Raw genomic sequence first — 115,343 nt, 5'->3', positions numbered from 1 at the left:
CGCCCCGAACACGTACCAACTCGCGACCACCCCAGCGGCAACCGCAGCCCCCGAAGCCGCAGGCGCCCGAGTCTGCCGCCCGGCCCAACCTCAACGACCCCCGCCAACGTGGCGCGAGGCGCTGACCAGCACGACAAACAGATGGACACCGGCCGCCGACCCTGTTACGGCTGGTCAAGAGAGACAAGGAGACGATGCGGATGCTCAGCGAAGACCTGCAGACCCCGAGAACCGCTCAGCCGGCGACGACCGGCGACGACCCGCTCCTGCGGCTCCAGCAGGAGACGCAGCCCGCAGGCGACAACATCGGTCTGCGCGCCACCACGCACCCAGAGGAAATCCGCATCACCGGCATCGCCGTCATGTGCCCGCAGTGCGGCGCCCGGCGCGACTGGATGGTCATCTGCGACCGCAACCAGATCAGCATCCGCTGCCGCTGTGCGCACCAGTGGGTCGAGCGCGAACTGACCCGCGCGGACTACCTGGCGATGATCGGCGAAGGCATCGGCCAGGACTACCCGACCCTGGAGGCCGCAGCCCAGGCCGCGGGATACGACGGCACCTTGGCCGGTACCTATTTCGCTGAGCCCGGTGCGGAGTGAAGGCTCATCATCAACGCCTGAAGACTAGGCTGCGACGCGCGCACCAGCTGGGTGCGCCCTTCGTCCGGACGCCGGAGCCGCTGCCCACAGCAACTCGGAACGGAGAACTCATACGCCGAGAGGGCTGCCCTGCTGGGGCAGCCCTCTGTGGTCGGAGTGGATGGCCGTCAGGAAGAGGCCAGGTGGTTGGCGAGGCGCAGGGCGTCGGTGGCGACGGTCAGTGCGGCGTGAAGGCCGGTGACCTCGTAGAGCGTGGGGTGAACGATGGTGGTCCAGTCGCCGTGGAGGCTGGGCCAGGTGGCGAGTACGACGGTGGTCGCGGCTAGCCCGAGGCGGGTGGTGACGTCCGTGCCGCCGCCGCGGCCGGACTTCCAGCTGAGCAGGATGGCGCCGGGCCGGAGCGGTTCGGGTTCCGGGGCGGTGTCCCACACGGCGAGGATCGGTGCGCCGCGTTGTGGGGGGACAGAGCGCAGGAGAGCACCGCGTGCCGACGCAGGCATGGGGTGACGGGCCAGATTACTGAGGGACAGGTACGGGTCCGAGCCGATGGCCTCCGACGAGAGGGGCGCAGGGGCGCGGTGGGTCACATGTCCGCCCAGCCCAGCTCGGTGCGTACCTCGGGAGGCAGCACGCCCTCCTGGCCGTTCTCAGCGAGGTACACGGCACCGTTCTGGCCGGGGACTTCGACGATGCAGCCGACGTAGTGGGTGTGGGGCCAGTCGGGGTTGATGGCGAGGTAGGCGGGAAGGTCGGGGTCGACGGTCTGGAGCTGGTGGATCAGTTGGCGGACGGTGATCTGGTGCGACAAGACGGCCTCCTGGACGAAGAGCGAGCGGGGAGGGGGAGTGAGCGAGGCGTGCAGGGGTTTGGTCAGTCCTCTGCGTCGAATTGCAGGAGCTCGCGGAGTACGGCAGGACCCTTCGGCGGCGGCGTGGAGTTCGCCGGGCGCTGGTCGGAGCGGTGGCGTCTGCCCAGCTCGGCGGCGTAGGACTTGGTGGACGAGGGGCTGCTGGTCCACACGTTGCAGCTGCACGTCGCGACGAAGCGCTCCCGTCCGGTACATCCCTCGGTGAGGGGCGTACCGCCGGTGGTGTGCCGATGGCCGGAGGGGCAGATCGTGCCGTCGGCGTGATACGCGGTCACGGTGATCGAGTGGCGAGGCATGAGGCTTTCTCCTGGTCAGATGCAGGCGCAGTAGCGGCTGGGGGAGGAGACGAGGGCGGCGAGGAATCCGGCGACGGCCTGTGCCGGGGTGTCCGGCCCGAAGCTCTGGTGCCAGGCGGCTGTACCGCCCGTCCCCTTGACGTTTATGTGCCACAGCTCGCCGCGCGCCGCTGCCGGGCTCTCGGGAAGGAACCCCACGTACACGCGTTGGTCGGGGCTGGAGCAGTGGACGTTGCTGTCCAGGTCGGAGACGACGTCCCACCCCTGATCCTTGAGGAGGTCGGTCACGGGCCCTGCGCAGTGGCAGCCGAGCAGCCACTCACGCGCACCGAGGGCGGCGAACGGAAGCGCGGCGGGAGCTTGGAACGGGGTGGTTGCGGTGAGCGTCACGAGCAGCAATCCCTTCGTTGACCTGCGGTTTTCGCGGCGTCCGTACGTTGACATGGTCTGGGGCGGGGTCTCCAGTCCTGTCCGGCGGTGTGCGTCTGCCGTGGGCGAACTGGGAGGGGCACCGGCTGCTGATGTCCGTGCAAGGGGGAATGAATCGGTCGCCCCAGGGGCTGTTCCGGGAGCGACCGATCACTGTGGGAGGTTGGGTTGGAGAGCCAGGAGATCCGTACGTACGACGAGGCGGTCGACGATGTGCAGGCCGCGTCGCTGGGCCGTGCACGCATGGCCGACGGCAGACGGATCGAGCTGACCGTGGACGAGCTGGCGCAGCTCGTCGGCGCCGAAGCCACGGGCGAGCATGGCACGGGCCGGCATGGTGCGGCCGATGCCGTCTAACGACGGGGCGATCGCACCTCGTTGCGTGTTCCGACACTCGTCGTGTGGCCGGCGTTCTGAGTGTCGGTGGGCGGTGCTGGTACCGACGTGGATGAACGTGCGCGTGCCGCCTCGGCGCGCACGGCCGCAGTGCGGTCCAGGGACCGGGTGAGTCCCTGGGCAAGGTGCCCTTCGGGGTAGGCGTCGATGATGGAACGGATGGCATGAAGGCGTGCCTGGTTCGCCGCGTGGGCTTGCCGCAGCTCGGCCGATGAGGAGCTGAGTTGCTGGAGATCGTGGTGGAGCGGGAGATGACCCCGGCGGGTGAGGCTGTGTATCCGTTCCCGATGCACGGCGACGTCGCTGTCGTCGATGACGAGCGCCGTGCGGATCCGTAGCACTGCGACGAGTGCTGGGTCGTGAGTGCTGCCTTCGCGCAGGTAGTCGTACAGCTCGTCAACGGAGTGTCCCCAGGCGGCGCTGATCAGAGCATCGGCGCTGGTGAGGTCGGATGTGTCAGGCACGGATGGCTCCCGAATTCTGTGGTGACGGATGGCTGATCAGTGAGATCGGCGGCTGTCCTCGCCGGACGGGGTGTGGAGGCGCGCGGGGAAGCTGCGGTCGGCGTAGCCGGGCGGCGGCGGAGGTCATCGGCGGCGGGAGGCATGTGTCGGCAGTGCGACGCCCGGCCCGCTGGCGGCCATCGTCGGGGCTCGGACGAGGGAGCGACGGCCGACGGAGCGGGCACGGGCTGCCGTTGCGCGACGGACGTCGAGCGGAGTCGGTACTGGTGGGGGCACCGGCGTCAAACGGGCCGTGGCGAGGTTGCGCTTGGGGATCTCGGCCTCATACCGGGGCACCGGGGTGGGGTCGGCGAGGGCGGTGGCGGTGGCGGCGATCAGGTGCGAGGGGGTGTGGGTGGAGAACGTGGCATGCCAGCTGGAGCGGTAGCCGTCGCGTCCGCCACTGGCACTCCAGCGGTACTGGTAGCCGGACAGCTCGGCCTGATGATCCAGCGCGCCTCGGACATGGGTCATTTCCGCCAGGCCGTCGGGTGCGACGGAGACGCTGAGGTGCGGCCCTTTGTCGGTGCGCCAGCCGGCATCGACGAGCGGCTCGAAGCCTCGATCCCTGCCGGTGCCGCCGTAGACGTACGTGTCATGGCCCTGCGCGTAGTCGTAGGCGAGGGCCGTGGTGAAGGCAGTGACGAGTTCCGTTGGCGTGCAGTTGTCAAAGGTGGCCAGCCAGCGGGGTGGGCCGAACGGGTCGGAATGCACCGCGATCTTCCACAGGACGTTGTCTTCACCTTCGGGGAGGTAGCCGAGCCGGATGCGCTGTTCGGGCGAGCTGACGAAGACGTTCGCCAGTTCATCGTGATGGAGGTGAAACCCCTGGGCGAGGAGCGGCTGGAGGGCGGGGTCACCAGTGACGGTAGAGCCGGCGAGGTAGACCGGGGAAACGTAGAAGTCCCCGTCAGGAGCGTGCGTGGGCATGAGATCGGATCTCCGAGGCAGGGTGCGGGCGTCAGCGCTGACGGCGTGAGCTGGCGATGACAGGCGTGACGGGGGCGACTGCGGCAGCCGGAGGCTGGACGGGGTGCATCACGTTGGTGCGCGAACTGCGTGCCAGCGCAGCCGTAGTGCGCGGATTCGCCTGGTCGAGGCGCAGGGGCTGGGTCTCGACCAGGGAGCGGTGGCGGTCGGGAATGAGGAAATCAGCGCGGACGACGGGCCTCGGGTCGGTCAGGGCGAGGGCCGTGGCGGTGATGAGGTGCTCGGGGGTGCCCCGGCTGAAGTACGCCTGCCAGCTCGGCGCGGAGAGGGGGTCGGGGCCGGCGGACATGCGCCAGGTCGACTTCTCCGGGTCGAGTAGCTCGTCGTATTCGTGGAGCCAGCCGCCGCGCATCCGATAGGCGGCGTGACCGTCGGGCGAAACCATCCGGAACGGCCGCGTATCGCGGACGGCCTCCCACTGGTGACTGGAGAGCACGGTGGCGGGCGTGTGCCCGGTGTGGTGCTCGCCGCCACTGAGGTAGTCGGCGAAATTGTTGGGCAGCCCGGCGACGAGCGTGTCCGTGAACGCCGCCACGATCTCTCGGGGGGTGTCGCGGTCGAAGGTGGTGATCCAGTCCGGTACGCCGAGCGGGTCCTCGGCATACGAGATCGTCCAGCCGCCGTAGTGGCTGTCCATGACATTGGCCATGCGTACGCGCTGGCACGGGCTGGTGTAGTACGTGTCCTCGCCGAAGGCCACGACCTTGGTCCAGCCTGCCGCGGAATCAAGGGTGTTGAAGACAGCTTCGCCGGGGCCGGTTCCGGCGAGGTAGACGGGGGCTATCAGGACATCGCTGTCCGGGCCGAAGGCGCGAGAGCCGGTGGTGGGCATAAGGAACAACTCCGAAGGGGTGGTGCACGGGCGCCCGCGCGGCTCGTACCGGAACGTGCGCGGGCGCCGGTGTGGCGGCGGGGTCTGACGGAGGGCATGCGGATCACCTGGTCCGTGAGGGGTGGGAGAGCGCCGTGACGTGGGCCGGGACACGTGGCTGGGCGGCTGGAGCGTGGGAAAACAACCCCGGGAAGCCCGAGGGGGTTCGCCGTACGGCTGCGTCGGCCCTCGCCGTGCTGGCCGATGCCAGTGCCGTGGGCTTGTGCTGCACAGTGACGGAAGGGGTCAGCGACTCGAAGGCGGCCAGCTCCGCGTAAATGGGACCGAGCGCCTGGGCGGCCGGAGTCAGGGTGTACGCGGCACGGGAGGAGGGGCCGGTGCGGGTCAGGAGCTGATCCTCTTGGAGCTGCTGGAGGCGGTAATAGAAGGAGCCCGTGGCGAGTCCCGATGCTTTGCGCAGTTCGCCGTTCGGAAGGGGGCCGTGCTCCGAGAGAGCATGGAGGACGTCGATGGCCCCCTCGCCGCGCAGCCGGCGCAGGGCGTCCTCCGTCCGTTCTGCCTCGGCGACCGCCGAACTGCTTCCACCGGAGTGTGTGCGGTGCCAGGAGGCGAGCGCGCCATGGGCGTTGTGCGCAGTGCGGCCGAGCGCGGAGACCTCGTAGACCCCGTATTCCGGCCAGTCCAGCAGGCCATTCGTGTGCATCCGCCGCATGATTTGCTGCGTGTTCTGAGTGCTGAGCCACGGCAGCGCCGCGGCTATCTTCGCGAAGCGCATCTGGCCGTGCTGCGCGATGGTCTGCAGTGTCCAGGTAGTCCAGCGGGGAGCGAGGCGGTCGATCGCCTCGCTGACGAGCTTGGCGTCGTGCGCCGATATGCGGTGGTCGGGCATGTCCAGTTCTCCGGAAGTCGTCGGGGGCGTCAGCGGGAGTGCACAGAGCGTCCGGCAGGCGCGGGTGCGGTGAGCTGGGGATCAGGAACGGGGTCGCCGGGCCCGTGGCTGCGTGGCGGAATCCGCAGGCGCAGGCGTCTGCGGATGGGCGTTGACCCGGCTGCTGCTGTGCGGGGAGCGGGCCCTGGCGGCCTGGGCCCGACGCCCGAGGGGCTGCGCGGCGGCCGATGCCTCCCGCTCGCGCTCCAGCCGGCGCGCTGCGGTCCGGTAGGCAGCCTGGTCCTGACGCTCGCCGACGGCCAGGAGGTAGATCTCCCTCTTGTGCTGAGAGGAGGCCGGGGCGTCCCGGTACTGGATGACCAGCCGCCACCGGGTCTCCGGGTCGACGTAGACCTTGTGGCAGCCAGCGAGTTCGCGGTGCAGGGCGGCTCCGCGTTCGTTGCCATGGACCAGATGCTGCAACTCCAGCAGCGCCAGGTCGCGGATATCCTCCGGGACGGACCGCAGGTCGGCGAGGGCCTCGGGATGAGCCGCGAAGGCATACCGGGCCCGACTCACGGCGCGCTCCAACGCAGGAGCACGTCGTCCGAGAGCGTCACCGAGTAGAAAGCGTCCACCGTCTGTTCGGTGGCGGCTTCGAAGCCGTCGAGCTGGGAGTCCGGGTGCGGTGTTTCGTAAGTGTTGGCCATGTCAGACTCCGGCCGGTTCGGGCGAGGCCAGCAGACGGTGGTTGGGGCGGACCGGGCTGGTGGTGCACGCACCGAAGGGGCCGTCCGGCGTGCGGAGTTGGAGCAGGACCGGGTCGAGGTGGTCGCGCTGCCACACCGAGGGGCCGGTGGGGCCGGCCTCGATATCGGTGAGCTGCTGCCACGCCAGCCACAGGGCATGCAGCCGGGCGACGGCTTCGGGGTGCTCGTGCCACTGCTGGCACCACGGGCGGCCGGTGGTGATCTCCCGCCCGTAGACCGGCAGCAGAAGGTGGTGCACCCAGATCGTCAGCGCGGCGAGTTCCTCGGCGTACGCCTTGCCGTCAAGCGCGAGGATGAAGATGGAGGACGGCGCCTCCGCCCCGGTAGCAGCCGGATCGCTGCCCGCCGGGGCGGAGGCTGGCGTGGCGCCTTCCGCGCGACCGGCCTCGTCCTGTTCGCCGTCCTCCCGGGGTGGCTGTTCGTCGGTCAGCCGAGCGAGCGTCTCGCCCTGCTTGCGGCTCTCCGCGACGAGCCGTGTCACGGTGGAGACGAGGTCGTCCAGGTCGTGGTCCGGTATGCGTACCGGCTTGCTCTCGTGAGCGGGTTCAGACATCGATACCCCTTGGCGTGAACGTGTGGGGTGTCGAGGTTCCAGAGAAATCACGGTTTTGCCAGGCCGGAGATTTGGTGTAGAAGGCGCAGCTCAGAGCGATGTGTGGTGGCGGCAGGGCGGCCGGGGCGGGGCAAGGATCTGCAGGGCGCGGGCGGCCTGTTGCGGTACAACACCATTGCCCAGAGCGGCAAGTTGGGCGGGGCGTCCTAGTCCTGGGGTGGCGGTGACCCAGCCGGGGTCAAGGCCCTGCATCCATTCCACGAACAGTGGGCTCAGGCGGCCCGCGTCATCGGTCGGCCGTGGCGCAGGGCGGGTGATCCTCTCCCATCGGGTGATGGCGGCGGCGTACGGCCACCAGATCCCGGCCTGGGTTTCGTGCCCGTCGGCTCCGCGAACAGCGGCAGCGGCTCCGTCAGCGGCGCTCGGCTCACGGGGCGTTTCCGCGCCCGCCCCGTGTGCATGCGCTCCACACCGGATGGGCGTGAGAGCGGGGCTGCTGCTGACGACAGGGGCACGTCCCCCTTGTCGGGGCGTTGGTTCGGTGAGCTCTTGATCCGATCGGAGGCTACGGGGGGCAGGAGCCACTCGACCTCGTCCGCCAGGTTCGGGCCGTGGCCCCCCTCCTTGCGTTTCGCCGGGTGCTGGCTGCCGCCGTTGGTCGCCAGGTTGCTCGTCGGCGTCTTGAGCAGCGGCGGCCCGCCAGGATGGCCAGGCGGCGAGGAAGACCCGTGCTCGGTGGTGTGGGGCGCCGACGTCGGAGGCGCGAAGCACGCACCAGCGTGCATCGAACCCGAGGTCGGCCAGGGATCCAAGTACGGCACCGAGTGCTCGCACAGCAGGCTGGCCTGCGGCGTCTCCCAGACACCACGGGCAGGGTTCCACGTCGCCAGGGGAACCGGCAGGGGAGGACAAAAGTCCTCGGACATTCTCGATCACCACCAGGCACGGGTTGAGGGCATCGATGGCACGGACGACGTGATGCCACAGGCCGGACCGGGTGCCGTCAGCCAGCCCGGCGCGGCGCCCGGCGACCGAGACGTCTTTGACAAGGGAAACCCGCCGTAAGGACGCACACCCCAGGAACGCCGGACCAGTTCACGGTCGAGATATCGCCGAGGTTGGGCACGGTCGGCCAGTGACGGGACAGGATCCGGGACGCCCCCGGATCGATCTCGGCGTGCCAGGCGAGGGTGCCGCCGAGGGCGGCCTGGACGCCCAGGTCCAGGCCGCCGTAGCCGGAGCACATGCTCCCGATCAAGGGTGAGGCCGGCGGCACCGTCAGGTCAGCGCGCATGGCGGGGCGCGGGGGTGTAGGCCAGCCGCGTCGTACTTGGCGTGGGTGTTTGTGGCGGGAGGCGGTAGATCGAGTTCGTCGGGCGGGCTGAGCGGCTCAGCGCGGCCAGGGTGCGTGGTGGGGTGCCGTCCAACCGGTCTGCTGAGCGCCTCAGTCCGCGGGCGGCGTCTGTGAGGTCGTTGCGTACGGTCCCCGTCCGTTCCTGGGCGATCAGGAAGGCGGCGTGGCGGGCGTCCCGTAGTTCCTTGGTTTCGGGGGCGTCGGCGTAGCGGTGTAGGAAGCCGAGTTGGATGTATGCCTCGGTGTAGTTCTCCGTCGCTTGTCCTGCCAGTGATGCTGCCGATGTGTAGGCGTAGATGACTGGCTTGAGGTCGAGTCCGGGTTCATTCTCCGTGACGCGGAAGACGACCTCGTCCGACAGGTCCTTGATCAACCCCGTCAGGGTGGCGAGGTGCTTGGACGCGGTCGCGAGGTCGGGAAGCTCGCGCGGTGTCCCGGGAACACTGATTTCGGTGCGGAGCTTGTCGAACTCGTGGGCAACGGCGTACAGCTCGTCCTTTTCCAGGCCGACGCGGCCAGTGTGATCGGTCATGACGGACTCCGGCGGTGGGGACGGTCGAGGACAGCGGGTCGCGAGGCCGCGGTGGGCGCCGTGGCAGGGGCGGCGTCCACGAAGTGAGGGCGGCTGCGCGATCGGGCCGCCTCGATACGGGCAGCCGGAGGGCCGGCACCCGGTTGGCCTTCGGTGAGGCGGGGTTCGGGTTCGGTGCCGGTGGCGATGCGCCAGCGGCGGCGGACGTCCTCCAGCGGTCCCAGGGCGTGGAGGGCGTAGCCGATCAGCCGCCCCGGTGCCAGCGACTCGTCGTCGGCCAGCGCACGCACCTGCCGGGCCGATGCTGCTGCCGTCCGCACGAGGGAGGCTTTGACGACCTGCTCGCCGACGTATTCGGCCGACCCTGCGAACGCCGAGGGGTCGCAGATACGCAGCACGCGTTCGGTATCGAGGGTCTGGTCGGCCAGGGCGCCTCGGCGTTGGATCTCCCACAGCACGGTCAGCTGGTCGATGGGCTCGCCGCGATGGTGGAGCGCTCCCAGGGACCGGTAGATCTGCTGATGGCCGGCATCGGCGAAATCGCTGGGGTGGAGCCAGCCCACGACCTCGTCTAGCTTCTGGGGACGCGCGCTGAGGCATCCGAGGAGGAACTCCTCATCGGCCAGGAGTTGTTCATCCACCGGCTGTGGATGAACAGGAGGGGGCGGGGCCGACGCCGGGGGTGCTACGGGGCGGGGCTCGCCTCCCCAGCGGCGTGCGAGATCGGACAGTACGTCGGTCAGGACTTGGGCGTGGTGCACCGTTTCCTCAACGCCGCCGCGGATGGCGTCGGCGCGGGCTGCCTGGTGCAGTCGTGTGGCGTGCTGGGTGACACTTCGGTGGATGGCGCCCTCCAGCACCATCCGTCCGTAGACCACCGCATGCTCCGGCCGCGGACAGGCCGACACCAGCGAGTGCGCGTAAGAGGCGGTCAGGCCCCGGGTGTGCTGGCTCGCCTCGGCGACCGTGTCGGCCATCCACGACATCGGTACGGGTCCCGCGCCCTGCGCCTTCGCAGCGGGGTGGTCGTCGGCCCGGAGTTTGAGCATCGCGGCGTAGAGAGCTGTGTGCACGGGACGGGAGAAGTGTTCCGGTCGCAGCCAGGGCGAGAGATGGGCAAGCTGGCCTGGGGCGAGGAAGACCGCCCCCAGGACCGCCTGCTCGGCTTGGACGAGCGGAGTCATCGCCGCGCCTTACGCACGGGATTGCGTGCTGCCTTGTCCTCGACGTGCAGCTCGGCGACGGCACGGTTGGCGGCGGCCATGTCGTCAGCGAAGCGGTCCAGTTCAGCCGCGAAGGCTTGGTCCGAGGTGAGCATGGTTCCGGCTGGGGAGACGAGCCACCAGTGGCCGCCGCGCCGTACGGCGGGGGTGTCGGCAAGCCGCTCGGACCGGTGAACGGAAGTCCAGGACGGTGCGGATGGGGGCATGGAGCACCTCAAGAGACGGGGAACAGGAAGCGGATCGGTGACGCAATACGGGGCGGGGAGGGCGCCCCGTCGGTCTCGTCCGGGCGCCGGATTGCCGGGGGCTGGTCATGCCGCCGGTCCGAAGTCGTCCTGGTGCAGGGGCTTGGCGAGGGCGCGGTCGGTGATGGCCGTGGTGGCCTTGGCGGAGGCCGCGCTCAGCTGGTCGGCGTCGGGCTCCTTGTACCAGGGCTTGAGGTCAAGGAGCGTGGGCCGGATGCCGGTGGCCAGCAGGTAAGCCGTGCCCTTGGGCAGTGCGCGGATCGCGTCAGGCGGCAGGACGCGTTCCTGGCGCATGGAGACCGAGGTGGACTTGCCGGACTCACCGGTGGAGACGGAGACCGTGCGCACGTCGTGGTCGCCAGCCAGGCGCGAGAGCTTGTCGGCGAAGTCCGCGTCGTCGATGCCGGAGCCGATCAGCTTGATCGTTGAGGCGGAGAACAGGGCGTCCATACCTGCCTGGCCCCAGACCCGGACGCCCTGCTGGTACGACTGCAGGATCGTCATCGGGATGACCCCGCGGGACCCGAGGTGCGAGTACAGATCGGGCAGATCGGAGATCTTGCAGACGTTGGCGGCCTCGTCGAGGATCGCCAGCAGCGGGGCGTCGAGGCGTCCGCCGTCGCGTTCGGCCTGGATGACAGCGGCGCGCATCACGGCGTCGGCGGCTGCGGCGATGATCGCCGAGGCGGACCCGCCACCATCCTTCGACAGCAGGAACAAAGTGTCCTTGCTGGTCGCGAACTCCTCCGGCTTGAACTCCCGAACTTTCTCAAGGTCATTGGGCGGGGTGACCCAGGCGGCGATGGTGGGGTCGAGGAGGCAGCTGGCGTACTGGCGGGCGGTCTCGAAGATGCCGTCGCGGGTTTCGACGGCGCCGGCCACCGTGCCCTGGAGTTGGGCGGCGACGGCGTCCAGGCCGGCGTCCTGGAGGAGGTCGATGGGGGTGCGGTCGGCGGGGGAGGCGAGCCAGGCCAGCACGTCGGTGATCGGACGGCCGTCGCGGGCCGCGGCCAGGAACAGCGCGGTGAGGGTGTTGGCGGCGGCGGTGGACCAGAAGTCTCCCGCGCTCGATTCGTCCACGGAGGCAGTGACGAAGTGCCCGGCGAGACGGCGGGCCCCGGCAAGGTCCCGGGCGTCGGCGAGGATGTCCCACCACATGGTCCGGGGAGCGTGCGCGATCTGCTGCGGATCCAGCGTCCAGACCGTCCCCACCTTGGCGCGGGCGTCGAGGGTGGCGGTGTAGGCATCGCGCGCCGCCTTGTTGGAGGTCAGCAGGACGGGGCCGGGAGCGTGCAAGATCGCGGGGATCGCCAGGCACGACGTCTTGCCGGAGCGGGGCGCCATGATCGCGAGGATCACGTCCTCCCACGAGGAGCGGACCTCGGCCTTACCCGGCTTGAGGGTGCCCAGCAGCACGCCGCGGTCTTCGGGAGCGACGTCCTTGGGCTTGCTGCCCTTGAGACTGGGGCGCAATTCGATGGCCTTGGCCGCTACTTGCTTGGGCAGCAGCGGAGCCAGTTCCCGGCCGGTGGCAAGGCCCGAGGGGTTGTGGCGGAGGCGCAGCCACACCTTCGCGGCGAGGACGGCGGCGGCCAGGAGGACGAGGCCGGGCAGGACGTAGCAGCCGGTGATGGAGGCGGGCTGGGCGAGATGGGGCCAGACCTGCTCGGGGTGAAGGAGGGCTGTGGTCGGTTGGTAGGCGGCCCACGGGTCGGTTCCGGCAACGGTGTTGGCGAGATTGCCGAACAGCCAGGCCAGCGAGCCTCCCCCCATGCCGAGCGCGGCGAGGGCGATCAGGAGATAGAGGAGAAGGTCGGTGCCGGTGGTGGTCGAGGGTGTGGTGGTGCGTGGCGTAGACAAGGCGAGTTCCAGGGGTGCGCGGCGCGAAGGGAGGGGAGTACGGGGCGGCGCGTTCTTCTGGTGATCACTGCGGGGCTCCTGGGGGTTGTGTGGGAGGGGGTGCTACGGCTGGCGGGGCGTGGCGGTCTGTGTGCAGGCGGCAGGGTCGGCTGTGCCGGTGCGGTCGGAGCGGTTCTTGCGGATTTCGGCCCATGCGGCGTCGAGGGCGGACTCGCAGCGGAGGTCAGAGGCGATGTCCGCGTAGTGGCCCGCGTGGAAGAGATGGACTGCGGCTCGTGTGGAGCGGGCCTTCTTCTCGGCCTCGCTGAGGTCCCGGGGGAGACGGAGGCGGAAGGGTATCGGCGACTTCTCGAAGCCGCACGTCAGGAGGATCTGGCGGGCACATATCTGGCGGCACTCGGCGACCACCTCGGCGCTGTTCGGCTCGCGGTAGATCTCGACGTCTCGGCCGTACACCTCGTGGAGGAAGGACACAAAGCGGGACATGGATCGGCTGATGCAGGACATGAAACGGCCTTTCTGGAAGGTCAGTGAGTGAGCTGAGCGGTCAGGTTGCGGGCGTGGTGGTCGCATGAGGAGCGTGCGTTCCAGGTGTCCTGGTGGATCCGGGCCCAGCGCCCGTCCTGGCGGATCACGTTGGCGACGATGTCGAGCGAGCGGTGGTCATGGCGCAACGCGGCCCACCGGCAGGCGAATCGGTCGCCGTCGGGAGCGATCCCCGTGGCGTCGACGACGTCCTCCACGAGGCGCAGCCACTGCTCGTCGGAGAGGGGGACACCGGTGGTGTTGACCACGGAACAGTGCCAGGCGGGCCGGGTGGGGCGTCGTCCCGTGCGCTGCTCGCGGGCGCCGAGAGGCTCATCGAGCAGCTGGGCGAGGTGTGCGAGGGAGAGTGCGTTGGCGGCTTCCAGGTCCGGCGACCAGGCGGCCAGGAGGTAAGGCTCGAAGCCGTCTTCGCGAGACTCGTGGAGCCGGGTGAGGAGCATGGCGGTGTCGGCGGAGCGGCGTATGTGGCAGTCGAAGGACGGATGCACGGCAGAGCCTTTCGAGACGGGGGAAGGGGCTTTTAGAAGTGGGGGTTTTCGTTCGGCCGTTCGCCGTCGGTGGCGGCTTGTAGCAGTTCAGGCAGGTCGGCGGGGTCGGCGTCGCGCTGGTCGATCCACCAGCCGGCGCGGGTCACCGGCCGCACCGCGTCCTCGATGGCCTCCCACTCGGATGCGCTGGTCGTCCCTTCGAGGACGAGGGCGGTGTAGGCGGCGGAGACGAGCTGGTGGCGGCAGCGGGTGCCCCAGACGAGGGCGCGGTCGGTGCCCTCCAGCGGCGGCATGCGGTACTGCTCGGACCACTCATCGGCCTCGGCCTGCTCGGCGGCCCGCTTCTTCGCCAGCCACTCGGCCTTCGACTCGGTATCCTCGCCCCGCGCGGCCCGCCAGCAGTCGGTGCAGTCACGTGCCGAGAGCCAGCGGGCGTATCCGGCACGCCGGTCGGCCGGACGGTCGGAGAGGTTGGCCTCGGCGGTGTGCCCGCAGGCGTGATCGACGGTCCACAGCGTCTTGACGGCCATGGGATGGACTCCTTCTGTGATCGGGATGATGGTCAGCGCGTACGGCGGGCGCTGGTCGGCGCGGCCGTGGAGCGGGCCGCTTCTTCCGGGGCCGCAGGGAGGCCGGCGGGGCGGTTCGGTGAAGGCGCCACGGCTGCGCGGGAGCGGGCGGTGCGTGACACAGAGGGGATCTCGTGCCGCGCTGGGAGTGGCACGTCGGCCAGAGGCGGGGCATCCTGCGGCGTCACTTCCGGCATGACCGACAGGTCGAGCTGTGCGTCGGCCAACCGGTCGCCGAGGAAGGCGACATGGTGCGCGATCGTGCGCAGGTGCTGGCCCAGTTCGCGGCCGCCCGGGGTGTCGAGTCGTTCACACCAGGCGGCGGCGGTGTCGATGAACTCCTCCAGATCGCCGACGGCACCGTGGTGCTCATCGAGAATCTGCTCCAGGACCTCCGCGACGTCGGCCGAGCGACGCAGCTCGTGCAGCTCGCCGGTCAGCGCGGTCAACGACTGACCAGGCTGCGTTTTACGTGCGTCCACGCCGCCTGGTGTGGGGACGGGCGGCGGCAGCATGATGCGGGGATCGGCGGCGACGGTATGGCCGGCGCCCTGGAATTCGCGGGTGGCAGCGGCCATTGTCCGGACCGCGGTGTTGTGCCCGGTGCCCTCCGGCAGGAGGTAGACGTCCAGGTCCTGGCTGTAGCGGAAGTGGTGCTTGCGCAGGACCTCGTCCAGGTACGGCCGGTCATCCGCGACGGCGGCGGCCACACCGAGATCGGGGTGGACTCCGAAGGCGACGTCGGGCTCGTAGGGCAGATTCATCGGTGGAGACTCCTTCGAGGCAGCGGTGTCAGCGGGCGCGGACCGGCTGCTGGGTGGTGGAAGCTGGGCGGTATGCGGCGGCTACGGCCGGTTGCTGCGGCAGCGCGGCGCCTGCGCGGGCCGGGGAGACGGCGGTGGCGGCCTGAGCGCGCTGCATCATCGACAGCCTCGGATCCGGACGCTCGTTGCCGGGCATCGCGTAGAAGACGTCAAACGCGCGGCCTGTGTGCTCCAGCCGGGACTCGACGTACCGCAGATCGCCCTCGCCGTGGAGCAGCAGTCCCTCGCGGGTGCGTATGTCGGTGCCGACCGCCCACAGCGTTCCGTGGGGATCGCGTGCCTGGTCGTGCACGACGATCCGGGCGGCCCGGATGTCGGCGTCGAGAGCGCGGGCGGAAGCGAAGGACGCCTCCCCGATGCCGGCACCCATCACGGCGGAACGATTCTCCGGCCGATCGAGGAGGCTGCGGTTGGTGGTGAGCGGGGTGTGGGGATGGAGGTCGTATGCCGCGGCGGACGTGACGTTGTACTGCGCGGCCCGCAGGGACTGGACTGCCTGCTGTCCACGGCGGGTCGGGTCTCGGTCCGGCTCGGTGAGGGCGTAGAGGTTGCTGCCGGGCAGCCGCTCGAAGCCGACCCGGCGCAGCATGTGGTCGGCGACGTGGTTGTCGTGCGAAGCAGCTGCCACGACGCCGAAGCGGTCGTGGTGGCTGACGGTGATGTGCGGACGTGTTTCCGCCACGAGAAGTGCACCTCGCAGAGGTTGGGGCCGTGCGGACGACGAGGATGCGGCCCAAAGACGGGTTTGGTGATGCCGGAAAAATGCGCTAGCGCAAGCGAGGCCGACGGTCGTGCCCTCGCCGGTCGACCGGGCGTGAGGCGGACTCCTGCACCGGCGCGGCGCTCTCCCGCGCGGCGAGTGGCGACCGGGCGCTGGCGGCCTTGGCCTGTGCCGACCGCTTCAGCCCCTCCGAGCCGCGCTGTAGTGCCTGCTCGGCCCGTGACATCTCGACGAGCGCGCCAGCGTTCTCCATCCAGGTCAGGGAGCAGTCCCAGCCCTCGGCATTGCGCTCGACGACTGCCCTGTCGAAGACCTCCTTGGCACGCGGGTGGCCGGGCACCAGAGCATCGGCGACGACCTGGAAGTCCGCCTGGACGCGGGCGCCGCCGTCCAGGGCATCGCGCAGAACACGCAGCCGGTACGGCCAGCGTCCGGCCGCACGATCGGGGGGATCCAGGAGCGGGAGGGCCGCCTCGGCGTGGGACAGAAGGGCCGGACCGTGGTCGAGAAAGGGGGCGAACTGGGCCCACATCTCGGCGTCCCGCTGCTGCTGGCGCAGGCCGTAGCGGTCATCGAGCGGCCAGTGATCGGCGTCGCACAAGCTGTCGGAGACGGCATCCCACTCGGCCAGGGCGCGCTCTCCGGCGGCCACGGATTCGGCGAGGTGCTCGATCCGTGCCTGATGCACGGCCTGTTCGTACTGGGGGAGCAGCCGGTCCGCCACGGCGGAGGCTGCCCGTGCCGGGTCGGCGCTGACGACAATGCCGTCGGGCGCTTTGACAGCGTCTGTGACGTTGATCCCTTGTGGGGCGAGGGCGGCGACGAGGAACTCGTGCCTGCGCAGCGGACGGTCGACGACGACCAGCTCCGCACCGCAGTCGCTGGTGAGCACGGCGTCCCGTTGCAGCACGAACTCGGACAGGGCCCAGCGGGCATGCCCGAACCCCCACAGCCGCTCGCGGAGCGGGAACTGATCACTGTTTTCCGCATGCTCGCGGGCGGTTGCGGTCCACGAGCCCGGCAGGCGGGCCGAGAGTGCTGCGGCGAACAGCGCAAGATCCGCACGTTCCTGCGGCCGGTGGGACGAGCGGGTCTTCTCACGCTGGGCAGCCCGTGCGGCGGAGTTGGGGCGCGTCACTTCAGGCATGACGGGTCCCAGTGCGATCACCAGCGGGTACCTGGCGTGCCGCACTCATGCGGCGAGTCTCATCCAGGACGCCGAAGGGGCCTGTGGCCAAAGGGATGTGGCTATGGGAGGCGTTGGCCTTCGCGGCGTCGATGTACAGCTGGACGAGCCGACGTGCGGCACGGCGGATGGTGATCTGCAGAGGCATGGGAACCGATTCCATCGATGCTTGGGAGGGGAGGGCGGAGGGAGCCGAAGTGCGGCTTCGGCTCCCTCCGAGGCATGAGCCCGGCCAGCGGATGCGCTCATGTCCGTAGGCCGCCGAGTTCGTTCAGGGCCGGGGCGGTTGGAGTGGGCTGCAGGCCAGGTGGCATGGGATGCCCAGACAGAGTGAGGAAGTTTGACGGTTCGTCGGAAATCCTGAAGCTCTGCCGGTAATCTCGACTCAGTCGTTGTCTCGATGAACTGAGCGGCCCATGGCACTGGCAGTCATCCGGAACATCTCCTCGGCTCGTGCGCTGCCGACGCAGCGCGACATCGAGGACTTCGAGCAAGAGATCGTTGATCAGTTCGCCCTGGCCATGGCCGCGGCCAACCTGACCGACAGCCACATCGGCAATGCACGGGCAGCCATCTTCGAGTTCGCGCGGACTCTGAACGGCCCGCTGTGGACAGCGTCGTGCGACGACGCCGACCGCTTCCTGACCGGTCTGCGGCTTGAGGGCCGCGCCCACAGCACGCGGGCGGGCAAGGCCGGCATGCTGGCCTACTTCTACGACTTCGTGGTCAGCCGGTACCAGGGCGACATCCACGCCTTGACCGGCTCCGTCGTCCAGCAGCCGATCGACGAGTACAACCGCCCCAGCAGCCCGGTCTTCGCGAACGTGCGGATCCCGCCCTCCGACGCGGAAGTCGACCAGCTCTTCGGGCAGTGGCGAACGTCGGTCTCCGAGGCCCGCAAGTACCTGCCGGCCGCCCGCAACTACTTCGCAGCCTCGCTGTGGCGCCGCCTGGGACTGCGGATCAACGAGGCACGCATGCTCGACATCCGCGACTGGCGCCCTGACCTGGGCACGTTCGGCAAGCTCCACGTCCGTCACGGCAAGGGCAGCCGTGGCCGAGGGCCCAAGCCGCGGCTCGTCCCGGCGATCAACGGTGCTGACCGTCTGATCACCTGGTGGCTCACCGACGTACGCCACCAGTTCGGACCCGACTGGTCCCACCCCGACGCCCCGCTGCTGCCCAGCGAACGGCACGACGAGCTCACCGGACATTGCACGCGGATCAATCACAGCTCCCTGCGTGCCGGCCTGGCGGGCGCCACCGAACTGTGGCTGCCGGCCTGGGCGGGAAGGCTCACACCTCATGTCCTGCGGCACTACTGCGCCTCCTCGCTCTACGGGGACGGGATGGATCTGAAGGCCCTGCAAGAACTCCTCGGACACGAGTGGCTGTCCACGACCACCCGCTACATCCATGTGCACAGCGATCACGTCGAGCGCGCCTGGGTGAGTGCGAACGAGCGGCTCGAAGCGCGCTTGGGAGAGGTGTGAACCCGTGCAGTGGAACCTGCGGCTGAAGGCCGCCGAGCGCGGCATCTGGAAGTCGACCGAGATGCGGCGTCTGCTGGCCGAGGCCGGGTTGGAGATCAGCGCGGGCAAGATGTCGGCGCTGTGGACAGGGACACCGACCTCGATCCGCCTGGACGACCTGGACGTGATCTGCGCGGTCCTGGACTGCGAGCCGACCGCGCTGCTGATCTGCGAACCGGAGAAGGTCGCCGCCCGCCGGCCGCCCGAGCAGGAGACGGCCACAGCCTCCGATTCGGGTCCGGTCGTCGCCCCGCGGTTCGGCCGTCCACGCTCGCAGCCGCCGCTATGAGCACCCCACCGCCCCCGAAGTGCGCTGCATGCCGGGTCAACCGTGTCGCCTGGACCAAGCCGCGGATGGACTTCTGCTACAGCTGTCTGCCCGGCGGCCCGTTCGTCCCGCCGCCGTGCCGGGCCTGTGGCGGGGCGGACTACTTCAGCCAGGGTCTGTGCACCCGATGCCACCCCGGAGCCCCGCTTCACGTCGGCTCCTGCCGGGGCTGCCTGGCCTGGGGCGTCTACCGGTCCAACAGCTGGCAGTGCTGGAGCTGCCGTTGGTGGTTCACCCACTATCCCGTCGACACATGCGAGTTCTGCGGACGCGAGAGCCGGATCAACGGCCAGGGCGCCTGCCGACTGTGCTGGGAGAACGCCCGCCTTCATCAGCAGCCCGGCCGGGCCCCCAACCTTCAGACCGCCAACCAGTACGGACAGCAGCTCTTCTTCGCCAACCTCCAGTACGACAAGACCGGAGCCGCCCGGCGCCGTGCCGCCCGTGCCCGGGAACTGCACCAGAAGCGGGCACCAGCAGTTCCCGAGACCATCACCGGCACGCGCCAGCTGCTGCTGTTCCGTATGCCACCTGGCCACGGGGCCATCAAGGACCGTGCGCTGACGGGCGATTCGCGGCTGCTGCGTTACTGCGAGCCCGTCCTGCGCGAGCACGCCGAGCGACACGCGTGGACGCGGCGCCAGACCAACAGCGTCGTCCACACGCTCAAGCTGCTGGACGCCCTGCAGGACTGGCCGGGCGCGAAGATCTTGGTCAGCGACGTCACCGCCAGCATCCGGTACGGCGGCACCCAGACCTCGACGCTGGAGATCCTCGCCGCCGCCGGCCTCCTGGTCGACGATCGGACCACGGCCGTCGAGCGGTACTTCGCGAAGAAGACCACCGGTCTGCCGCAAGAGATGATCGGGCAACTGCAGCTGTGGTTCGACGTCATGCTCAAGGGCAGTGCCACCGTTCCGCGGCGACGTCCCCGCCACGAGCAGACGATCCATCTCCATATCCAGGGCATGGCCCCGATCTGGCGACGATGGGCGGAGCAGGGACATACCTCGCTCGCCGAGATCAGCCGGCAGGACTTCGTCGAGGCGTTGCCGGCCGAGGGGGCCAACCGAGTCTTCGCTGACCAGGGCCTGCGCTCGGTCTTCGCCGTCCTCAAGTCCCGCAAGAAGGTCTTCACCAACCCCACCAGAGGTGTCGCCATAGCCCGGAGCAACACCACCGTCCCCACGCCCCTGGACACGGCGAAGATCCGTGACGCGCTCAACTCGCCCGAGCCTGCCGTGGCCCTGGCCGTCGCGCTGGCCGCCTTCCACGGGCTGACCAGTCCGCAACTCGCTGCGATCCAGCTCACGGACATCAGCGACGGCAAACTCACCCTCGGTGAGAAGACCATCCCGCTCGCCGGGCCGGTCCTGACCCGCCTTGCTGCCTACCTCGACCACCGAGCACGGACCTGGCCCAGCACCCTCAATCCCCACCTGATCGTGAACCGCAAGACCGCCCCGCGGACCACGCCGACCAGCAGGCTCTATGCCTGGCGCAACCTTGGCGTGACGCCCCAGGCCCTCCGTGAAGACCGCATACTCCAGGAGATCTTCGCGACTGGCGGCGATGTCCGCCGCATTTGCGACTTCTTCGGCATCGGAATCGACGCAGCCATGCGCTACACCCTGGTCCTCACGCAGGCCGACCCCGAGGGCGACTCCGTGCAGTAGCCGACAGGAACTCAGGACCTCACCTAGACTCATCGCTGCACCTCCCGGACCCGAAGAGGCAGCAGAGGGGCTTCAGTTTTCGTGAACTCGGCGCCTTTGGCGGACATCCGGGCGTCTGTATCGAATAGCTCGCGTTCGCGCGGGTGGAGGAGATGCTGAGTAATGAACGACCGGCCCGCGACCTTCCACAGGCCACGCCCCTTGGTGAGGGCGGATACGGCCTGGGTCTCCACGCCGGTCAGTCCCAGCAGGGCTGCGGCGGAGGTGAGTTGGTCGGCTTCCTGGCGGTAGATGATCCGGGTCGAGCAGTCGGTGAGCAGACCCTCGGCCAGCGCCCGCCCCCGCGATCCGGCATCGCCCGCACTTAGCAGATCGCTCAAGCGGTGGATCACCATGAGGTTCGCGATGCCAAGACCACGCGAGAGCTTCCACTGGCTCTGCATGCGCTCCAGCAGCGCGACGTGCCGCATGACGCGCCACGCCTCGTCGTAGATCACCCAGCGCCGCCCGCCGGTGGGGTCGGCGAGCGCGGACTCCATCCATGCCGAGGCGCAGGTCATGGCCAGGACGAGTGCTGTGTCGTCGCCGGCACCGCCCAGGCGGGAGAGATCGATGGACAGCATCGGCGCGCTCGGGTCGAAGGCGACGGTGCTGGGGGCGTCGAACAGTCCCGCCAGATCGCCGTGGATGAGCCTGCGCAGCGCGTGGGCGAGGTCTTCGGCTGCGTGTCCGAGGCGGCCAGTCAGCTCGCCGAGCGCACAGTCGAGCCGCTCGGGAGAGCCGAGAACATGCGCGACGTCACCCAGCAGCGGGGTGGTGCCGCTCGCCTCGGCATGGGCGACGGCTTGGTCGAGCGCCACATCGAGAGCGGTGTGCTCCATCGGGTGCAGATCCCGTCGCAGGACGGTCTTCGCAAGCGATCCAAGAAGGAGAAGACGCCGCTTGCGGACCTCGTTGGCCCAGTCTTCCTCGCCGACGCCGTGCGGCCTGGCGGGCGCGTCCAGAGGGTTCAACCGCCCTGGCAGGCCGGGGCCGAGGGCGATGGTCTGGCCGCCCAGCTCCTGGGCGACGACGGTCCACTCGCCCTTGGGGTCGCAGGGGACGTAGATCCGGTAGCCGAAGGCCACGGCCCGCAGGGCGAGGGACTTGGCCAGGGCGGACTTGCCCATGCCGATGATCCCGGCGAGCAGGATGTTCGGATTCGTGAACCCATCGAGACGCCCGTACAGCGCGAACGGGTCGTAAGTAAATGCCGCCTCGGCGTGGACATCGCGGCCGATGTAGATCCCCTGCGCCCCGAGGCCGCCCTCGGCAAGGAAGGGATACGCGCCAGAGGCCGTCGCCGTGGTCATGCGATGGGCGGGGAGCTTGAGACGGCCACCTCGGGCCGAGTACGGGCCGGGCCGTCCGGCGGTCGGGTAGGTGGCCCGCAGTTCGGGGTCGATGCCCGGTTCGGAACGGCGGGCTTCGGGACGCGCGGCGTGGCGGGCCTGATCGCGGGCGGCGGCGAACTGGTTACGGGCCGCGCGGGCGGTGCGGCGGTCGGTCTTGCGGGGGACGAACAGCGGGCTGGCGCTGGCGCGGTCGCGGGTGTGGTTGGGCATGACGTGGTGCTCCAGCGGGTCAGTGGCGGGTCAGGCCGGTGAACGGGTCGCGCAGGTCGGCCGGGGTGTGGTCACGGCGGACGTGCGCGGCGGTGGCCAGGTGGCGCTGGCAGATGGTGAGTTCGGGCGCGCCTTCGGGTAGCCGGGCCCGGCATGCCTCCCGGCCGGGGAGGCGGCCGGTGCCGTGGTGAGCGGCTGCGTGGTAGGCGTCGTGGAGGTGCTCGGCGGCCTGCCACAGGCGGACCCGGCAGGCCCGCAGGTGGTCGCCCTCGGCCTCAGCTACCGGGGTGGTGCGGCCGGTGTGGGCGTCAAGTAGGCCGTACAGGGCGGTGAGGTGGGCGTGGAGGGCGTCCAGCTCGGTGCGGTGTGCGGGACCGGTCCCGGAGGGGAGGTTGATCGCCCGGTGAAAATCGAGCGCCGCGGTGGCGAACGGGACGAAGTCCTCCGCCAGGTCGGGCAAGGGGTCGGTCGGCATGACAGGGGCCCTTCGGTAGAGCGCGGTGGTGGAGCTGGTGCGCTACGGGCGGGCCAGCGGGAGGGCGGCGTTGCTGAAGGCTTCGGCCTGCTGCCAGGTCAACAGCCGCAGATCGAGGAGGGCGGAGACAGCAGCCGTCTCGATCGCCGCACAGGCGGAGTTGAGCTGTTCGTCGGTGTCGGCGCTGACGGTGAGCAGGCCGGTCAGGGCGACGTCGGCATGGCCGGCGATCAGCTGGCGCTCGCGGGCCTTGATGTCGGCGTACTCGACCGAATCCTCCTCGGAGTCGACCTGGCCCTTGCGCTGCCGCTCGGCGGCATCCGCGATCACCGTGGCCTTCTTGCGCTGCACGTCCTTGAGCGCGGCATCCAGACCCTTGGGCGCGTAGGTCAGCGACAGGGTGCGGCGCACCCCTGAGGTGAAGAGGAGCTGGTGAAGGAAGCCGGGGCTGGTTTCGATGCGGGGCCAGTTCTCGATCCAGTACGTGGCGTGGCGGGCCGAGTCGGTCTGAATCCGGTCGGCCTTCTCCACCAGGACGACCGGGCCGGCAGCCGCCGGATCGGCCTGCGGACGGCCGGCCTCCGACCACTGATCCAGGGCCGCGGACGCCTTCGGGTCGTAGGCGGTGCGGATCACGGCGGCGATCTCACTTGCCCCCAGCCAGCCGCTGGGCATGAGGCCGGAGTTCCGGGCGGCCTGGTCGAAGGTGGACGTGAGCTGGGAAAGGACCGCGAAGGCGCCGGTGAGTCCGCCGCCGGCCTGGTTGATCAGGCGTCGGGCGGCCTTGAGATCGAGGGCGAGGGCGACGTACGCCTCGTGCGGCGCTGCGGCCGGGCCGGCGGCGGCCAGCAGATCGCTGTAGATGGGGCCGGCCAGGTGGGTGTCGGCGTTGCCGTGCTCGGTCCAGTAGCGGTTGAGCGCGTCGCCGGAGTCGGGCACGGTCCGCTCCAGCACCTGGACGCGAGCGATGTGACCGGTACGGGAGAGAGCGGCCAGGGTGCGGCCCCAGCCTGCGACGTTGCTGCTCTGGGTTGCCGGATCGAGCAGGGCGAAGGCGCGGGAGGAGACCTTCACCACGGCGGTCAGGGTGCCTTGGTGCGGGTCGTGCACCGCACCGAACTGGCCGTCGGGGGAGGTGGCCACCCGCAGGGAGGCGGCTGTGCCGGGCAGGTGGAGCAGGCCCTCGCGCCGCGGGCGGCGGGACGGGCGGGAGAGCCAGATGAGCTGGCCCTTGAAACGCCGCAGCGCATAGCGCAGGGCGATGGGTGCCCAGTCGGCGAGGGAACGCCCGCGGTGCCGGATGAAGACCGCCGCCAGGATGACCACCCACAGCGGAATGAGCTTCAGCGCACCGGTGACGCCGGATTGCATTAGCACCGCGAGCAGGGCCAGGCCGGTGAGGGTGACGACGACGAGCTGGGCGACCGAGAGACCGAGCAGCACCCCTCGGCGTGAGCGATGGGGGAACTTCACGGTGGCAGGGCCGTCAGGCTGAGGAGCGTCGGGATGCATGGCAAAGCCGTCCTTGGAACGTGGAGAGAAAAGAAGGAAGGGGAAGACGGGGGCGGGCGGGCCGAGCGCAGCCGGGCGCCCGCCCCCGTCAGATGAGGGCTACGAGCCCGATCCGCCTGGTGGCTTGGGGTAGATCCACCGCTGCGGCGTGCTACCGCCCTGCGGCGGAGGCCCACTTGCCGGTGGCGGCCCGCTGGGCCGTGGCGTCGGCGGGTCCATCCGCGTACCCGCTGCGGCCGAGGGCCCGGACGAGACCGGCGCTGAGGCTGCCGCCGCGCCCGAGGTGGTCCCCTGGCCGGGGCGCTGGATCAGGGGCTGGCCGCGGTCGCCGTCCGTGGGAGGCCGCTGGATCAACGCCCGGCCCTTGTCGCCCGTGGCGTTGGGGTCTTCGCCGTAGCGGAAGCGGGTCTGCTTCGGCTTACTGCCACCGCTTGAGCCGCCGGTCGGATCGATGCCGGAGGCGAGGCCATCCGTGCCCTGGCCCGGCACCTTCGACGGCCCCTGCGGAGCAGGCGTCCCGGTGCCCGCCTGCATGGCGAGCTGGCCTGCGGTCTTGGCCGCACCCGCAGCTACCGCCATTCCGGCTACGCCGGTGCGGTGCAGGTCATCGTGGCCCCCGCCATCAGCGGCCCAGTGGATGAACTTGTAGGTGGCGTAGGGGCAGAGCATCACCAGGACCATCACGACGATGCCCGCGATCGCATCCGACAGGGCAGCGAGCCCACCGTGCGAGTCGGACTTGCCCATGGCCGAGACACCCAGCAAGAACACGATCGTCATCAGCAGTTTCGAGACGACCAGGGTGGCCGTGGCCTCGATCCAGCCGCGGCGCCAGCGCTTGGCCACTTCCCAGCCCCCGCCGGCCCCGGCGAAGACCGCCAACGTGACCAGGACCAGGATGCCGACCTTGCGGGCGACCATCACGGCCCAGTACAAGAACGCCCCGATCGCGCAGCCGAGCGCGATGATCGAGGGGACACCCCAGCCCAGGCCGTACATCGCCCCCAGCTCGTTGACCTTGATCATGCGGCGGACCGCGTCATCGACGGAACTGTTGGCGGCCTTGAACAGACCGGCACTGAGCACGTCGACCACGGTGATGGCGACGGTGGTACAGGCGATGGCGGCGAAGGCGAAGAAGACGCCCACCATAGTTCCGAACGCAGCCTGGACAAGGGCACGTTCGTCCCTGCGCCAGGCAGCACGGGTGAGCTGCAGGCAGAACGTGCCCACCGTCAGGATCAACCCGATCGGCAACAGCAGCTCGTAGTTATTGCGGAACCACTCGGCGTTCAGGTCGATGGCGGTGGTCTTGTCGACCGCCTTGGAAGCAAGGTCGGCCGCGGACTGGGCCACTTCGCCCATCGACTTGGCGATCCAGGCACCGATGCCGTCGGTGACCGCCTTGCCGGTGGAGCTGACGACGCCGCCGACGGCGTCGCAGACCGTATTCATCAGGGGAAGGTCGCAGGCTCCCATCAGGGCACCTCCTTATCCGGGTTGTGGGCGGTCATGGCGCGGTGTTCGGCAGGACGGCGGCCAACGCGCAGTTCTGGTGCGGCCGGCACTGGACGGCGAGGGTCATCGAGCGGGCCTCGGCCCCGGCCCCCGAGCCCTTCCAGGCGAGGGTCTGGTTGCCGGTGACCGTGACGGCGTAGACGTACGCCTCGGTGATCGCACCGGGATCCTGCGCCAAGGCGGTCTTGAACGCCTGCGGGAAGTGGCCCTCGCCGACCGTGGCGCTCGCGTGCTGGCGGTTGTCGTGCAACCGCGACCACAGCACCGGGCTGGGCACCTGGTCGGAGACGGACTTCCAGTCGGCGTACTTCTTCTCGCCGGACATCCACCGCTTCAGCCCGGCCAGGTGCTCGGACTGGGAGAAGGCGCGGGTGTCGTACGTCCACAGGACCTTCGTGGCCGCCTTGGCGAACGCGATCGGATCGGTCGTCTTCGGCGGCGCCGCGACAGCCACGCCCTTGCCGTCAGTAGCGTCGGGCGAGGGCGACGACTCCTGAGCGGATTGCGACGGTGGTGAGGGCTTGGCCGAGGGCGGGCTCTGCGTACGGTTGAGATACGCGACGAGACCGGCGACGGCCAGCAGCACGGCGAGGATGATGCCGCCGATCAGTGAGCGCCGCAGGACCGAGGTCGGTTCTCCGTGCGTACGCTCCTCGGGAATGCGGAGACGTTTCTTCGGCATCAGTGGACCTGCGTTCCCATGGCGGAGAAGAACGCGACGATGCCGTTGGCCGCGCCCAGCAGCAGGGCGCAACCCGCGGCAACCGCCGTGCCCTTCTTGCCGTTCGCCTCCGCCTGATGGCCGCCGCTGTGGTGGCCCCAGGCCCAGACGACCGCGGAGATGACCAGGGCGCCGACCGCGGCGATGATGCCGAACAGGTTGATGCTGCCCATCACGTTCTTCAGGACATCGAGACCGGGAAGCCCGCCCTGCTTCGGCGTAACGCCGGGGTTGTAGGCCAGGTACTGGGCGTGCTGCATGAGCTTCATAGGAACTCCAGTGCGAATACGGGCATGCGAAGGCCCGGAAGGGGAGGAAGGGGGAGACGGGGGAGAGGGAGAGGTCGGTCAGACGACTCGGCGGGCGGCGAGGACGTCCGGCCGCCAAGTAGCGAGAGTCGAGATCTTGACCACGTCGCCGGTCTTCGGAGCCTGCAGGATCAGCCCCTGGCCGATGAACATCCCGACGTGTTCCGGCACGGCTGCTGTGCCGCGGGTGAAGAGCAGATCGCCAGGCTTGAGGGCATCGACGCTGACCGCCTTACCCTCCTTGACCTGCGTGTACGTGGTCCGGGAAATCGAGACCCCACCGGCCTTGTACGACGCCTGCATCAGCGACGAGCAATCACACCGGCCCATCGGGTCCTGACCGCGCGGATCGGTACAGCTGCCACCCCACTGGTACGCAGTGCCAAGCTGACCGAGCCCCCAACGGATCGCTGTGCGAACCGACTTGGGTGCGTCAGCCGGGATCTTGTAGCCCTTGGGGACGGACCCGGCCGGGATCGGGCCGAACCCGCTCCCATCGCCTCCCGTCCCACATTCACCAGAAGGGACCTCCGGATTGGCTTCCTTGTCGTCGTCCTTGCCGGAACCGCCCTTGGCCGGGAGGTTCTTGGTGATGGCCTTCTGGAGCGCCGTGGCCAGCGGTTCCCACTTGGCGTAGGCGTCCGGGAACCCGCTCGCCTGGACCGCCTGCGCGGCCTGGGCGATGGTCATCGACTGCCAGCCCGAGACCTTCAGCAGCCCCTCGTAGAACTTCGTCGAGGCGTGCACCGGATCCCGGACCTGCTGCGCGGTGCCCCAGCCCTGGCTGGGCCGCTGCTGGAACAGACCGAGAGAATCCCGGTCGCCGTAGTTCAAGTTCCGCAGCCCCGACTCCTGCAAAGCAGTCGCCAGCGCGACGATCTGCCCGCGCGGGGGCACCTTCATCGCGACGCCGGTGGCCAGGATCGTCTTGGCGTTCGGTATCTGCTCCTTGGGGTTGTCCAGCCCCGGAACGGACACCGAACCCTTGCCGCCGCCCTTGAGGATCGACTGCACCTGATTGGCCACGGCCTTGGCGTCCACCGCACCGGCACCACCGGCTTCGCCGCAGGCGGCCTGGGCGTTGCTGGCGCCGGCCAGGGCGACGGCGATGGGCGCGATCACCAGCATCGGGGCGAGGACGACGCCCCCGGCTATCGCAGCGACCTTCTTCACAGCCGGCCACCGGACGCTCGGAGTATCCGAAGATCTGGCTCGGGGGAAGGGCGCTCCTGGGCATGCTGCATTAGCAGCTCCTTACTCGTAGGCAGTGCGGTGCCGGCGTTCTCGTCGAAAAGGCCACCGGCACCACACCGGTTAAATATCCGAAAGTCCCCGAAGGGAGGGCCGCGCTTCGGAGTTGCTAACTCCGAAGCGCCGGACCCTTTATCGCAATGCGGCAGCCAGCCGCGCTCGTAATCTCAGGCGCCACACGGTGAATTCCTCTCCCTCGCATCCATCAGGGTTTTCACGGGTGTCGAGTGGGTCGCCAATTGGACGAGGCAACACGCATCAACACAGCTCAACAGGGCCGGAACCAGGGCCCGTCCTGCGAACATGCCGAGACTGTAGAGACAAAATCCGGCCGCACCAAACGAGCCGTGATCATGAAAGGGGCGACCAAGATCCTGCCATTGGGTGCGGCCGGAAAAAGGCGCTAACCTCCAGCCCACTGCTCACCCCAGGCACCGTCCATGCGGTTGTCCCGAGCAGCACTGGCACGCATATCCCGTTCCACGGGTGCGTGCATGTGGCCGTCTTCCGGAAAGAGAGATCCGCCGAATGTCGTCGTACACCCTGCACCGAGGCGATGCGCTCACCGTTCTGAAGTCCCTGCCGGACGAGAGCGTCGACAGCGTCATTACCGACCCGCCGTACAACTCCGGCGGGCGCACCAGCTCTGAACGCACTGCCCGCACCGCGCGGGCGAAGTACACCAGCGGCGACGCCCGGCACGACCTGGCCAACTTCCCCGGCGAAAACCGCGACCAGCGCTCCTACCGCGCATGGCTGACCGAACTGCTCACCGAGGCATACCGTGCCAGCCGCGAACACGCCGTCGTCATGGTCTTCTCCGACTGGAGGCAGGACCCGACGACGTCGGACGCGCTGCAGATGGCCGGATGGACATGGTCCGGCACCATCCCGTGGATCAAGCCGACCTCACGGCCCCGCAAGGGTGGGCCGAAGCAGGACTCCGAGTTCATCCTCTGGGGCGTCAAGGGAAGCCTCGACAACACCCGAGACCTCTACCTGCCCGGCCACTTCATCGCCTCCCAGCCCCGCAAGGACCGCGTCCACATCACCCAGAAACCCGTCGAAGTCATGCAGCAGCTCGTCCAGGTCTGCCCGCCCGGCGGCACCGTCCTCGACCCCTTCACCGGCAGCGGCTCCACCGGCATCGCCGCACTGAAGGAAGGCCGCAACTTCGTCGGAGCCGAACTCTCCGACCACTACGCCGGCATCGCCGAACAGCGCCTCCGCAACGCCCTGACCCGGGACGACTTCGCACTCGCCGGACCTGAAGAGTGAGAGCGAAACGCCCCGGCAGACCGGGCCAGAACACAGACAAAGGGCGGTTGCGTCATCGAAAACCCGATGACGCAACCGCCTTTGGCCGTTCGAGGTCAGGATGCTTCGACGCTCTGCCGGATGAGGTCACCGGCTCGTTCAAGGTCCTCGCGTGATCTGATCCGCACCTCGACGCCGTCCTTGATTCCCAAGCACCCCAGGCCGCGGACGTCTCGGGAGAAACCCTCCTCCAGCTCCACGGCGTCCGGGTCCAACTTCAAGTTGGCCACGAGCATCCGGCTTCGCGGCTGGACCCGCACCGTGGCGACATTCCTGATCCGCCGGTACGCGAAGTAGTGGAGCTGTGGCTCCATCCGCACATCGTCGTGCGACAGCAGCACGTCATTGAGGTCCGCGAACAGCTCTTGAAGATCCTGCGGAGACTCATCTAGGTGCTGATGAACCGGCTTCGGCGACGGCACATTGGCAACGTGGCCCGCTTCGAGTGCCTTCCCCCGTGTCCGCGATGGGGCACCGGCAACGGACGCGACCAGCTGTAGCGTCAGCACGTCATCGAAGACCCGGTAGCTGACCAAGTCGATCCGGCGGCCGATCATCTCGATCGCGACCGTGTCGTGATGCGTGAAGTCCCCCGCGATGCAGACGAGCCGTGGATTGCTCCAGTCGACGGACTCCACTGCCTCGACGCCAAGCTTCGCCTTCACCAGGCTCTCGAACTCGTGGTGGTGATCGTAGAGCCACGAAAGATACGACAGCGCCTGATTCGTGACGTTCTGGTCGCGGGAGCGCTTGTACTCGATCAGCGCAGGCGCGCCGTTCTCGTCTAGACCAAGGGAGTCGATCCGGCCCCGGTGCCGGCCCGTGGCGTATTCGCTGGCCAGGAAGCGGATGCCGAGCATCGCCTCCATGTTGTTCTCGATCAGCGTCTGAAGGTGACGCTCCAACGGCATCGACGATCCCGGTATCTCCGTGGCCCGCCCGTCGCGGACACGGAACGCCTTCAAGTTGCTCATGCCCCTCCCCCGTCTGCACTTCGATCCTGCGCAGGAACAATCGAGGAGCGGAAGTAATTATTCCGGGAGCAGCCGCGGTGCTGAGCTGGTTAGCCCGTAGCTGCCCCACAGGGAGATCACGGCGGGTAGTACCGTCATCGGCATGGGGAACGGGGCCCGCTGGCGGCGGCTGGAGAGCGAGATCTTGTTCACGGGCGGCCCCAAGGACCGTATCCGTCTCGCGGTGGACCAGGCCGTACGACCCGACGGGGCCGTCGTAGCGTATCCACACGTTGCCGCACCGGACTCGGTGCGCGTACTTGCAGTTCACCACGGCCGCGTGCCGATGGTCACCCAGCATCACTACCTGCACAACACGGAGATCACCGACTTGCCTGGCGGTCTCATCGATGAAGGCGAAGAACCGGCAGACGCCGCGCGTCGCGAACTCGCCGAAGAGACGGGGCTGCACGCGTCTTGGGTGTATCCGCTCGGCGTCGTCGCGACCGCCCGGTCTGCGACCACGGAGACGGCCCACCTCTTCCTCGCCCACGGATGCGTGCTTGGAGAGACGAGCCTCGATGCCGGCGAGGCAGTCGCAACGAAGTGGTGCTCATGGCACGAACTCGCAGAAGCCGACGTCATGGCGGTGCATGGCGCCATTCCCCAGGCTCTCGCCGACGCCGCGTCCCTCGCAGCCGTGCAACGAACTCAAGCGCCGATGCGTGCTGTCGGAGGGGCACTTCCCGAACCCCATGACGACCTGCCCACGGCCGCCTATGCGGCGTACACCGTGACCGAGCTGCGCGATCCGATCGTGGATGAGCGGCTGACGCTCGTGTGGCTCGACCTGGCCGTCGGTCGGTACCCGGAAGGTGCATCCATCCTGGCCGAACTGAAGGGGGCCTACGGAGGGCCGGACGCTGAGCGAGCTTGGACACGCGCCACCGAGCGGCTCTGGGCTCTGGCCCAGGGGGCGTGACCCGGCCTCGACAACCTGGCGCGCTCCCACAAGCTTCCCCCGGAGCACTATCCGCTGGCCTGTCCGGTTCTATTCGAGCTCACGGCCTTGTCTGATTTCCCACGGACCTGTCGGCACCACGCGCACTTCGCCAAAGTACTTGAGCCACTCCCCGATGTTCTCGGCTGCGCGTTGAGCCTGTGATGTGGTGCATTCGTCAGCGTCCAAGAGCTGCTGCTGCAAGTCGGCCATGCTCAGCCGGCCCTCGGTGACCAGCTGCCCGACCTCCGGCATCTCGTACAGGCGTGCCCGGACTGCCTTGGAGAAGGCTTGCTCGTCCAGTCCGGGCGGCACATCCAGGTGCGCCAGGTCGCGGATCACGCCGGCGAGGATCTCACTGACGTAATCGTGCTTCGCCCCGCGGTACACGCGGTAGAGCCGGTTAGGTGATCGCGTCTCTGGTCTCCAGGCAGTTCGCTGCTGATCGGCGTCACCAGTCACCAGGATGAGGGCAGGACGGTCCTCGTCCTGCTTGAGCAGCTCAGCCTGCTCGCGTATCTGGCGCGCCAACTCCAGGCTTGCCGGGATGCCATCGCCATCTATCTGCTCGAGCAGCCGCTGGACCTCGGGGTGGGACGTCGGCGCCTCGATGAGCAGCTCCAGATTCTTTGGGCGCCTCCTTCCGGTCGCTTTGGCGGTGAGGTTGGCTGACCCGACGAGACATCGGTCATCGGCGAGATAGAGCTTCGCGTGGAGATCGTGGCAGAGCAGGATGGTGACGCGGCCGTCCTGAGCGGCGAGTTCGGCGATCTCGGGGTCTGACACCCCGGCCGCCACCTCCAGCACAGACCACCGCGTCACGCAGAGGATCTCGGCATCTGGTGCCGTGATTGCCGCGAGAGCGGCCCTGAACACGTCCTTCTTGATGAAGGGAGCGATCAGGGCCACACGACCGCGAGCTGACGCAAGGAGATCTTCGATCTGCCGCCAGACGTGGTCAAGTGTCACTCGTCGTCCTCTTCGTCATCGGCGGTGAAGAACTCGCTGGCCAACCGCCCCCAATCCTGGCGCATCTTCTTGACGCGGTCCTTGGTCTTGGAGCCTTCCGGCAGTTCATCCTCAAAGCGTGCCCAGGAGAACATCAGGAGCTTGAACGCGCTGGCGGCCCGCTCCAGCCGATCAGCCAATTCGCGCTGGCTTGCGCCTTCAACATCGCTGTCGAGGACCGCTACGAGGTCGTTGTAAACCGGGTGGTCCATGTTGAGGGCAACCTGGAGCATCCCGGGGATGAACTCGATGTTGAAGAAGGCAGGGGAGTCCGGGTTACGGCTGGTCAGCAGGCGCACGTGCCGGTGCTGAGCCATCGTCTCTTCGATGATGCGCTTGGCATCCGCTTCGGGGTACTTGTGCGTCTCGACCAAGCTCTCGAACTGGAGCTGCTGGCTCTCCTCCGGAGAGCTCTCCTTCTCCAAGGTATCGGTCAAGCTTGGACCGGCCTCGACCCGCCTCTTCTTCACTGCCTGCTCAGCCGCGGCTTCTGCCTTCTCATGGCGCTTGCGGCTGGTTCCAGTGCCGCGCGTCTGGTCCTCCAAATCCTTCCGCAGCTTACTGATGAGCTTTTGGCGGATTTGGTAGACGATGTCCATCAGCTTCAGCTTGGGATCGCCGTCTTCGGCGAGCTGTTCCTTGAACTCGTCCCAGGTCATCCCGGACCCGTCCGCTTCTTCGTTCCAGTCGAAGTGGGCCAGCTCTGAGAAAGCTGTCGCGGACTGCTTGTTGTTGGTGACGCCGAAGACCTCGTCGAGCTGGGGATCGAATTCGATCTCAATTCCCCACCAGCGCTCAACCGGGTCGTAGACGCTTACCCAGCCTTTGTCGAGGTCGAGTTCACGGTCAGCGCGGATGAGCGAGACGCCGAGATTGCGCGCGGCGTGCTTGCCCCATGGAGTGGCGCCCGGCTTCATAGTGGGGGAGATGTTGTCCGGCCAAGGCTGTCCCTCCACGTCGGGCCGCCGGGAAGCGTCCTCGGCGATGGAGGCACGCACCCGTACGGGGTACTTCTTGCCGTCAATGCCCTCGACCATGAACTCTTCGACTCCGACCTTGCCGACGGAGCCGCCACCGTAAGCGCGGAACATCGGCCTATTGTCGAAGGGGAACGGTGTCGAAGTCCGCTCGGTCAGATACAGGGGGTCATTCGGGAGTGCGTCTCGCTCCTCAAGGATGTCCCACCCATGGACCGGGACGAGACGGATGCGGCACCGACCATCGGCGATAAACCTCCGGTAGATGCGGCCGATCAGCTCCTCGGTTCTCCGGAGCGTCGTCTCCGCTCCCACCCACTGAACTCGGTCCAGCTTGGTCCACAACACAAGCGTCCCTGACGGGCCGAGCCCCTGGCTCAGGTTCTGCCACTCTTCCGGCACCGGGTCGTGTCGAGGCTCAGGGACCTGCGCGTCCTTCCCATTGATCTCTTCGAGATCGAGGTGAGTATGCAGGGCGTTCTCGGGGCCGTTCTGCCAGGACCACACATCTACTCGCTGACACTGCGACATGCTGGAGTTGGGCAGACCGACGCCAAAGCGGCCTATCCCTTTACGCTCCTGTCGGCTGCCCACGCCAAACCGCAAGGAACGCCGGAGCGTCTCACGGTCCATACCGTTGCCGTTGTCCATCACAGCGATCTTCTCGACGTGGTAGCGCGCCCGTTCAGACCGCCGCTGTGTGCTCTCAACGGCGAACAGCTCCACGAGATCGGCATTCTCTTCGATGCCGTTGTCGATCAGTTCGGCGATGGCGTGTGCCGTCGACTTGTAGCCGCTGTCCCTCATGGCCTTGATCGTCATGTCCGAGCTGACGATCGGGTAGGCCGCAGCGGCGTCGATTACCTGTTGCTCCATACATCCTCCCAGTTCGTGAATGCCTCTGCGACGTCTCCGAATCCTGGGAGATCAGGATCGACAACGGTGACTACGTCACATGTGGGTGTTCCGCCGGCATGAGGCCCGCGGATGACCCGCCCGACCATCTGGCTATAGAGGACCAGGGACCTGGTGGGGCGGGCGATGACTGTGGCGCTCGCCGCGGGGGCGTCGAAGCCCGTGGTGAGTACGCCAAAGTTGGAGAGCACCATGGGCTTACTGGACGGGCTCTTGAACCGTGCAATGGCGTTGTCGCGGTGTCGGGTTGAGGACTCGGCCGTGACCTGAGCGGCGTCCAGACCCAGTGCGGAGAGGATGGCGACGATCAGGCGGCTGTGCTCGACGGACGCGGCGAAGAGCAGGATCCGTCGGTGGTCCTTGATCAGGTCGAGGACCGTGCGTACGACCTGCAGATTCCACTGCACATTTGTCGCCAGTCGATCCACCAGCGTTTCCGGGATCTCGAACGCGTTCGCAATCCCCTGCTGATCGGCTGCACTGAGCTTCATGCCGGACTGAGTAGCGACAGTGCGGAAGAGAGGGCGGGCAAGGTAGCCCTGTTCGATCAGGGCGGTGACCGGGTTGTCGTAGCCGTCGATCTCAAGCATCACCTTCTGGCGGGCGAAGAACTCCGACAGTTTCTCGTCCTCGGAGATGTTCGCCCAGGTCCGCCCCGGTGTCGCGGTGAGGCCCAGCAGACTCGCGTCACGGCGCAGTGTCAGTGCGTCGACTACACGGCTGTAGGTGGGGGCGACGGCCTGATGGGCCTCGTCGAAGACTGTGAGCGTGGCATGCAGGGCCAGGCGGTCCAGGAATGTGCGGTCGCTCTTGGCCGCGGAGACAGCTTTGTCGAGCCCGAGGACCACGATGCCGTCGGTGATGCCCTCTAGTTCCACCGGAGCGTCTCCCCACATGCGGATGACGCTGACCTCGCGGTTGCCGAGCGCTCCCCAAGCCCGCTCGAACTCGGTCGCCGCCTGTTCGAGAAGTTCACGGCCTCTGGCGAGCCAGACCACCACCGTCGGCTCATGTCCGCGCAGGTGGTCACAGATGAGGTTCATCCCGGTCCGGGTCTTACCCACACCGGTCGGGAGATGCAGAACGGCCCGCCGTTCGCCGGAGTACAGCAAATCACGCACACGCCGGGCAGCGCGGCGCTGGTGAGGGAACATGCCATACGCCGGTGCAGTGGCGCTGCGGAAGGCCGTCGGAGCCTCTGATGCCCTGTCGACCACCAGGCCGAGGAAGCCGAGAAGCGTCCGCCGCTGGTCCGCGGTCCATTCGGCTTTGGACAGGAATGAGTCCGCTCCGGTGGAGCCATCCCATCCGAGCCTGTTAGCGAGTTCACTGCGCTTCGCCTCGGGCAGGAGCGCGAGGAAGCTCTCGCGTTCATCTGGCTGCGAGATCAGCCGCTCGGGAGAGACGGCACTGACGGCGACCCGGCGGAGCATTGCCTCCTCCGTGGGGCCGCCCCCGAGAAGGTCAAGAAGAGCGCACGTATCCTCACCAAGCAGGCCACGCACGTAAGTTAGGGGTGCGGCGTCAAGGACGTGGCGGAAGGATAGCCCTGGTGATTGCGTAGTCATCTGTCCCCCTGCCGTACCCATGTCCCCTTTCGGTGCCGCGAGTACGCGTTCCACCGCTGCAACCCAGCTCCCTGTCCTCGGTGTTGTGCGCCACGACTCGCGGGAATACCAGCGTCCTGACGTGCGATCAACACTAGACCGGACCACTGACAGCCGGGGCCTGATCAGCGAATTTCGGTCGAGACAAGAGCTGCCCGTCTAACGAGGAGGGCCCCTGCGGCCGACTTCAGGGCGTGTCGGGACAGGAAGCGGGCTGGAACCGATCAGTAGCACAGCGTGTCCGCCTCGCGTGGGATCCGGCGAGCCTGTCTCGGTTGTCTCAGGCGTTCGTTAGGATCTCATTGCACTCCTGGCGGAACCCGAGGTCCGGCCGTGGAGAGCCACCAGGAGTGACCAGAGGAGCGCATCGCAGCAAATGGGGGCAAACGTGACAGGTGACGCACTAGGGGTGGACGATGTGGTGTACCTCGACTACAACGCCACCGCGCCGCTGCGGCCCGAAGCTCTCGAAGCAACCCTCGCCGCGCTCAAAGACGTGGGCAACGCCTCCAGCATGCACCACCTCGGGCGTAGCGCGGCTGGCCGGGTCGACGAGGCTCGTCGGCAGCTTGCTGACCTGATTAGCTGCGCCCCTGGCGAGATCGTCTTCACTTCGGGGGCCACGGAGGCGAACAACCTAGCTCTGCGGACTGCTTATGCGCGCGGCGGACTGTTGGTGACCGCCGCGGTGGAGCATCCGGCAGTACTGGAAGCCGCACGCGCCGTGACAGCAGAGCGGCCCGACTCTCTCGTCGTACTGCCGGTCAACGGCGACGGCATTGTTGACCTGGAGCCTTTGGATGCAGCACTCCGCGGCGGCAAGGTGGCCCTCGTCTCTCTCATGATCGGGAACAATGAGACCGGGGTACTGACCGACCTGGTACCGGTCTGCAAGGCGGCCCACGAGGCCGGTGCGCTGGTCCACACTGACGCCACGCAATATGTCGGGCGTCTCCCGCTGGATCTCCGTGAGATCGATGTCGATCTGCTGTCACTCTCCGCTCATAAGTTCGGCGGTCCGCAAGGTATTGGTGCCCTCTTCATCCGCCGGGGGACCTCACTGCCTCACCGTCCGCTCCTCGTGGGCGGAGGGCACGAGCGCGGGTGGCGTGCCGGGACGCTGAACGTGGCAGGCATCACAGGTCTGGGAGCAGCCGCTGAGGCCGCCCGGCTGCAGCTTGCGCACGAAGCAGCCCAAACCGCCGCTCTGCGTGATGCCCTCGAAGCAACACTGACTGCTCAGATTGAGGGCTGCCGGATCAACGGTGCGCGCGTGCCCCGCCTGCCTGGCGTCACGAGCATTACCTTCCCTGGCCTGCCGGCGGATGCTGTCCTTGCAGCAATGCCGCACGTGGCCGCATCTGATGGCAGCGCATGCTCGTCAGGGGCCCCAAGCCCAAGCCATGTGCTTCTCGCTATGGGGCTCAGCCGCGACGACGCGGACTCCACGGTGCGGTTCTCCCTCGGATACGCCACGACCCAGCGCGACGTCGATCGGGCAGTGACTGCCGTCACGGAAGCAGTGCGCCACGTCCGGTCGGTCATGGCTGCCACGGCCGAACCTTGATCGGCGTTGCACCGCATGCATACCTCTCTGCCCAACATGCCCACTGAAAGGCCCCATCGCATGTCAGACAGCCGGCTCGCTGAAGCCGTCGAACTTTCCTTCGGGCGCCATGAGACCTTCGCCCCGCGCTTCGGCTGGCTGCATAAGGCGTACACGCGAGTTAAGGACGACAGCGAGATCTTCCACCGTGAGGACGCACCCGTCCGGCTCGGCGTGGGTAAGAACATGGTCTATTCCATGAGGTACTGGTCTAAGGCTTTCAAGCTCACCCAGGAGCACGAGCACGAAGAACCGTCCTATCGTGCGCATGTCGCCTCGCCGACCTGGCGGGCTCGGTGGCTGCTGGACGAGGAGGGGGCCGACCCCTATCTCGAGGACACGGGCAGCCTGTGGCTGCTGCACTGGTGGCTGCTCTCGTCCGAACCTCAGGCCAAGTGCTGGGTACCCAGCTGGTACGTCATGTTCAACCTGGCTCACCGTTCCCGGGTCACGTCGACGGAGATGGCCAGCGTCATCACGCGTCACGTTCGCGAGAACTTCGAGGAGGGCGATTGGCCCGCGCCGGAGTCGATTGGCCGTGACGCGGAGTGCTTGATCAAAATGTACGCGTTGGACCAAGAGTTCAACCCACTCTCTCCTGGCAGCTTCGAGGACCTGCTCCTGTCCCCGTTCCGTGAACTGCGTCTGCTGGAGGGCCAGGGCAAAGGCAGGAACCGGACCTGGCGCTTCACGAGCGGGTCCCGCTCCAACTTGCCTGCACCGGTCCTTGCGTATGCCTGCCTGGACTACGCATCCCGATCCTCGTCGCAGGCCGGCTCCATCTCCATCGCACGGCTCGCTGAAGACCCCGGATCCCCGGGCCGCGCCTTCCGCATGCGGGAGCCAGAGCTCACGAAGGCGCTCGAACCCCTCATCAACGAGCATCCGGATCTGCAGATCATCTCTGCACTCGGTCAGCGCAGCCTGCGCTTTGACGTGGCTCCACAGGCGTTGGCTTGGAACGTCCTTGATGAACATTACGGACGCGTCCGGGAGCGCGAGGGCTTCCCCTCGCCGCAAGAATGGATCAAGAAGTACCCCGGGCTTGACGGTGACGCCCCGAAGCGCGCACGCCGCAAGCCGCCCCAGCAGACCGAGGTGCTGGAAATGAGCGAGGAGACCGCGTGACCATGGCCCCGACCACCAGCCACCCCGGCCCGTCCGCCGACTCCGCCCAGGTTCCCGCAGGCATCACCCTGGTCGGATCCGAGTTGCGCTCCACCAACCTGGAGCGTGACATCCGCGAGAAGCACCTCAACTCGCCATATGTGGGCGTGCGCGCCCTCGATGTACTTGAGCGCGTCACCAACGCCGTCGCAGACAAACGACGTACCCGTGCATGGTCGTTCACCGGTCCTTACGGCTCGGGCAAGTCCACCCTGTCGAACCTCTTCGACGCCTTCCTCGGACACGACACGACGCGCAGGTCGGAGGCTGAGGCCGCTGTGGCGGCCACCAGCCCAGGACAAGCGGCGCGATTGGCACGGGTTCGTGATGAGCTCACCAGTGAGGGTTTCCTGGGAGCAGTTGCTACTGCACGTCGAGAGCCTCTCGCAGCGACCGTGTACCGGGCGCTGCAGACCGCGGTCGAGCGTAAGTGGAAGAAGCGCGCCCCCAAGGACGTCGCTCAAGCACTCGCCGCCTGCGCAGGCGACGATGTACCGACCACGCAAAACCTCATGGACGCGGTTACGGTTCTTTGTGACCGGCATCCTGTCCTGCTGATCCTCGACGAGTTCGGCAAGACCCTCGAATACCTCGCCGCCGACGGCGACTCCGGAAGCGCCGACAGCGACGTCTTCCTGCTCCAGATGCTCGCCGAAAAGGGCGCAGGTTCCTCGGGCATGCCCTTGTTCATGTTCACCCTGCAGCACCTGGCGTTCACGGACTATGCGGCACGTTCCAGCAGCATCCAGACCCAGGAGTGGGCCAAAGTCCAGGGCCGCTTCGAGGACATCACGTTCGCACCCAACCTGGGCGACTCCATCCACTTGATGGGCCGCCGCCTTGACCACTCCGGTGTTGCGGAGCCGGGCCGCAGGCTCATCCAGGAGCAGGCACGCGCTGCTGAAGCCGCGTGGACCGACCATGCTCTCCACGCAGTCGTGGACATCTCCACCGAGATGTTCGGCGACCTGTACCCGCTGCACCCGCTGACTGCCGTCGCCGCACCGCAGCTCGCATTCCAGATCGGCCAGCACGACCGCAGCATCAATGGCTTCCTTGCCAGCGACGAGCCGAACACCGTGCGCCGCACCCTGGACACGAAGAAGTCCGCGGCGCCCGAGCGGGCTTCGACGATCCGCCTGCCGCAGCTGTACGACTACTTCTTTGCCTCCGGCCGCACGACGATCCTGGCCTCGTTCAACGCCAGCCGTTGGCTGGAGGTCGACAACCGTCTCAACGAGGCCAACGGGATGTCCACCGAGGACCAGGACGTCCTCAAGGTGGTAGGTCTCCTGAACCTCATGGACGTCGATGGCCTGCTGCGCGCCACACCGTCGATGATTCAGTTCGCACTGCACGACCCGGCTGATGCCCCTGACCCTGAGCGCTTCGCCGCCCTGCAGGGCCGACTCGATAAGCTCGTGGACGAAGGCTTCCTCGTCCATCGCTCCTACAGCAACGAGTACCGGGTCTGGCAGGGCACCGACGTCGACATCGATACGCGGGTCAGAGAAGTCGCCACCCGTATCGCCCCGGCCGACGTCGTCGAATACTTCAGCGAACACCTGGGCACAGTGCTCCCCGCCGCCGTAGTCGCCGGCGGCCACAGCCAACGCACTGGCATGCTGCGCTACTTCGTCACGGCAATCAGTCACAAGAGCGACAGCATCGACGGCCCCGACGTTGTCCAGGACGCGGCAGACGGCCTACTCCTGTACCACCTCGGGTCGCTGGAGTCTCGCCCCACGGTCAACTCACCACTGCCCGTGCTTATCGGCACAACAAAGAATCCCGATGCCGTCCTGCAGGCGGGTATCGACCTTGTGGCCCTTGAGGAACTGCAAGACGACGACACCATCGACCACGTCGCCGCGCGGGAGATCAAGGAACGTGCCGCATATATCTCCCAGAACATCAGCGTTCTGCTCGACGAGGCATTCAATCCGCTGAGCCCTCAGTCCACCTGGTACCTGTGGGACGAGGGGACCGAGACCCGGGGCGACCGCAGCGAGCCCGTCGAGGCCCGTAGCTACGCCGGCCTGGCCTCCCAAGCATGCGACCGCGTTTACCCCCACACGCCGCATGTCCGCAATGAGATGGTTGGCCGCCACCAGCTCACCAGCAATGCCGCCCGCGCTCGCCGCGAGGTGCTCACCGCAATGCTGCAACGGCCCGGTAACCCCCTGCTCGGATACGACCCAACGAAGTACGCCCCCGAGCGCGCGATGTACCACGGTGTGGTCGAGTACCTCGGCCTGCACGGCGACGGAGAGGCCAGCAGCGGAACCGATGACACCAGCATTCTGACCCATGCCATCTCGCATCCCAGCCCCAAAAGGAATCCCAGTGTCATCAAGGCATGGGAAGCTCTCGAAGAAGCGCTGACCAATGCGAAGCAGCCCACGCCGATTGTCGACATCTATCGTCAGCTCATGGCGCCGCCCTTCGGTGTCAAGGCGGGCGTCGTGCCCATCCTCATGGTGGCCGCACTGATCCTGCGGGCCCAAGACGTTGCCTTGTTCGAAGATGGCAACTACTGCCCCCACCTCACCCCGGAGATCGTTGAGCGGCTCAACGTCTCTTATCCAGACCGCTTTACGATCAAGGCCGCGCCAGTCGGTCGTGGCCAGCGTCGTCTCGTTGTAGAGGGCCTTGCCAAGGCCCTGAGCGTCGACACTCGCCGTGCTCGATCCGCTCGCAATCCCGCGCTGCTCGGTGTGACGCAAGCGATCGTCAAGCGGGTCCTGAGCCTTAAGCCCTACGCCAAACAGACTCAGCGCCTCAGTGCCGGAGCCCTCGCGGTCCGTGAGACCCTCCGTCACGCCACCGACCCAGACGAGCTCGTCTTCACAGCACTGCCCAAGGCACTGGGCTTCGACCCAATTCTGCCCAGCACCACCAAGGACGAGGCGACTGCAAAGGCGTACGTCGCCGGCCTGGCTGCGGCCCTCGACGACCTCTCCGGCGCCAGCCTTGCCCTGCGACGGGAGGCCGTGGCCACGATCGGACGGGAATTTCGTCTCCCCACTGAGCTTGCAGAACTGCGTGCCGGTCTCACGGGGCAACTGCGTGGATTCGCCAACGCCCAACTCGACCTCGACCTACAGGGATTCGTCTCTCGCGTCCTCGATGAGAGTTCGCAGGACGAAGGCTGGCTCTCCCCGATCATCATCCGTCTGATGAACAAGGCGCTCGACGACTGGACCGACAAGGACGTCAAGTCCTTCCCCCAGCGGGTCAGGGAGATGGCCCGCGCGCTCGACCGCGTCAGCCACCTCTATGAAGTTCACGATGTACCCGACGCCGGGCAAGAGCCGTCCGAGGCAAGGCAGATGGACACCCATCTGCTGACGCTGACCACCCCCAAGGGAACGGAAGAGCGCACGCTCATCCATGTACCTAGGCAGTCCCGCCAGACGGCAGACGACCTCGTTGTCAGTGTCATCAGGCAGGCTGAGAAGGCACTGGGCCCGGACGGCGCACGCATCCTGCTCGCTGCCCTGGCCGAGCGCCTGGCCGCGCAGGACTCCGCCGCGGCCCTCCAGAAGGAAGAGACGCTGTGACCGACATCAACAGCTCAAGCGGGAAGACACGCCACGTCCTCGGTCTGTCCGGAGGCAAGGACTCCTCCGCGCTCGCGATCCATATGCGCGACCGCGTGCCGGACATGGAGTATTTCTTCTGCGACACCGGTGCCGAACTCCCCGAAACATACGAGTACCTCAACCGCCTCGAAGCAGCGGTCGGTAAGCAGATCGTGCGCCTCAACGCGACCCGCGACTTCGACCATTGGCTCGAGGTTTACCAGGGCACCCTCCCCAGCCCCCAGATGCGGTGGTGCACGAAGAACCTGAAGCTCAAGCCACTGGAAGAGTGGGTCGGTGACGACGAGGTGATCTCCTACGTCGCGATCCGCGCGGACGAGAACCGCCTTGGATACGTCAGCACGAAGCCGAACATCAGCGCGGTCTTCCCCTTCCGCGAGGACGGCATCGATCGTGCCGGCGTCGACCGCATCCTCGATGAGGCCGGCATCGGCCTGCCGGCCTATTACGAGTGGCGCACCCGATCCGGCTGCTACTTCTGCTTCTTCCAGCGCAAGCACGAGTGGGTCGGTCTGAAGGACCGCCACCCAGACCTGTTCGAGAAGGCCATAGCGTACGAGGAGAAGGTCAACTACCGGCGCACGGCCATGCAGGGCCGGGAGTACACCTGGTCCCAGGGCGAGTCACTGCACGAACTGATAGCGCGCCGGGACGAGATCGAAGCCAAGCACCAGGCGGCTCTCGACCGGGCCGCCAAGCGCGTGAAGCCGAACACCCCTCTGCTCGAAATCCTCTCCGACGCCCACGACGAGGACGACGACGAGCCAGGCTGCTCCGCATGCCACCTGTGAAGCACTGACGCGATGAAGGGCCTTGCTGTCTCCTGGGGAACCGGAGACAGCAAGGCCCTTTCACGTCTTTGGTGTCTGCACCTCGCCCTGTGGGGCCTCGAACTCATCTACGCGTGCCGGCTCATCACGGTGGTGACGCCGTGGCCACTGAACAGGCCATCGGCGGGGTGGTGGGTGAGTAGGTCGGGCCGCACCAGCCTGGTGGGCCTGGGCATGATCCCATTATTCGAGTAGGCGCTGGAATGCCTGGACTGCAGGCTACGGAGGTCGCCAGTTACCGTGCCCGAGACCATGCGATGCCAGCTCTCCGGCTGCACCGATCACGGGAACGCAGGTCCGGATGACCGCGCCATGGCCCCGGAGTTTAGGCGCTGCAAGGACAAGTGCGCTTTCCGAACACCTCCGCAGCATCACACGCAACTATTCGGGTCTCCTGTTCATGCCAGTCGGCTATAGGTGTGCATAGGTCCGCTTGAAACCGCCAGAACCATCAATATCCGATGGTTTGGGACTCGTCCTTCCGGGATTTACGGCTCTACTCACATCTCAGGTGTCACCTGGCTGTAGAAGCAGTTTGACTTCTCCCATGAGGTGTCGTTGGTTGTGTCGTCCCAGCAGACGCTCGAAGCGAGGAGAGAAATGGCGGAGGCTCACGTCAAGGTGATCTCTTATGGAGGGGGCGTCCAGTCAACGGCGCTTCTGGTACTGGCTGCGCAGCGCCGCATCGACTTTCAAACCTTCCTCTTCTCAAATGTGGGCGATGATAGTGAGAATCCCGCGACGCTGAAATTTATTGAGGAAGTAGCGGGACCGTACGCGCAGGACAACGGGATCGACCTCCACATGCTAGAGCGTCGACGCCGCACCGGTGTTACCGAGACCCTCTGGGAGCGGCTCCACAAGCCAGAGGCGAGGTCGATACCAATTCCTGTCCGCATGGCCAACGGGGCACCCGGCCGACGCAACTGCACCGCCGATTTCAAGATCAAGGTGATTTCGAGATGGCTTCGAGAGCACGGCGCTACCGCCGAATCTCCTGCGACTGTCGGCATCGGAATCTCAGTTGACGAGATCCATCGAGCGAACAGGCGAAGGAGCGATCCCCGCGAGCAGATCACCTATCCCTTGCTCGACCTCGGGCTACGCCGCGAGGACTGCACGCGCCTCATCCGCGAGGCTGGTCTTCCTGTTCCCCCAAAGAGTTCCTGCTTCTTTTGCCCATTCCATACGGTCAGCGATTGGCAGGAGCTGCGTAAGACGGACCCGGAATTGTTCGCCAAGTCTCAGCAGCTCGAAGCGTTCATCAATGGTCGAAGAGCGGCTCTCGGTCGGGACGCTGCGTACCTCACCCGCTACGGTGTTCCGCTGGGCGAGGCGATACCTGACGTGCCGAGCGATGACGAAGGCGACGGGGACTGCGACTCTGGGTGGTGCATGACCTAGGAAAACCGAACCAGGTGAGACATCTGGTCGGTGAGGGGGTGCGCGCCAGCGCTTCACAGGCGCCGACGCCACCCCCTCGCGTGCTCCAACCCCTCCCGCTCTACCTCCTCCAGCCTCAGGAGATGGGGGGCTCCCCATGCTCCAGGTGCAGAAATACGAGGTAGTCCCTGTACGGGATTTCGTCGTCGACCCAGACTGCCGCCCCCGTCGAGCCCTTGATCCACATTCCGTCGATCAAGTACTTTTCCTCATTGGGGGCTTGAACAACTTCCTTCTCTACAGCCCAGGCGAGCAGGATCTGTCCGCCGATGAGGAGGGAAGAGGCGGCCTCCCTGCTTGCACAGACAAGCTCCCGTCCGGTTGCCAGGAAGTGCGTTTCGCGATCTTCTGGCTCGGGAATGCGCAATTCACCGCGGGCCGCCCGATTACGTAGGTCCATTGCGGCGCCCACTCCAGCGGATATAGAAGGTCCAATCGAAGCCTGACGGTGATGCTGCAAGAGATGCTGGGCAACACTGCCCGCATGTGTGGGGTGCGCTCTGCCCAGACGTCTGAGAGCTGCTTCGGCTTCTTCCACGGCGGACCTGACCTCGGTGGTAGGCAGATCAAGAGCCCGAACCAGGGCTCCTATCGCAGCAGCCGCGTAGCCGAGACGGATCTGGTGCAACTGCCAGTCGGCCATCATCTCCGACCAGACGACGTCGAAGTCCCCGCCGACGCACACCCCGCCATCGTCATAGGCCATGTCGAACGACACCGCCCTGAGTCCGCTGGTCAAGCGGAGCCAGGAATAGGTGCTGTCCCATCCATCTCGCTGAGAAGAGTGCGCGGTCGCCGGGATCCGTTCGATCCAGTCAGCAAGCTCATAGGCATGCTCTTGAGGGTCGAGAACAGCGAGCTCGGGCAGTGAGCGATAAAGGGGCACGCACGCACGAGACGATCCAGCGGTTGTCATGCTGGCAGGCTCTCACTTGGCGTCAACGTGCAAGTAGTCCTGCGGGCCGGTGGCAGGTAGCTTGCGCACCTCGTCCAGCGGCCCGACCCGGCAGGCCACCGGGCCTTGCTGTGCGTTGCCAGAGGCGAAGAGCGCGGAGCCCACTTGCATGGCGAGAACCCACGACTCCCAGGTTTCGAGGTCGCCCGCAACGGGGTCCTGGAGGCGGTGCCACTGCGCCGCCGAGAGTGCGAAGGGCAGGGCATCGTAGCGGTCGTCCTCGGATGCCTCGATCCCTCGATGGCGTCCCGGGAGGCCGCGACGACCGGTGCCATGATCACGGCCTCGTTGTCCATACGGAATGTGTGGCGTGAGATGACGATGGTCGTGTGTGCGCCATACGTGGGGTGCGGTGTTACGCGTCGAACTCGTCGCGCCAGGCGAAGTCGAGGAGGGCCTCGGGGAGGTAGTCGGACTCGACCTCGACCGGGATGCCGTTGGCCTTGGCCAGGCAGGCGATCGCCAGCGGAGCGAGAGCCACGATCCCGAGGATGTTTTCGGCGCGGTCCTCGTCGGCGGTCCAGTACTCCTTGTGCCAGCGGACGGCGTCGGCCAGGGCCTCGTTGAAGCCGGCGGCGTCGTTGCGCAGGTAGCGGTAGAGCATCATGATCGGCGGGTACCGGAGGTTGCCCATCTCCTCCGCGTCGACGACGCGGGCCTGCTCGGGAGCGCTCAGGTCCACGGCGCGCACCAGGTGTGTGCGCAGGTCGTCTCGGTGGAGCCAGAAGCTCTGGAGGGTTTCCACCCAGGCGTAGGTGTACTCGTCCAGGGCGCCGCCGAAGTTGCGCAAAAGGGACACCGGGATCCGGGCCAGCCTGTCGAGGCGGGCTGCTTCACGGCAGATGACCGCGAGGTAGAAGGCGTTGAGCCAGGTGTTCGCGTTGAGGTAGGTCTGCGGCCCGGTGGTGGCGAGGTGGCGCTCCTCCTGGCGGACCTTGCAGGTGACCGTTTCCCGGTTGGGATCGGCGGCGGCGAAGACGGCCGAATGTACCTGCATGGCCAGCAGCCAGGACTCCCAGGTCTCCAACATGCCGGCAGTGGGGTCCCCGACACAGCGGACGAGGGCGACGTTCAGCGACCTCATGACTGCGCCCGACCTGGAGTTGTGCGAGGTCTCGATCTCCTCCAACGAATAGGACAGCGACCCCTCCATGACGGGAACCACCGCCGCCATCTGTTCCAGGTGTCTCACGTGGGGAACTCGCCGCACCAGTTGCGTTTGATGAGGACGGCGGGCAGGTACTCGGACTCGACCTCGATGGGGATGCCCGCGTCGTGGGCGATGCAGGCCATGGCGAGGGGGGCGAGCGCGACGAGGCCCGGAATCGTGGCGGCTCGGTCCTCTTCGGTCCAGTACTCCTTGTGCAACTGGAGGGCGGCGACGAGCGCACGGTTGAAGCCGACATGATCCTTGCGGACGATCCGGTGGAACATCTCCATCGGCGGGTACATCAGCTTGCCCACCACCTCCGGGTCGGTGACGGTTTCCGGGTCCGTGCCGTCCACCGCGGCCACCAGCTTCTGGCCGAGGTCGGGGCCACCGAGCCAGTAGGTCTGGAGGGTGTCGATCCAGGCGAATTGGAACTCGTCGAAGCGCGAGCCGTTCTCGCGCAGCAGGGACAGCGGCACCTGGCACAGGGCCGTGATCCTGTCCCGTTCCCGGCACACCACGGCCAGGTAGAAGGCGGTGAGCCAGGTGTTCGGGTGCACATACCACTGCGGGCCGGTGGCCTGGAGTATCCGATCCTTGTGCGCAATGCGGCACTCAACTTGCGCCTCGGCCGTGGTCGCGGCAGCGAACACGGCGGAGCCGACCTGCATCGCGTTCACCCAGGCATCCCACGTGGGGAAGATCGAAGCCCTCGGGTCCATCAAGCAGTGCGCCTTGGCCAGGGTGAGCGTGCTGCCCAGGGCATCGCCCAGTCTGGTGGAGTGTGCCTCCAGCCCGTCGATCACCTTCTGTGCGTTGTCCTGGAGCACGGCGAGGCCCTCTTCCGCGTTCCCCGTGGGAAAGGGATGGCGGGGGATGTTCGAGACCAACGCGATTCTCCTTAGAAGAGCTTGAAGTGCTTGAGCTCGGCCCCAGCATACTTACCGGTGTTCTCGGTAGCCTGTACTAGAACGTAGCGCAGGGTCTTGTTCAAGATGGCGTCTTCTATCTCCGCGGCGTACTTGGCATCGCCCGGTGATGTGAAGGCCCGTTCCTTCATGTCGGCCACGACTGTGCGGACGTACTCGATGGTCCCCTGCTGCACCTTGGTGTTGGCGTCGAGCTCACCGTTGCCCTGGCGCCAATCCAGTGTTCCATTGGGGCCCTTCGCCTCGACGATGATGAGGTTGCCGTCCTTGTCACGCCAGAGCTGATCGAACTTCTTGGACCCGTTGGGCGTCTCCGGCAGCGGGGGGTCGTCGACCTCCTTGGCGCCCTCGAACTCCTTCTGAAGGAGCATGTGGCGCCTCGCGGCCTCTTCTCCGAGTGCCTCGCCGAGCTTGGTGTTGTTGGAGACGTCCGCGCCGACGGTCTGGTCGTAGTGCTTCTGCGCGTCGGCGAGCGCCTGCGCGGTCTCATCGGTTGGATGGTCCTTGAAGGTCCCCTCCGCTTGCTTCAGCTCCATGCCTGCGAAGCGCTTGGCCGAGACGTCGTCGAGGTGGTTGAGCTCACCCGGAGCGACCGTGTGCCGGCCCCTCTCCAGGGGAGTGAGGTGGAACTGCTTCGGGTTCGCGTAAGGCATTTCGTCGGCTGCCATCCAGCTGCCGTCCGGCTTCTCATTGAGCTTCGGCAGGAGCTGGCCGTCGACCATTTCCTCGGCATTGTTGCGCTTGCCGGGCCCCCACTTGTCGTAGTGTTCTGCGCGCCAAACCGGGTCCTCATTGGCCAAGCGGACGTGCTCGCGGGTGACGGCCATCCGTTCTGTGGGCGTCCGCTCGCTGGCCGGCTTCTCACGGGCAGCCTCGTACTCCGCTCGGTGAGCCGCGTCGTCGGCGCCGCGGGCTGCGTCATCGCTGCCTGGGTGGCCGGCGCCCGTCGACGGGGTGTCTGGGTGGCCACCGCCCGGGATTCCGTTGTCCGTGGAGGAGCCGCCCGGGATGGCATTGTCGGTCGTGGAACCGCCTGGCACGTCGTGGCCGCCGCCTGTGGACGGGGTGTCCGTGTGGCCCGCGCCGCCCGTGGGATTGTTGTCGCCGGTGCGGCTGGTGCCGCCTGCCCCGTTGTCCAGGTTGTTCGTGGGCATGTGGTCGCCCGCGTGGCCGCTGGGGGCGTGGCCCGCGGTGGTGTCCGGAGTCGTATCGGAGCGGCCGGGCGGAAGATCGTCCGCGGCCCGCACCGGGTCGGATATCTCTGAGCCGACGCGTATGGTGTCGTCGCCCCGTCCGCCGACGCCGGCCGGGACCCGTTGTTCCTCGCGGACCGGGGTCTCGATTCGTGGGTTGTCGGCGTCCGCGGCAGATGCGGCGGACTTCTCCTTGTGGGCGTCCTCGGCGCGCTGGAAGAGGCTGCCGTCCTCGTTGTAGAGGTCGGTTCTGGGGTCCATGTACTTGCCGGTGAATGGGTCCTTTACCGTCCCCGGCGGGAAGGTGACCGTGCCCTTGGGCAGCTCGATGCTGCCGTCCTGGAGCTTGGTCGCCCCTTCTGGGATGGCGGCGCCCTTGGGCAGCTGGATCGTGCCGTCCGGATTCTTGACGGCCCCCTCGGGCAGGCTGTAAGCGCCCTCGGAGATCTTCGGGACCTCGACGTGGCCGAGATCCTTGAGGTGGGCCATCACGTCGCCGACCTTCGACAGGCCCGCGCCTGCGCCCTTGATGACGTAGGTCATCGGGTCGACGGCACTGCCCACCTTGCTGACGACGGAAAGGCCCTTGGCCATCGCGCCGGCCTTGCCCGCGCCTTCCACGGCGGCACCGCCGCCGCGGGTGAAGACGGCGGTCACGACGTTGAAGGTGACCGCGCCGGCGGCCCGGGAGCCGTTCGATTCCCACTGGTCCCACGCCACAAGAGCCTTGCCGGTATCCAGCACCGCGGTACGCGAGTCCCGCAGCCAGGAGGGGAGCATCTTCCCCGGCAGCATCCAGTAGGTCTGTCCCACAATCGGCATGGCGGTGATCGTAAATGCGGTGGAGAGCTTAGCCAGGCCCTTCCACGCCTCGCCGGCAGCATCCCCGCCGTGCCCGCCGAACAGGGTGTACAGGCCGTCGATGGTGCCCCCCACACCGTCGACGATGAAGCCCTTGCCGAATTCGTAGGCGTGCTCCCACACCTGCCACGCGGGAATGGATTCCTCGACCGCCTCGCCCCAGGGCAGGCTCTTGGAGGCTTTGAGGGCTTCGGCGTCGTAGCCGTACCCGTTCTTGTGGGAGGCGTCGATAGTGTGGAGCGCATGGCCGCCGACCAGGGCGACGATCTTGGCGTGGCAGTCGCGTTCGGCTTCCTGGAACGCGGCCCAGACCTCGGCGATCTTGTTGCGGCGGCCCAGGTTCTCGTCAACGAGGTCGCCGTCCTCGCTCCAGTCGTCTTCGGCGGCCTCGTTGTCGCGGAAGTCGGCGGCTTCCTGCTTGAGCTGCTTCAGTTGGTGGATCAGCGGCCTGATCTCACGGGCGTAGGTGCCCAGAGCCTTGGCGATGACGTGCATGTCGTCACTGAGCTCGTGTGCCGTGCGTTCCACCGGTTTGGTGACGCCGAACAGCTGCTCTGCCTCGGGTGCCTTGTAGAAGGCGGCCAGTCCGCCGAAGGACTTGTGGACGTCCGAGCCAGCGGTTTGGACCTTGGAGCCGCCGCGGGACAGCGCCTTCGCCTTGGCTTCGAGAACGTCCAGATTGCCGGTGTAGACCGGTACATCGGCCGGGTCGACCGGTCCGCCGCTCACTTCTTCTTCCCCCCGAAGTCCTTGAGAGCGTCCAGCCGCACGTGACGGGCGGCGTTCTGGGCGTTCTTGGCCGCCTCCAGATCGCCTTGGACGTATTCATTGGTGGCTTTGGCAGCCCCCAGGACGGCGGCCTGGCAGCGCTCGGCCATCTTCTTCATGTGCGGCTTGCGCTTCGTCACGTACTCGGCCAGGGCGGTGGCGACCGGTCCCGTTGCTTTGTGCGGCAGCAGGTCGGGGGCCACCGGTCCCACCGGCTTGCCCTGCGGCAGCGCGCTGAAGGACGCGGGCCCGCGCATCGGGGTGGTCATGGCCTGCGTGCCCGGCACGGCCGTACCCGCCGCCTGAGCCACTTCCTGAATGTCAGAGAGCAGTGTGTTGAGGGCTTTCCCCAGATCTTCGGCATGCGTGCCGACGACCTTCAACTGGCCCTGTACTCCCTGTGGCTGGATGTCCCATGACGCCATGAACGCCCCCCTGCGTACACATATCTTTCACCGGCGCCGCGACCCGCGCGGCGCCGTCCCCACGGCCGGCAACCCGTCGGCGCACTCCGAAGGATCGCCTCTTCTGTCGATGTGCTGAGGCCGGCTCAGCCGATGTTGTTGACCGCGGCCTTCGCGCGCGCGAGCGTCTGGTGCGCGGTGCCGTCGTTCTTCTCCAGCGTCGTCTTCAGCAGCTGGATGATGCTCCTGACCTCCTGCGAGGCGCTGTTCCAGCGCATTTCCTTGCCGTGGTACTCCTCCGCGACACCATCCGCGGCGAAGTCCGACATCGCAGCCTTCACCTGCGCATCACGCGCCGCGATCACCTGCTCCAGGCGCGCGATCACCGCCTGGATGTTGCCCTGTGCCTCCGCTGATGCGCCCGAGTCGTACGAACGACGGTCCATGCCAGCAGCCATCACAATCACTCCCCGCTGAGATCTGAGTACTTGCGCCGCAATCGGGCTGTCAGCGGCCCGAGAAGCGGGCCGCGTCGAAGTTCGCCGCGGACATCTGCGACCGGGCGTTGTCGGCCTGCTCCTGGTCGCCTGAGCCGAATGCCGTCTCCATGCCCGATTGGCCGCCCACAATCGCGGCCAGCGCACTGTTCAACGCCGACGTGATCTCGTCCGCGCGTGACTTGAACGAGTCGAATGCCGCCTTGCCCGACCCGTTGAACTTGCCCTCCAACGGCTGTGCTGCTTGCACGAGCTGGCGGATCAACGTCCCCAGCTCCGTGCTCGACCCCTGCGACTTCGACCTCAGGGTCGAGAGCGTCTGCGCCCCCATGTCGAACTTCATCGGGCTCCCCCCGCCAGACTTGACGATCGTATGTACGGTCATGCCTATCAACTGCGAAGTCCTTGGTGCAATCCGCAATCCCGATGCTATGACCAAGGTCTGACAACGGCTCAAAACAGCTAAGAGTCCACCTGCCTACCCATGCCTGCAACGTGATCGGTAGGGAGATCCTGCGCAGGTCCAGCCGGTCCAGGTGCTTTCACTCGCCTTTCAGATGCCGCACCAGGCGCTCGAAGTCCTGCCAGCCCGACAGGTCCAACGGGTCGCCCGGCAGCGGGTAGTACATCGCCGGGCGGGTCTTGGGGCCGAGGGGGACGGGCGGCTGGGCCAGGGGCGTGTTCCGGGCGCGGTCGCCGGGCATCTGGCGGACCTCCTCCGCGCCGAGCACGAAGGCCAGCGGGACACCGGGGCCCTCGAAGCGGGGCGGCACCGCCAGGTCCCGGTGGGCTTTGCGGATCTGGACGAGCATCGACAGGAGGCGGTGGCGGGTGGCGAGCACCTCCGCGGCCCGGGGCAGGGCGTCCACAGGCGGCTTCTCGTCGGGGCCGTAGCCGAACATCAGCGTGACGTCCTCCTCGACGCCCGCCTTCGTCCGGCTGACGCGCACCGTGGCGAGGCCCGGCCGGTCGGGGCTGCCGACGACCACGAACCAGGTCGGCTCGGGCGCCCTCTCGTAGGCGAGGTCGGTCATCTGTCGTGGCGACCAGGGGAGGTTGGCGGGTTCCGCGGTGCCCCATCCGGCTGGGGGCTCGCCGGTGAGTTCGCGCCATATCGACTCCAGTGCGCCGCCGAGGACAAGACGTTCGTCTGCGGGGTGGACCGTGCGGAACGTGACGGCCAGCTGCTGCTCACCGGTGTCGGTGACCTCCTGGTAGGAGGCGGCTACCGGGGTGCGGGGGTCGTCTGCGGTCGCGTCGGCCGCCGCTATGGGGGCGAACATGCCGTCCTGCCAGCGCAGGACGGCTCCGGACTGTCCGTCGTAGTAGCCGTCCCGCTCGTCGCGCACGACCCAGCGGGAGGGCCAGTTGCTCAGGCTGTGGCGTACGGCCGGGGAGAGCGTGGTTCCTGGTGGGGTGACGACCTGGAGGCCCAGCTCGGCGTTGGCGGCGGTCTGGAACGCGTCCTGGAGCCAGGCCGTCATGGCGACCACCGGGCGGTCCTGGATGACGACGGCGACCTTGTCGGTGAGGACGTCGACGGCGGGCTGCGCGGCGGCGGGCGTGGGCGCGACGCTCACACCGTCGGTCTTCACCACGGCCAGGGACTGCGCGGCCTCAGGCGGCCAGGCGGAGCCGTCGGCCAAAGCGGCCAGCCGGGCCGCGAAGGTGCCCGCGAGCCGCTCGGCTTCTTCCACACCGGTGGTGGCGCGGGCCTCTGTCCACCAGTACGGAAGCGGCGGCGGAGTGGCCCCGAGCAGCCGCTCGGCCTCGCCCGCGACCTGCACGAGCAGCGGTGCCTCGACGGAGACGAGAGGCCGTCCCTCCGCATCGCACAGTCGCACGACGGCGCCCTCGCCCGCCGTGTCCACCAGCTTGTCGGGGCCCCCGGAGAGCAGGCCCGCGAGCATGGCCCACGGGTCGGGCATGCGTTGGGTCAGGGCAATGACGTCCTTGGTCATGTGGTCGTCCGGTCCTTCATCGTTCGGGGCATGGATGCCGTACGTGGCGTGGTCCGCGCGGGCGGGAGAGCTCTCCTGTAGGTCACGCGGGGGAATACACGGTCTGGATCAGGCGGTTGGACTGGCCCCTGCGGATGAGGACACCGCGGCCCGGCGGCTGCCACGAGGCGTAGACGCCGGGGAACAATTGGCCTTCGCCGCGGTCCCCTGCCATGAGGAGCGCCGAAGATCCCGACTCGCGCAGGCCCTGCACCAGGGGCTCGTAGATGCCGCGTGAGGCGCCTGCCACGCGGCGCGTCAGGACGAAGTGGAGGCCGATGTCCACCGCAGAGGGGATGTACGGCAGGAACGGTTCCAGCGGTTCCTGGCCGGCGGTGGTCAGGATGTCGTAGTCGTCGACGAGGACCACAATCCGCGGACCGCCGCCCCAACTGCCCGGTTCCAGGTCCTCAAGGCGCGCGCTGTCATCGGGCAGCCGCTTCTCCAATACGCCGGCGATACCGGCGGCGAGGCCCGCGCACAGCTTGGCGTTGTACGCGTAGCCGCCGTTGAATTCCTCAGGGATCGCGCCGCGCAGACTGCGCCGCGGGTCCATGACGGCGAAGACCAGCTCGTCCTCGCTGTAGCGATCGATGAGGCCGGCGGCGATGGTCTTCAGCAGATTGGTCTTGCCGCACTCGCTGTCGCCCATGATCAGCAGGTGCTGGTCATGCTGGAACAGGTCGAGCAGCACGGGCTCGAGGGCCGCCTGGTCCAGGCCGATGGGCACCCGCTGGGGTTCGGCAACCGGACCCGGCAGGAGGTGAGGGTCCAGGAGGTGCGGCAGCACCCGCACCGGCTGGGCCACCTCACCGCTCCAGGTGGCGCGGATCGTCCGGGCCGCACGCTCCAGGACCGCGCCCATGTCCGCGGTGTCGGCGAGTGAGTCCGTACGGGGCAGCGCGACCTGCGCGAAGAGCTTGCCGGCGGTCAGGACGCGACCGGGTTCGTCGGGCGAAAGGGTCACTGCCAGCTTGCTGTCGATGCTGGACTCGCTGGGGTCGTTCAGCCGCAGCTCGACGCGGGTGCCGAAGTTCGACTGGACGGCGATGCGCACGTCATTCCAGCGCAGCATGCCCGCAACGACGTGGATGCCGTAACCGCCGCCGCGTTGGAGGATGTCGGCGACGGTGTCCTCCAGCTCTTCGAAGTCGTCGCGCAGCGCCCCGAAGCCGTCGATGACGAGCACGATCTCGGCGGAGGCCAGCTGGGGCAGCCGGCCCGCCGCGTGCAGGTCGCGCAGCTGCTCGACGGAGTCGATGCCGTGCTCGCGGAAGAGATTCTCCCTGACCGCGAGCATGTTCCGTACCTCTTCGACGGTGCGGGCTGCGCGCTCGCGGTCGGCGCGGCCCGCGATACCCCCGACGTGCGGCAGGCCGGCCAGGGCCGCCAGGCCGCCGCCGACCAGGTCGAGGCCATAGACGCCGACCTCCTGTGGGGTGTGGGTCAGCGCGAGCGAGAGGACGAGGGTGCGCAGGAGCGTGGTCTTGCCGGACTGCGGGCCGCCGATGACAGCGGCATGGCCGCCCGCCACCGTCAGGTCCAGGTACCACTGGCCCTGCCACTGCCTGGCCGGATCGTCGAGCAGACCGAGGGGTATTTCGAGCGGGCCGCGGCGCCCCGCGAGCTGCATACCGCGCGCACCGACGTCCAGCGGTCCGGCCACCGCGTCCAGCGTGATCGCATCGGGAAGCGGGGGCAGCCAGATACGGCGCACCGTACCGGCGGCGTTCACCAGCTGCTCGACCATGACGCCCAGCTCTGTCGGCCCCATCTCGCGACGCCGCACCGTCGGCTCCTGCGCGCCCGAGTCCTCGGCAGGGGAGAGGGTGTTGAAGGTGTCGTAGGGGAGGGCGAGGGGTCCGGTGTCCTCTTCGTCCGGGCGTTGCACGGGGCCGCGGTAGGCGCCGGAGACGTAGCTTGCCTTGAAGCGGTCGTAGTGGCTGGTGTCGACCTTGAGGTAGCCGAACCCGGGCAGCGGCGGCAGGTGGAAGGCGTCCGCGGTGTCCAGGACCGTACGGGATTCGTCCGCGGAGAAAGTGCGCAGGCCGAGCCGGTAGGAGAGATAGGTGTCCAGGCCCTTGAGATGGCCGCCCTCGATGCGCTGGCTGGACAGCAGCAGATGCACGCCGATCGAGCGGCCGATGCGGCCTATGGACAGGAACAGGTCGATGAAATCCGGCTTGGCGGTGAGCAGTTCACCGAACTCGTCGATGACGACGAACAGGTGCGGCAGCGCCTCCAGATCGGGTCGACGACTGGCGCGCAGCGCGGCGTAGTCACCGATGTCGGCGACGTTGCCCGCGTCCTTGAGGACCTGCTGGCGGCGCTTGACCTCACCGGCGAGCGAGCCATGGACGCGCTCGACGAGGCCGGCCTGGTTCTCCAGGTTGGTGATGACACCGGCGACGTGCGGCAGGTCCGCGAACGGGGCGAAAGTCGCACCACCCTTGTAGTCAACGAGGACCAGTGCGAGGTCCTCGGGCGGGTGCGTGGCCACCAGGGCGAGGACGATGGTGCGCAGGAGTTCCGACTTCCCGGAGCCGGTGGCGCCGACGCACAGGCCGTGCGGGCCCATGCCAAGTTCCGAGGACTCCTTGAGATCCAGGAGCACCGGTTCGTGGGAGTCGTTGATGCCGATCGGTACGCGCAGGAAGGCACGTTCGCCGCGCGGCGCCCACAGGTGCGAGAGGTCGAGCTGTGCCACGTCGTCGACGCCGAGCAGCTCGGCAAAGTCGACGGGCCCGGTCAGGGGAGCGTCGGCGAGCGACTCGGCGGACAGACGCAGCGGCGCCAGCATCCGGGCCAGGCCCTCGGCAAACGGGATACTGACCGTATCCACGGTCCCGTGGGCGAAGACCGGCTCCTGCGCGCGCAGGTCTTCGATGACCACCTGGTCGCCGTCCACGGTGATCCGGACACCGACGTGCCCTGGTTCCTGGACCCGCTGCTCCAGCAGATGCAGGACGGTGACACCCATCTCCCGCAGGCCGACCGCTTCGTCGGGACGCGGCAGGTCGACGGCGTCGTCCCCGTGTCCGTCGGCGACGACGAGCAGCCGGGACGTCATGGACAGCGCGTCGTTGCTGGACAGGCCGCGGCGCACCTCGGCCGCATAGGAGGCACGGCGGCGCAGTTCAGGGCCGAGCTGTCGGGCGAGCTGGGGGACGGAGGGAGCGATACGGCGAGCGGCGACGGGACCGTCCAGTTGCTCGCCATCGAGGAGATGCGGCAACCACTTCGCCCACTCCCAGTCGGCGAGCCGGTCGCCGGGCATGGCGAGTGCGATGGCCACGTCGTCCGGCGCGTGCATGGCAGCGGCCTGCACGAGCAGGGCACGCGCAACGCGAAGGCAGTCCTCGCGGGGGCCGATGACGCTGACGTTGCCGACGCGGTCGAGCGGGACGGTGAGGGGGAGTTCGGTGCCGGTGCGGAAGCGGGCCATCAGCGCCGACGCCTCGTTGAGCATGAAGCGGTCGGGCGGGGTAAGGACCGACGAGCCCTGCTGAGCGATCTGCAGATCGCGCACGGGCATCTCGCCCGTGCCGACGCGCACGCGCAGGAAGTCGCCGTCGACGCGGCGGCGCTCCCACAGACGAGCCGGATCACGCACGATGTCGTAGAGGGCGGGCGGCGGCGGGTTGAGGACGTCGGCGCGCTCGCGCCGCTGGCGCTCCTCGACGGAGAGCTCCTCGCGCAGGTCCTCCAGATAGGCGAGATACGCCTCGCGCTGGGTGCGGCGGGTGCGCTGGGCCTTGCCACGCTGCGAGAAGACGAGCGCGACGGAGCCGATGACGGTGACGACGAGGATGATCGCTCCGAGCCCGGCGAACTGGCTGTTGCGCACGACCGTCATCATCACCACGGACGACATGACACCGGCGACGGGCAGCAGCGACATCGCGATGTTGCCCGCCTTCCCCTCGGGGAGGTTGGGCGGGGCCTCGATGATGCGCGCCTCGGAGGCGACCGGAGGTCGGGTGGTCCGGGCCGGGCGGTGTATCAGTCGGGTACTCATCGTTGTCCGTCATTCACGATCGGGCTCGGCATCTGGTTAGTGATGCTGCTGGGAGAGGGAGAGCTGGAAGACGTCCGCGGCAAGGCGGGCAGCGGCTTCCCTGGTCGGGTGAGCCAGCAACTCGGTATGGACTGGGCCACCGGCTGCCAAATGCCGGTCATACGGCAGAACCTGGACACTTACCCCAGTGGACTTGAGCCTCTGGACCGCCTCATCGAGGTCGACTCCCGAGTGGGGCACCAATTCGGTGAGCACGACGACCGTGCCGGCGATCACATGTCGCGGCAGCCCCTGCATCCACTGGAGCACCGAGAACGTACTGGTGATGCCTTCCGGCGTGGCCGGTGTGGTCAGCACACGGCCATGGGCGGCGGCGAGTGCGACCCGGGCGACTTCGGCGGGCAGCGTCTCGCAGTCGATGACCATCACACCGAAGTAGCGGCGCAGCGCGACCACGGCCCGCTCATACGCCTGGCTGTCCAGCTTCACGCCGATCTGGCCCTGGCTCGCCGGCAGCAGCCAGGCGTTGTTGGGGAGCTGGACGAGATAGCCAGTGACGTCGAGCAGCGACATGTTCGGCTTGACGATGTCCGCGATCTCGCTGGTGGTCCAGCGTCGCGACTCGGTGCCGAGCCGCAGCGGCAGCGAGCCGAGCGCCGGGTCGGCCTCCAAGAAGAGGACTGGGTCCTGCCGGTAGTGCGCGTACGTGGTACCGAGCAGCGCGGCGACGGTCGACTTGCCAGACCCGCCCCGGATGGAGGTGACGGCGATCTGCCGCCCCGTCGTCACGGGCTGCTGCAGCACCGCAGCGGTGCGGGTGATCTCGGCGACCTCGCGTGCGGCTGACGAGGAGAGCGTACGGCGCAGGGCACGTGCGGCACGCGCCGCGAAAGGCTCGCCGTGCCGCGGCTTGCTGCTTAGCGTGTCGGCCAAGCCCTCGTCCACCACGGGCCGGGAGCCAGGTGGGCTGGGGGGATGGGGGCCCGGAGTGTACGCGGCCGGGGCCTGCTGCTCCTGCCCCTGGTACGGGTAGCCGGCCTGCTGCGGCGCGCCACCGCTATGGGCGGTGCCTGGCGCCTGGGCGCCCTGTGCGGGCAGGGCCGGGCCCGGCGCGGAAGCGGGGTACGCCTGCCCTTCGGGGTCCTGTGCGCCCTGGTGGGCACCGCCTCTCAGGTCGCGCAGCACGTCACCCTGCCAGCCGTCTCCGCTCGGCATGCCTGCCTCTCACCCCCAACTGCTGCCCCGCCTGCAGCGCCTGCACATCGATTCAGAACTGGTTGAGCAGCTGCCCGTACACACCGAACACACCAAACGCGAGGGGGAAGAGTCCCACCATGCCAATGGACTCGACCAGATCGCCCATGCGCCGCAGCCGCACCTGCACATGCTCGGGCACCTGCACCGCCAAAACGACCAACGGCAACACCGCAGCCACACACAGCACAGCCAGCGGCCCGACACCCCCCGCATGTTCCATCCACCACGTCACCAGGCGCACCACCAGGCACGACGCGGCGGCGAAGAGCGCAACAACCTCAGCGACCAGCGGGAACGCTCGCGCCCTCGACACCAGCACCACGACAACGAGGGCCGCCAGCGCCACGGTCCATCCGGTCGGCTTCTCGGCCAGCGTGAGCAGCCAGCCCGCGGAGGCTGCCGAAATCGCAGTGACGATCGTCGAGAGGGCAAGGCCGCGGTGCGTCGCCGCAAGCGCGGTACCTACCTGGTGACGGCTGACAGAGACGCCGCCCGAGCGGCGGTCATCGAGCGCGGTGAGCCCCGACGCCATCAGAGCCAGCCGCGGCAGCACACCGAGCACCACCAAAGAGAAGACAGCCATCACGGCACCGAGCCGGGCCGGATCACCCTGAACAGCGGCCACCACTTCCCACACGATGGCGAGCGTGGCAGTGGTCACCGCACCAACGAGCCCACCCTTGCCCAGCGGAGAGAAGTAGCCAAGGAACACAAGTGTCACGACCAGCGCGCCCGCGACGGCAGCGAGCCGCGCGGTGCCCGGCCAGCCGAACGCATCGGCGGCCGTCCACGCCGTAAGAACCCCAAGCCCGCCAGCAGCGAGTAGCAGCGCGGTCGCCAGTCCCCGATTCCCCCGCCCGACCTTGGCGACGAGCGCACCGGCCGCCAGGAGCACAGGCGATACAGCTGACAGAGCACTGACCAGGGCCCCAAGCGGGAACTCACGGCGGGCGAGCAGCGCGGCAATCACGGCGAAGGCGACGGTCGCCACACCCGCACTGGCCCGGCGCGCAGCAGGACGCCAGCGCCAAGCCCGCAAGTCGAGGTCGTCAGCCACCTGATCCGTGACGTCGTGCACAACGGGAGCAGGCGGCGCAGAATGCGTCGTCACGAGCCGGAGCACGGCGCCGTCGGATATCCCGGCCGACGCCAGCGTGCTGTCGTGCGGCAGGACGGAGCCGTCGGACGTAATCAACTGCCGAGCTACCGGCCGCGATGCGGGCCGATCGCCCAGCAACGGCAGGACATCCGGGATCAGCTGCCCTATCGGCGTGTCGGAGAGCAGGACGACATCGGCCCGGCGTCGCTCGCCGACCAACGTCACTCGGCTCAGTTGAGCCCGGGAACTCACTGCTCTGCTCACCACTTACCGGAACCTATCATCGCGGGGTTGACGAACTCTTTGACCAAGCTGGACACGCGTCCACCCAGGCCCTGCGTCAGGGAAGCCTTCTCCCGCCACGGGGAGCTCTTCCCGCATTCCCCAGGAATTCCGCCAACTCTGTCCGAATCCGATCCGTGGACTTCTAGGATTTCGCCGACCTCGTTGGCTGCCCGTACTGCTGCACCTGACGCTGCTGCTTCTCCTGCTCAGCCTTCTGAGTCGCCAGCGTGTGCTGAAGAAACGACCACCCCACGCACCCCGCACACAGGACAGCCGTGATCGCGATCCCCGCGAAGACCTTCCCCAATCGCTCGTCCGCGGTGCGACGCCCCCGCTGCGCACCGAACAACAGGGCATCCCGCATCCTGCGCCGGCGTACTGCCACCGACTCCAGCAGCTGACTGTCGTAATCCCGCGCCATGTCCTCGTCCGTCGCCTCAGCCGTCTGCCGCTTCACTCACGGTCGTTGAACCCTCTGCCATCACGGCCACAAGCTGGCCGCCATCCCGAGGTCCTCCCGCATGATGGCGCACTTCCGCGTCTGCCGCCGCGCAGTCGGCTCGTCGAGCGTCGTCATACGCCGTGCGAACGCTTCGTGGCTCCTCGACAGCGCGCATGGCCGCGTAAACTCAAGCGCCCTTTTCCACCTAAGATCTCGGCGCCCCCACCCCGTCCTGCAAGCCCCTGGTCATGGGCTCCAGCCTCTGGGAACAGGGGAGGCCGTCGACCTGCCGCGTCGGACGTCTGCCTTGGCCACGATGTGCCTCGGAGGATGAGCGAGGTTTGCGGTTCGGGGAGCAGCGTAGGGATGTGACGTCTGAGAGCTGTTGATGTAGCAGGGAGGGCAGTGTGCCGCCATGGATTCCGGCAGCCGAATAACGCTGATCGTAGGGGTAGTGACTGCCGCGGTGGCCTTGATCGGCTATTGGTCGAATCAGCACGTCAAACGCCGCGAGATCAAGATCCAGATGTATGCAGAGGCGCTGCAAGCGGTCCACGACTACGAAGAACTGCCCTACGCCATCAGGCGCCGGCAAGGCTCCAACGGCGAGGTGCGGGCAGCACTGGCCGGGAAGATGAGCGAGGTCTTCGCCAGGATCAACTATCACCAGACGCTGTTGAACATGGACTCGCCGGTGGTTGGCGAGACCTACGCCCGCTTGTTCGCCCGCACACGGCAGCACGGTGGGCCGCATCGCAAGGAGGCGTGGAACACGGCTCCGATTACATCGGACGAACAGATGCCAGGCGCTGCCTATTACCCCTACGACAACAGTGCTGAACTCAACGCATGCCTGCTTGCCATGCGGCGGGAGCTGACGCCCTGGGGATGGCTCCTGAGGACGAGTACGCGTCGACGTGTGCGGGCGTCGTTCGAGGGGCGTCCGCCGTACCGAGAACCAGAGTGGATGCAACAGCGACGGGGCCAAATCCTGAGTAATGAGGATTGAGTGCGAGGGTTCCAGCCCGGGGCTGTCTCCAGCGCTTCCGTAGTCCAGCGGTCGGCGTTCTGGGATGGTAAGGCGCGATGGTGACCCCGGATGCTGATCTTGTTCGATACTTACAAGAGCCCATCGTGTGGCGGCGTGGCGTCGCGGTCCGGGGCTGGAGTGTCACCAGACGCGACCAGGGGAGCGCAAGGGGAGCGCGGACGCCTTTGGACGGTGCAACACGAGATGCGAACAGCGGGACCGGGACATGTGCTCTGATCTGGGAAAACTGGATCAGGCATGACCACTCAGCACAGCCCAGCACGAGCACTAGTGTGCTCGTAATGCGTAGGTCTCGGGTTCGAATCCCGAAGGCGGCTCCATGGGAAATCGCAGGTCAGTCTTCTGACCTGCGATTTCTTTTTTATTGACCTTGGAATGTGTGCTCGATGGGCTTCTTTGGGTTGTGCGTGGAATGCGGAGGTCAGAGGTTTCACCCTCCGGGATCGGGGGCGCGTTGTTGATGTCGGATGAGGTTGCCGGCCTGCTGTTTCCTGGGGTGCTGCTGACGGATCGGTCGGTAGCCGCACGGTCAGGGTGGTCAAGGGGTGGTCGTTTGTGCAGCGGCGGTGTTCTGGAGGGGGCGGAGGGGCCGTGAGCGGAGGCTGGGAGAGGCTCTGTTTTTTGTGCCCAGTCGACAAGCGGCGGAGGACTGGGTACGTGCCGGCCTGCGGCTAGGCAGTTCAGACGCACCACATCACTCAGACCGGTGAGAGGAAGCCGCGGTGGAACGGGTCAGTGCGGCGTACACGGCTGCCGGGTATGAGGTTGAGGGCACTCAACAGGGCCCCACGTACTCACGGTTGAGCGTCACGGATCCGTCCATCGGTCATCACGGCAGGGGCGAGCTGGTCGCTGAGTTTCTGCACCGTCCGCCGGTTGAAGCGGCACCGGGGCCAGTTCTGCACAGGGACGACGTGGGCTGCGGGCAAGGCCGGAGCGTGGTTCAGCCGGGCCGAGGCAAGCCCTGAGCGACCTGGGTGCCGATCAGGTGGTCCTCTACGTGGACGACGATGAGCCTCCCGGCGGAGAACGTGACCGTACAGCGGCCAACGCCCTGTATGAATCGGCCGGGTTCATCGAGGTGGATCATTGTGGTCGTACACCCTGTACCGGGGCCTATAGGGGGAGACGCCACGCCACTCCACTCCGGTCTGGGCCAGGGCGTCATGGGGCACCTGGCCCGCGCCGGGAGCGCCGACTACGTCCTGCACCCGGAATCCGGCCATGTCGCCCTCGGCACCGCGCAGCTGGGGACCCTGGTCAACGTCTTTGTCCCCGAGTGCCTCGTCGCCCATTGGTGGGAGCATCTGCCGGACAACCGGACGGCGTTCCGTCTGAGGATCTCTCTGTTGTTCGTCCCTGGAGTCGCGGTGATGAACGTGCCGTGGCAGCTGCGGTAGGGGCAGAGGCCGGCGAAGTGCCCTGAAGGCCCGGACCGGCATTCAGGGGCAATTTGCGCTCGCCGCCGGGGCCGGTGATGTGAACAGTGAGGTGGCGTGGACGAGGGCGGCGAAGCCGGCGCTCACGGCGGCCAGGAGGAGCCAGAACTGGTGGTTCACTGCTCCGTGGTCGGAGGAGAGCAGCGCGGCCAGGGCATTGGCGGCGGCTCCGCCGATGGCTATGGAGGTGCCGATGAAGCCGAAGGCCGTGCCGCGGTGTTGTGCCGGGACCGATGCGGCGACCTCACTGTCGATGCAGGGGTCGATCAGGACCTCTCCGACGGAGAAGAGCAGAATGCACACCACAAGGCCGGCCATCGTCCCCAGAGAGGCGGCCGCGAAGCCGGTCGCCATCAGCAGGAGTGCGCCGGAGATGACCAGCGCGCCACTGCGGATACGGCTGACGGACCGGTTCAGCGGCACCTGGAGCAGCACCACGGCGACCGCGTTGACGGCGAACAGGACACCGACGAACGACGGGCTCTGCACGCTTCCGGTGAACACCGGGAGCGCGTACTCGAGTTGGATGTAGCAGAAGCCGAAGGCGAAGGCGCAGAGCATGATCCATGCGAGCTTCCGGGTGCCCTTGGGCCGGTGTCCGGGGGCGGCCGGGGAGTCCTCGGTGGTCGAGGCGTCCGTCGTTCTGCCGATAGCGGGCAAGGCGCGCAGCCGCAGCAGGATGACGGCCAGGACCACGAACACGGCGCTGGTGACGATGAAGCTGACCCGGGCGTCGGCGAGGAGCAGCAGGAGGCTGCCGGCGAGGGGGCCGAGGGCGTTGCCCGCGTTGTTGGCGGTGCTGCGCAGGGCGAACACGGTCCTGAGCTGTTCGCTGGTGCCCAACAGCTGTACCAGTGCCGACTTCGAGGCCGGTACATAGACCGCGCCGCCGAATCCGAGGAGCGCGCAGGCGGCGACCACCGGCACGGGACCGGAGGCGGCCAGGAGAAGGAGATACGACAGGGCTCTGACCAGCAGCCCTCCGCACATGGCGCCCACCGCGCCGAGACGGTCGGCGATCCAGCCTCCCAGCAGGGTCAGACCCTGCTGGGACCAGAACTTCACCGTGATCGCCACGGCCACCACGGCCGGGCTGAGGTGCTCTTCCCGGGTCAGGAAGACCGCGAGGTAGGGAAGGACGAGGTTGCTGCCGAACGCGACCGCGAAGTTGCCGCTCAGCAGCAGCAGACAACCCGGCGTACGTCCGGCGGTGCGCAGCGTGGTGATCACGAGGCGCTGCCTGCCCCGGTGCCGTCCGTGGCGGGCCGGATCACCGTGGAGCGCTCGAACCACGCCAGGGCCTCGGCGAGCGCCGTCTCGACCTCGCCGCGGGTACGGCCGGTGGCGAGTACGGAACCGATCTTCTCCACGCTCAGCCGGGCGGGTTCGAGCACGGTTCCCGGTTCGGCGTGTCTGCTGTACGTGTCGATGCCGGGCACCGGGCAGGTGTCGGGGATCGTCACCAGGGTGCCGACACGGGGCGGGAACAGGGAGAGGCCGGCGATCCGCTCGGGCACGGCCGGGACGGCGGCGGGGGCGTTGCCGCTGAGGGAGCGGACGTAGACCTCGGGCAGGGTGATGCCGAAGCCCAGCTGCAGGACGTGCTCGATCATCCCGCCGCCCATACGGCTGGCGACCTCGTTGAACACGAGGCGGCGGTCCGCGTCGAGGAAGACCTCGGCGTGGAACATGAAGGTGTCCGGGACCGGCAGCGCGGCCAGGGCGCGGCCGGTGAGTTCCCGTACGGGATCGAGGAGCGGGTCGTCGGCGTCCAGCAGACAGCTGTGCAGCGCCTGTCCCTGCTTGATGTCCAGACAGGTGCTGTCGCCCTGGGTCGAGGGCCACATCAGGCGGGTCTCCCCGGCCACGACGATGCCGTCGACGTGCAGCAGCTCGTGCTCGATGTACTTCTCGGCAAGCAGCTGGGCTCCGTCGTCGGTGCCGAGGTCCCGGTGGGCGGCGAGCAGGGATTCGACGTCCTGCAGGTCGTGCAGGACGTGTACATCCATGGAGCCGCCGCCGCGCCGGGGCTTCACGACGACGGGGAAGCCCTGTTGCCCGACGAATCCGAGCAGGTCCTGGAGGTTCGCGACGGGGGCGTAGGGGGCCAGCGGAATGCCGGCCTCCGCCAGGATGTGCTTCATCATGAGTTTGTCGCGGAAGGCGGTCGCGCTCGCGACGTCCTGGCCGGGCACGCCGAACAGCTCACGCAGGCGCGCGGCTCGGAGGATGTCGAATTCCGACAGCGCGATGACGCGGTCGACGTTCCATTTCCGGTGCAGTGTGAGGGCCCGGCTCTCCACCAGAGGGTTGAAGTGGAAGTCGTCGATCACCTCCACATGTGCGTATCCGCCGAGTTGGGCCGAGCGCACGTCCGGTTCGGCGGAGACGGCCGCCGCGTCGGTCAGCAGGATGGCCTCGTGATCGGTGCCGAGCCAGTCCGGAAAGGGACGCCCGGTGAGAGGGGTCCGGTTGAGGACCAGATACCTCATCGGACCTCCACGGCGATGGCGTCACGGAACTCGTGGAACGCCGCCTCGACGGCTTCGGCGGTGGCGGCGGAGAAGACGACATGTCCGTGGGCCGCCGAGGCATGGGGCGGTACGAGGACCTGGTCGCCGGGCTGCCCGTAGAGCATGATCTCGCTGACCCGGTCGTCGGCCTCGACCCGGTCGAGACCCGCCACGCCGACGAGTTCGCCGGCCCGCTCGGCGAAGAAGAGGTAGAAGCCGGTGGGCCTCGGCGGGCCCGCCATGTCCAGGCGCGGCGCGCGGCCGGTCGCGAGGTCGAGCTGGGCCTCGACCATGTCGATTCCCGTGCTCAGGAGGACGGACTGGTAGACCGGCCCGCCACCCAGGCGTGCCGCCGTCTCCAGGATGTACGGCTCGCCGTCCGCGGTGATGCGGAACTCCGTGTGGGTGGCGCCGGTGGTGATGCCGAGCGCCTCATGAGCAGTGCCGACCGCAGCGGTGATGCGCCGGACCAGTCCGTCCGGGAGCCGGGTGGGGGTCGTGTAGTAGACCTCTTCGAAGAAGGGGCCTTCCATGGGCAGCGGCTTGTCGTGGACGGCCACGATGCGGGTCTCACCGTCGACGACGAGTGACTCGACGCTGATCTCGGACCCCGGGACGTATGCCTCAAGGAGCAGGGCCTCGTCGTACTGCGCGCGGGTGCGGGTGTGTAACGGGTCGTGGGTGAAGCCGGTCCAGGCGCCCCGCTGCAGCGGCTCGAAGTGCTCGGCCAGCTCGGCGTCGTTGTCCACCCGGCGTACGTACTTGCTGCCCCCGCCGATCAACGGCTTCAGGACCAGCGGGTATCCGAGCTCCGCGGCACCCTTGACGGCCGCGTCCAGGTCCGTGGCGAGCTGGAATCCCGGCTGTGCGAGGCCCGCCTGTCCGAATGCGGAGCGCATGGCGTACTTGTCACGCGCGAGGTACGCGGCCTTTTCGCCAATGGACGGAAGGCCGAGTTCCGCAGCCACCGCGGCTGCCGCGGGAACGCTCTGCTCGACGAACGTCACAATGCCGCGTACGGGTTCTTCCTCCGCGGCGATCAGCGTGCGAACCGCTGTCACCGTCTCTTCGATGCTGGTGGTATCCGCGGGGACGACGCAATCGACGTAGGAACTCTCCCAGGTGGCGTCTTTCATGATCATCAAAAGGCGCTCACCGTGTTCCCTGGCGTAGTCCCTCACCCTGGCCAGGTGCTTGCGGCGACTCAGATTCCTCGTGTGCAGCAGCAGGATGCTCACAGTGTCATTTCTCTCAATTGTTGGTGGGACACGCCACGCTGAAGGCTGCGAGAGCCGGCCCCCCGGTCGCTTCAGCGGCTACTCGTACTCAACTCAGGCATGGGTCGCCATCATCATCAACTGAGCCCCCGTTGTGGTCAGTTGCGGTCAAAATAATAGACGCCGCGCTCGATCAGACCATGTTACCGTTCAGGCGGTCAATCGCTCGGGGGAGGGAGATGTCCGCTTTTTGACCCCCTCTTCCGCGCTGTCGTGCAAGTAGGGGGATATCTGCTCATGACCCACAACATGACTATCGGTGACACCTTAATCACTGACAGCTCGGGGGCCTATGTCATCGCCGAAATCGGGCACAATCACGGCGGTGATTTAGAGAAGGCGGCCGAACTCGTCCGCATGGCCGCGGAATCCGGTGCACAGGCAGCCAAGCTGCAGAAGCGCGATAACAAGGCGCTGTTCACCAAGGCCATGTACAACGAGCCCTACACGAGCCGGAACAGCTTCGGTGCCACTTATGGCGAGCACCGTGAAGCCCTGGAGTTCGGCGTCCGTGAGTACCGTGAACTCGCCCAGCTCGCACGAGAGCTGGGAATCGATTTCTTCTCGACCGCCTTTGACTTCCCGAGTGTTGACTTCCTCGCTGAGCTGGGTGTTCCCGCCATCAAGATTGCTTCCGGCGATCTGACCAACACCCCCCTGCTCGCCTACGCGGCCAAGACCGGTATTCCGCTCATCGTGAGCACCGGTGGCGCGGACATGGACGAAGTCCGCCGGGCCGTCGACACCGTCGCTCCGATCAACGACCAGCTGGCACTGCTGCAGTGCACCGCGGCATACCCCGCCACCCCGGAGGTGCTGAACCTCTCGGTGATCAGTACCTACCGGGAGGAGTTCCCGGACGTGGTGGTGGGGCTGTCGGGCCATGACGTCGAGACCGAATCGAGCGTGATCGCCTACACGTTGGGCGCCCGCGTCGTCGAGAAGCACGTCACCCTGGACCGCGGCCTGCCGGGCAGCGACCACCACTTCTCCCTGGAGGGGAGCCATCTGCGGGAGCTGGTGGACAGCCTGGAGCGGACCCGTCGCTCCCTGGGGAGCCCCGAGAAGCGTCAGCTGCCGGTCGAAGCCCCCGCTCTGCGCAAGATGGCCAAGAAGCTCGTGGCCGCACGCGACCTGACTGCCGGTCATGTCCTCACCACCGAGGACATCGCCATCAAGTCTCCCGGCGACGGCCTGCGTCCGTATCTGATCGACCAGGTCATCGGCCGTCCGCTGTCGGTGGCGCTGGCAGCCGACGACGCCATCCAGTTCACCGACCTCGGCTGAGCGTCCCGTGAGCACGCACATCGACCTCACCGGTCAGGTTGCGGTGGTGACCGGCGTCCTCGGCCGCTTGGGCGCGATCTGGACGGACGCGCTGCTCGGCGCGGGCGCCGTCGTGGTGGGCCTCGACCGCACCACAGTGGTTCCGGAGGAGTTCCAGGAGCTGCTCGCCCGTCGTCCGGCCGGCCGCTTCCATCTCCTCGAAGCGGATGTCACGGACACCGAGAGCCTCCGCACGGCACTGAAAACGTGCCTGGCCGAGGTGGGTTCCCCGACGGTCCTCGTCAACAACGCGGGGATCGACCAACCGCCGAGCGCCACGGGCGGCAGCTGGCTCTTCGACGACATTCCCGCCGAGGTCTCCGAGGCCGTCCTGAGCGTCAACGCTCTCGGGGTGCTCCGGGTCTGCCAGGTGTTCGGCTCGGAGATGGCCCGTAACGGAGCCGGTTCCGTCATCAATATCGGTTCCCTGTACGGCAGCATGGCGCCGGACCCGCGTCTGTACGAACATCTGCCGCAGGACCCGCCCTTCCTCAAGCCGCCGGCCTACGGCATGTCCAAGGCGGGGGCCGCGGCGCTGACCCGGTATCTCGCGGCCCTGTGGGGCCCCAGGCGGGTACGGGTCAACACGCTGTCGCCGGGCGGAGTGCTGGGCGGCCAGGATCCGCTGTTCCGGGGCAAGTTCAGCGACCGTGTGCCCCTGCGCCGGATGGCCGACGCCTCGGATCTGACCGGCCCTCTTCTCTTTCTCGCCTCGGACATGAGCAGCTACGTGACCGGCACGGAGCTGCTGGTGGACGGCGGCTACGTCTGCTGGTGAGGCCCGGCCCGCCGCCCGTACTTCTGGAGAAGTCATGAACACCTCTCTCGCCTGGCTGCCGGCCGACGAGTTCACCCGCATTCTTGAGGGCATCGGCGATGTGCACGAGCGCAGTCGCGCCTTCGCTGACGCCTCCCGCATCAACACCCTCTACAGCATCGTGCGAGCCGGGTCCGGCCACCTCGGGTCCAGTTTCAGCGCGGCCGACACGGTGTCCTGGCTGCTGCTGCAGGAGATGCGGTCGCCCTTCGAACCCGGTGGAGACATCTACTTCTCCTCCAAGGGCCACGACGCTCCCGGCCTCTACGCCTCCCTGATCGGGCTCGGCGCGCTGCCCGAGGAGAAGCTGCACCAGCTGCGCAGGCTGGGCGGGCTGCCGGGGCACCCCGATGTGAGCATCCCGCACATGCACGCCAATACCGGTTCTCTCGGTATGGGGATCTCCCGGGCCAAGGGCATGATCCTCGGCGACCGGCTGGCCGGTGCCAGGCGCCGGGTCTACGTCCTGACCGGCGACGGAGAGCTGCAGGAGGGCCAGAACTGGGAGGCACTGGCGGGTGCGGTCCGCCATGGCATGGGCGAACTGACCGTCATCGTCGACCACAACAAGATCCAGTCCGACACCTGGGTCGCCGAGGTGAGTGATCTGGGCGACCTGGAGGCGAAGTTCAGGTCCTTCGGATGGGGCGTGCTGCGCTGCGACGGCAACTCGGCGCAGGAGCTGGACTCCGCCTTCCGGCTGCGGGAGAAGGAGCACGCCGGGGTTCCCGCCGTCATCATCGCCGATACGGTCAAGGGCGCCGGAGCCGCCACCTTCGCGGCCACGTCGATGCCCGAGGGCGAGTGGCGCTACCGCTTCCACAGCGGCGCCCCGGCCCGGGAGGACTACCTCAGGGCACACGGGGAGCTGGTCGCGTCGCTGGACGCGCTGCTCGGCCGGCACGGACTGGCCCCACTCGCGTTCTCCCGGGCCGACCTCACCCTGCCCGTCAAGCCGTCGGGCCCGCAGCTCCCGCAGGTCTACGGCCGTGCCCTCGTGAACCGGGCGCTGGCCGACGAACGGATCGTCGCCCTGGACGCGGACCTGGTGCTCGACACGGGTCTGATCCCGTTCTCCCAGGCTCTGCCGGAGCGCTTCGTCGAGTGCGGTATCGCGGAACAGGACATGGTCTCGATGGCCGGAGGTCTGGCCTCGCGCGGACTGCTGCCCTTCGTGCACTCCTTCTCCTGCTTCCTGCACGCCAGGCCGAACGAACAGATCTACACCAACGCGTCGGAGCACCGGAAGATCGTCTACGTGGGCTCCCTCGCCGGCCTGATTCCGGCCGCGCCCGGCCACTCCCACCAGGCGGTGCGGGACATCAGCGCGCTGGGCGCGGTTCCCGGGCTGGTCGTCCTGGAGCCCGCCAACTCGGCCGAGACGGAAGCGGCCGTCGACTACTGTGCCGACGCCGAGTCGAGCACCTATCTGCGGCTCGTCAGTACTCCGGTCTCCGAGGAAGCCGAGGCGCTCGGCGCCGAGCCGCTGACGCTCGGACACGGCCGCGTCGTGCGGGCCGGCGGCAGGACGGTGGCCATCGGCTCCGGGCCCATCGTGCTGACCCAGCTGCTGCGGGCCGCCCAGCTGCTGACCGCGGAGGGCATCGAGCTCACCGTGGTCGCCCTGCCCTGGCTGAACCGCGTCGACTCCGCCTGGCTGGCGGACCTGGCCGCCGGGGCCGACCAACTCTTCGTCGTCGAGAACCACTACACACACGGCGGACAGGCGGACCTGATCGCCCGTTCGCTCCTCGAACTCGTCCAAGAGGGCCTGCCCGCCTTCACCGGAATCGGTCTGACCGAGGTGCCCGAGTGCGGCACCGAGGCGGAGGTCCTCGACGCCCACGGACTGAGCGCGAAGCGGCTTGCCGAGCGCATCCAGGAGCGCGTCCGCCGCGGCGCGCACCGCTGACCGACAGACCAGAGAGCCGCCCACCACCAGAAGAGGAAACAACCATGGAAACCGTCTACAACGAGCTGAAGCGGCCCCCGCAGGAGATCATCGACGGCTTCCGGGAGCTGCTCGCCGAGTACAGCCCCAGCTGCGTCGTCACCGATGCCCAGCGCCGTGTCGGGGCCATCGGTGGCTTCCAGGTGATCCGCAATGATCAGAAGATCGCGGGCCCCGCCTTCACCATCGACCTCTCGATCGACGACTGGGTCAACACCCTGCCGATCCTGTCCCGGGCCAAGCCCGGCGACGTCATCATCATGGCCTGTCACGGGCTGGCCACCACCGCCATGTGGGGCGGCCTCACCGCGACGGTCTCCCACAAGTTCGGTGTGGCCGGGGCCATCATCGACGGCGCCGCCCGCGACGTCGACGAGATCCGCGACATCGGCTTCCCCCTCTGGTACCGCACCACGTCCCCGCGGCAGTCCCCCGGCGCCGTACACGACCGCATCGAGCCGGTTCAGGTGAATGTCCCCGTGTCCGTCGGCGGCCAGGTCATCTTCCCCGGCGACATCATCGTGGCCGACGAGAACGGCGTGGCCACGGTGGCGTCGGAGAAGGCCAAGGAGGTGCTGGAGAGCGCCCGCGGGGTGGCGGCCCGTGAGAACGAGATCCGCGACCGCATCAGTTCCGGCGCGACCGCCGCCGACCTCCGGGCCGAGTTCGGCAACCTCTGAGGAGAAGCCATGCGCCTCTACATAACCGGTGCCGACGGCAGCCTCGGCAAGGCTCTGACGCAGGAACTGAGCGCCGACCCCCGCACCGCCGACTGGACCGTCCAGGGCGTCTCCGTCACCGACTTCGACATCGGTGACGAAGCGGCGGTCCTGGCGTCCGTCGAGAGCTTCCGGCCGGACATCGTCCTGCACCTGGCGGCCATCTCCATCGTGGCCCCTTGCGAGACCGACCCCGGGCTGGCCCTGCGCGTCAACGTCTCCGGAGTCCACCAGGTTGCAGAGGCCTGCCGCCGGGTCGGCAGCAGGATGGTCTACATCTCCAGTGACTACGTCTTCGACGGCGCCGGCGCGCCCGAGGACGGCTACCGGGAGACCGACGTCCCCAACCCCCTGAGCGTGTACGCGCTCACCAAGCTCGCGGGCGAGCAGATAGCCGCCCATGTGCCGGAGCACCTGGTGGTCCGTACGTCCTGGCTGTTCGGCGGCGCGGCCGAGAACAACGACGACGTCCTGGCCACCATCCGGGCGGCCGAGCGCGGCGAGCAGCAGAAGCTGATCGACGACCAGTACAGCAGGCCCACCTACACCGTTGACCTGGCCCGCGCCCTCATCCACCTGATCACGCTCGAAGAGTTCCCCACCGGCACGGTGCACGCGGCCAACGAGGGCCGGGCGACCCGGTACGAGCTCGGGGCGTATGCGCTGAGTCAGTACGACCCCAAGCTCAACGCGGACCACCCGCCGACCGCGATCTCCTTCGACGAGTGCGAGTTCGTCGGCGGCAGGCCCAAGTTCTCCGCCTTCAACACCGACCGGCTCGCGGGCCTCGGCTTCGCGATGCCCGACTGGCGGGACGCCGTGAACCGGCACTGCGCCGTGCTGCCCCGCCCGGCCACCCCGGAAAGGACCATGTGATGAGTCAGCGGACCCCCGCGCGCCCACGCGCCATGACCCGGTGGCGCAACTGGGCGGGCTCCGCCGAGTGCGTACCGCACCGTCTGGTCCATGCGACCGACGAGGGCGACCTCGTCGACGCCGTACGGTACGCGGCGCAGCGCGGTCTGACGCTGCGCGCGGCCGGGACGGGGCACTCCTTCAACCCCATCGCCACGACCAGCGGGGTGCTGCTGGACCTGACCGGCTACACCGGCATCGTCGCCCTCGACCCGGCGGCGCCTTCGGTGACCGTGCGCGGCGGCACGCTGCTCAGAGAGCTCAACCAGTCCCTGGACAAGGCCGGTCTGGCCCTGTCCAACATGGGCACCCTGGAGGAGCAGACGATCGCGGGCGCCATCTCCACGGGCAACCACGGCAGTGGACTGCACCACCGTCCCTTCTCCGGACAGGTCCTGGCGCTGACCCTGGTGACCGCCGACGGCACCGTACGCGAGTGCAGCCCCGAGAAGGACCCGGAGCTGTTCCAGGCCGCGGTGACGTCCCTCGGCGCGCTGGGTGTGATCTCCACGGTCACGCTGCGATGCGTCCCCAAGTTCCACCTCAGGGTGACCGAGGGCAGTCAGCCGCTGGAGAGCATTCTCGAGGACATCGAGGCGTACGCCGGAAGTGCGGAGCACGCCACCTTCTCGCTCAAGGGCTGGAGCGACAACGCCTCGACCCTGAAGCTGGAGCCCAGCGAGGAGCCGGTCTCCGCGGACGCCGCGCAGCGCCGGAGGGCCAACACCCTCGGCGAGGTGCGCTGTGCCACGGCCGGCCTGGCGGGCCGGATCGACCAGCGTGCCGTGCAGCGGATCATGACGGCTCAACTCGGCGGCGATGCGGGCCCCGCGGACTACGTCGACGTCAGCTACAACGCCTTCACCTTCCCGCAGCCGGTCAAGTTCCTCTCCCTCGAATACGCCCTGCCGCTGACGAGGGCCACCGACGCGGTGCGCCACGTCCACGAGGACGTCAAGGCTTTCGGGCTGCGCACCCCGTACTCGATCACCGTGCGCTTCGGCGCCGGTGACGACTTCCTGCTCAGCCCGGCCCAGGGGCGTACGACGGCATATGTGAACATCACCGTTCCGCGCACTGTCGGCTACACCGAACTCCTCCGCGTCTTCGAGGCAGCGCTGCGGGAGCACGAGGGGCGGCCGCACTGGGGCAAGGCGCACACGGCGACGGAGGAGACGGTCTGCGGTCTCTACCCGGGCTGGAAGGCGTTCCAGGACATCAGGGCCGAGCTCGACCCCGACGGCATGTTCACCAGCGACTACCTCCGGCGTGTCCTCGGCGGCACGCGTCGCGCGCGCTGATGCTCACGGAGATGCCCGCGGACACGCTCCTGCTGGACTTCGACGGTCTCATCTGCGATACGGAGCGGGCCGCGCACCGGTCGTGGGAGCTGCTCTACGACCGGCACGGCCTGGTCTTTCCCGACGAGGTCTGGAACGCGATGGCCGGTCGCGCGAGCGGGGAAGCGTACGCCGCGCAGGACCTGTCCGGGCGACTCGGCCGGGCCCTGTCCGCAGCGGAACTGGCCGAGCGCCGCGCGGAGAAGGCCCGGCTCGCCGACGCCGAACCGCTGCGGCCCGGTGTGGCGCGTCTGCTCGAAAGCGCCGCGCTGCGGGACATCCGGTGCGCGGTCGTCTCCAGCTCGGACCGGCACTGGGTGCTCGGCCACCTGGAGAGGCTGACGGTGCGCGAACGGTTCGCCGAGGTGGTCACGGGCGAGCAGGTCGAGGCCCGCAAGCCCGCCCCGGACCTGTATCTGCGCGCCCTCGGCCTGCTGGGGGCGGGGCCGGAGACGAGCCTTGCTGTGGAGGACTCCGCGGTCGGGGTGGCGGCGGCCAAGGCCGCGGGGCTGAGGTGCGTGGCGGTACCGGGGGCGCGGGGCACGCGCCCCGCGGTCGCGGCGGCCGACCTGGTTCTCGACAGTCTGGAACAGCTCGATGTTCCCCGTAACACAGCAAAGGTGGCATCCGCATGACGACGGAACAAGAGCTCGGCGCGGCACCCATGTCGATCATGGATTCACTGGTGCGCAACGACCGCGGCGGCCCCAAGTGGCTGTGGCGCAGCGGCAGTCTGGTTCCCTGGGCGGACGCGCGCATCCACGTCAACGCCGTGGGGCACGCGTCGGTCGCCTCGGTCTTCGAGGGCATCAAGGCGTACGTGTCCCACGACGGGAACCGGCTGCTCGCCTTCCGGCTCGATGAGCACCTCAGGCGTCTGTACGAGTCCGCGCGCCTGGTCAGGATCGACATCCCGTACGGGGTCGAGACCCTGCGCGACGCCGTGATCGAGGTCCTGCGCGCGAACGAGTACCGCGAGGACGTCTACCTCAGGCCGTGGGCCTTCCCCGCGGGCATCGTCCAGGAGCAGATGGTGCCGGCCGGTGTGACCTGCGAACTCGTCGTGGACAGCTGGACGTTCCAGAGCGGCCTGGGCACCGACCGCGGTTGCCGCGCGGCGGTGAGTTCCTGGACGCGTATCAACGAGGCCTCCATGCCCCCGCGCGTGAAGGCGTTCTCGAACTACCACAACGGCCGGCTCGCCATGATCGAGGCGCGGGAGAACGGCCATGACTGGCCCATCCTGCTGAACGAGCGAGGGAAGGTCAGCGAGGGTCCGGGGGCCTGTATCGCCATCGTCCGTGACGGTGTGGTCTCGACGCCGTCCACCACCAGCGGGATCCTCGAAAGCCTGACCCGTGAGACCTCGATCACCCTGCTGCGGGAGCTCGGTCACACCGTCGTCGAGCGTGAGGTCGACCGTACGGAGCTGTATCTGGCGGACGAGGTCTTCTTCATGGGCACGGGGTGGGAGATCCTCCCGGTGACCTGGGTGGACGGCCTCAAGGTGGGGGAGGGGGAGGCCGGTCCGGTGACCCGTGCGCTGGATGCGGCGTACCACTCCGTGGTGCGGGGCCGTTCTCCGGAGCATGCAGACTGGTTGACCGAGATCCCCTTCTGATCGTCCAGGGGCCGGTGCCGCACCGCGGCATCCGGCCCGGCTGTCGGTCCCGGCGGACCGCTGGGATGATGCTCGCCACCGTCGACCGGCAGTCACACACGCGCGTAGGAGAGAGCTTTGCCCACTACTGATCCTGAGACGTCAGCATCTTGGGCCGAGGAAGCGCCCGAGGACGCGGCTCGCAGGCCGTCGCCTTCGAGACTGTCGGTCGCCGATGTGCTCACCCTGGGCAACGCGGTCTGTGGCTTTTCCTCGATTTACTTCATCACCACATCCGTCCTGGTTCCCTACCTCACGGAGGGCCGGGGTGACGGCATGGTGCGCCACGGCGCCGCCACCGCGGTCATGCTCATCCTGATGGCGTCGCTCTTCGACCTGTGCGACGGGCTGGTCGCCCGCAGGTTCCGCAGTTCGGGCATGGGCGCTGAGCTCGACAACCTCTCGGACCTGATCAGCTTCGGTCTCTCGCCCGCCTACTTCGTGGTGGTCTGGGGCCTGGTCAATGACAGCTCGCATCTCGGGCTGGTCGTCGCGGCCGCCGTCGCCGTGCTCCTGGGCGGTCTTCTGCGGCTCGCGCGCTTCTCCATCACGACGATGCAGGACGGCATGTTCCAGGGCATGCCGATCCCCTTCGCCGCGCTCACGGTGGTCTCGATCGTCCTGCTCGAACTGCCCTTCGCGGTCACTCTGGTCGCCGTGGTCGGTGTCGCCTGGCTCATGGTCAGCCGGGTCGAGTACCCCAAGCCCACGGGCAAGCTGGCGATCGCCGCGGTGGGGTGGGCAGCGGTCAACATCGGCTGCCTGGTCGCCTGGGCCGCCGATGTTCCGGGCGCCGAGACCCTCCTGGTCACCGGCTGCGTGCTCCAGCTCACCCTTGCGGCGGTGCTGCCGCTGTTCGCCACGGTGCGCCGCATCAACACGGCGCGGCAGGCGTTCGGCCGGGGCAAGGCAGCCTGACAGCGGCCGGTGGGCCCTGCCGGCGGAGCGGCGGGGACCCCGGCCCCCGCGGCTCAGCGGCCGCCCGCCTCCCCCACCGGCGGGATGGCGATCAGGGGTTTGTAGTGGCCCTTGGGGTGGGGTTCGCCGACGGGGTGGCTGTCGGCCTCCACCCAGGCGTGGGCGGCGAAGGGGTGGGTGCGGACGCCGGTGCACCAGGTGGGCCAGGCGCCGCGGGCCCGGCAGAGCAGCGCGGTGGCGATGGAGCGCTGCAGACAGCCCTGGCCGGCGCAGCGCAGGCTGACGGAGACGACGGCCTCGCGGGCCGCGAGGGCCTGGTCGGCGGTGGCCGGCCGGGCGCCGCGGCGGGTGAACTCCAGGACCTTCCGCAGCCGGGCGGGCTTGGCCTTGGCCAGCAGCCGGGCGATGCCGACGGCCAGGAGGGGCACGAGGCGGCGGTGCAGCGGCAGTCTGCGCCGCTCGGACAGGGCGACGGGCAGGCTCACGCGATCACCAGCTGCGCGGCCCGGAGCTGCTCGATCACCGCGGTCACATCGAGCTCGGCCCGCTGGGGATCGATCCGGTGCCGGTCCGCGACATCGGCGGCGATCCGCGCGGCCTCGTGGCCGTCGAGCAGCCGGCGCAGGACCTGGCCGCCGGTGGAGTTGAGCTGCCAGTAGCGGCCGGTGCGTTCGTTGAGCAGCACGGTGCCGTCGTCGGTGTCGGTGGCAACCACGTCAGGGTGAAGACGTACGGACATCGTCGAACCTCCAAGCAGGGGTGGGGCGGGTGGCGGCGCGCAGCCAGAGTTCGCAGCCGATCAGGGGCTCCAGCGCGATGCCCATGGCGTTGTCCGCCTGCGGGGACAGCAGCCCGGCGCGCAGTTTCCCGGGGTCGATCAGGCCGTGGGCGGCCAGGGCGGAATCGGTGAACAGATCGAGGATCGCGGGCAGGTTGCGGCGCAGCCCCGTGCTCGCCTCTTCGCTGAACTCGCCCTTGGTGGAACGGCCCAGCACGCTTTCGGGGACGATGCCGCGCATCGCGTCGGCCAGCAGCGGCTTGTAGCGCCACGGGCCGGCGTGCTCGTGCACCCGGACGCCCAGGACCGCTTCGACGACCCGGTCGTCGAAGAACGGGGAGTCCAGCTGCACACCGGCCTCGGCGAACGGGCGGGCCAGCAGGCGGTACCAGGGGGCGCTGGTGCGCAGCGCGACCAGGGACTGGTGCTGCCCCAGGTCGGTGGAGAGCGGCCGCGTCTGTGCGGCGGTCTGCCGGAGTGCCTCGCGGGCCGCGTCGGTTGCCGTGGCGGTGGCCCAGGACGGTGCGCGCAGCGGCCACAGGCCCCAGCCGAGGCTGGGCCGGCGCTTGCGCAGGGGCGGGTCGGTGAGGTGGTCGGCCTGGTCCTGCCACCATGCCGCCTCGTCGCCGGGGCGCACCAGCGAGGCCAGGGTGTGCAGCACGGGCCAGCGTTTGAGGGCGGCGTATCCGCGGACGTGCCGTAGCGCGGTCATCGGACGGCGCCGGAGCAAGGGGTGCAGATAGCCGGGGAAGGGGGTGAACAGCTCGTCCCCGCCGTGGCCGGCCAGATGCCGGCGTGCGCCACGGCCGGCGAGGAGCCGGGCGGTGTGCCGGGTTCGCGCGGCGGTGCGGACGAACGGGTAGGGCTCCTCCGTGTCCATCAGCGTGTCCGGGTCGGCGAACAGCGGGGGGAGTTCGGCGGGCGGCACGATCAGGTGCTCGGCGCGGTCGAGGGCGCCGATGGACCGGGAGGCGAAGGCGGCGTCGTCGTTGCCCGCCTCGGCCTCGCCCCACCGGAACGTCAGCAGCTCCGGGGTGTTCCGGGCGGCGAGGAAGCAGAGGGAGGTCGAGTCCATGCCCCCGGACAGGTCGGTACTCAGGCGGCCCTCGGCGGGCGCCCGGTCGTCCAGTGCGGAGGTGAGCGCCTCCCGCACGGCGTCCGCACCTGCCGACAGCGGCTGTTCGGGCGCGGGCGGCCGCCACCAGCGCAGCGCGCGGGCGCGTTCGCGGTCCCACACCAGAGCGTGGTCCGGGGCCAGGGCCGCGATACCGGACCACAGGGGCTGATCGGCCAGCGGGGAGGGGACGAGTCCTCCGCAGGCGACCCGTACGGCCAGTGCGCCGGCGTCGATCCCGGCACCGGTCATCGCGGCGAGCACATCGGCCCGGTCCGCGGCGATGTCCACCTCGCCGATCCGGGTGTGGAAGACCCGGCGCAGTCCGGTCAGGCTGCCCTGGACGCGGACCTGTCCGCCGACCGAGGCCACCACATGGCAGGAGCCCGGCAGGGCCGCGGCCAGCGCGTCCACATCGGACACCGTCCGTATCCGCGCGGTGAGTTCGGACAACCGGGTGGCGGTGACCGGGCAGACCCCGGCCACCGCCACCTGCACCGGGCCCGCCGTGGCCACCCGCAGTTCCCCGGGTGACCACCGGCCCACCAGCCACGGCCGCCCTGACGCATGCGAGAGCACCCGCGGGGCCGCCCAGGGCGTCACCGCGCGAGCCTCGTCTGCGGCCGCCGTGTCCGGCAGGACCACGAATCCGGCACCGGTCATCTACGCATACTCCTGAGAGTGATCAGGGAGGGGACGGTTCAGCCGCCGTAGTGGCCGAAGATGTCCTTGCCCCAGCCGATGAAGCCCAGCGTGTCCTCGTTGAACTCGCCGACCTCGGCCAGCATCGGGGGTGCGTAGGGCTCCACGGTCGACAGCTCGTTCTGCTCTTCCATCACAGCCTCCTTCAGTGAAACAGGTGGTCATCCGGCCACCCGCGGTGTCCGTCCGCGCCCCGCCGGGTGCGGGGGAAGACGTTTGATCAGCCGTCCGGTTGGGCGCGTGCTGAGATGAACGCGCTTGTTCCGGACGGACGTTGAGGGGGTGGGAGCTCGCGAGGTTGCGGGCTCCTACCGGCGCGTGAGCTGCTCGCGCTGGTGCAGGTCGGGGGTGAAGAACTCCTCCACCCCGATGACGCCCGCCAGCGTGGCGAAGTAGCGGTCCATGAGCTCCTGGTCCCCGGCGACGGTGCGCAGCATGGACAGCCGGTGCTCGGCCACTTCGAGAGCCGCCACCGACAGCGTCGAGTGGTAGGCGTCGACGAGGATCTCGTCGCGCTGGTAGGCGTACTCCTCCAGCCCGTCGAGCAGCTTCTCCGGGTCGCGCAGCCCGGTGCCGACGCAGTCCACCAGCAACTGCGCCTGGCGGAAGGCGTCGGTGATACCGCGGGCGGTGATGGAGTCCTTGTGGTGGCCGGCGTCCCCCACCAGGGCCCAGCCGAGCCCGGCCGCCTCCCGGAAGTAGTTCCGCTGGTCGCCGGTGCCGTGCAGCCGCTCCAGCGGGGTCTGCGACGCGATCTTCGCGTACAGCTCCGGGGCCGTGCTGCGGACCGCTTCCATATAGGCGCCCATCGCGTCCTTGCGGACCCGCTCGAACTCGGCCTGCGGGAAGTACGCCGCGATCAGCGTGGCGTTGTCGTTCGTGGGCACCGTGCCGACCCAGCGGCCCGGTGCCTCGTAGAGCTCGAAGCGGTCGGTGACGCCTTCCCAGTACGTGTAGTAGGCGCAGGTCGCGGCCGGGTGCTCGGTGGTGATGCGGGAGTCGACCATGGTGGCGAAACGGGAGCGCATCCCGTCGGCGCCGACCACCAGGCGGGCGTGCTCCTCCGTGGTGGTCCCGTCGGAGGTACGGCAGCGCACCCCGACGGCCTGGCCCTCGTCGTCGGACAGCACCTCGGTCACGGTGCAGCCCTGGCGGAACTCCACGCCCGAGGCGACCGCGGCGTCCGCGAGGATCTCGTCCAGCAGATAACGGCGGGGGGCGTACGCCGCGCGGTGGCCGTCGACCGGGATCGAGCACCCCTCGATGCGGATGTCCGCGATCCGGTAGACGGCCCGGTCCAGTGGCGGGCAGCCGGTGGCGATCACCTTGTCGAGCACGCCCCAGCGCCGCAGCAGCGCCACACCGGGCTGGTGGATGTAGAGCGTGCTGAGCGTGTCCCGGGGGAACTCGGCGCGGTCCACCATCAGTACCTGGTATCCGGCACGGGCGAAGAGCATGGCTGTAGAAGCCCCGGCGCAGCGCGCCCCGACCACGATGACGTCGTACACAGTCGACTCCCTGACCTGCTCGTGACCCGCGGTTGGGCGGGCCGAGTTCCTGATCGGGACGTTAGGGAGGGCGGCAATCGCCGCGTCATTGAGTCGTTATTCCTGGCCGGTTTTCGTGAGGTCGGCAGGATCTTGATACGGCGTCGATAGGGGCGCCCGCTACCGTTCCCGGCCGAGTCCGGCCCCGGTCGTACCTCCCCTGTGCCGTATCTCCCCGAAGGGTTGAACATGACTGTTTCCCGTGCCGCGAGGGGGCCGCACCGCGCCCTTGACCAGGAGTGGTTCCGCCGTCCCCGGCCCGTGACGGACCCCCGGCTGCGGCTGGTCTGCTTTCCGCACGCCGGCGGCGCTGCCAGCTTCTTCCGCGACTGGCCGCAGTGGCTGCCGGCGGACATCGAGGTGGCCGCGGTCTGTTATCCCGGCCGGGAGGACCGGATAGCGCTGCCCTCCGTCGAGACGATGGACGAGCTGGCCGACCGGATCGCCGAGGAGCTGGTGCCCGCCCTGGACCGGCCGCTGGCCTTCTTCGGGCACAGCATGGGCGCGTCCGTCGCACACGAGGTGGCGATGCGGATCGAGCGGCGTCACGGGCGCGTGCTGAGCGGACTGCTGGTCTCCAGCCGCAGCGCACCGTCCCGGCTGCGGCCCACCGGGCTCTCGCGGGAGAGCGACGAGGTGCTGGTGCGTGACGTCATGGAGCTCGGCGGTACGTTCTCCGCCGCCCTGGACCACCCCGACCTGCGGGAGCTGCTGCTGCCCGCCATCCGCTCCGACTACCGGCTGATCGACGACTACCGGCCGGCCGATCCGCTGCCCCGGCTCGGGGCGCCGGTGACCGCCCTGCTCGGCGACCGGGACCCGCATGTCCACGAGGCGGACATGCGGGCCTGGTCGGAGGTGACGGACGGGGACTTCGGGCTGCGGATCCTGTCCGGTGACCACTTCTACCTGCTGCAGCAGGCCCCTTATCTCGTGGCCGAGGTGGGCAGGCTGCTCACCAGCCGCTGAGGGGCCGGCAGACCCGCCGAGAAGCGGACGGCGAGGGTGCGCAGGGCGTCCACCGTCCGGTCCGGGCCGTAGCGTTCCGTCAGGTCCCTTGAGACCAGGTGGAACTCGGTGCAGCCGAGCACGACGCCCGTGCAGTCGTGGCGCTGCATGAGGCGCTCCACTTCCGGCAGCGCCTCGTGCGGCAGCGGACCGTGGCGCTTCATCCGGTAGATGAGGCGGTGGACCCGGGCCTGATCGTCCTCGCCGGGGCGCACCACCCGGTGGGCGACGGTGTCCCAGCCGGGCTGCGACTCGAAGATCCGCGCCCGGCGGCTGCCGTCCGTGGACAGCATCAGGAACCGGCCGGTGGCACCGGCCAGTTCGGCCGCCGTGGTCTCCACCAGGGACACCACCCGCCCGCGCAGCACCGGATCGACCAGCGGGAGGAAGTGGTGCGCGGTGAAGCACACCACGACCACCTGGTCGGCGCCCCGCTCCAGCAGCTGGGACAGCCGGTCCTCCAGCCGCTCGGTCATCTCCCGCGCCCTGCCCTGCCGGATGGCCTCGGTGCGGTCGGGGAAGGCCGGGTCGGAGTCCAGCAGCACCCGCGGACGGGACTGTTCCGGCCCGTGCCACTCACCCGCGTACAGCGTCCTGAGGAACTCGGCCGAGGCCAGCGGGCCCATCCCGCCCAGGACGCCGAGGACTCCCGCGGCGGGGAGCACCGAGGTGGTCATCGGGCGCTCCCCGGCGCCGCGCCGGCCGTGGCGCTCCCCGGCCCGGCGCTCCCCGGCCCGGCGATCCGCGGTGCGAGGACGGCGCAGATGTCGGCGGCCGGTTCCGGCTCCAGCATCTTGGCGTGCTCACAGTCCACCTCGTGGATGTCCAGCTCGCCGTCGAGGAACTCCTTCCACGCCTGCGGGCTGGTCCACTCCTGCTGCTTGCGGGTGGCCACCACCAGCAGCATCGTGCCGCGGAACCGGTCGGGCCGGCGCGCGTTGGTGAGCGCCACGTTGTTCACCATGATGTCCAGCGCCACCGCCCGCTGCCCGTCGTCGAGATGGCGCAGCTCGCTCTCGCCGCGGCCCAGCCAGTCGGTGATCCGGGCCCGCATCACCTCGGTGGCCGGCAGGTCCGGCGAGGCGCCCTCGGGCAGGCCGTAGATCCCGGCGTAGCCCTCGTACATCTGCGTGAGGATCTCCTCGGGCCCGCCCGTGCCGGGTCCGTCGACCGCCGCCGGGTAGGCGTCGAGCACGGCGAGCAGCGCCACTTCCTGGCCCTGCGCCTGGAGCGCGGTGGCCACTGCATGCGCCATGATCCCGCCGAGCGACCAGCCCAGCAGGTGGTACGGGCCCTCGGGCTGCACCCGGCGGATCTCGCGGATGTAGTCCTCGGCCATCTCGTCGAGGGAGCGGGCGGGCGGCTCCGTGCCGTCCAGGCCCCGGGACTGCAGCGCGTACACCGGATGGTCGCTGCTCAGCGCGCCGAGCAGCGCCGAGTAGCGCCAGCTGAATCCGGCGACCGGGTGCACACAGAACAGCGGCGCCGTGCTGCCCGCCGTGCGCAGCGGCAGCATCACCTCGAACGCGCTGCTGCCGCCGCCGTCGAGCTGGGCGGCGAGCCGGGCCGGGGTCGGCGCGGCGAAGACGTCCCGCAGCGCCGGGGCGCCTCCCAGGAGCGCCGTGAGCCGGCTCACCAGCCGGGTGGCCAGCAGCGAATGCCCGCCCAGCTCGAAGAAGTTGTCGTCCACGCCGACCTGTTCGGCGCCCAGGACCTCCGCGAAGAGCCGGCACAGCAGCTCCTCCTGCGGGGAGGCCGGCGGCCGGGTGTGCTGCCCGGTGACCGGGGCGGGCGCCGGCAGCGCCCGGTGGTCGAGCTTGCCGTTGGGCGTCAGCGGCCAGCTGTCGACGACGACGAACGCCGAGGGCGTCATGTACGACGGCAGCAGCGCGGCGGTCTCGTCGCGTACCGCCGCCGGGCTCAACGGCGGCTCGTCCGGCGCCTGCTGGACGTACGCCACCAGACGGCGGTCGCCGGGCCGGTCCTCGCGGACCGTCACCACGGCGCGGCCCACCCCGGCGCACCGGCTCACCGCGGCCTGCACCTCGCCGAGTTCGATACGGAAGCCGCGCACCTTGACCTGGCTGTCGGCCCGGCCGCAGAACCGGAGCTGCCCCTCGCCGTCCCAGTAGGCCAGGTCACCGGTGCGGTACATCCGGGACCCGGGGGCGCCGAACGGGTCGGCGACGAAGCGGTCCGCGGTCACCGCCGGCTGGTGCAGATAGCCGCGGGCCACGCCGGTGCCGGAGACGTACAACTCGCCGACCACACCGGCCGGGACCGGCTGCAGGGCCGGGTCGAGCAGATACACCCGGGCGCCGTCGATCGGACGCCCGATGACCGCCGCCCCGTCCGCCGTCCCGTTCGCGGTCCGCGGGCCGCGCATCGCGAAGCTCACGTCGCAGGTGGCTTCGGTGGGGCCGTACGCGTTGATCAGCATCCGGTCACGGCCCCAGAACGCGGCCAGCTCCCCGGGCAGCACCTCGGCGCCGGTGATCATCACGCGCAGCTCCGGCAGGTCGGCCCGGGGCACTTCGGCCAGGACCGACGGCGGGATCATCAGATGGCTGATCCGGCGCTCCCTGAGGACCCCGACCAGCTCGGCGCCCGTGGGCGTGCCCTCCGGCACGACCAGGCACCCGCCGCACAGCAGCGACCAGAAGAGCTCCGCCACCGAGACGTCGAAGCTGGGCGAGGCGAGCTGCAGCGCCCGACTGCCCTCCTCGACGCCGTAGTGCGCGGCCTGGTTGGCGGCGAACGCGGCCAGGCCGGTGTGGGTGACCACGACGCCCTTGGGGCGGCCCGTGGTGCCGGAGGTGAAGATGGTGTACGCCGGGTGGTCGAGCCGCAGCGGTGCGGTCCGCTCCGCGTCCACGAGGTCCGCGCCGGACAGCTCCCCGCACGCGGCGACGACCTCGGCGCCGTCCACCAGCAGCACCGGCACCGCACCGGTCTCCGGCAGCCGCCCGGCGAGCGGCGCCGTGGTCAGCAGCAGGACGGGACCGGCGTCCGCCACCATCGCGGCCAGCCGCTCCGCGGGATAGCCCGGGTCCAGCGGCAGATAGACCGCACCGGCCTTCTGTACGGCGAGGACGGCCTCCACCAGGTGCCCGGACGGCGGCAGCGCGACCGCGACCGCGCGCTCGGGACCCGCGCCGCGCGCGATGAGCAGCCGCGCCAGCCGGTTGGCCCGCGCGTTGAGTTCCGCGTAGCTCAGCACGCCGTCCGCCTCCAGCGCGGGGCGGTCCGGGGCGCGGCGCACCTGGCGCTCGAACAGCTCGGGGAAGGTGGCCGCCGGCGGGGCGGGGCGACGGTGCGGCCCGTCCTGGAGCAGTGCGGCACGCTCCTCGGCGGAGAGCACCTCCAGACGGCTGACCGGCAGCTCGGGGGTGGCCGAGGCATGAGCCAGCACCCGCACCAGACGTTCGGTGATCAGCCGCGCGGTCGCCGGGTCGAAGAGGTCCTCGGCGAATTCGAGCATGCCGCCGATACCCGCCGGGCGGCCCTCGGCCGTACGGGACTCGCTCAGGTTGAACGCGAGGTCGACCTTGGCGGCCCCTTCGGCCTCCCCCTCGAAGGAGACGGCGAGGCCCGGCAGTTCCAGCGTGGCGCTGCCGGTGTTCTGGAGGATGAGCGCCACCTGGGCGAGCGGTGCGTGGGACAGCGTGCGGGTGGGGTTGACCGCCTCGACGACCCGCTCGAAGGGCACGTCCTGGTGCGCGTACGCGGCCAGGTCGATCTCGCGGATGCGCCCCAGCAGCTCCAGGAAGGTCGGATCGCCCGACACATCGGTGCGCAGCACGAGGTTGTTGACGAAGTAGCCGACCAGCTCCTCCAGCGCCTCGTCGGTGCGCCCCGCCACCACGGTGCTGACCGGGATGTCGCTGCCCGCGCCGAGCCGCGACAGCAGCAGGGCGAGTCCGGCCTGGAGCACCATGAAGACCGTGGCGTCGGACCGGCGGGCCAGCTCGACGAGCCGCTCGTGCGTCGCGGCGTCCAGGGTGAACGGCGCCGTCGTGCCCCGGTGACTGGCGACCGCCGGGCGGGGACGGTCCAGCGGCAGGTCCAGCAGCTCCGGGGCGCCCGCCAACTGCTCGCGCCAGTAAGCGAGTTGCTGCGCCAGGACGCTCTCCGGGTCGTCCTCGGAGCCCAGCAGCTCACGCTGCCACAGCGCATAGTCGGCGTACTGCACCGGCAGCGGCTGCCACCGGGGCGCGCCGCCCCGCTGCCGCGCCCCGTACGCCACGGAGAGGTCCCGGACCAGCGGCGCCAGCGAGGAACCGTCGCTCGCGATGTGGTGCATGAGGAGCAGCAGCACATGCTCACGGTCCGAGATCCGCAGCAGCGTCACCCGCAGCGGGAGCTCCCCGGCCAGGTCGAATCCATGCCCGGTCCGCTCGGCCAGAGCGGCGGCCAGCCGCTCCTCGCCGTCGAGCGCGACGAACTCCAGCTCCGGGCGGGCCTCCTCGGCGGGGAGCACCACCTGGCACGGCTCGCCGTCCACGTTCGCGAACCGGGTGCGCAGCGACTCATGCCGCTCGACCACGTCCCCCACGGCGGCCCGCAGCGCGTCCCGGTCCAGCGCGCCGCGCAGGCGCAGCGGCAGCGGGATGTTGTACGTCGGACTCGGGCCCTCCAGCTGGAAGGCGAACCACAGACCGCGCTGGGCGTACGACATCGGCAGCCGCTCCGGGCGCGCGGCCCGCACCAGGGCCGGGCGCGTGGTGTCCGCCTGCGCCAGCCGTGCGGCCAGCCCGGCCACGGTCGGCGACTCGAAGACGGACCGCACCGGCAGCTCCACCCCGAAGGCGGCGCGGATCCGGCTGAGCAGCCGGATCGCGGTGAGCGACTGCCCGCCGAGCGTGAAGAAGCTGTCGTCGACACCCGGGCACGGGCGGCCCAGCACGCTCTCGAAGAGCCCGCGGAGGATGTCCTCGGTGGCCGAGTACGCCGTCCTGGCGACCGGGGGCAGCGCCTCGGCCTCGTCCGCGGGGCCGGTCTCCGGGGCCGGGGCGCCGGAGTCCAGGCGCCGGAAGGCGGCCGGCAGCGGGCACCCGAGGTCGGCCACGGGGTGGCCGGGACCGGCGAGGATCTGGGCCAGTACGCCTTCCAGCGCGCCGAGTACGGCCTCGGCCTCGTCCCGGTCGAAGAGGTCGGGACGGTATTCGAGCTCGACCTGCAGCCGCTGTCCGGTGAGACCGGCGACCACCCGCAGCGGGTAGTGCGCGGAGTCATGGCCCTCGACGACCTCGACCCGCACCCCCGCGTACGAGGGCCGGGTGCCGTCGTCCCCGGGGGCGTTCTCGAACACCATGAAGGTGTCGAAGAGATCGCCGGTCCCGGCCAGGCGCTGGATGCGCGCGAGGCTGAGGTGGTGCCGGCTGAGCAGCGCGGTCTGTTCGTCCTGGAGCCGTGCGAGGCTGTCCGCCACCGGGGCGTCCGGGGCGAGCCGTACCCGGACCGGGACGGTGTTGATGAACATCCCCACCATCGTCTCGATCCCGGCGACCTCCGGCGGACGGCCGGAGACCAGGGTCCCGAAGACCACGTCGTCGCGGCCGGTGAGCCGGCCGAGGACCACCGCCCAGGCGCCCTGGACCAGGGTGTTCACGGTCAGCCCGCGCTGCCGGGCGAAGCGGTCGAGGTCACCGCCGAAGCCCTCGGGGAACGCGGCCACCACCCGCTCCGGCGCGACGGGCGCCCGGCCCGGGTCGGCGGGCGCCACCAGCGAGGGACCGGGCAGGGCGTCGAGCGCCTGCTGCCACGCCCGCTCGCACCCGGCGTCGTCCTGGGCGGCCAGCCAGCTGAAGTAGGTCCGGTGCGGCACGACCGGCGGCAGGGCCCGGTCGGCGCCCCCGTGCTCGTACAGGGTGAACAGCTCCCGTACGAGGATCGGGGTGGACCAGCCGTCCAGCAGCAGATGGTGGTTGGAGATCACCAGCCGGTGCCGGCCGGGCCCGAGCCGCACCAGGGTGAACCGCATCAGCGGCGGGCGGTCGAGCGGGAAACGGCGGGCGCGGTCGGCGGTGAGGAACTCCGCCAGCCGCCGCGGGGCGTCGTCCGAGGCCGCCAGGTCGAGTTCCTCCCAGGGGAGCGGCACCTCGCGGTGGATCACCTGGAACGGCTGTCCGTTGGCCCGCTGCCGGAAGCCCGCCCGCAGGTTGGGGTGCCGCTTCAGGAGCGCCGCCACCGATGCCTTGAGCAGGTCCGGGCGCAGCGGTCCGTCGAGGGCGAGGACCATCTGGACGCCGTAGACGTCGACCGCCTCGTCGTCGTACCAGGAGTGGAAGAACATGCCTTCCTGGAGAGGCGTCAGCGGAAGGACGTCTTCCAGCGCGGACTGCTTTTTCATTCAGAGCATCCCCAGTTCTGCTTCAAGTGCGTCGATCTCGTCCTGGGAGAGCCCGAGGGAGAGATCGGAGGGTGTGTGGCCGCCGGTTTCGGTGCCGGCGGTGTGGACGACCAGGGCGTCCAGCGCCTCGAACCAGAGCTCGGCGAGTTCTCGTACGTCCGGCTCCGGGAGGAGACCGGCCGGCCAGGACCAGGTGGCGTTCAGCCGCGGGCCGCCGGGCAGGTCCTCGGTGATCGCGTTGACCTCCAGCGCGTGCGGGACCGCGGCCCCGGCGTCGCGCGGGGCGGGGGAGGGCAGACCGTTCGCCATGGTCCACAGCCCGCCGTCGGTCCCGCCCGCCGCGGTGAACCGGCCCAGGTAGTTGAACCCGAGCTGCGGGGTGGGGAGTTCGGCGAGCCGCGGTGCGGTGCGCGGGTTGAGATAGCGGAGCATGCCGTACGAGACCCCGTTGCCCGGCAGCGCCCGCAGCTGCTCCTTGACCGCCTTCAGCGCGGCTCCCACACCGGGGCCGCCCGCCCGCAGCTCCGACCGGTCGAGGGGAGCGGGGGCCAGCAGCGCCGGGTAGAGGCTGGTGAACCAGCCGACGGTGGCGGACAGGTCCGCGCCCTCGACGATGTCCTCGCGGCCGTGGCCCTCCAGGTCGACCAGGACGCCCGTCGCCGAGTGGTCTCCGCGCCGGCGTCGCCACTCCAGGACGGCGAGGGCGAAGCCGGTCAGCAGGACGTCGTTCACGTTCGCGTGGAAGGCCGCCGGGACCGTCGTCAGCAGCGGTTCGAGGCGCGCAGGCGGCAGGCCGAGCGTCAGATGGCGCACGGTCTCCGCCGTGTCGGTCCGCGGGTCCAGCGGCCGTACGCCGGGCAGCGGGCCGGCGGCCGATGGGTCGCTCAGCACCGATGTCCACTGCGCGAGGCCGTCCTCCCAGCGGGCCTCCTGCGCGCTCTCGGCCAGCCGCTGGGCCCACTGGCGGAACGAGGTGCGCACCTCGGCGAACGCCGGGGTCCGGCCGTCCGCCGCGGCCTCCCAGGCCGTCCGCAGATCGGGCAGCAGGATGCGCCAGGAGACGCCGTCCACCGCGAGGTGGTGGATCAGGATCTGGAGCAGTCCCGGTGCCGTGTCCCCGGCGTCGTACCAGACGAGCTGGACCACGGAGCCGTCGTGCGGGGAGAGCCGCAGCCGGGCCTTCTCCCCGTGCTCGGCGAGCGCCAGGTCCCGTTCGCCGTCCGGCAGTCCGGCGATCTCCACCCGGTGCACGACGGAGTCCGCGGGCACGGACCCGGGCGCGCCGGTCACCGGCCGGGGCGCGCCGTCCCCGGTCCGTGCCATCCGCAGCCGCAGGACGTCGTGGTGGTCGAGCCAGCTCTGTACGGCGTCGGTGAGCCGCCGCTCCCCGAGTCCGGCCGGGACCCGGACCGTCACCGACTGGTTGAAGCCGTCCGTGGGCCCGTCCTGCCCGTACAGCCAGTGCATGATCGGCGTCAGGGGGAAGTCGCCCACTCCGTCGTCCGCCGGGCGCGGCGCGGTGTCCCCGGTGATCTCGGTGGCGACGGCGGCGAGCGCGGCGACCGTACGGCACTGGAAGACCTGCCGGACCGTCACGTCCAGCCCCGCGGCCCGCGCCTGGGAGACCAGCCGGATGGAGCTGATGCTGTCCCCGCCGAGCTCGAAGAAGCTGTCGTCGATCCCGACCTTCGTCAGGGTGAGCACCTCCGCGAAGACCCGGCACAGGGTCTCCTCACGGGCGGTGCGCGGGGCCCGCCCGCCGGTGCCGCTGGTGTACTCGGGCGCGGGCAGCGCCTTGTGGTCGAGCTTGCCGTTGGCCGTCAGCGGCAGGGCGTCCAGGGCGACGACGGCGGCCGGGACCATGTAGTCCGGCAGCGAACCGGACACATGCGCCCGCAGCACGCCCGCGGCGGGGAGCCCGCCCGGCCCGGCCTCCGGGACCACGTAGGCGACCAGCCGCTTCTCACCGGGCCCGTCCTCCCGGACGACGACCCGGGCCTGCGCCACCGCCGCGTGGGACTCGAAGGCCGCCTCGATCTCGCCGAGTTCGATGCGGAAACCGCGCACCTTCACCTGGTCGTCGGCCCGTCCGAGGTAGTCGAGCTGCCCGTCGGCCGTCCAGCGTGCCACGTCACCGGTGCGGTACATCCGGGCGCCCGGCGGGCCGAACGGATCGGCCACGAACCGCTCGGCGCTGAGGGCGGACCGGTGCAGATAGCCGCGGGCCAGTCCGGCACCCGCCACATACATCTCACCGGGCACGTTGGGCGGCAGCAGCTCCAGCCGGTCGCCCAGCACATAGACCCGCAGATCCGGGATGCCCCGGCCGATCAGGCTGCGGGTCTGCCCGGCCACCGCCCGCTCGTCCAGCGGCAGATAGCTGACGTGCACGGTGGTCTCGGTGATCCCGTACATGTTCACCAGGACCGGGGCGGTGTCCCCGTGGCGGCGGTACCACTCGGCCATCCGGCCCAGATCCAGCGCCTCCCCGCCGAACACCACGCGGCGCAGCGCCAGTTGGCGGCCGAGTTCGGGGTGTTCCGCGTCGGCCTGCATCAGCTGGTAGAACGCCGACGGCGTCTGGTTGAGGACCGTCACCCGCTCGGTTGCCAGCAGCCGCAGGAAGTCCTCCGGGGAACGGCTCACCGCGTACGGCACCACGACCAGCCGGCCGCCGTACAGCAGCGGCCCCCACAGCTCCCACACCGAGAAGTCGAAGGCGTAGGAGTGGAACAGCGTCCACACGTCGTCCGGGCCGAAGCCGAACCACTCCTCGGTCGCCGCGAACAGCCGCGCGACATTGCGGTGCGGGACGACGACGCCCTTGGGGCGGCCCGTCGATCCCGAGGTGTAGATGACATACGCGGCGTTCGTGGGCGACAGGGGGCCGCCGCGGTCCTCGTCGCTCAGGTCGCCGGTGTCGTACTCCGCCAGCGCACGGACGGTGCCGGGGTCGTCCAGCAGCAGCGTCCGGGGCCGGGATTCCGGCAGCCCGGCGGCGGCCTCGGCGGTGCTCACCAGCAGCTCGGGGCCGGCGTCGGCGAGCATGTAGGAGGTCCGGTCCACCGGGTAGGACGGGTCCACCGGCACATACGCCGCCCCGGACTTCACCACCGCCAGCAGCGCCACGACCAGGTCGGCGGTCCGCGGCAGCGCGAGCGCCACGAAGCGCTCCGGACCGGCGCCGTGCGCCACCAGCAGCCGGGCCAGCCGGTTCGCCCGCGCATTGAGCTCGCCGTAGGTCAGCGAGGCCCCCTCGTACACCACCGCCACGGCGTCGGGCGTGCGTGCCACCTGGGCCTCGAACAGCTGCGGAAGCGACGCCGGGGCCGCCTCGCCGGCGGCACCGTTCCACTCCACCAGCAGCCGGTGCCGCTCACCGGGCGCCAGCAGGTCGGCCTCACTCACGGCGCGGTCCGGTGCAGCCGCGGCGGCTGCCAGCATCCGTACCAGCCGCTCGGCGAGGTCCCGCGCCCCCTCACGCGCGAAGAGATCCTCGGCGTACTCCAGGGAGCCGGTCAGGCCCGCGGGTTCACCGGCCTCGGTGAACCGCTCCCGCAGCCCGAAGGACAGATCGGACTTGGCCGCCTCCAGCGTGGTCGGCTCGGTCGTCATCCGTACCCCGTCGTGCAGGCCGACCGGTGCGTCCGCGTTGTTCTGGAGGTGCAGCATCACCTGGGCCAGCGGGATGTGCGAGAGCACCCGGGAGACCTGCGCCGCCTCGACGACGCGCTCGAAGGGCACGTCCTGGTGGGCGTAGGCGGCCAGGTCGGTGTCCCGGACCCGGGCGAGCAGCTCGCGGAAGGTCGGGTCGCCGGAGACATCGGTGCGCAGCACCAGCGTGTTGATGAACAGGCCGACGAGGTCGTCGAGGGCGTCGTCGGTGCGTCCGGCGACGGCGGTGCCGACGGGGATGTCGGTGCCCGCGCCGAGCCGGGACAGCAGGGCGGCGACCGCCGTGTGCAGCACCATGAACAGCGTGGAGTCCGTGGCCTGCGCGAGCGCGACCAGCCCCTGGTGGACCTCGGCGTCGACGGTCAGCTCGACCGTGCTGCCCCGGTGGGAGGCGACGGCGGGGCGGGAGTGGTCCAGCGGCAGCTCCAGAAGCTCCGGAGCGCCCGCCAACTGCTCGCGCCAGTAGTCCAGTTGGCTGGATATCAGGCTCTCCGGGTCATCCTCGGAACCCAGGAGCTCCCGCTGCCAGAGGGTGTAGTCGGCGTACTGGACGGTGAGCGGCTGCCAGGTGGGTGACGTGCCCTGGTGGCGTGCGGTGTAGGCGGTGGCGAGGTCCTTGAGGAGCGGGGCGATGGACCAGCCGTCGCCGGCGATGTGGTGCATGAGGAGCAGCAGGACGTGCTCGTGCTCGCCCAGGCGGTAGAGGGTGGCGCGCAGGGGGTTTTCGTGGGTGAGGTCGAAGGGGTGGGTGGCCTCTTCGGCGAGGAGGTGGGCGAGTTGGTCCTCGGCGGTGTTCACGAGCGGGAGGCCGGGGCGCGCCTGGTCGGCGGGGAGGACGGTCTGGTGGGGCTCGCCCTCGTGCTCGGTGATGCGGGTGCGCAGGGTTTCGTGGCGCTCGGTGAGGTCGGCGAGGGCCTCGGCGAGGGCGGGGTGGTCGAGCGGCCCGGTGAGCCGCAGGGCGTGGGGGATGTTGTAGGTGGGGCTGGGGCCTTCGAGCTGGTAGGCGAACCAGAGGCGGCGCTGGGCGGGGGAGAGCGGGAGGTGTGCGGGGCGCGGGGTGGTGGCGGTGAGCGGGGTGCGTGTCGTGTGTGCGGTGGTGAGGCGGGGCGCGAGTTCGGCGACGGTGGGGTGCTCGAAGAGCGCGCGGAGCGGGATTTCGGCGTGCAGGGTGGTGCGGATACGGCTGATGAGGCGGGTGGCGAGCAGGGAGTGTCCGCCGAGGTGGAAGAAGCTGTCGTCGATGGTGACGGCGGGCAGGCCGAGGACGTCGGCGAAGAGGGCGGTGAGGGTTTCCTCGGTGGCGTTGCGGGGTGCCCGGCCTTCGCTCTCCGAGGCGTAGTCGGGCGCGGGCAGTCGGTCCCGGTCCACCTTGCCGTTCGGGGTCAGCGGCCACTGCTCCAGCACGACCACGGCCGACGGAACCATGTAGTCCGGCAGTGATGCGCCGAGCAGCTCCCGCAGAGCCGCCGGGTCGGGTGTTTCCGCATCCCCCACCCCCGTCACATAGGCGACCAGCCGGCGCCCGGTGGCCGCGGCGTCATGCACCGTGACCAGTGCCTCGGCCACCAGACCGGTGGCGCCGATCGCCGCCTCGATCTCGCCGAGTTCGATACGGAAGCCGCGGATCTTCACCTGGTGGTCGGTCCGGCCGAGGAACTCCAGCTGACCGTCCGGCCGCCACCGTGCCAGGTCGCCCGTGCGGTACATCCGGCTGCCCGGGGCGCCGTACGGATCGGCGACGAACCGCTCCGACGTCAGCCCCGGCCGCCCCAGATAGCCCCGCGCCAGCCCCGGGCCCGTGACGTACAGCTCGCCCGCGACCCCCGCGGGCACCGGACGCAGCGACGCGTCCAGGACGTAGACGCGCGCATTGAGGATCGGGCCGCCGATCGGCGGCACCTGGGCGCCCGACAGCGGTTCGCTCATGGTGGCGCAGACCGTGGCCTCGGTGGGGCCGTAGGCGTTCACCATCCGTCGCCCGGCCGACCAGCGGCCGACCAGCTCCGGGGCGCAGGCCTCGCCCGCGACCACCAGGGTCATGCCGGCCGGCAGGCTGTCCGGCGCCATCACACCGAGGGCGGCGGGCGGCAGGGTGGCATGGGTGACCCGCTGTTCCGCCAGCAGCCGGGCCAGTGGCTCGCCGGGTGCCAGCCGGGGCGCGGGTGCCACCACCAGCGCGGCGCCGGTGGTGAGCGCCATGATCAGTTCCCAGGCCGCCGCGTCGAAGCTCAGCGAGGCGAACTGGAGCACCCGGGACCGGGGCCCCACCGCGAACGCCTCGGCGTGGGTGGCCGCCAGCGACGCCACTCCGGCATGGGTGACCTCGACGCCCTTGGGGCGGCCGGTGGAGCCGGAGGTGTAGATGACATAGGCGGGGTGCTGCAGTCCGGCGCGGGGGGCGAGAGGTGTGGCGGGCTGTTCGTTCAGGGCGGCGACGACGGCGGGGTCGTCCAACAGGAGGCGGGGGCAGCCGGTTTCGGGGAGGGCGACGCCGGTGAGGGTGAGCAGGCAGGTGGGGCGGGCGTCGTCGAGCATGTAGGCGATCCGCTCGGCGGGGTACTCCGGGTCGACGGGCAGATACGCCCCGCCCGCCTTGTGCACCGCCAGCGCCGCCACCACCATCTCCGGTGAGCGCGGCACCGCGAGCGCCACCACCCGCTCCGGACCCACGCCCTGCTGCACCAGCAGCCGGGCCAGCCGGTTCGCCCGCTCCGCCACCTCCGCATAGCTCAGCACCAGGTCCTCGAACACCACGGCGGGCGCCTGCGGATCGTTGGCCACCCAGGTCTCGAAGAGCTCCGGCATCGTCGCCGGGGGGACCGCGCGGCCGGTCGCGTTGCGCTCCACGATCAGCTGCCGGTGCTCGGCCGCGTCAAGGACCGGAGCCTGGCTCACGGCGCGGTCCGGGGCCGCGGTCACCGCTTCGAGCACCCGGACCAGACGCTGCGCCAGGATCTGCGCGCTCTCCTCCCGGAACAGATCGACGGCGTACTGGATCTCGCCGACCATGCCCGCAGGAGCCTGCCGCGGGGTGTACCGCTCCTCCAGGTAGAAGGTGAGATCCACCTTGGCGACCCCGGTCGCCACATCGCCGAAGGACGCCTCGACGCCCGGGATGGAGAAGGTGCTGTCCGCATTGCTCTGCAGGGTCAGCAGCACCTGGAACAGCGGGGTGTGGGACAGCGACCGGCCCGGGTTGACCGCCTCCACGACCCGCTCGAAGGGCACGTCCTGATGGGCGTAGGCCGCCAGGTCGGTGTCCCGGACCCGGGCGAGGAGCTCCCGGAAGGTCGGGTCGCCGGAGAGATCGGTGCGCAGCACCAGGGTGTTGACGAAGAACCCGACGAGATCGTCCAGCGCCTCGTCCGTACGGCCCGCCACGGCGGTACCGACCGGGATGTCGGTGCCGGCGCCGAGCCGCGACAGCAGCACCGCGAGTCCGGCCTGGACGACCATGAAGACCGTGGCGTCGCAGTCGCGGGCCAGCTTCACCAGCCGCTGGTGGAGTTCCGCGTCCACGGTGTAGCGCACCGTCGCGCCCTGATGACTGGCCGCCGCCGGACGCGGGTGGTCCAGCGGCAGTTCGAGCAGCTCCGGGGCGCCCGCCAACTGCTGCTGCCAGTAGCCGAGTTGCTCCGACAGCAGGCTCTCCGGATCGTCCTCGGAACCCAGGACGTCCTGCTGCCACAGCGCGTAGTCGGCGTACTGGACCGGCAGCGGCTCCCACTCCGGGCCGGCGTCCGCGCACCGGGCGGCGTAAGCCTCCGACAGGTCACGGGCCAGCGGCGCCATCGACCAGCCGTCGGCCGCGATGTGGTGCATCAGCAGCAGCAGGACGTGCTCCCGCTCCGAGACCCGGTAGAGCGTGACCCGCAGCGGAACCTCGGTGGTGAGGTCGAAGCAGTAACGCGCCTGCTCCGCCAGCGCCCCGGTCAGTGCCGCCTCCCCGGGCAGCTCCACGAGCCGGACCTCCGGGCGCCCCTCCTCGGGGGACAGCACCACCTGGCAGGGCTCACCGGCCTCCTCCGCGAACCGGGTCCGCAGCACCTCGTGCCGGCCGGTCACATCCGCGACCGCCGCCACCAGCGCGTCCCGGTTCAGCTCGCCCGCCAGGCGGACGTACAGGGGGCAGTTGTACGTCGGGCTGGGTCCCTCCAGCTGGAACGCGAACCACAGCCGGCGCTGGGCGAACGACATGGGGAACAAAGCGGACTCCTCAGGGAACTGAACAGAAAGGGACCGGCCGGGCGGACTGCGCCACCGGCGGTTCAGGACGGGCGGCGGCGCATGGAACGGAGCGAAGGACGGGCCTTGCGGGCGCCGTCGAGCTGCTGCGCGAGCTGGGCGACCGTCGGATTCTCGAAGATCGTCCGCACGGTGACCTCGGCGCCGAGCGCGGCCCGGACCCCGCTGATCAGCCTGGTCGCCAGCAGGGAATGCCCGCCCAGCCGGAAGAAGCTGTCGTGGATGCCGACCTCCGGCAGCCCGAGCAGCTCGGCGTAGAGCGTGCAGAGCGTCTCCTCGCGCGGTGTCCGCGGTGCCTGGTGCCCGGCGGACGGCGCCGGCCGGCCCGGAGCGGGCAGTGCCTTGCGGTCGACCTTGCCGTTCGGCATCAGCGGCCACTGCTCCACCACGACGACCGCGGAGGGCACCATGTGCCGGGGCAGGCTGCCGGAGATCTGCTCCAGCAGATCCTCGGCGGGAAGCGGACCGGACAGCTCCGGGAGCAGCTCGGTGTACGCCACGATGCGCTTGTCACCGGGGCTGTCCTCACGGACCAGCGCCACCGTCTGCTTGACCCGCGGATGGGCGTCGAGCACCGCCTCGATCTCGCCGAGTTCGATGCGGAAGCCGCGCACCTTCACCTGGGCGTCCGTCCGGCCGACGTACTCCAGCTCGCCGTCGGCGCGCCAGCGCACCAGGTCCCCGGTGCGGTACATCCGCTCCCCGGGCGCACCGTACGGGTTCGCCACGAAGCGCTCCGCGGTCAGCGCGGCCCGGTTGCGGTAGCCGCGCGCGAGACCGTTCCCGGCGAGGTACAGCTCACCGGGGATACCGGCCGGCACCGGCCGCAGCCCCGCGTCCAGCACATACACCCGGGTGTTGGGGACCGGGGCGCCGATGGGCGGGACGCCCTCGCCGGACAGCGGGCGGCTCATCGTGGCGGCGACCGTGGATTCCGTCGGACCGTACGAGTTGATCATGCGGTACCGGGTGGCCCAGCGGCCGGCCAGCTCGACGCTCACCGCGTCGGCGCCGGTCACCAGGGTGCGCAGATCCGGCAGTTCACCGTCCGGGAGCGTCGCCAGGGTGGCCGGCGGGATCAGCGCATGGGTGATCCGCGCGTCCCGCAGGACCTCGGCCAGCGCCTCGCCGGCCAGCGGCTGCCCGTCCGGGACCACCAGGGCGGCGCCGGTGGTGAGCGCCATGACCAGCTCGATCACCGAGGCGTCGAAGCTGGGCGAGGAGAGCTGGAGCACCCGGCTGTCGCCGTCGAGGAGGTAGTTCTCCCGCGCGGCGGCGGAGAGGTCGGCCACTCCGGCGTGGGTGATCTCGACGCCCTTGGGGCGGCCGGTGGAGCCGGAGGTGTAGATGACGTAGGCGGGGTGCCGGGGCTCGGCGCGGGCGTCGAGGGGCGTGGTGGGCGCGTCGTTGAGGTCGGCGACGACCACGGGGTCGTCCAACAGGAGGCGGGGGCAGTCGGTTTCGGGGAGGGGGAGGCCGGTGAGGGTGATCAGGCAGGTGGGGCGGGAGTCGTCGAGCATGTAGGCGATCCGCTCGGCGGGGTACTCCGGGTCGACGGGCAGATAGGCCCCGCCCGCCGTGACCACGGCCAGCATGGCCACGATCAGGTCCGCCGACTTCGGCAGCGCCAGCGCCACCACCCGCTCCGGGCCCACGCCCTGCTGCACCAGCAGCCGGGCCAGCCGGTTCGCCCGCTCCGCCACCTCCGCGTAGCGGTAGGTACGGTCCCCGTGGACCAGCGCCGGAGCGTCCGGAGCCTGGGCCACCTGTGCCTCGAAGAGCGCGGGCAGGGTCGCCCCGGCCTCGCCGCGGGTGGTGTCGTTCGAGCCGGAGAGCAGCCGGTCGCGCTCCTGCGGAGCGAGGATCTCGATCTGCCCGACCGTGCCGTCCGGGTCGGCGACGGCCGCCCGCAGCACCCGCAGCAGCCGGTCCGCGACGCTCACGACGGTCCGGTGGTCGAACAGGTCGGTCGCGTACTTCACTTCGAGACCGATTCCGTCCGGGACCAGGTCCGCGTCCTGCCGCTCCTCCCAGAAGAAGATCAGGTCGAACTTGGCGATCTCGTTGGTGACCTTGGGTGCGGTCGCCTCCGTACCGGGGAAGTCCAGGGCGCCCTGCTGGTAGCTCTGGAGCGTCGTCACGACCTGGACGAGCGGTGAATGGGACAGCACCCGGTCCGGGTTGACCGCCTCGACGACCCGCTCGAAGGGCACGTCCTGGTGCGCGTAGGCCGCCAGGTCGGTCTTGCGCGCACGGGCCAGCAGCTCGCGGAACGTCGGGTCCCCGGACAGATCGGTGCGCAGCACCAGGGTGTTGATGAAGAACCCGACGAGGTCGTCCAGCGCCTGGTCCGTACGGCCCGCCACGGCGGTACCGACCGGGATGTCGGTGCCGGCGCCGAGCCGCGACAGCAGCGCGGCGATCGCCGCGTGCAGCACCATGAACAGCGTGGCGCCGGAGCTCTGGGCCAGCGCGACCAGCTGACGGTGCAGCTCGGGATCCAGCTCCAGCTGCACACTGCCGCCGTGGTGACTGGCCACCGCGGGGCGGGGCCGGTCCAGCGGCAGCTGGATCAGCTCGGGGGCGCCGGCCAGCTCACGTTCCCAGAACGCCAGCTGCTGCGAGATCACGCTGCCCGGGGTGTCCTGTGACCCCAGCAGCTCCCGCTGCCACAGCGCGTAGTCGGCGTACTGGACGGGCAGCGCACCGCGTGAGGGCCGCCCGCCCGCCAGGCGCGCGCCGTACGCCTCCGACAGATCACGGGCCAGCGGCGCCATGGACCAGCCGTCGCTCGCGATGTGGTGCATCACCACCGCCAGCACATGCTCCTGCTCGTTCAGCGAGAACACCCGGACCTGCAGCGGGAGTTCACCCTCCAGCCCGAAGGGGTGCAGGGCCGCCTGCGCGAGCGCCTCGGTCAGTTCGGCTTCCCCCGCCACCGGGACGAAGGTCACGTCCGGGGTGAGCTCACCGGCCGGCAGGACCTGCTGATACGGCTCACCGGCCTCCTCCGGGTAGACGGTGCGCAGCACCTCGTGCCGCTCCACCACGTCCGCGACCGCGGCCCGCAGCGCGTCGTGGTCCAGCGGACCGGTCAGCCGGATCCAGGTGGGGATGTTGTAGGTGACGCTGGAGCCCTGGAGACGGTGGATGAACCACAGCCGCCGCTGGGCGAACGACAGCGGAACCCGCTCCGGGCGGCCGGCCGCCACCAGCGCGGGCCGGGCGCGCTCGGCCTCGTCGAGCCGGGCCGCGAGCCCCGCCACCGTGGGCGTCTCGAACACCGCCCGGATGGACAGTTCCACGCCCAGCGTGCCGCGCAGCCCGGCGATCAGCCGGGTCGCCAGCAGCGAATGGCCGCCCAGATCGAAGAAGCTGTCGTCCACGCCCACCCGCGGCAGGCCCAGGACCTCGGCGAACGCACCGCTCAGGATCTCCTCGTGCGCGGTGCGCGGCCCCCGGCCCGGGGCGTGCGCCGATCCGTAGTCGGGCACCGGCAGCGCCCTGCGGTCCAGCTTCCGGTTGACGGTCAGCGGCAGCTCGTCGAGCAGGACGAAGGCCACCGGCACCATGTAGTCGGGCAGCTGCCCGGCGGCGTACCGGCGCAGCTCCGCCGGGTCCGGGGAGCACCCGGGGGCGGGCACCGCGTAGCCGACCAGCCGCTTGTCGCCGGGCCGGTCCTCCCGCACGATCACCGCGGCCTGGGCGAGTTCGGGGTGGGCGCCGAGAACGCCCTCGATCTCGCCGAGCTCGATCCGGAAGCCCCGGAGCTTGACCTGGTCGTCGACGCGGGCGATGAACTCCAGCTGTCCGTCCGCCCGCCACCTGCCGAGGTCACCCGACCGGTACATCCGGCTGCCGGGCGGCCCGAAGGGGTTGGCGACGAAGCGGGTGGAGGTCAGGTCGGGCCGCCGGTGATAGCCGCGCGTCACCAGGTCTCCGGCGATGTACAGCTCACCGGGGCTGCCCACCGGGACGGGCTGCAGCCGCGCGTCCAGCACGAACATCTGGGTGTTCCAGACGGGCCGGCCGATGGTGACCACACCCGCCGGGACGGTGTCCCCCGGCTCGATCCGGTACTCCGAGCAGCCGACGGTGGTCTCCGTCGGACCGTACTCGTTGATCACGGTCGCCCCGGGGTGCCGGCCCCGCCACTCGTCCAGCACCTCGCCCATCAGCGATTCCCCGCCGAGCACGAGCTGTTCGTCGGGGGAGAACACGTCGGGCAGCTCGATCAGCAGCGGCAGATGGCTCGGGGTCGCCTTGACGAAGCTGGGGCTCTGCCGGCCCTCGGCCGCCGCGCTCGACGCGTCCAGTTCGATCAGCTGCACACAGCCGCCCGAGGTGAGCGGGGCGAACAGACCGGTCGCCGTGAGGTCGAAGGCGACCGGGGAGTGCACCAGCGCCGTCCCCGCGACGCCGGGGTAGGCGGACCGGGTCCAGGACAGATAGCCGTCGAGGGAACGGTGCTGGACCGTGACGCCCTTGGGGCGGCCCGTGGAGCCCGAAGTGAAGATCACGAAGGCGGCGTTGTCCAGCGACAGCGGGCCGCCCCGGTCCGCGTCGGTGAGGTCGGCGGCGGACTGCGCCGCCACCTCGGCGGCCGTAGCGGGCTCGTCGAGCCGCAGCAGCGGGCAGAGGGCCGGGACCTCCTCGACCACCCCGCGCCCGGTCAGCACCAGCACCGGCGCCACGTCCGCCAGCATGAAGCCGAGCCGGTCCGCCGGATAGGACGGGTCCAGCGGCAGGTAGGCGCCGCCGGCCTTCAGCACGGCCATCAGCGCGACCACCAGCTCCACCGACCGCGGCATCGCCACGGCGACATAACTCTCCGGCCCCACGCCCCGGGCGGCCAGCACCCGGGCCAGCCGGTTTGCCCGCTCGTTCAGCTCGCGGTAGGTCAGCGCACTGCCCTCGTGCACGACGGCGGTGGCCTCCGGAACATCCGCGGCCCGCTCCTCGAACAGCTCCGGAACCGTCCGCCCGGACAGCTCGCGCCGCTCACCCTGCCACGCGTGCAGCAGCCGGTTCCGCTCGGCGGAAGTCAGCAACTCCAGCTCCCCGACCGGCAGATCGGGTCCGGCGACGGCCGCGCCGAGCAGCCGGACCAGCCGGGCGACCAGCGCCTCGGCCGTGGCCTGGTCGAAGAGGTCGGTGGCGTACTCCAGCAGCCCGTCCACCCCGGCCCACGAGCCGTCGGCGGCCTGCTGCTCCCAGGTGTGGAAGGACAGGTCGAACCGCGCGGTCCGCCGCGGCACCTCCTCGGGCACGGCGTCGAGGCCGGCCGTGGCCGGGCCGTGGTCCGGGATGTTCTGCGAGGTGAGCATCGTCTGGAACAGCGGGGTGTGCGAGAGCGTGCGCGCCGGGTTGACCGCCTCGACGACCCGCTCGAAGGGCACGTCCTGGTGGGCGTAGGCGGCCAGGTCGGTGTCCCGGACCCGGGCGAGGAGTTCGCGGAAGGTCGGGTCGCCGGAGACATCGGTGCGCAGCACCAGCGTGTTGACGAAGAAGCCGACAAGGTCGTCGAGGGCGTCATCCGTGCGTCCGGCGACCGCGGTGCCCACGGGGATGTCGGTGCCCGCACCGAGCCGCGACAGCAACGCGGCGACCGCGGCCTGGAAGACCATGAAAACGGTGACATCACACTGCCGGGCCAGCCGCGCCACCCCCTGGTGCAGCTCGGCGTCCAGGGCGAAGCGCACGCTCGCGCCGCGATGGCTGGCGACAGCGGGACGGGGCCGGTCGAGCGGCAGCTCCAGCAGCTCCGGCAGCCCCGTCAACTGCTCACGCCAGAAGTCCAGTTGCCCGGATATCAGGGTCTCCGGGTCGTCCTCGCCGCCCAGGATCTCCCGCTGCCAGAGGGTGTAGTCGGCGTACTGGACGGCGAGCGGCCGCCAGGTGGGCGCCGTGCCCTGGTGGCGTGCGGTGTACGCGGCGCCGAGGTCCTTGAGGAGCGGGGCCGTGGACCAGCCGTCGCTGGCGATGTGGTGGGTGAGCAGCAGCAGGACGTGCTCGTGCTCACCCAGACGGAACAGGGCGGCGCGGAACGGGTTCTCGCGGGTGAGGTCGAAGGCGTGGGCGGCCTGTCCGGCGAGGTCGTGGGGGAGCTGCTCCTCGGTGGTGTCGAGGAGCGGGAGACCGGGGTGCGCCTGACCGGCGGGGGAGACGGTCTGGTGGGGCTCGCCGTCGCGCTCGGTGATACGGGTGCGGAGCGGCTCGTGCCGGTCGGTGAGGTCGGCCAGGGCGGTGGCCAGGGTGGCGTGGTCGAGCGGCCCGCTGAGCCGGAAGGCGTGGGGGATGTTGTACGTGGGGCTGGGGCCTTCGAGCTGGTAGGCGAACCAGAGGCGGCGCTGGGCGGGGGAGAGCGGAAGGTGCGGCGGGCGTGGGGTGACGGGCGTGAGGGGGCTGCGGGTGGTGGATGCGGTGGCGAGCTGGGGAGCCAGCGCGGCGACAGTGGGGTGCTCGAAGAGCGCGCGGACGCTGATCTCGGCGTGCAGCGTGGTGCGGATACGGCTGATGAGACGGGTCGCGAGCAGGGAGTGCCCACCGAGGTGGAAGAAGCTGTCGTCGATGGTGACGGCAGGCAGGCCCAGGACGTCGGCGAAGAGGACGGTGAGGCTTTCCTCGGCGGAGTTACGCGGCGCCCGCCCGCCGCTCTCCGCCTGGGAGGCATAGTCAGGAACGGGCAGTTGAGCCCGGTCCACCTTGCCGTTCGGCGTCAGCGGCCACTGCCCCAGCACGACCACCGCCGACGGAACCATGTAGTCCGGCAGCGACTCCCCGACCAGCTCCCGCAGCACCGCCGGATCGGGCGCTTCCGAGCCGCCGGTACCCGTCACATAGGCAACGATCCGCTGGTCACCCTCGCGGTCCTCGCGGACCAGCACCACGGTCCGGGAGACCAGCGGATGCCGCATCAGCGCCGCCTCGATCTCCCCCAGCTCCACCCGGTGCCCGCGCACCTTCACCTGGTGGTCGGTCCGGCCGAGGAACTCCAGCTGACCGTCCGTCCGCCACCGTGCCAGGTCGCCCGTCCGGTACATCCGGCTGCCCGGCGCACCGTACGGATCGGCCACGAACCGCTCCGACGTCAGCCCAGGACGCCCCAGATAACCCCGCGCCAGCCCCGGTCCAGCGATGTAGAGCTCACCCGCGACGCCCTCCCCGACCGGCCGCAGAGCCGCGTCGAGGACATATCCGCGCGCGTTGTCCATCAGCCGGCCCAGCGGCAGCACACCGTCGGGGGTCGGCTCACCGGGCTCCAGACGGAACTCGGCCGCGTTGACGGTCACTTCGGTCGGCCCGTACACATTCAGCACGGTGGCCGCCGGGTGACGCCGCCGCCACTCGTCCAGAACGGAACCGATCAGCGCCTCACCGCCCAGCATCAGCTCCTCGGTGGGGGAGAAGCCCGCCGGGAGCACATCGAGCAGCGGCAGATGGCTGGGGGTGGCCTTGAGGAAGGTGCACTCCGGCGCACCGCCGAACGCGTCCTCCTCCAGCGGGCCCGCCAGCACCCGGCCGCCGGTGACCAGCGGCACCCACAGCGAGGTGACGGTCATGTCGAAGGACACCGACGAGTGCCACAGCGAGGTGCCGCGGGCGCTCGGGTACGTCTGCCGCGACCAGCCGAGATAGTCGGCGAGCGCACGGTGCTCGATCACCACCGCCTTGGGCACACCGGTCGAGCCCGAGGTGTAGATGACGTAGGCGGGGTGCGCCGGACGCAGCGGGGATATCCGCTCCCCGTCACCGAGGTCCGTCTCCCCGGCCCGGGACAGCGCCTGCACCACGGCGGGGTCGTCCAGCAGCACGGCCGGCCCGGCGAAACCCTCCGCCGCCGCACCGGCCCCGGCCCCGGCCGTGGTGAGCAGGCAGGCCGGACGGGCGTCGGACAGCATGAAGGCGACGCGGTCCACCGGGTAGTCGGTGTCCATCGGCAGATAGGCGGCACCGGTCTTCGCCACCGCCAGCAGCGACACCACGAGCTCGAGTGAGCGCGGCACCAGGACCGCGACGATCCGCTCGGGGCCGACCCCCCGCTCCGCCAGCAGCCGGGCCAGCCGGTTGGCGCGGGCGTTCAACTCCCGGTAGGTGAGCTGCTCGTCACCACAGCCGAGCGCCGGCGCGTCGGGAGTTCGCCGCACCTGGTCCTCGAAGAGCTCGGGAAGCGTCAGCGCGGCAAAGTGCCGCTCCATTCCCTGCCACTGCGCCTGGGCCTTCGGACCACTCATCGGGGAACTCCTTGTGCATCAGCAGAAACGCGGCACATCACCGACGGGAGGCTAAGAACCTCGGGTTTCAGTGCGCTATTGAAGCCATTTCGCTTGCTGAGCTGGGGTTTTTCCGCGTATGGCAGGGGTCTGTCGGGACCCGGATTCAGGAAAGCGGCCCCGCTGATATCGCACCTCGATGCGTAGTGGTCGAGACAGCCGACTCCTGCGAACCGGGCCGCATCGGGGTACGGGTCGCTAGCCCTTCTCGTCCCCCCGGCACTGACATGCCGTGTCGTGGCGCAGATACGCAGGTCAGTTCAGGTGGGGCCGCGGTCGCTACTCGGCGTGCCGACGTGACAACGGCCCTCGCCGCGTGGCGAGGGCCGCTCACTTGGGGGCTGCTCGGGAGTCAGGCGGGGAACTCCTCGCCCTTGACGGCGGTGACGAACGACGACCAAGCGGCTGTCTCGAAGGTGAGCGAGGGGCCGTGCGGGTCCTTGCTGTCACGGACGGGGACGACGCCGGAGGCTGCGAACGCGGGGGCCCATTCGATGCAGTCTCCGCCGTTCCCCTGGCTGTAGCTGCTCTTGACCCACTCCACGGCGGAGAGATCGGGAGTGGTGCTCATGGGCGCACTCCTTCATGGCGTGCTGAATGAGGGCTAGCGATTCATCACGTGACAGTGCGTCGGCGCGCAGGCGGTCGTATGCCGCCCGAGCTGCGGCCACTGCTTCCGCGCCGATGCGTTTTGCCTGCGGCACCCGGCTTCCGGGACTATGGCCGTATGGCCTCGTTGAAGCAGTTTGAGCCCGCGTCCGGCACCCGCGATTTCCTCGCCGCCGAGCATGAGAGGCGGGAACGCGCGTTCGCGACAATCCGGGAAGTGTTCGGCCGCTACGGCTTTCAGCCCCTGCAGACGCCGGCGTTCGAGCGGCTGGACGTCCTCACCGGCAAGTACGGCGACGAGGGCGACAAGCTGATCTTCAAGATCCTCCGCCGCGGCGAGCATGAGGCGACCGGCGAGGCTGATCTTGCTCTCCGCTACGACCTCACGGTGCCCCTGGCGCGCGCGGCGGCGGCCTACGGCAGCCAGCTCCCCTCCCCGTACAAGCGGTACGCCATCGCTCCGGTGTGGCGCGCCGACCGCCCGGGCAAGGGACGCTTCCGCGAGTTCGTGCAGTGCGACCTGGACATCGTCGGCTCCTCCTCCCCGCTGTCCGACGCCGAAGTCGTCCTCGCCCTGCACGACGCACTGGATGCGCTCGGGGTGCCGGAGTTCCGGTTCCTGGTGAACTCCCGGCATGTGCTGTTCGGTCTGCTGGAGGCATACAAGGTCCCCGAGCACCTCGGCTCCGGTGTGCTGATCACGCTCGACAAGCTCGACAAGCTCTCGCCGGAGGCCGTCGTCGCCGAGCTGGTGTCCAACCGTGGGCTGTCGTCCGAGGTGGCGCAGGGCCTGGTGGATGACCTCACCTCGTCGGATGCGGTCGAGCGGATCCGGGGTGAGCTGAAGTCCAGCGAGATGGGTCAGGCGGGCCTGTCGGAGGTGGACCGGCTGTTGGAGTTGACGAAGGACGCGATCCCCGCTGAGCGAATCGGGTTCACGCCAAACCTGGTGCGCGGCTTGGACTACTACACGGGGATCATCTTCGAGGTCGTGGCACCGGGTATGCCGGGCTCGATCGCCTCGGGTGGCCGGTATGACGGGCTCATCGGTCGGCTCGGGGGTAAGGACTCGCCCGCCTGTGGCGGTTCGCTGGGCATCGAGCGCATCCTGCCGCTGCTGAATCAGGCCGACCAGGACAGCTACTCGCAGATTGACGTGGCCGTCACGGTCATGGGCGAGGACCAGTCTGCGGACAGCTTCCGGCTGGCGGCCGAAATCCGGCGCGCCGGGGTTCGAACGGGTGTCTACCTCGGATCCAGTGGGAAGTTCGCCAAGCAGATGAAGTGGGCCAGCGACCAGGGGGCCCGCTTCTGCGTGATCTACGGCAAGGCCGAGCGAGACGCCGGTACGGTCACGCTGCGGGACATGGACAGCGGCGAGCAGGTCCAGGTCCCGCTCGATCAGGCTGCCGCGGAACTCGCGCGGCGGTGCGCACCATCCAGTTGACGCGTAGCGGGCCCTGCCCGCTGCCGACTTTCGAGGAGGAGCGGATGGGAACGCAAGGCGATCGGATCTTCGAGGTCACGGCCGAGCGCGGGTTTCCGGACCCGTGGCTCAGCTTCGGAGACTCACTGTGTGACGAGGCGGCTCTCAGCACGGAGTTAACCCGTGCGATCAGCAAGGCCCGCAAGGAACCCACGGGCGAGGCGCGCACCGAGGCCGCCCGGGTCTTTCAGGCGAAGAAGGCGAACCTGCGCCGCTGCGCCGGGATCCTCGACCAGGTGCTCGGCGACTACGACGCCCAGGGCATGTGGACCGTCCTGGACGAGCGGGCCGGCAGGCTCGACGTCGAGGACGTACTGGAGACCTGGGGACGCACCCAGTCGCTGCATCCATTCCCCGTCGTGCTTAAGAGCCTGGAGTTCAACTGGGGCTACATGAAGGAGCACGGCGTCCGGGCGTTCTACGAGATGACCCGCGGCTACGTCTCGCGGCTCCAGGAGAACACCGAACGCTGGAATGACGCCTGGCGGGGCGAGGTCGAAACCGGAGCGGTGGACCGCATCACATCCATCGAGTGCGACCTGGCGAGCATCGAGGCGCCGATGCACTGCGACGTGTGCAAGAAGACGATCACCGCGCTGCTCTACCTCGACGGGTAACTCGCCCGCGGCGCATCAAGCCGCTGCTGGGCTGATGCGCTGCGCCCCGGCGCCGGGTGACACTGCTGACGAGGACGACGCGACGAGGCCATGAGCGAGGATCGGGGAGGCGGTCAGGGGCGAGGAAGCGGTCCGGCGCATCGTCGGACTCCGCCCGGACGTCGCGCCCGGGCCGCCGTCTTCGCGTACCAGAGACGAGGGCCGGATACTCAGGGTCTGCTGCGGGCTCAGGCGGGGATCTCCCCACCCTTGACGGCAGCGACGAACGACGACCAGCCGTTCGCGGAGAAGGTGAGCGCCGGGCCGTTGGGGTCCTTGCTGTCGCGGACGGGGACAGCGCCGGTGCCAGTGGCGGCAACCTCGATGCAGTCGCCGCCGTTGTCGCTGTATGAGGACTTGAACCAGCGGGGGGATTCGGTCGTCACGGGGTGCCCTTTCGTAGCTGCTCGATCATGGCCACGGATGCCGCCTGTGAGAGAGCTTCGGCCTGCAACTGATGGTAGGCGGTCAACAGGGGTACTACGGAGGTGCGTTCCCGTTCCAGCTGGCCATGCTGCGCGGACTCCGTGTAGGAGAGGAGGGAATTGAAGCCATTTCGCTTGCTGAGCAGGGGATTTCCTCGTACGGCGGGGGTCTGTCCACACCCGGATCCAGGAAGGCGGCCCGGCTGATGTCGCACCTCGATGCGTAGTAGCAGCGGGGCGATGTCAGACCAGGCGATCCCGTCGCAACGGGCGGCCGGCCCGGCGCCCTCGCCTGGTTCCGCCGTCGGGGCACCCCCGAAATATCTCTTCTCCTCCGCACCGCAGCCGATGCGGTACCTGGCCCGCACGGATCGGCCTCTGCCGACTGCCGCTCCTTGCCACGGGCGTCGGCGCGCTGCTGCTCTCCGTCGCTGGCCCTTCCTGGCAACCCCCAGGTACCGACAGGCCGGAATGCAGGTCAACTGGGCTGCGATGCTGCCAAGCCATTTGGCTACCCCTCGGCACTGGTGACCGAGCGGCCCCATGACAACGGCCCCCGCCGCTTGGCGAGGGCCGGTTACTCAGGGTCTGCTGCGGGCTCAGGCGGGGATCTCCCCACCCTTGACGGCAGCGACGAACGACGACCAGCCGTTCGCGGAGAAGGTGAGCGCCGGGCCGTTGGGGTCCTTGCTGTCGCGGACGGGGACAGCGCCGGTGCCAGTGGCGGCAACCTCGATGCAGTCGCCGCCGTTGCTGCTGTAGGAGGACTTGAACCAGCGGGGGGATTCGGTCGTCACGGGATGCCCTTTCGCAACTGCTCGATCATTGCCACAGACGTCGCCTGCGACAACGCTTCGGCCTGCAACTGATGGTATGCCGTCAGCATGGGCAGCACGGCTGTGCCTTCGCGCTCCAGGTGCCCCCGTGCCTGAGACTCGGCATACGCGACCACGGACCTGTCAGCCAGAGTGAGGAGGTTCACCGGCAGGTTGAACGCCCGCCTTGCTCCTATGTCGAAGGGTGCCACTTGCAGTACCCAGTTGGGGAGGGAAGCGACTTCGGCCAATCGCCGGAGCTGACCTTCCATGACCTCGGCACCACCGATCTCGTGACGGAGACAGCTCTCATCCATCACCACAAGCACCATGGGAGGCCGGGACCGCACCAGCGCGGCTTGCCTCTCCGCGAGGAAGGAGACCCGCTCTTCAGCTTGTTCGGGCGTGATGGCCCCACGCTGCACATCGCCGTCGGCCACCGTCCGCGCGTACTCCGGTGTCTGCAACAAGCCGGGGATCAGCCCGATCTGAAACAGCCGGATCTCTACCGCCCGGCCCTCGTACCCGACGTACTCCGGGAACCCCTCCAACAGGCTGCCGTGCTTGATCTCGCGGTACTCACGCTCGAACGAGTCCGGTGTGCCCTCAAGGTCGAAGACACGGTCCACGCTACGCGCGAATCGGAGAGTTGGAGGTTTCCGACCATTTTCGACGGCCGAAACATGCACGCTCGAATATTCCGCGCGTTCGGCCAGGTCCTCTTGAGTCCAGCCGCGCGCCTCTCGCAGGCTGCGTAAACGTGCTCCGTAGGCCGCTTCAGGGGAGGCGTCAGGGTTCAAGTCGTTGCGATTCAAAGGGCCTTCACTGTCCTTCCGTCCGCAAGTGACACGTTGAATGGCCCCTGACTCTAGGCCACGCTGAGGACTCCTGGTAGTGGAATCACTACGGAGAGGAGTGGTCGTGTCCGGCAGTCTGACCCCACCCGTACAGCTCGGCGAACCCCGGCCCGCCCCGAAGCCCGCGGCAGAGTGCGATATCTGCCAGGCGCTGGTAAACGAGCGGCAGTTGGCAGAGGCACGGGGCGACAAGAGCAAGGTTGTTGACCTGAACATCGAACTCAGGAACCACCCCGAGCACGAGGGGCAGTGACTCCCGCCCCGGCGTCCAAAACCCTGGACAGGTGAGCGCCGGGACGGGTGACCAACCGCGGAGGAAAACCTCCGCGGCCTACGGGTCATGCCCTCGACCGTACGGCGGCATGGCCCCTTACGAAAGAGGAGGCTGGTAGATGAGCGCCTTGGCTGTCGAGACGTATGAGACGCGCACGCCCGACGCCGAAGGCTGGCGCGGAGTCCCGTTCCGGCACCCGGCGGAGTTGGAGGCGGACGGCGGCAAGCACGACGGCGGGCCCATGCCCCCGGAGGCACCCCGCGAGCCGCAGCCGCAGGGCGGGGACGGCAAGTAATCCCTGTGCGGACGGGCCGTCGCCGGTGTCAGGCCGGCGACGGCCCCCCCCCGCGCGGCCCGGTCAGACCCGAGACCGGTACTTCCACACCGACAGCGGCACGAACACCGCGATCAGCCCGGCGATCCACAGCAGCGCGCCCTGGGCGGGCGCCGCGACCGGGCCGCCGATCATCAGGTTGCGGGAGGCGTCGACGACCTGGGTCATCGGGTTGTTCTCCACGAAGATCCGCAGCCAGCTGGGCATGGTGTCCGGTGCGACGAACACCGAACTGCCGAACTGCAGCGGCAGCATGGCGATCGTGGACACGCTCTGCACCGTGTCGATGCTCCGGGCGGCCAGGCCGATGAAGGCGTTCACCCAGCACAGTGCGATCCCGTACAGGAGCAGCAGACCGAAGGCGGCGATGGTGGGCAGCAGGCCGTTGTCCGCGCGGAAGCCGATGAGCAGGGCGAAGGCGAACACCGCCAGCTGGCTGATCAGCAGCCGTACCGAGTCCGCCGAGACCCGGCCGATGAGTACGGCGGAGCGGGCGACGGGCATGGACCGGTAGCGGTCCATCACCCCGGAGGAGAAATCGGTGTTGAGGGCGATGCCCGCGGTGCGGGAGACGATGGTGTGGTTCAGCGCCATGATGCCGGGCATCAGATACTGCCGGTAGTCCGCGCTGTTCCCGGCGATGGCGCCGCCGAAGGCATAGATGAAGATCACGGACAGGACCACCGGCATCAGCGCGGTGTCCAGCACCTGCCCCGGACTGGCCAGCGACTTGCGCAGATTGCGGCGCGACAGCGCCAGCGAATGACGTACCAGTGCACTCATGCCGCGCTCCTAGCGGCGACGGGTTCCCTGGCCGCGGGTCCGGTGAGCTTGAGGAAGACCTCGTCAAGGCTCGGAATGTGGGTGTGCAGTGAGGCGAGCGGAATGTCCGCTTCGCCGAGGGCTCTGACGACCGCGGTGAGCTGGCTTCCGCCGCCGGTCAGCGGCAGCTGGAGCCGTCCGGTGCCCCGGCCGCCCTCGTCCGCCATGACGGTGGCCTCGGTGTGGCCCGCGGCCACCAGGACCTGCCAGATCAGTGCCAGGTCGCCGGGCTCCTCCGGCTGGATGCGCAGCATCTGGCCGCCCAGGCGCGCCCGCAGCTCGGCGGTGGAGCCGGACGCGATGACCCGGCCGCTGTCGATCACCACCAGGGAGTCGGCGAGCGCCTCCGCCTCCTCCATGTACTGGGTGGTGAGGAGCACGGTGGTGCCCTGTTCGGCGAGCCGGTTCACCTCCGCCCAGAGGCTGTTGCGGCTGTGCGGATCGAGGCCCGTGGTCGGTTCGTCGAGGACCAGGACGCGGGGGTCGCCGGTGAGGCTGGCCGCCAGGTCGAGGCGGCGGCGCATCCCGCCCGAGTAGCCGCCGACGGGCCGTTTGCCGGCCTCGGTCAGACTGAAGCGTTCCAGCATCTCGTCGGCGCGGGCGCGGGCCCTGCGTCCGCGCAGGTTGAACAGCCGGGCGATGAGATAGAGGTTCTCCCAGCCCGAGATGTCCTCGTCCACCGAGGCGTACTGGCCGGTGAGTCCGATCAGCGGGCGCACCCGGGCGGCCTCGCGCACGACGTCGTGCCCGTGCACCAGGATGCGCCCGCTGTCGGGTCGGACGAGCGTGGCGACCATGCGCACCAGCGTGGTCTTGCCGGCGCCGTTGGGGCCCAGCAGCCCGAGCACCCGGCCGGCCGGAACCTCCAGGCTGACCCCCCGGATCGCCGCCGTCCTGCCGAAGTTCTTCGCCAGATTCTCGATCCGGATGGCAGGGGTCATGGGCTCCAGGTCCTTTCGGGAGTTGCGGTACGGAGGCTGTCAGTCAAGGACGTAACCGTCTCCGGACCGGGATCCGCGGGAGCGGCGCAGATCGGTGAGGACGAAGGTGCGCTGGAGCCAGCGGTCGCGGCCGTCGTAGCGCGGCCGGAAGGCGCTGCGCCCGTGGGTGGTGACCCGGTTGTCCACGATCGCCAGATCGCCCGGGGCCAGCACCGTGCTCTGGCCGGTCCGCTCGAAGGCGTCCCCGAGCTCGTCCATCGCCCGGCGCGCCCGGTCGGTGACCGGCCGGGTGGCCGCGAAGTCGATCCGCAGATCCGGGTCCTCGGGCGCCCCGAAGATCACCGGGTGTGGTGCGGTGCCGCCGTCCGACCCGCCGAAGGACGGCGGGGGAGCGGTGACGAACTCCGGTGCGGCCAGCGCCGCCCGGGTCTCCTCGCTCAGCAGCGGCATCGCCCCGCGGATACCGGCGGTGCGCAGCGCGGCGGCCTTCTCGTGGTCGGCCCGCAGGCACAGCAGCATGACGAAGTCGGGGCGGTGCGGATGGAAGGCGTTCTCGTTGTGGAAGGTCAGCAGGACCGAGCCCGCGTTCCCCTGGAACTCCTCCTTCCCCGGTACCGGCACCACGTCCTGGACCAGGGCGCCGGTCTTCTCCGGCCGGAAGGCTGCCGGATCGCCGAGACCACAGGCCACCATGGTCAGCATCGCGGCGGAGACCGAGCCCGCACGCTGCACGGAGCCGGCGCCGGACGGGGTGTCGGGCAGCGCGGCCTCGTCCACCGGAAGGCCGCGCAGCAGCAGCACTCCGCTGCGCCCGGAGTCGCGCCGGAACTCGTGCAGCGGCCGGCGCAGCCCGAGCGGCAGCTCCGGCCAGCCGGAACGCGCCGCATCGACCCAGCCGGCGCTGTCGACCAGGGCACCGCCGGACGCCATCACCCGGCGGGCGGCCTGTTCCGCGTCCACGGATTCGTCCGGGGTCAGCGACGCGACCCGCGCCGCGGCCCCGGTATCGAGTGTCACGGTCATCAGGAGGCCGCCTTCGGGGTGCCGGCGGCGTCCTCCATCGCACGGACGAGACTCAGCGGACGCATATCGGTCCACTGTGCGGCGATGTACTCCAGGGCCTCGGCGCGGCCGGTCTCGGGCAGGGCGGCCTTCCAGCCGTCCGGGACCTCGGCGAACGCCGGCCAGAGGGAGTACTGGCCCTCGTCGTTGACCAGGGCCAGGTAGCGGCCCTCGGTGTCCTCGAACGGGTTGGTCATCGTATTGCCTCTCTCGTCTCATGACTGGGGTGCGCGGGCCCGAGCGTGTCCTCGCCGTAGACGCCCTGCACCCAGTTGGTGTGGTAAACGGTGTCGAGATAGCGCTCGCCCATATCGGGCGAGATGGCGACCGAGGAGAGCCCCGCCGGTCTGCCGTGCTCCGTCAGCCACCGGTCGGCGCCGCTGACGACCGTCCCGGTGGAGCCGCCGAACAGAAAGCCGCGCCCGGCCAGCCGGTGGCACATGCGCACGGTGTCCGGCTCCGGTACCAGCAGCACCTCGTCGACGTAGTCCTCGTCCAGCAGCGGCGGACGGACCCCGGACCCCAGGCCCGGGATCATCCGGGGCGACGGCGGGTGGCCGAAGGCGACGGAGCCGACACTGTCGACGGCCACGATGCGGACCTCGGGCCGGTGCTCCCTGTACCAGCGGGCGCAGCCCATGAGGGTCCCGGTGGTCCCCGCCCCGACGAAGAGGACATCCAGCTCCGGGTAGCTCCGGTGGATGCCGGGAGCCGTGTACCGGTAATGCGCCCGCCAGTTCGCGGGGTTGACGTACTGGTTGAGCCAGACGTACCGCCCGTCCTCCTCGCACAGCTGCCGTACGTAGGCGATCCGCGCACCGAGGAAGCCCCCGTCGGCGGCGGGCTCCGCGATCGTGTGGACGGTGGCGCCCAGGGCCTCCATCAGACGCTTGGAGGCCAGATTGCACCGGGAGTCGGTGACACAGACGAAGCGGTAGCCCTTGCTGGCCGCGATGACGCTCAGCGCGACGCCCAGGTTGCCGGACGAGGATTCCACCAGGATCGAACCGGGGGACAGCGTCCCGGCCTCCTCCGCGGCCTCGACCATTTCCAGCGCGGCCTTCTGCTTCACCGATCCGGTGAAGTTGAAGCCCTCGCACTTGAGGTGGAGCGGTATACCGAGTACGGCGTCGAGATCGACGTACAGGTCTTCCTCGTTGAATTCCTGCGGAGCCGAAATAGTCGGCACGGGTGCCTCCCGCCCTAGCCGTAACGGCGCATCTCGTGGAAGAAATCGTCGACGACCCGCAGCTCGCCCGATTCCTTCACGGATTCATAGACATGCCTGCCGAGTGCCAGGTCCAGCACCCCCAGGCCGAACGGGGAGAAGATCACCGGCCGGTCGGCCGGCGGCTGCACCTTCCCCGTCAGGACGTCGTGGAGCGTGCCGTCGAGGAAGTCCCGGTGGCCCACCCGCTGTTCCGCCAGGTGCACCGAGGTGTCCGCCTTCAGGCAGTGCTCCACGTCGTCCACGATGTTGGCCGCGCCGAGCACCACCTCGGGCGACAGATCGCGCAGCGAGACATGCAGCACCAGCGGGTTGTGCGCGAACCAGCCGGGCTCGGTGACATGCGGGGTGCCGGCGACGGTGGCGAAGACCACCAGGTCGCAGGAGCGGATCAGCTCCTCGGCGGAGCCGTGCACGGTGACCGTGCCGGACTCGCCGGACTGGCGCAGGTAGTCGGCGAAGCCGCCCGCGTGCGCCGCCGACAGATCGTGCACCCCGATCTCGTCGAACTGCCAGCCGGTGCGCGCCAGATAGGTGTGGATGTAGCGGGCGATCAGACCGACGCCGAAGAACCCGATCCGGGCCGGCCGGCCGCCGCGCGCGGCGCTGATCCGGTCGGCGGCGAGCGCCGCGGAGGCCGCGGTGCGCGCGGCGCTGATGATGGAGCTCTCCAGACACGCCAGCGGGTAGCCGGTGTCATGGTCGTTGAGGATGAGCACCGCCGAGGCGCGCGGGATACCGGCCGCCACGTTCTCCGGGAAGCTGGAGATCCACTTCAGGCCGTCCGTGGGCAGTTCACCGCCGATCGAGGCGGGCAGCGCGATGATCCGGGAGGTCGGGCGGTCGGGGAAGCGGAGGAAGTACGACGGCGGGTTCACCGTCTCGCCTCCGCCGTGCAGCCGGTAGGCCGTCTCGATCAGGTCGACGACGCCCTGGTGGTGCGCGTCGAGGACCCGGTGCACCTGGGCTCCGGAGATGACGGAGAACGAAGGCGCAGCGTGCTGCTGGGGCATGTGAAGCTCCGTGGAACCGTAGAAGAGAAGAGGGACCTGCGGGTGTCTTCCGGGCGGCCCGGCCTCCTAGGTGGCGGAGGGCCGGACATGCCCGTCGAGGCGCACCGGGTCGCCGAAGAGCGCCACGATCTCGCGGTCGCCCTCGTAGGCCTCGCGGCTGTGCGCCATCCGCAGGTTGTCGACCACGAGCAGATCGCCCGCCTGCCACGGCTCCCGCACGGTCGCCGCCGTGTACACCTCGTTGATGGTCTCGACGACCTGCGCCGTGACGGGCTCGCCGTCGCCGTGGAAGGTGGTGAACGGCAGGGAGCCGGGCCCGTACAGGGACACCAGGTACTCCCGCACCGCCGGGTCCATGGTCAGCTCGTTGAGGAAGGCGATCTGGTTGAACCAGAGCCGCTCACCGGTCGCGGGGTGGCGCACCACCGCCGCGCGGTGCTGGACGGTGCGCAGCGCGCCGTCCGGCAGCCACTCGTGGTCCAGGGCGTGCGCACGGCAGTACGCGTCGACCTGCGCGGCGTCCTGGGTGCCGAACGACTCGGCCCAGCTCACGCCGATGTCACGGTAGGTGCGGGCCAGCCGCCAGCCGTCGCGGGCGAAGCGCTCCACGAGGTCGGCGGGCAGCTTCGCCAGCACCGTCCGGGCGTCGGCCACGGCGGTCGCGCCGCCGGTACGGGGTGCCGTCAGACAGCCGAACAGGGCGATACCGGGCACCTCGTCGCCGTAACTGCGCTCGTGGTGCATGCACATCGGCTCGTCGGCCGGCCACTCCGAGGCGCCGTACACACCGTCGCCGAAGTCGGTCCGGCCGGTGAAGCCCTCCCGCTCGGTCATCGGCGTCACCCCGAGCGCCTGCGCGGCCCGGCCCAGATCGGCGGGCGCCGCCAGGCCCAGGCCCCGGACGAGCAGGGCGCCGTACCGGCCGAGCAGGGCGCGCACGGTCTCGCCGGGGAGGTCCGGACCGGTCACCCCGAGGACCGGGGTGCGGCCTTCGCCGAGGATCAACTCGGCGCCGTCACCGAGGGTTTCGGGGACGGCCGTACCGTCAAACGTGGCTGTCAACTGGCTGCCTTCCTGGGTTCGGAGCCTCGGCGGCCCGGCGGTCGAGCAACGCCGCACATTCCGCGAGAACCGGGTGCTGCTGGAGTTCGACGGGCGTCACCACACGGTCGAGCGCGATCGCCAGCCGCAGCATGGACAGCGAGGTCCCGCCACTGTCGAAGAAATGGGAGGCACGGCCGATCCGGCCGGCCGGCACCTTCAGGACCTGGGACCACAGCTCCGCGAGCCGCCGCTCGGTGTCGCTGCGCAGCTCCACGCCGTCGCCCGCGGACT

General features: G+C 69.4%; 100 protein-coding genes and 1 pseudogene (2 of these 101 only partly in view). 29 read left to right on the top strand and 72 right to left on the bottom strand.

The genetic code is table 11. The features are described from left to right. Positions 1-125, top strand: partial view of a relaxase/mobilization nuclease domain-containing protein gene (locus tag SLV14N_RS17920; RefSeq protein ID WP_263270134.1) — the final stretch only. Its footprint begins 1,624 nt before the window's first position; the window shows 125 of its 1,749 coding nt (coding positions 1,625-1,749); its start codon lies beyond the left edge, outside the window; the stop codon is at positions 123-125. A 75-nt stretch (positions 126-200) separates the two neighbouring features. Continuing rightward, complete coding sequence (locus SLV14N_RS17915) at positions 201-602, top strand: hypothetical protein (RefSeq protein WP_263270132.1); 402 nt, start codon at positions 201-203, stop codon at positions 600-602. A gap of 167 nt (positions 603-769) precedes the next feature. Here the strand turns inward: SLV14N_RS17915 and SLV14N_RS17910 are convergent, their stop codons facing one another. From SLV14N_RS17910 to SLV14N_RS17895, 4 genes are all read right to left on the bottom strand, one after another. Next, a complete protein-coding gene (locus SLV14N_RS17910) occupies positions 770-1,033 on the bottom strand; it encodes a hypothetical protein (protein ID WP_263270130.1) in 264 nt (87 codons plus the stop codon). 152 nt (positions 1,034-1,185) lie between these two features. Next, a complete protein-coding gene (locus SLV14N_RS17905) occupies positions 1,186-1,410 on the bottom strand; it encodes a hypothetical protein (RefSeq protein ID WP_263270129.1) in 225 nt (74 codons plus the stop codon). 62 nt (positions 1,411-1,472) lie between these two features. Next, a complete protein-coding gene (locus SLV14N_RS17900) occupies positions 1,473-1,766 on the bottom strand; it encodes a hypothetical protein (protein ID WP_263270127.1) in 294 nt (97 codons plus the stop codon). Positions 1,767-1,781: 15 nt separating this feature from the next. After that, positions 1,782-2,156 carry a DUF317 domain-containing protein gene (locus SLV14N_RS17895; protein WP_263270125.1) on the bottom strand — a complete coding sequence of 125 codons (375 nt, stop codon included), beginning with the start codon at positions 2,154-2,156 and terminating at the stop codon, positions 1,782-1,784. 207 nt (positions 2,157-2,363) lie between these two features. On the opposite strand from SLV14N_RS17895, the gene SLV14N_RS17890 reads away from it, so the two are divergent. After that, on the top strand, positions 2,364-2,552 hold the full coding sequence (locus SLV14N_RS17890; protein ID WP_263270123.1) for a hypothetical protein: 189 nt from the start codon (positions 2,364-2,366) through the stop codon (positions 2,550-2,552). Here the strand turns inward: SLV14N_RS17890 and SLV14N_RS17885 are convergent. The 19 genes from SLV14N_RS17885 to SLV14N_RS17795 all read right to left on the bottom strand — a co-directional run bounded on the left by SLV14N_RS17885 (position 2,549) and on the right by SLV14N_RS17795 (position 16,616). Next, complete coding sequence (locus SLV14N_RS17885; RefSeq protein ID WP_263270122.1) at positions 2,549-3,055, bottom strand: hypothetical protein; 507 nt, start codon at positions 3,053-3,055, stop codon at positions 2,549-2,551. The two genes, SLV14N_RS17890 and SLV14N_RS17885, sit on opposite strands and share 4 nt — an antisense overlap. A gap of 123 nt (positions 3,056-3,178) precedes the next feature. Continuing rightward, a complete protein-coding gene (locus SLV14N_RS17880; protein WP_263270121.1) occupies positions 3,179-4,024 on the bottom strand; it encodes a DUF317 domain-containing protein in 846 nt (281 codons plus the stop codon). A 31-nt stretch (positions 4,025-4,055) separates the two neighbouring features. After that, on the bottom strand, positions 4,056-4,916 hold the full coding sequence (locus SLV14N_RS17875) for a DUF317 domain-containing protein (RefSeq protein ID WP_263270119.1): 861 nt from the start codon (positions 4,914-4,916) through the stop codon (positions 4,056-4,058). 103 nt (positions 4,917-5,019) lie between these two features. Further along, positions 5,020-5,805, bottom strand: a complete 786-nt coding sequence (locus SLV14N_RS17870) for a hypothetical protein (RefSeq protein ID WP_263270117.1) — start codon at positions 5,803-5,805, stop codon at positions 5,020-5,022. 81 nt (positions 5,806-5,886) lie between these two features. Further along, positions 5,887-6,363 (bottom strand): type II toxin-antitoxin system RelE/ParE family toxin, encoded by a 477-nt coding sequence (locus SLV14N_RS17865; protein WP_263270115.1) that lies wholly within the window; start codon positions 6,361-6,363, stop codon positions 5,887-5,889. Next, positions 6,360-6,494: a hypothetical protein gene (locus SLV14N_RS17860; RefSeq protein WP_263270114.1), complete on the bottom strand. Its 135-nt coding sequence runs from the start codon at positions 6,492-6,494 to the stop codon at positions 6,360-6,362. The genes SLV14N_RS17865 and SLV14N_RS17860 overlap by 4 nt, the downstream gene beginning before the upstream one ends. Position 6,495: 1 nt before the next feature. Next, positions 6,496-7,107 (bottom strand): DUF4913 domain-containing protein, encoded by a 612-nt coding sequence (locus SLV14N_RS17855; RefSeq protein ID WP_263270113.1) that lies wholly within the window; start codon positions 7,105-7,107, stop codon positions 6,496-6,498. Between the two features lie 90 nt (positions 7,108-7,197). Continuing rightward, positions 7,198-8,094, bottom strand: coding sequence for a DNA cytosine methyltransferase (locus tag SLV14N_RS17850; protein ID WP_263273205.1), 897 nt, complete (start codon positions 8,092-8,094; stop codon positions 7,198-7,200). 16 nt (positions 8,095-8,110) lie between these two features. Further along, a complete protein-coding gene (locus tag SLV14N_RS17845; RefSeq protein WP_263270111.1) occupies positions 8,111-8,353 on the bottom strand; it encodes a DNA cytosine methyltransferase in 243 nt (80 codons plus the stop codon). A gap of 37 nt (positions 8,354-8,390) precedes the next feature. Then, positions 8,391-8,993 carry a hypothetical protein gene (locus tag SLV14N_RS17840; RefSeq protein WP_263270110.1) on the bottom strand — a complete coding sequence of 201 codons (603 nt, stop codon included), beginning with the start codon at positions 8,991-8,993 and terminating at the stop codon, positions 8,391-8,393. Further along, entirely contained in the window at positions 8,990-10,177 is a 1,188-nt protein-coding gene (locus tag SLV14N_RS17835) for a DnaB-like helicase N-terminal domain-containing protein (RefSeq protein ID WP_263270109.1), read from the bottom strand. Before SLV14N_RS17835 ends, SLV14N_RS17840 begins: the two co-directional genes overlap by 4 nt. Continuing rightward, positions 10,174-10,422: a hypothetical protein gene (locus tag SLV14N_RS17830; protein WP_263270108.1), complete on the bottom strand. Its 249-nt coding sequence runs from the start codon at positions 10,420-10,422 to the stop codon at positions 10,174-10,176. The genes SLV14N_RS17835 and SLV14N_RS17830 overlap by 4 nt, the downstream gene beginning before the upstream one ends. A 105-nt stretch (positions 10,423-10,527) precedes the next feature. Next, on the bottom strand, positions 10,528-12,321 hold the full coding sequence (locus SLV14N_RS17825) for a type IV secretory system conjugative DNA transfer family protein (RefSeq protein WP_263270106.1): 1,794 nt from the start codon (positions 12,319-12,321) through the stop codon (positions 10,528-10,530). A 102-nt stretch (positions 12,322-12,423) separates the two neighbouring features. After that, on the bottom strand, positions 12,424-12,807 hold the full coding sequence (locus SLV14N_RS17820) for a hypothetical protein (protein WP_263270105.1): 384 nt from the start codon (positions 12,805-12,807) through the stop codon (positions 12,424-12,426). Between the two features lie 41 nt (positions 12,808-12,848). Continuing rightward, the gene (locus SLV14N_RS17815) at positions 12,849-13,355 is read right to left on the bottom strand and encodes a hypothetical protein (protein ID WP_263270103.1); all 507 of its coding nucleotides are present in this window, start codon (positions 13,353-13,355) and stop codon (positions 12,849-12,851) included. A 32-nt stretch (positions 13,356-13,387) separates the two neighbouring features. After that, positions 13,388-13,885 (bottom strand): hypothetical protein, encoded by a 498-nt coding sequence (locus SLV14N_RS17810; protein WP_263270101.1) that lies wholly within the window; start codon positions 13,883-13,885, stop codon positions 13,388-13,390. 32 nt (positions 13,886-13,917) lie between these two features. Further along, positions 13,918-14,688 carry a DUF3827 domain-containing protein gene (locus SLV14N_RS17805; protein WP_263270099.1) on the bottom strand — a complete coding sequence of 257 codons (771 nt, stop codon included), beginning with the start codon at positions 14,686-14,688 and terminating at the stop codon, positions 13,918-13,920. 28 nt (positions 14,689-14,716) lie between these two features. Next, a complete protein-coding gene (locus SLV14N_RS17800; RefSeq protein ID WP_263270097.1) occupies positions 14,717-15,430 on the bottom strand; it encodes a hypothetical protein in 714 nt (237 codons plus the stop codon). A gap of 85 nt (positions 15,431-15,515) precedes the next feature. Continuing rightward, positions 15,516-16,616, bottom strand: coding sequence for a hypothetical protein (locus SLV14N_RS17795; protein ID WP_263270095.1), 1,101 nt, complete (start codon positions 16,614-16,616; stop codon positions 15,516-15,518). 455 nt (positions 16,617-17,071) lie between these two features. Here SLV14N_RS17795 and SLV14N_RS17790 point away from each other — a divergent pair, with 455 nt between their 5' ends. The 3 genes from SLV14N_RS17790 to SLV14N_RS17780 are packed head-to-tail and all read left to right on the top strand — an operon-like array spanning position 17,072 to position 20,191. Next, positions 17,072-18,148 carry a tyrosine-type recombinase/integrase gene (locus tag SLV14N_RS17790; protein ID WP_263270093.1) on the top strand — a complete coding sequence of 359 codons (1,077 nt, stop codon included), beginning with the start codon at positions 17,072-17,074 and terminating at the stop codon, positions 18,146-18,148. Positions 18,149-18,152: 4 nt separating this feature from the next. Next, positions 18,153-18,476 (top strand): helix-turn-helix transcriptional regulator, encoded by a 324-nt coding sequence (locus SLV14N_RS17785; protein ID WP_263270091.1) that lies wholly within the window; start codon positions 18,153-18,155, stop codon positions 18,474-18,476. Continuing rightward, a complete protein-coding gene (locus SLV14N_RS17780; RefSeq protein WP_265873733.1) occupies positions 18,473-20,191 on the top strand; it encodes a hypothetical protein in 1,719 nt (572 codons plus the stop codon). The genes SLV14N_RS17785 and SLV14N_RS17780 overlap by 4 nt, the downstream gene beginning before the upstream one ends. 29 nt (positions 20,192-20,220) lie before the next feature. Here SLV14N_RS17780 and SLV14N_RS17775 read toward each other — a convergent pair whose 3' ends face one another. From SLV14N_RS17775 to SLV14N_RS17745, 7 genes are all read right to left on the bottom strand, one after another. Beyond that, a complete protein-coding gene (locus SLV14N_RS17775; RefSeq protein ID WP_263270089.1) occupies positions 20,221-21,795 on the bottom strand; it encodes an ATP-binding protein in 1,575 nt (524 codons plus the stop codon). Positions 21,796-21,814: 19 nt separating this feature from the next. Next, a complete protein-coding gene (locus SLV14N_RS17770) occupies positions 21,815-22,270 on the bottom strand; it encodes a DUF6238 family protein (protein WP_263270087.1) in 456 nt (151 codons plus the stop codon). Positions 22,271-22,312: 42 nt separating this feature from the next. After that, positions 22,313-23,782: a PrgI family protein gene (locus SLV14N_RS17765; RefSeq protein ID WP_263270085.1), complete on the bottom strand. Its 1,470-nt coding sequence runs from the start codon at positions 23,780-23,782 to the stop codon at positions 22,313-22,315. A gap of 99 nt (positions 23,783-23,881) precedes the next feature. After that, the gene (locus SLV14N_RS17760; RefSeq protein WP_263270083.1) at positions 23,882-25,261 is read right to left on the bottom strand and encodes an ATP-binding protein; all 1,380 of its coding nucleotides are present in this window, start codon (positions 25,259-25,261) and stop codon (positions 23,882-23,884) included. Positions 25,262-25,292: 31 nt separating this feature from the next. After that, positions 25,293-25,982, bottom strand: coding sequence for a hypothetical protein (locus SLV14N_RS17755; RefSeq protein WP_263270081.1), 690 nt, complete (start codon positions 25,980-25,982; stop codon positions 25,293-25,295). After that, positions 25,982-26,290 carry a DUF6112 family protein gene (locus SLV14N_RS17750; protein ID WP_046929256.1) on the bottom strand — a complete coding sequence of 103 codons (309 nt, stop codon included), beginning with the start codon at positions 26,288-26,290 and terminating at the stop codon, positions 25,982-25,984. Before SLV14N_RS17750 ends, SLV14N_RS17755 begins: the two co-directional genes overlap by 1 nt. A 78-nt stretch (positions 26,291-26,368) precedes the next feature. Then, on the bottom strand, positions 26,369-27,502 hold the full coding sequence (locus SLV14N_RS17745) for a C40 family peptidase (RefSeq protein ID WP_263270079.1): 1,134 nt from the start codon (positions 27,500-27,502) through the stop codon (positions 26,369-26,371). Between the two features lie 606 nt (positions 27,503-28,108). On the opposite strand from SLV14N_RS17745, the gene SLV14N_RS17740 reads away from it, so the two are divergent. Beyond that, the gene (locus SLV14N_RS17740; protein ID WP_263270078.1) at positions 28,109-28,858 is read left to right on the top strand and encodes a site-specific DNA-methyltransferase; all 750 of its coding nucleotides are present in this window, start codon (positions 28,109-28,111) and stop codon (positions 28,856-28,858) included. Positions 28,859-28,953: 95 nt separating this feature from the next. Here the strand turns inward: SLV14N_RS17740 and SLV14N_RS17735 are convergent, their stop codons facing one another. Next, positions 28,954-29,871, bottom strand: a complete 918-nt coding sequence (locus SLV14N_RS17735; RefSeq protein ID WP_263270077.1) for a DUF5655 domain-containing protein — start codon at positions 29,869-29,871, stop codon at positions 28,954-28,956. A gap of 142 nt (positions 29,872-30,013) precedes the next feature. On the opposite strand from SLV14N_RS17735, the gene SLV14N_RS17730 reads away from it, so the two are divergent. Then, entirely contained in the window at positions 30,014-30,832 is an 819-nt protein-coding gene (locus tag SLV14N_RS17730; protein WP_263270076.1) for an NUDIX domain-containing protein, read from the top strand. A gap of 69 nt (positions 30,833-30,901) precedes the next feature. Here SLV14N_RS17730 and SLV14N_RS17725 read toward each other — a convergent pair whose 3' ends face one another. Genes SLV14N_RS17725 through SLV14N_RS17715 form a run of 3 tightly spaced genes read right to left on the bottom strand, consistent with a single transcriptional unit; the run spans position 30,902 to position 35,183 of the window. Next, entirely contained in the window at positions 30,902-31,819 is a 918-nt protein-coding gene (locus tag SLV14N_RS17725; protein ID WP_263270074.1) for a phospholipase D family protein, read from the bottom strand. Next, on the bottom strand, positions 31,816-33,711 hold the full coding sequence (locus tag SLV14N_RS17720; protein ID WP_263270073.1) for an ATP-binding protein: 1,896 nt from the start codon (positions 33,709-33,711) through the stop codon (positions 31,816-31,818). The genes SLV14N_RS17725 and SLV14N_RS17720 overlap by 4 nt, the downstream gene beginning before the upstream one ends. Further along, entirely contained in the window at positions 33,696-35,183 is a 1,488-nt protein-coding gene (locus tag SLV14N_RS17715; protein WP_263270071.1) for a DEAD/DEAH box helicase, read from the bottom strand. Before SLV14N_RS17715 ends, SLV14N_RS17720 begins: the two co-directional genes overlap by 16 nt. A 583-nt stretch (positions 35,184-35,766) precedes the next feature. On the opposite strand from SLV14N_RS17715, the gene SLV14N_RS17710 reads away from it, so the two are divergent. The 5 genes from SLV14N_RS17710 to SLV14N_RS17690 all read left to right on the top strand — a co-directional run bounded on the left by SLV14N_RS17710 (position 35,767) and on the right by SLV14N_RS17690 (position 43,969). Further along, positions 35,767-36,924, top strand: a complete 1,158-nt coding sequence (locus tag SLV14N_RS17710; protein WP_263270069.1) for a cysteine desulfurase family protein — start codon at positions 35,767-35,769, stop codon at positions 36,922-36,924. Positions 36,925-36,984: 60 nt separating this feature from the next. Beyond that, positions 36,985-38,091 (top strand): DUF4007 family protein, encoded by a 1,107-nt coding sequence (locus tag SLV14N_RS17705; protein WP_263270068.1) that lies wholly within the window; start codon positions 36,985-36,987, stop codon positions 38,089-38,091. A gap of 2 nt (positions 38,092-38,093) precedes the next feature. Further along, complete coding sequence (locus SLV14N_RS17700) at positions 38,094-41,693, top strand: ATP-binding protein (protein ID WP_263270066.1); 3,600 nt, start codon at positions 38,094-38,096, stop codon at positions 41,691-41,693. After that, the gene (locus SLV14N_RS17695) at positions 41,690-42,526 is read left to right on the top strand and encodes a phosphoadenosine phosphosulfate reductase family protein (RefSeq protein WP_263270065.1); all 837 of its coding nucleotides are present in this window, start codon (positions 41,690-41,692) and stop codon (positions 42,524-42,526) included. The genes SLV14N_RS17700 and SLV14N_RS17695 overlap by 4 nt, the downstream gene beginning before the upstream one ends. Positions 42,527-43,129: 603 nt before the next feature. Next, entirely contained in the window at positions 43,130-43,969 is an 840-nt protein-coding gene (locus tag SLV14N_RS17690; protein WP_317633711.1) for a phosphoadenosine phosphosulfate reductase, read from the top strand. 115 nt (positions 43,970-44,084) lie between these two features. Here the strand turns inward: SLV14N_RS17690 and SLV14N_RS17685 are convergent, their stop codons facing one another. The 13 genes from SLV14N_RS17685 to SLV14N_RS17625 form a co-directional block, all read right to left on the bottom strand. Continuing rightward, a complete protein-coding gene (locus tag SLV14N_RS17685) occupies positions 44,085-44,924 on the bottom strand; it encodes a hypothetical protein (RefSeq protein WP_263270063.1) in 840 nt (279 codons plus the stop codon). A gap of 12 nt (positions 44,925-44,936) precedes the next feature. Further along, positions 44,937-45,074: a hypothetical protein gene (locus SLV14N_RS17680; RefSeq protein WP_263270062.1), complete on the bottom strand. Its 138-nt coding sequence runs from the start codon at positions 45,072-45,074 to the stop codon at positions 44,937-44,939. 244 nt (positions 45,075-45,318) lie between these two features. Next, positions 45,319-46,155 (bottom strand): immunity 49 family protein, encoded by an 837-nt coding sequence (locus tag SLV14N_RS17675; RefSeq protein ID WP_263270061.1) that lies wholly within the window; start codon positions 46,153-46,155, stop codon positions 45,319-45,321. Next, positions 46,152-47,003: an immunity 49 family protein gene (locus tag SLV14N_RS17670; protein ID WP_263270059.1), complete on the bottom strand. Its 852-nt coding sequence runs from the start codon at positions 47,001-47,003 to the stop codon at positions 46,152-46,154. The genes SLV14N_RS17675 and SLV14N_RS17670 overlap by 4 nt, the downstream gene beginning before the upstream one ends. 11 nt (positions 47,004-47,014) lie before the next feature. Continuing rightward, positions 47,015-49,825: a hypothetical protein gene (locus tag SLV14N_RS17665; RefSeq protein WP_263270058.1), complete on the bottom strand. Its 2,811-nt coding sequence runs from the start codon at positions 49,823-49,825 to the stop codon at positions 47,015-47,017. Then, positions 49,822-50,289, bottom strand: coding sequence for a DUF6507 family protein (locus SLV14N_RS17660; protein WP_263270057.1), 468 nt, complete (start codon positions 50,287-50,289; stop codon positions 49,822-49,824). The genes SLV14N_RS17665 and SLV14N_RS17660 overlap by 4 nt, the downstream gene beginning before the upstream one ends. A 125-nt stretch (positions 50,290-50,414) precedes the next feature. Next, positions 50,415-50,726, bottom strand: a complete 312-nt coding sequence (locus SLV14N_RS17655; RefSeq protein ID WP_263270056.1) for a pore-forming ESAT-6 family protein — start codon at positions 50,724-50,726, stop codon at positions 50,415-50,417. Positions 50,727-50,775: 49 nt separating this feature from the next. After that, positions 50,776-51,108: a hypothetical protein gene (locus SLV14N_RS17650; protein WP_263270055.1), complete on the bottom strand. Its 333-nt coding sequence runs from the start codon at positions 51,106-51,108 to the stop codon at positions 50,776-50,778. A 199-nt stretch (positions 51,109-51,307) separates the two neighbouring features. Continuing rightward, the gene (locus SLV14N_RS17645; RefSeq protein WP_263270053.1) at positions 51,308-52,726 is read right to left on the bottom strand and encodes a DUF6177 family protein; all 1,419 of its coding nucleotides are present in this window, start codon (positions 52,724-52,726) and stop codon (positions 51,308-51,310) included. A gap of 82 nt (positions 52,727-52,808) precedes the next feature. Next, the gene (gene eccCa, locus SLV14N_RS17640) at positions 52,809-56,783 is read right to left on the bottom strand and encodes a type VII secretion protein EccCa (RefSeq protein WP_263270051.1); all 3,975 of its coding nucleotides are present in this window, start codon (positions 56,781-56,783) and stop codon (positions 52,809-52,811) included. A 36-nt stretch (positions 56,784-56,819) separates the two neighbouring features. Further along, a complete protein-coding gene (locus SLV14N_RS17635; RefSeq protein ID WP_263270049.1) occupies positions 56,820-57,998 on the bottom strand; it encodes a MinD/ParA family protein in 1,179 nt (392 codons plus the stop codon). Positions 57,999-58,050: 52 nt separating this feature from the next. After that, positions 58,051-59,391, bottom strand: a complete 1,341-nt coding sequence (gene eccD, locus SLV14N_RS17630) for a type VII secretion integral membrane protein EccD (protein ID WP_263273203.1) — start codon at positions 59,389-59,391, stop codon at positions 58,051-58,053. A gap of 175 nt (positions 59,392-59,566) precedes the next feature. Continuing rightward, on the bottom strand, positions 59,567-59,845 hold the full coding sequence (locus SLV14N_RS17625; protein ID WP_263273202.1) for a hypothetical protein: 279 nt from the start codon (positions 59,843-59,845) through the stop codon (positions 59,567-59,569). Between the two features lie 436 nt (positions 59,846-60,281). Here SLV14N_RS17625 and SLV14N_RS17620 point away from each other — a divergent pair, with 436 nt between their 5' ends. After that, positions 60,282-60,875: a hypothetical protein gene (locus tag SLV14N_RS17620; RefSeq protein ID WP_263270047.1), complete on the top strand. Its 594-nt coding sequence runs from the start codon at positions 60,282-60,284 to the stop codon at positions 60,873-60,875. Between the two features lie 1,208 nt (positions 60,876-62,083). After that, positions 62,084-62,317, top strand: coding sequence for a hypothetical protein (locus tag SLV14N_RS17615; RefSeq protein ID WP_263270046.1), 234 nt, complete (start codon positions 62,084-62,086; stop codon positions 62,315-62,317). Positions 62,318-62,359: 42 nt separating this feature from the next. Here SLV14N_RS17615 and SLV14N_RS17610 read toward each other — a convergent pair whose 3' ends face one another. Genes SLV14N_RS17610 through SLV14N_RS17600 form a run of 3 tightly spaced genes read right to left on the bottom strand, consistent with a single transcriptional unit; the run spans position 62,360 to position 66,011 of the window. Beyond that, positions 62,360-63,586 carry an MFS transporter gene (locus SLV14N_RS17610; RefSeq protein WP_263270045.1) on the bottom strand — a complete coding sequence of 409 codons (1,227 nt, stop codon included), beginning with the start codon at positions 63,584-63,586 and terminating at the stop codon, positions 62,360-62,362. After that, positions 63,583-64,848 carry an ATP-grasp domain-containing protein gene (locus SLV14N_RS17605; protein WP_208681925.1) on the bottom strand — a complete coding sequence of 422 codons (1,266 nt, stop codon included), beginning with the start codon at positions 64,846-64,848 and terminating at the stop codon, positions 63,583-63,585. The genes SLV14N_RS17610 and SLV14N_RS17605 overlap by 4 nt, the downstream gene beginning before the upstream one ends. Further along, positions 64,845-66,011, bottom strand: coding sequence for an ATP-grasp domain-containing protein (locus SLV14N_RS17600; protein ID WP_336298236.1), 1,167 nt, complete (start codon positions 66,009-66,011; stop codon positions 64,845-64,847). Before SLV14N_RS17600 ends, SLV14N_RS17605 begins: the two co-directional genes overlap by 4 nt. A 372-nt stretch (positions 66,012-66,383) precedes the next feature. On the opposite strand from SLV14N_RS17600, the gene SLV14N_RS17595 reads away from it, so the two are divergent. From SLV14N_RS17595 to pssA, 9 genes are all read left to right on the top strand, one after another. Then, positions 66,384-67,433 carry an N-acetylneuraminate synthase family protein gene (locus SLV14N_RS17595; protein WP_263270044.1) on the top strand — a complete coding sequence of 350 codons (1,050 nt, stop codon included), beginning with the start codon at positions 66,384-66,386 and terminating at the stop codon, positions 67,431-67,433. Positions 67,434-67,440: 7 nt separating this feature from the next. After that, positions 67,441-68,250: an SDR family oxidoreductase gene (locus tag SLV14N_RS17590; RefSeq protein ID WP_208681921.1), complete on the top strand. Its 810-nt coding sequence runs from the start codon at positions 67,441-67,443 to the stop codon at positions 68,248-68,250. A gap of 34 nt (positions 68,251-68,284) precedes the next feature. Further along, entirely contained in the window at positions 68,285-70,201 is a 1,917-nt protein-coding gene (locus SLV14N_RS17585; protein WP_263270043.1) for a transketolase C-terminal domain-containing protein, read from the top strand. Positions 70,202-70,245: 44 nt separating this feature from the next. Next, complete coding sequence (locus SLV14N_RS17580; RefSeq protein ID WP_208681917.1) at positions 70,246-70,920, top strand: RraA family protein; 675 nt, start codon at positions 70,246-70,248, stop codon at positions 70,918-70,920. A gap of 9 nt (positions 70,921-70,929) precedes the next feature. Then, positions 70,930-71,835: an NAD(P)-dependent oxidoreductase gene (locus SLV14N_RS17575; RefSeq protein WP_208681915.1), complete on the top strand. Its 906-nt coding sequence runs from the start codon at positions 70,930-70,932 to the stop codon at positions 71,833-71,835. Next, positions 71,835-73,175: a D-arabinono-1,4-lactone oxidase gene (locus SLV14N_RS17570; protein WP_263270041.1), complete on the top strand. Its 1,341-nt coding sequence runs from the start codon at positions 71,835-71,837 to the stop codon at positions 73,173-73,175. The genes SLV14N_RS17575 and SLV14N_RS17570 overlap by 1 nt, the downstream gene beginning before the upstream one ends. An 11-nt stretch (positions 73,176-73,186) precedes the next feature. Next, entirely contained in the window at positions 73,187-73,849 is a 663-nt protein-coding gene (locus SLV14N_RS17565; protein WP_263270039.1) for an HAD family phosphatase, read from the top strand. After that, positions 73,846-74,835: a branched-chain amino acid transaminase gene (locus tag SLV14N_RS17560; protein ID WP_263270037.1), complete on the top strand. Its 990-nt coding sequence runs from the start codon at positions 73,846-73,848 to the stop codon at positions 74,833-74,835. Before SLV14N_RS17565 ends, SLV14N_RS17560 begins: the two co-directional genes overlap by 4 nt. Before the next feature lie 117 nt (positions 74,836-74,952). Beyond that, a complete protein-coding gene (pssA, locus tag SLV14N_RS17555; RefSeq protein ID WP_208681909.1) occupies positions 74,953-75,792 on the top strand; it encodes a CDP-diacylglycerol--serine O-phosphatidyltransferase in 840 nt (279 codons plus the stop codon). Between the two features lie 53 nt (positions 75,793-75,845). On the opposite strand, the gene SLV14N_RS17550 is transcribed toward pssA, so the two are convergent. From SLV14N_RS17550 to SLV14N_RS17530, 5 genes are all read right to left on the bottom strand, one after another. Further along, a complete protein-coding gene (locus tag SLV14N_RS17550; protein WP_208681907.1) occupies positions 75,846-76,277 on the bottom strand; it encodes a lasso peptide biosynthesis B2 protein in 432 nt (143 codons plus the stop codon). Then, a complete protein-coding gene (locus SLV14N_RS17545) occupies positions 76,274-76,531 on the bottom strand; it encodes a lasso peptide biosynthesis PqqD family chaperone (protein ID WP_208681905.1) in 258 nt (85 codons plus the stop codon). Before SLV14N_RS17545 ends, SLV14N_RS17550 begins: the two co-directional genes overlap by 4 nt. Next, the gene (locus SLV14N_RS17540; protein WP_263270036.1) at positions 76,509-78,347 is read right to left on the bottom strand and encodes a lasso peptide isopeptide bond-forming cyclase; all 1,839 of its coding nucleotides are present in this window, start codon (positions 78,345-78,347) and stop codon (positions 76,509-76,511) included. The genes SLV14N_RS17545 and SLV14N_RS17540 overlap by 23 nt, the downstream gene beginning before the upstream one ends. 38 nt (positions 78,348-78,385) lie before the next feature. Further along, positions 78,386-78,520 (bottom strand): lasso RiPP family leader peptide-containing protein, encoded by a 135-nt coding sequence (locus tag SLV14N_RS17535; protein WP_208681900.1) that lies wholly within the window; start codon positions 78,518-78,520, stop codon positions 78,386-78,388. A 174-nt stretch (positions 78,521-78,694) separates the two neighbouring features. Continuing rightward, positions 78,695-79,894 (bottom strand): NAD(P)/FAD-dependent oxidoreductase, encoded by a 1,200-nt coding sequence (locus SLV14N_RS17530; RefSeq protein WP_208681899.1) that lies wholly within the window; start codon positions 79,892-79,894, stop codon positions 78,695-78,697. Positions 79,895-80,122: 228 nt separating this feature from the next. Between SLV14N_RS17530 and SLV14N_RS17525 the strand changes: the two genes are divergently transcribed. Then, positions 80,123-80,902 carry a thioesterase II family protein gene (locus SLV14N_RS17525; RefSeq protein ID WP_208681897.1) on the top strand — a complete coding sequence of 260 codons (780 nt, stop codon included), beginning with the start codon at positions 80,123-80,125 and terminating at the stop codon, positions 80,900-80,902. Here SLV14N_RS17525 and SLV14N_RS17520 read toward each other — a convergent pair. The 5 genes from SLV14N_RS17520 to SLV14N_RS17500 form a co-directional block, all read right to left on the bottom strand. Then, a complete protein-coding gene (locus SLV14N_RS17520; RefSeq protein ID WP_263270035.1) occupies positions 80,860-81,618 on the bottom strand; it encodes an aspartate/glutamate racemase family protein in 759 nt (252 codons plus the stop codon). The genes SLV14N_RS17525 and SLV14N_RS17520 overlap by 43 nt on opposite strands. Beyond that, the gene (locus SLV14N_RS17515) at positions 81,615-87,293 is read right to left on the bottom strand and encodes a non-ribosomal peptide synthetase (protein WP_263270034.1); all 5,679 of its coding nucleotides are present in this window, start codon (positions 87,291-87,293) and stop codon (positions 81,615-81,617) included. Before SLV14N_RS17515 ends, SLV14N_RS17520 begins: the two co-directional genes overlap by 4 nt. Continuing rightward, on the bottom strand, positions 87,294-95,165 hold the full coding sequence (locus SLV14N_RS17510; RefSeq protein WP_263273199.1) for a non-ribosomal peptide synthetase: 7,872 nt from the start codon (positions 95,163-95,165) through the stop codon (positions 87,294-87,296). 71 nt (positions 95,166-95,236) lie between these two features. Then, positions 95,237-103,447 carry a non-ribosomal peptide synthetase gene (locus tag SLV14N_RS17505; RefSeq protein WP_263270032.1) on the bottom strand — a complete coding sequence of 2,737 codons (8,211 nt, stop codon included), beginning with the start codon at positions 103,445-103,447 and terminating at the stop codon, positions 95,237-95,239. Between the two features lie 391 nt (positions 103,448-103,838). Further along, on the bottom strand, positions 103,839-104,057 hold the full coding sequence (locus SLV14N_RS17500) for a DUF397 domain-containing protein (protein ID WP_263270030.1): 219 nt from the start codon (positions 104,055-104,057) through the stop codon (positions 103,839-103,841). Between the two features lie 78 nt (positions 104,058-104,135). Between SLV14N_RS17500 and hisS the strand changes: the two genes are divergently transcribed. Next, positions 104,136-105,542 (top strand): histidine--tRNA ligase, encoded by a 1,407-nt coding sequence (gene hisS / locus SLV14N_RS17495; protein WP_263270028.1) that lies wholly within the window; start codon positions 104,136-104,138, stop codon positions 105,540-105,542. 44 nt (positions 105,543-105,586) lie between these two features. Beyond that, entirely contained in the window at positions 105,587-106,198 is a 612-nt protein-coding gene (locus tag SLV14N_RS17490; RefSeq protein WP_263270026.1) for a hypothetical protein, read from the top strand. Between the two features lie 227 nt (positions 106,199-106,425). Here the strand turns inward: SLV14N_RS17490 and SLV14N_RS17485 are convergent, their stop codons facing one another. From SLV14N_RS17485 to SLV14N_RS17470, 4 genes and pseudogenes are all read right to left on the bottom strand, one after another. Beyond that, the gene (locus SLV14N_RS17485; RefSeq protein WP_263270024.1) at positions 106,426-106,623 is read right to left on the bottom strand and encodes a DUF397 domain-containing protein; all 198 of its coding nucleotides are present in this window, start codon (positions 106,621-106,623) and stop codon (positions 106,426-106,428) included. Beyond that, positions 106,620-106,781: pseudogene (locus tag SLV14N_RS17480) on the bottom strand (transcriptional regulator); the annotation flags it as partial. The gene SLV14N_RS17485 and the pseudogene SLV14N_RS17480, both read right to left, overlap by 4 nt. A 480-nt stretch (positions 106,782-107,261) precedes the next feature. Then, complete coding sequence (locus SLV14N_RS17475; RefSeq protein WP_263270023.1) at positions 107,262-107,459, bottom strand: DUF397 domain-containing protein; 198 nt, start codon at positions 107,457-107,459, stop codon at positions 107,262-107,264. Then, positions 107,456-108,292, bottom strand: a complete 837-nt coding sequence (locus tag SLV14N_RS17470) for a helix-turn-helix transcriptional regulator (RefSeq protein WP_263270022.1) — start codon at positions 108,290-108,292, stop codon at positions 107,456-107,458. The genes SLV14N_RS17475 and SLV14N_RS17470 overlap by 4 nt, the downstream gene beginning before the upstream one ends. 106 nt (positions 108,293-108,398) lie before the next feature. Here SLV14N_RS17470 and SLV14N_RS17465 point away from each other — a divergent pair, with 106 nt between their 5' ends. Together SLV14N_RS17465 and SLV14N_RS17460 are read left to right on the top strand one after the other, a co-directional pair. Further along, the gene (locus tag SLV14N_RS17465) at positions 108,399-108,587 is read left to right on the top strand and encodes a hypothetical protein (RefSeq protein ID WP_202444385.1); all 189 of its coding nucleotides are present in this window, start codon (positions 108,399-108,401) and stop codon (positions 108,585-108,587) included. 139 nt (positions 108,588-108,726) lie between these two features. Then, complete coding sequence (locus tag SLV14N_RS17460; RefSeq protein ID WP_208681873.1) at positions 108,727-108,903, top strand: hypothetical protein; 177 nt, start codon at positions 108,727-108,729, stop codon at positions 108,901-108,903. A gap of 63 nt (positions 108,904-108,966) precedes the next feature. On the opposite strand, the gene SLV14N_RS17455 is transcribed toward SLV14N_RS17460, so the two are convergent. From SLV14N_RS17455 to SLV14N_RS17420, 8 genes are all read right to left on the bottom strand, one after another. Then, positions 108,967-109,725: an ABC transporter permease gene (locus tag SLV14N_RS17455; protein WP_208681870.1), complete on the bottom strand. Its 759-nt coding sequence runs from the start codon at positions 109,723-109,725 to the stop codon at positions 108,967-108,969. Then, on the bottom strand, positions 109,722-110,705 hold the full coding sequence (locus SLV14N_RS17450; protein WP_263270021.1) for an ATP-binding cassette domain-containing protein: 984 nt from the start codon (positions 110,703-110,705) through the stop codon (positions 109,722-109,724). Before SLV14N_RS17450 ends, SLV14N_RS17455 begins: the two co-directional genes overlap by 4 nt. Before the next feature lie 39 nt (positions 110,706-110,744). Then, positions 110,745-111,728, bottom strand: a complete 984-nt coding sequence (locus tag SLV14N_RS17445; protein WP_263270020.1) for a clavaminate synthase family protein — start codon at positions 111,726-111,728, stop codon at positions 110,745-110,747. Further along, complete coding sequence (locus tag SLV14N_RS17440; RefSeq protein WP_208681863.1) at positions 111,728-111,964, bottom strand: MbtH family protein; 237 nt, start codon at positions 111,962-111,964, stop codon at positions 111,728-111,730. Before SLV14N_RS17440 ends, SLV14N_RS17445 begins: the two co-directional genes overlap by 1 nt. Beyond that, positions 111,961-112,956 carry a 2,3-diaminopropionate biosynthesis protein SbnA gene (sbnA, locus tag SLV14N_RS17435; protein WP_208681861.1) on the bottom strand — a complete coding sequence of 332 codons (996 nt, stop codon included), beginning with the start codon at positions 112,954-112,956 and terminating at the stop codon, positions 111,961-111,963. The genes SLV14N_RS17440 and sbnA overlap by 4 nt, the downstream gene beginning before the upstream one ends. 14 nt (positions 112,957-112,970) lie before the next feature. Continuing rightward, on the bottom strand, positions 112,971-114,008 hold the full coding sequence (gene sbnB / locus SLV14N_RS17430) for a 2,3-diaminopropionate biosynthesis protein SbnB (protein WP_263270019.1): 1,038 nt from the start codon (positions 114,006-114,008) through the stop codon (positions 112,971-112,973). Positions 114,009-114,074: 66 nt separating this feature from the next. Further along, positions 114,075-115,070, bottom strand: a complete 996-nt coding sequence (locus SLV14N_RS17425) for a TauD/TfdA family dioxygenase (RefSeq protein WP_263270018.1) — start codon at positions 115,068-115,070, stop codon at positions 114,075-114,077. Further along, positions 115,054-115,343: the final stretch of an amino acid adenylation domain-containing protein gene (locus SLV14N_RS17420; protein WP_263270017.1), read on the bottom strand. The gene runs 2,005 nt beyond the window's last position; the window shows 290 of its 2,295 coding nt (coding positions 2,006-2,295); the start codon falls outside the window, past its right edge; the stop codon is at positions 115,054-115,056. The genes SLV14N_RS17425 and SLV14N_RS17420 overlap by 17 nt, the downstream gene beginning before the upstream one ends.

It is taken from the genome of Streptomyces sp. Je 1-4 4N24 (assembly GCF_026239515.1).
In the GTDB taxonomy this organism is placed as follows: domain Bacteria; phylum Actinomycetota; class Actinomycetes; order Streptomycetales; family Streptomycetaceae; genus Streptomyces; species Streptomyces nigrescens.
This window is presented reverse-complemented; position numbering and strand designations above follow the sequence as displayed.

Bases quoted from the DNA above. Each gene is read 5' to 3' on its own strand.
- SLV14N_RS17490 (WP_263270026.1), top strand. From the start codon at position 105,587: ATGGGAACGCAAGGCGATCGGATCTTCGAGGTCACGGCCGAGCGCGGG.
- SLV14N_RS17775 (WP_263270089.1), bottom strand. From the start codon at position 21,795: ATGCCCAACCACACCCGCGACCGCGCCAGCGCCAGCCCGCTGTTCGTC.
- SLV14N_RS17525 (WP_208681897.1), top strand. From the start codon at position 80,123: ATGACTGTTTCCCGTGCCGCGAGGGGGCCGCACCGCGCCCTTGACCAG.
- SLV14N_RS17870 (WP_263270117.1), bottom strand. From the start codon at position 5,805: ATGCCCGACCACCGCATATCGGCGCACGACGCCAAGCTCGTCAGCGAG.
- SLV14N_RS17545 (WP_208681905.1), bottom strand. From the start codon at position 76,531: ATGTCCGTACGTCTTCACCCTGACGTGGTTGCCACCGACACCGACGAC.
- SLV14N_RS17720 (WP_263270073.1), bottom strand. From the start codon at position 33,711: ATGGAGCAACAGGTAATCGACGCCGCTGCGGCCTACCCGATCGTCAGC.
- SLV14N_RS17700 (WP_263270066.1), top strand. From the start codon at position 38,094: ATGGCCCCGACCACCAGCCACCCCGGCCCGTCCGCCGACTCCGCCCAG.
- SLV14N_RS17680 (WP_263270062.1), bottom strand. From the start codon at position 45,074: ATGCAAGTGGGCTCCGCGCTCTTCGCCTCTGGCAACGCACAGCAAGGC.
- SLV14N_RS17535 (WP_208681900.1), bottom strand. From the start codon at position 78,520: ATGGAAGAGCAGAACGAGCTGTCGACCGTGGAGCCCTACGCACCCCCG.
- SLV14N_RS17460 (WP_208681873.1), top strand. From the start codon at position 108,727: ATGAGCGCCTTGGCTGTCGAGACGTATGAGACGCGCACGCCCGACGCC.
- SLV14N_RS17620 (WP_263270047.1), top strand. From the start codon at position 60,282: ATGGATTCCGGCAGCCGAATAACGCTGATCGTAGGGGTAGTGACTGCC.
- SLV14N_RS17770 (WP_263270087.1), bottom strand. From the start codon at position 22,270: ATGCCGACCGACCCCTTGCCCGACCTGGCGGAGGACTTCGTCCCGTTC.
- SLV14N_RS17805 (WP_263270099.1), bottom strand. From the start codon at position 14,688: ATGAATCTGCCCTACGAGCCCGACGTCGCCTTCGGAGTCCACCCCGAT.
- SLV14N_RS17860 (WP_263270114.1), bottom strand. From the start codon at position 6,494: ATGGCCAACACTTACGAAACACCGCACCCGGACTCCCAGCTCGACGGC.
- SLV14N_RS17740 (WP_263270078.1), top strand. From the start codon at position 28,109: ATGTCGTCGTACACCCTGCACCGAGGCGATGCGCTCACCGTTCTGAAG.
- SLV14N_RS17575 (WP_208681915.1), top strand. From the start codon at position 70,930: ATGCGCCTCTACATAACCGGTGCCGACGGCAGCCTCGGCAAGGCTCTG.
- SLV14N_RS17855 (WP_263270113.1), bottom strand. From the start codon at position 7,107: ATGTCTGAACCCGCTCACGAGAGCAAGCCGGTACGCATACCGGACCAC.
- SLV14N_RS17450 (WP_263270021.1), bottom strand. From the start codon at position 110,705: ATGACCCCTGCCATCCGGATCGAGAATCTGGCGAAGAACTTCGGCAGG.
- SLV14N_RS17645 (WP_263270053.1), bottom strand. From the start codon at position 52,726: ATGACCAAGGACGTCATTGCCCTGACCCAACGCATGCCCGACCCGTGG.
- SLV14N_RS17585 (WP_263270043.1), top strand. From the start codon at position 68,285: ATGAACACCTCTCTCGCCTGGCTGCCGGCCGACGAGTTCACCCGCATT.
- SLV14N_RS17600 (WP_336298236.1), bottom strand. From the start codon at position 66,011: ATGATCATGAAAGACGCCACCTGGGAGAGTTCCTACGTCGATTGCGTC.
- SLV14N_RS17595 (WP_263270044.1), top strand. From the start codon at position 66,384: ATGACCCACAACATGACTATCGGTGACACCTTAATCACTGACAGCTCG.
- SLV14N_RS17650 (WP_263270055.1), bottom strand. From the start codon at position 51,108: ATGAAGTTCGACATGGGGGCGCAGACGCTCTCGACCCTGAGGTCGAAG.
- SLV14N_RS17455 (WP_208681870.1), bottom strand. From the start codon at position 109,725: ATGAGTGCACTGGTACGTCATTCGCTGGCGCTGTCGCGCCGCAATCTG.
- SLV14N_RS17505 (WP_263270032.1), bottom strand. From the start codon at position 103,447: ATGAGTGGTCCGAAGGCCCAGGCGCAGTGGCAGGGAATGGAGCGGCAC.
- SLV14N_RS17760 (WP_263270083.1), bottom strand. From the start codon at position 25,261: ATGGGAGCCTGCGACCTTCCCCTGATGAATACGGTCTGCGACGCCGTC.
- SLV14N_RS17580 (WP_208681917.1), top strand. From the start codon at position 70,246: ATGGAAACCGTCTACAACGAGCTGAAGCGGCCCCCGCAGGAGATCATC.
- SLV14N_RS17570 (WP_263270041.1), top strand. From the start codon at position 71,835: ATGAGTCAGCGGACCCCCGCGCGCCCACGCGCCATGACCCGGTGGCGC.
- SLV14N_RS17565 (WP_263270039.1), top strand. From the start codon at position 73,187: ATGCCCGCGGACACGCTCCTGCTGGACTTCGACGGTCTCATCTGCGAT.
- SLV14N_RS17780 (WP_265873733.1), top strand. From the start codon at position 18,473: ATGAGCACCCCACCGCCCCCGAAGTGCGCTGCATGCCGGGTCAACCGT.
- SLV14N_RS17735 (WP_263270077.1), bottom strand. From the start codon at position 29,871: ATGAGCAACTTGAAGGCGTTCCGTGTCCGCGACGGGCGGGCCACGGAG.
- SLV14N_RS17660 (WP_263270057.1), bottom strand. From the start codon at position 50,289: ATGGCGTCATGGGACATCCAGCCACAGGGAGTACAGGGCCAGTTGAAG.
- SLV14N_RS17765 (WP_263270085.1), bottom strand. From the start codon at position 23,782: ATGCATCCCGACGCTCCTCAGCCTGACGGCCCTGCCACCGTGAAGTTC.
- SLV14N_RS17875 (WP_263270119.1), bottom strand. From the start codon at position 4,916: ATGCCCACCACCGGCTCTCGCGCCTTCGGCCCGGACAGCGATGTCCTG.
- SLV14N_RS17715 (WP_263270071.1), bottom strand. From the start codon at position 35,183: ATGCTCCGCCGGGTCGCCGTCAGTGCCGTCTCTCCCGAGCGGCTGATC.
- SLV14N_RS17635 (WP_263270049.1), bottom strand. From the start codon at position 57,998: ATGCCGAGCGGAGACGGCTGGCAGGGTGACGTGCTGCGCGACCTGAGA.
- SLV14N_RS17830 (WP_263270108.1), bottom strand. From the start codon at position 10,422: ATGCCCCCATCCGCACCGTCCTGGACTTCCGTTCACCGGTCCGAGCGG.
- SLV14N_RS17625 (WP_263273202.1), bottom strand. From the start codon at position 59,845: ATGGCGCGGGATTACGACAGTCAGCTGCTGGAGTCGGTGGCAGTACGC.
- eccCa (WP_263270051.1), bottom strand. From the start codon at position 56,783: ATGAGTACCCGACTGATACACCGCCCGGCCCGGACCACCCGACCTCCG.
- SLV14N_RS17500 (WP_263270030.1), bottom strand. From the start codon at position 104,057: ATGAGCACCACTCCCGATCTCTCCGCCGTGGAGTGGGTCAAGAGCAGC.
- SLV14N_RS17730 (WP_263270076.1), top strand. From the start codon at position 30,014: ATGGGGAACGGGGCCCGCTGGCGGCGGCTGGAGAGCGAGATCTTGTTC.
- SLV14N_RS17705 (WP_263270068.1), top strand. From the start codon at position 36,985: ATGTCAGACAGCCGGCTCGCTGAAGCCGTCGAACTTTCCTTCGGGCGC.
- SLV14N_RS17820 (WP_263270105.1), bottom strand. From the start codon at position 12,807: ATGTCCCGCTTTGTGTCCTTCCTCCACGAGGTGTACGGCCGAGACGTC.
- SLV14N_RS17810 (WP_263270101.1), bottom strand. From the start codon at position 13,885: ATGGCCGTCAAGACGCTGTGGACCGTCGATCACGCCTGCGGGCACACC.
- SLV14N_RS17845 (WP_263270111.1), bottom strand. From the start codon at position 8,353: ATGTGCTCCGGCTACGGCGGCCTGGACCTGGGCGTCCAGGCCGCCCTC.
- SLV14N_RS17755 (WP_263270081.1), bottom strand. From the start codon at position 25,982: ATGCCGAAGAAACGTCTCCGCATTCCCGAGGAGCGTACGCACGGAGAA.
- SLV14N_RS17540 (WP_263270036.1), bottom strand. From the start codon at position 78,347: ATGACCGGTGCCGGATTCGTGGTCCTGCCGGACACGGCGGCCGCAGAC.
- SLV14N_RS17880 (WP_263270121.1), bottom strand. From the start codon at position 4,024: ATGCCCACGCACGCTCCTGACGGGGACTTCTACGTTTCCCCGGTCTAC.
- SLV14N_RS17835 (WP_263270109.1), bottom strand. From the start codon at position 10,177: ATGACTCCGCTCGTCCAAGCCGAGCAGGCGGTCCTGGGGGCGGTCTTC.
- SLV14N_RS17510 (WP_263273199.1), bottom strand. From the start codon at position 95,165: ATGTCGTTCGCCCAGCGCCGGCTGTGGTTCGCGTTCCAGCTGGAGGGA.
- SLV14N_RS17440 (WP_208681863.1), bottom strand. From the start codon at position 111,964: ATGACCAACCCGTTCGAGGACACCGAGGGCCGCTACCTGGCCCTGGTC.
- SLV14N_RS17750 (WP_046929256.1), bottom strand. From the start codon at position 26,290: ATGAAGCTCATGCAGCACGCCCAGTACCTGGCCTACAACCCCGGCGTT.
- SLV14N_RS17445 (WP_263270020.1), bottom strand. From the start codon at position 111,728: ATGACCGTGACACTCGATACCGGGGCCGCGGCGCGGGTCGCGTCGCTG.
- SLV14N_RS17840 (WP_263270110.1), bottom strand. From the start codon at position 8,993: ATGACCGATCACACTGGCCGCGTCGGCCTGGAAAAGGACGAGCTGTAC.
- SLV14N_RS17795 (WP_263270095.1), bottom strand. From the start codon at position 16,616: ATGCCTGAAGTGACGCGCCCCAACTCCGCCGCACGGGCTGCCCAGCGT.
- hisS (WP_263270028.1), top strand. From the start codon at position 104,136: ATGCCGCCCGAGCTGCGGCCACTGCTTCCGCGCCGATGCGTTTTGCCT.
- SLV14N_RS17655 (WP_263270056.1), bottom strand. From the start codon at position 50,726: ATGGCTGCTGGCATGGACCGTCGTTCGTACGACTCGGGCGCATCAGCG.
- SLV14N_RS17615 (WP_263270046.1), top strand. From the start codon at position 62,084: ATGGGGCACCTGGCCCGCGCCGGGAGCGCCGACTACGTCCTGCACCCG.
- SLV14N_RS17685 (WP_263270063.1), bottom strand. From the start codon at position 44,924: ATGACAACCGCTGGATCGTCTCGTGCGTGCGTGCCCCTTTATCGCTCA.
- SLV14N_RS17915 (WP_263270132.1), top strand. From the start codon at position 201: ATGCTCAGCGAAGACCTGCAGACCCCGAGAACCGCTCAGCCGGCGACG.
- SLV14N_RS17900 (WP_263270127.1), bottom strand. From the start codon at position 1,766: ATGCCTCGCCACTCGATCACCGTGACCGCGTATCACGCCGACGGCACG.
- SLV14N_RS17560 (WP_263270037.1), top strand. From the start codon at position 73,846: ATGACGACGGAACAAGAGCTCGGCGCGGCACCCATGTCGATCATGGAT.
- SLV14N_RS17520 (WP_263270035.1), bottom strand. From the start codon at position 81,618: ATGACCACCTCGGTGCTCCCCGCCGCGGGAGTCCTCGGCGTCCTGGGC.
- SLV14N_RS17515 (WP_263270034.1), bottom strand. From the start codon at position 87,293: ATGAAAAAGCAGTCCGCGCTGGAAGACGTCCTTCCGCTGACGCCTCTC.
- SLV14N_RS17605 (WP_208681925.1), bottom strand. From the start codon at position 64,848: ATGAGGTATCTGGTCCTCAACCGGACCCCTCTCACCGGGCGTCCCTTT.
- sbnB (WP_263270019.1), bottom strand. From the start codon at position 114,008: ATGCCCCAGCAGCACGCTGCGCCTTCGTTCTCCGTCATCTCCGGAGCC.
- SLV14N_RS17790 (WP_263270093.1), top strand. From the start codon at position 17,072: ATGGCACTGGCAGTCATCCGGAACATCTCCTCGGCTCGTGCGCTGCCG.